Source organism: Clostridia bacterium, from assembly GCA_017620395.1.
Taxonomy (GTDB): Bacteria; Bacillota; Clostridia; order Oscillospirales; family RGIG8002; genus RGIG8002.
The window spans coordinates 1-89,565 of record JAFZQJ010000032.1; the positions used below are offsets into that span (position 1 = coordinate 1).

The window sequence follows — 89,565 nt, forward strand, 5'->3', positions numbered from 1 at the left end:
CGTTCACGGAGTTGACGGGCTCGACGTAAGCGGCTACGCAGGTCGCGTAGACCTCGAGTCCCTGCGGGACCACGCCGTCGACGCGGATGATGATAAAGCGGATCTCGGTGAGGTTGGTTTCCTGTCCGCCGGTCCACTCATCGTAATAGTCGAAGCATTCCCACGGTATGTAGAGCCAGCCGCTGCCGGACGCCGGGAACGGGATATTGACGGCGTGATTCTCGAAGAGCGGGCCTTCCTGGCAGTTGGAAACGCCGAAGCGGAAGTACGCGTCCTTCGCGAGGTTCATATCGTTCACGCCTACCCAGATGCGAATGCCGGAGGTTCCCTTCAGATCGCCTATCGAGCCGCCGATCTGGTTGCCGTCTTCCATGGTGACGTCGGGATGGATAGGATCGCAGATGTAGTTCGCGAGCTTGAACTGCATCGCGCCGTGCTGGTCGGTGTGCTTGGAGGAGCGGTCCGCCTGCGCGGTCATTCTCAAAGCTTTGGCGGGCAGCGCGACGGACGTCGAGGAGGTGACGAGGTCGTAGCCGACGTTTTCAACGCGGTGGCCGTTCGCCTTGTTGAAGTCTCTGTTGCCCGAGAAATCCTCGAGACTGAACAGCTTGACGGTTACCGGATTGCCGTTGGAGTCGGTCGCCTGAGTCGGCGCGACGAAACCGCCGTGAGTTATCGGCACGAGGCCGGCTATCGCGGACGCGAGCCTGTTCGTGAGCTCTACGCAGGCGGTGGAACTGAGCTCGTCGTTGATGTACTCGCTGACTTCGTCTATCTCAGCCTTCAGGTTGACGTAACTTCTTCCGGTATAATTGCCGCGCCAGTAGCTCTTAGCGGAGTAGTACGCGGCTTCAAGCGCGTCTATCTCGTCCTGAGTGGCATTGTCGCCTCTGAGGGTGAGCCAGTTGATGGTACGGGTGATCCAGTCGGTCGCCTTATCGACCTCCTGCTGGGTTACGGCGTACTCGTCGTGCAGGGCGCGGGCGGCGTCGATCGCCTGCTCGACGCGCTGCCAGGAACGGACGGACCAGTCGTCTCTGTTCAGCGTGGCAAGGTAGTTCTCCGCGCCAACGATCATCTCGTCCATAGCCGTGAAGTCGGCGCTGTTTATGCTCCACTCAAACGCATGCAGATCGGAAAGGTAGAATTCTTTCTGATAGCAGCCCTCGATCTTGAAGGTTATATAATCGAGCGACGCGAGGTAGTCATATATATCCTCTTCGCCCTCGAAGTCGAAGAACGCGTTCCACGCGATGCCGACGTAGCCCTCGCTCTCGGGGAGCTGAACGTCGGCGGGATCGCACTCGAAGTAAACTCCGTCCGTGCTGCTGCCGACGCCTACGGCCATATCGGTGGGCGCGGGAGTGTAGTTTTCACCGTATTTGATCCAGAAGCGGAGTCCCGCCGATTCGTCGAGGTTGTCGGCGCCGAAAACGTTATTGACCGCCTCGACCTCGTCGTCGTCGTTCAGCTTCGAGGTGCTGAACTGGCTCCAGCCGTAGGAGGGATCGCCGTCGAAAGCGCCGCCGATGACGTAGATACTCTGAACGGCGCTGCCTTCGGGAACGAACTCGTCGGTCAGCATGGCGGCGTCGTACACGTTGCCGCCGTCGTTGATCTCGTCGAGATCGCCGTCGGTCAGCACGTCAAAGCCGTTGATCGCGACGGAAGTGCTCTTGACCTTGAACATCGGCTGAAGGGCTTTCAGAGCTTCCTTCAACCGCTTTGCAACAGTGTTGATCTGCTGCTGAGAATAATGCGCGCCGGGATCATCGTCGTTCATTATCTCAAACGCCTCGAGGTAAACGTCGGTGGCGTCCTCATAGCTCGACTCGGTGAAAGCTTCCGGATCGAGCGAGTCGTACTGCATCATGAGCTCGTCAAGCTCGTCAAGATGTATACGGGAATCGTGGTACGCCATCATGTCGCCGATGGAGACCAGATCGCCGACGGAAAGACCGCCGATGGAAATGTGCATTCCGGAGATATAGGGTATGATCTTCTCGGGAAGCGGCCTGTTGGGCATATTGCTTCCGCCGCTTTCCTTGTACCAGTTTACGCCGTCGTCATCGGTGCTCCACCAGTCGCTCTGATGGAAGTCCGTTTTGAAATCAAAGTGAACGTAGCCGTCTGCGTCGGCGTTGACGGCTTTGGACGCGTAGCGGAAGCCGATGCCGAATTCGGCAAGCTCTTCGGCGGTGTGGTCGCCGGTGTCGTCGTCAAGCGTCATCGTGAAGTAGGGGCCCTTTGTCGGGTACTGCATCAGGGTGATGCTGACGCTTCCGGTGAAGGGCTGGCCGTTCAGACCGACCCAGAACGCGATACCGTCCTGGTTCTCAAGCGTCTTAAAGTCCGGCGAGTTCATATCGCCGAGGAAGGTTTTGTTGTTGATCGTGTCGATCGCAGCCCAGGTCATATCCGTAAAATCATTATGAAGCGAGTTGCTCGACGCTTTGAGGTTACGTCCCTGGCCGTTGTAGATCGAGAAGTGGCGCCATTCGTTACCTTTGGCGAACTTGTAGGTAACGACGGGGCCGATCCCTTCGATCGTCTCGTTATAGCCGGGCTCGGTGAACAGATTCGTCATCCTCGCGAGCTCTGCGTCGGTGAAGATAGAGAAACCGGGCAGCTTGTCATAGATGTAATAGTCATAGAGCGCCCCGGCGCTGATAACTCCGCCGAATATCGTCGACACGCCGAAGGCGGTCAGAACGAATATCGTCGCGAGCAACGCTGATAACAGTTTTTTCATACTTAATTCTCCTCCCGATGGTTTTTGAAGTGCTAAACACTCACGAATATTATAATATCATCCGCTTGTCAAAAAATCAAGCAAAAACTTCACTCCGCGCACATAAATCGCGTAAAACCGCGGTTTCGCGGTTTCACCGCAGCCGCGGAATCCCCCTTTGAAATATCACGCGTTCGTAATCCGTCGCGGCGGAACCGCATAAAAAGAAAGGACGGCGCTAACGCCGCCCTTTCGGGTGTGTGATATTTCTCTTTCGCGGGATTATCCGAGGCTGCTTTCATCAGCGAGCTTCGCGGCGACGCGGAGGATCTTCAGCGCGTCGTTGACCGTGATATCGCCGTCGCCGTCGACATCGCCGATCTCAAGCGCTTCGGGAGTTGACTCCGCGAGTCTCGCGGCGATACGCAGCGCCTTCAGCGCGTCGTTGACCGTGATCTCGCCGTCGCCGTCCATATCGCCCTTCTTGACTGCGGGAGGCTCTTCGCCGGTGATCGTGAAGCGTACGGAAACCGACTTGGTGCCGTTGACTACCTCAAGGAGATAATCGCCGGGCTCGGAAACGGTCGTTCCCTTCTCAAAGGCGTCGCCGTTCAGTGTCGCCGTGCCGACGTCCCAGTTGATAGTTACGGGCTCGCTGTAGCTTCCGTTGTTGGCGACTCCGGTGACGGTAGGAGTTACATCCGCGACGGTGCCGCCGGTCACGGTGAAGCTGACTTCCGTCTGCTTATCGCCGTTGGTGACGGTCAGCGTGTAGTCGCCGTTCTCGGTTATCGGAGTGCCGGCGACGTAGTACTTCGCGTTCGTGCCGACCTTGAGCGTCGCGGTACCGACGTCCCACTTCGGGGCGACGGAGCCGCCCGCGACGTCAACGGTCTGTCCGTCGGTCACGCCGGTGACGACGGGCGTCGCGTTCACGGAGTTGACGGGCTCGACGTAAGCGGCTACGCAGGTCGCGTAGACCTCGAGCCCCTGCGGGACCACGCCGTCGACGCGGATGATTATGAAGCGGATCTCGGTGAGGTTGGTTTCCTTTCCGCCGGTCCACTCATCGTAATAGTCGAAGCACTCCCACGGAATGTAGAGCCAGCCGCTGCCGGACGCCGGGAACGGGATATTGACGGCGTGATTCTCAAAATACGGGCCTTCCTCAATGTTTGAAACGCCGAAGCGGAAGAACGCGTCCTTCGCGAGGTTCATATCGTTCACGCCTACCCAGATGCGAATGCCGGCGGAGCCTCTCAGGTCGCCTATCGAGCCGCCGATATGATTGCCGTCCTCCGTAATAACTTCGGGATGGATCGCGTGACATATCTTATCCGCGAGCTTGAACTGCATCGCGCCGTGTTCGTCGGTATGCTTGGAGGAAAGATCCGCCTGCGCGGTCATTCTCAGAGCTTTGGCGGGCAGCGTGACGGACGTCGAGGAGGTGACGAGGTCGTAGCCGACGTTTTCTCTGCGGTGGCCGTTCGCCTTGTTGAAGTCTCTGTTGCCCGAGAAGTCCTCGAGGCTGAACAGCTTGACGGTTACCGGCTTACCGTTGGAGTCGGTCGCCTGAGTCGGCGCGACGAAACCGCTGTGAGTTATCGGTACGAGGCCGGCTATCGCTGTGTTCAGTTTGCCGGTAAGGTCGTTGCAGGCGGCGGAGCTGAGCTCGTCGTTGATGTATTCGGAAACCTCGTCGATGGCGGCCTTCAGGTTGACGTAGCTTCTGCCGGTGTAGTTGCCGCGCCAGTAGCTCTTCGCGGAGAAGTACGCGGCTTCGAGCGCGTCTATCTCGTCCTGAGTGGCGTTGTCGCCTCTGAGGGTGAGCCAGTTGACGGTACGGGTGATCCAGTCGGTCGCCTTATCGACATCCTGCTGAGTAACCGCGTACTCGTCGTGCAGGGCGCGGGCGGCGTCGATCGCCTGCTCGACGCGCTGCCAGGAACGGACGGACCAGTCGTCTTTGTTCAGCGTGGCGAGATAGTTCTCCGCGCCGACGATCCTCTCGTCCATAGCCGTGAAGTCGGCGCTGTTTATGCTCCACTCAAACGCATGCAGATCGGAAAGGTAGAATTCCTTCTGATAGCAGCCCTCGATCTTGAAGGTTATATAATCGAGCGACGCGAGGTAGTCGTATATATCCTCCTCGCCGTCATAGTCCCAGAACGAATTCCACGCGATGCCGACGTAGCCCTCGCTCTCGGGGAGCTGGACGTCGGCGGGATCGCACTCGAAGTAAACTCCGTCCGTGCTGCTGCCGACGCCGACGGCCATACTGGTGGGCGCGGGAGTGTAGTTTTCGCCGTATTTGATCCAGAAGCTGAGTCCCGCGGATTCGTCGAGATTGTCGGCGCCGAAAACGTTATTGACCGCCTCGACCTCGTCGTCGTCGTTCAGCTTGGAGGTGCTGAACATGCTCCAGCCGTAGGAGGGATCGCCGTCGAAAGCGCCGCCGATGACGTAGACGCTCTGAACGGCGCTGCCTTCGGGAACGAACTCGTCGGTCAGCATGGCGGCGTCGTACACGTTGCCACCGTCGTTGATCTCGTCGAGATCGCCGTCGGTAAGCACGTCAAAGCCGTTGATCGCGACCGTCGCGCTCCTGACCTTGAACATCGGCTGAAGGGCCATAAGCGCTTCCTTCAGTTTCTTCGCTATCCTGTTGATCTGCTTCTGAGAATAATGCTCGCCGATATTATCGTCGTTCATCACTTCGTATCCCTCGAGATACGCTTCCGTAGCCGCCTCGTAGCTCGACTCGGTGAAAGCTTCCGGATCGAGCGAGTCGTACTGCATCATGAGCTCGTCAAGCTCGTCCGTGTGGATACGGGTATCGATGTACATCTTCATATCTCCGATAGACGCCTTCTGTCCTGCGCCTACGTTAAAGAACGTGATGCTCATGCCGGAAATCAGCGGCCTGATCTTCTCGGGAAGAGTCTGATAAGGTATATTGCTTTCGCCGTACTTTTTCCACAGGTTCTCGCCGTAATCATCGGTGCTCCACCAGTCGGCTTGATGAAAATCGGTCCTGAAGTCAAAGTGAACGTAGCCGTCGGCGTCCGGTCTCTTGTGAACGCTGGAATAACGGAAGCCGATGCCGTAATCGGCGATCTCTTCGGCGGTGTGGTCGCCGGTGTCGTCGTCAAGCGTCATCGTGTAGTAAGGGCCGGTCGACGGGCACTGCAGAACCACTATGCCGATTTCGCTTGTAAACGGCTGTCCGTCGACGCCCACCCAGAAAGAGATGCCGTCCTGTTCGGCAAAGCGCTCCACCGTGTCCGCGTAGCCTTCCGCGGTCATATCGCCGAGGAAGGTCTTGTTGCCGACCGTGTCGAGAGCCGCCCAGGACATATCGGTCAAATCCTCGTGCAGCTGGTTGCTCGACGCTTGCATATTCTTCGCTTTCGCGTGGTAAACGGTCATCCACCCGCCGCTTTTGGTTATTTCATACGTGACGACGGGCCCGACGCCTTCGATCGTTTCGTTGTATCCGGATTTCGTATACGTGTTCGTCATCTGCGCCAGCTCTTCGTCGGTGAAAATCGAATAACCGGGGAGGCTCTCATACCTGTAGTATTCGTATTCGGCCGCGCCTGCGCTGATGAAGCCGCCGAAGATCGCCGTCACACCGAACGCGGTCAGCGTGAAAGCGGTCGCAAGCAGCATCGACAGGAACTTTTTCATAGTGTTTCTCCTCTCGTTTCTTTGAGTATAAACTCACAGTTATTATAATATCACCTATTTCGCAAAAACGCAATACGCAACAGTTGATAACAGCAAAAAAGGACGCCGGAAAACCGGTGTCCTTTTTTGTTTGGTGGACGCTAAGGGACTTGAACCCCTGACCCCCTGCACGTCAAGCAGGTGCTCTTCCAGCTGAGCTAAGCGTCCGACAGCAAGTAAGATTATACCGCCGTAATACGCCGTTGTCAAGAGTTAATTTTATTTTTTTCAAAAAGGTTGTCTTATCGTCCGTTCAGCGCCGAGTTGGCGACCGCCGCAACGGCCGCACCGACGTCCGCGACGACGGCGAGCCAGAGCGGCGCGTAGCCGAGTGCGCTCGCGACGAGCACCGCCGCCTTGACTATGAGCGAGAACCAGATGTTCTCCTTCGCGACGACGACCGCCTTTTTGGAAACAGATATCGCGTCCGCGATGCGGGAGGGACTGTCGCCCATCAGCACGACGTCCGCGGCTTCTATCGCAGCGTCGCTGCCGAGCGCGCCCATGGCGACGCCGACGTCCGCCGCGGCGATCGCGGGAGCGTCGTTTATGCCGTCGCCCGCGAAGGCGGTGACGGCGCGCGCCTTTTCCTCTTCGAGCAGGGCGCACTTATCCGCGGGGAGCAGCTCGCCGACGCCTTCGTCCGCGCCGATGCGCTCCGCCGCCGCGCGCGCCGCTTCGGAAGCGTCGCCGCTGAAGACCGCGACGCGGCCGACTCCGGCCTTGCGAAGGCGGCGCACGGCCTCCTCCGCGTCCGGCTTCAGCTCGTCGCGCAGGGTCAGGTAACCGCGGAACGCGCCGCCGACGGCGACGTAGACGGCGGTAACTCCGCCCGCGTCGGGCAGTCCGGAAACGCCGTTTTCACTTAGGAAGCGCCGGCTGCCGACGAGAACTTCGGCTCCGTCGACGCGGGCGCGGACTCCGCGTCCGCCCGTCTCGGCGAATACTTCGCCGGAGGCGCCGGCAGGCGCACCGTATTTTCTCTTAATCGCTTCAGCGATCGGGTGCTTCGACGAATACTCCGCCGAAGCCGCGTATTTCAGAAGCTCCGCTTCGCTTATCCCCTCGGGGACGACGGAATTGACCTCGAGATTGCCGTCGGTGACGGTGCCGGTCTTGTCGAAGACGACGGTGCCGACCTTCGCGAGGCGCTCCATCGCGGCGCCGCCCTTGATGAGCACGCCCGACTTCGTTGCGCGGCCGCACGCGGAAAAGAACGCAAGCGGCACCGAAAGCACCAGCGCGCAGGGGCAGCATACGACGAGGAAGCCGAGCGCGTTTCTGACGCACTCCTCCCACGCGGGCTCAAATCCGCACGCCTGAAGTATAAGCGGCACCGCGACGGCGTAGATCACCGCCGCGCCGACGACGCAGGGGGTGTATATCGCCGCGAACTTCGTGATGAACTTCTCCGTTTTCGCCTTGCGTTCGGCGGCGTGCTCGGTCAGCTTTATCATGTTCGCAACGGTGCTGTCCTCGTAGTCCGCGGTCACGCGGATGCGCAGCGCCCCGTCGAGGCAGAGGCAGCCGGCGAAGACCTCCGCGCCCGCCTCCGCGAAGCGCGGCGCGGATTCGCCCGTCACCGCCGCCGTGTCGATCGAAGCGGAGCCGGAAACGACGACTCCGTCAAGCGGGAGCTTCTCGCCCGGGCGGACGGCGACGATATCGCCGACCTTGACTTCCGACGGACTGACCGTCCTCTCGCCGTTCTCAGTGACGAGCGACGCGGTCTCGGGGCACACCTTCATCAGCGCGGCGACCGAGTCGCGCGCGTTATCCGACGCCATATCGTTGAAGGTCTCGCCGACGCGGTAGAATATAAGCACCGCCGCGCCCTCAACGTAGCTGCCGATGCAGAACGCGCCTATCGCGGCTATGCTCATCAGCGTTTCTTCGCTGAACGGCTTGCCCTTGAGAAGCTTTTTCAGCGCGGTCAGGAAGACCTCGCCGCCCGCGAGCAGATAGAGAAGTCCGTAGCCGACCGGGCACATCCACGGCTCGAGCTCGAGATGCTCCGCGGCGAAAAGCCCCGCGGTCAGCAGCAGGCAGAAGCCGAGGAACAGGAATTCTTTTTTATGTTCGGGATAGAGTTTCATTTGATTCGCCTTCTTCGAAAGATGGATATGTGAAGGTTTTACGCCGGGCGGCAAACGCCGCTGCGCCTATTCGTTGACGTGCTCGAAGCCCTGCGCGAGGATGGTGCTGACGTGAGAGTCGGCGAGGGAGTAGTAGAGGTGCTTGCCTTCGCGGCGGTATTTGACGAGGCCGCTCTGCTTGAGCAGGCGGAGCTGGTGGGAGATCGCGGAAACGGTCATCCCGAGCAGGTCGGAAAGCTCGCAGACGCAGCGTTCTTTTTCGTAAAGCACGGTCATTATCCCGACGCGCGTCGGGTCGCCGAAAAGGCGGAACAGCTCCGCGACGGAAAAGACCTTCGCCGCGTCGCGGAACGCCTCCTCCGCTTCGATCACGCGGTCGACGTGCGAGGCGGCATTTGCAGTTTCGGCGGCGTTATTGTTGATTCTTTCTTCCATATTTGCTCCACCCTTTCGTTATATAAAGGAACGTGTGATTTTCTCGCCAACAGTTGAACAACTGTTCAACTGTTATTATTATATCCCCCCGTTTTGAAAAAGTCAATATGCAATCGCGAAAAAGTTCTGATTTTTCTCAAAAAACACCTTTAGTCAACTTTTTCAAAAAAACACTTGCATTTCAAAATAAATGATGATATAATAGTCCCCGACTTTGAATGATTCCTACTATGAGGAGGGAAAACTTTGGCTAACATTAAGTCCGCAAAGAAGCGCGTTCTCGTCGCCGAGAAGAAGAATATGCAGAACAAGATGATCAAGTCTCAGCTGAAGACCGACATCAAGAAGTTCAACGCCGCCGCCGAGTCCGGCGACAAGGCCGCCACCGACGCCGCTATGCGCAAGACCGTCAAGGCGATCGACCAGGCCGCCGCGAAGGGTATTCTCCACAAGAACACCGCCGCGAACAAAAAGTCCGCCATCATGAAGCGCGCGAACGAGAATAAGTAAAAACGGTTTTTTCCGTATAGCAAAAGCACGTCTTGCGGCGTGCTTTTTGTTGTGTCCGTATATTCCGCAGGTATGTAAAAAGGACGCTCATATGAGCGTCCTTTTTTATTGCGTTTTATTCCGTGTCAGATATCAAGCAGCATATCGCCCTGCTTTATCCAGCCGAGCTTGCGCATGATCTCCGAGAAGAGCAGCGAAAGCGCCGCCGGCGCGACGACGAGTATCGCCGCGATTATCAGCAGCGACGACCAGACGGGCCAGCCCGCGTTCGCCATCTCGGTATAGGTCATTATCGGGCCGACGAGACCGGCGGTGCCCATTCCGGAGCCGATGGCGTTGCAGGGCAGCTTTATGAGCAGGGTCGCGACCGGGCCGAGGATCGCGCTCGCGAGCGTGGGCGGTATCCATATCAGCGGATGCCTGATTATGTTCGGCATCTGCAGCATCGAGGTGCCTATCCCCTGCGCGAAGAAGCCGCCGAGCTTGTTCTCGCGGTAGCTCGAAACGGCGAAGCCGATCATCTGGCAGCAGCAGCCGACGACCGCCGCGCCCGCGGCTATGCCGCTGAGGCCGAGCGAAATGCCTATCGCCGCCGAGGATATCGGGAGCGTCAGGCAGAGCCCCATGACCACGGAGACGACTATGCCCATGACCAGCGGATGCTGTTCCGTCGCCCAGTTGATGAAGCCGCCGAGCGCGGTCATAAGCGCGGAGATGGGCGGCCCGAGAAGCAGACCGACCGCCGCTCCGACGGCGAGCATCGAAAGCGGAGTAACGAGGATATCGACCTTCGTCTTGCCGGAAACGAGCATTCCGACGCCGATCGCCGCCATAACGGCGATGAAGGCGCCGAGCGGTTCGCCCGGGCCGGAGAGGACTACCTTGCCGCCGTCGAGCAGCGTACCCTTCAGTATCGCGCTCGCGAAGGCGCCGATCATTCCGACCGCGCCGGCGGTTATGACGTCAAGCGGCGGGCGCTTGAACTTGCACGCCACGCCTACGCCGATGCCGGCGCCGGTGACCGCCTTCGCAACGGAGGCGACCGAGTTCAGCCAGCCCCCGAACGCGCCGCCGATATAGCTCGCGATCTGCCCCACTATCGTGCCGACGATGAGCGTGGCGAAGAGGCCGAGCGCCATTCCGGAAAGCCCGTCTATGAATATCAATGAAAGAACTTTTTTGACCTTTTGCATTGGTTCGCTTCTTTCTTACGCGTTCGGAGTTACTCCTGCTCCGTCTTGTTCTTTTTCTTCATTATCGCGATAAAGGCAATCGCGCCCGCGATAACGACCGCCGCGCCGCCGGCTATGCAGCCGATGAGCAGCCAATTGAGCTTGCTTCCGGACTTGCCGCTGCCGGCGCTGCCCTGCGGCTCGTCGGAGGGCGCGGGTTCGCCGGAGGACGCGGAAGGATCTATCGGGTTATCTTCGCCGACAATTCTCCAGTTATCCGGATCGTTCTTCACGCCGTTCTCGACGTCGGCGGCAGGGATCGCGATCTTCTTATCCTCGTTTACGTAATAGTCGCCGGCGGTGATGTTTCCGCCGCTGAGCGGGTTATTATAATCCACGGCCTCGCCGTCGGTCAGCGTTGCGGGAGTGAGCTCGATCTCACCGTCGGCGCTGTTCCATACGACGTCTCCTATGCCGCCCGCGCCGCCGGAGCTTCCGGAGTTGCCGGAACCGCCCTGGCTGCCGGAGTTGCCGGAGCTTCCGGAGCCTTTGATGATCAGCTTGCCGTCGATGCTCTGCGATTTGATCTCAACGTCGTTCTGGCCGTTGTACTCGGTCAGCTTGCACTTCGTTACCTTCAGCGGCACTTCGACGGTGCCGCCGGGAACGTTATCCGCGATTTTGAAGGTCACGGTCGCGAGAACGCCGTTCTCGGTGACGTTATTCACGTCGCCGCCGATCACCTTGACTTCCTTTTTTCCGTCGACGGTGAGGTTCGGCATATAGAGCATGGTCTTTATGCCCATCTTGGCTTCGACGGCGGTCACGTATTCGCTGTCGTAAGTGAAGTTTATGTCGTAGCTCGAGAATCCGGAGCAATCGGAGATCGAGACTTCAACCTTCACGGTATCGCCGGCGGACGCGTTCACCGTGCCAACGGTTACGGTCGCAGTGCCCTCCGCCTGCGCGCTGACGCCGAACGCGCCGAAAATCAGCGATACGGCAAGGACGAGCGTGATGAGCTTTGAGATTTTCTTCATGGCAGTTTCTCCTTTTTTGAAATAGGATACTTTATTTGTAAAATCCGAAAACGGGGCGCGTTCACGAGCGGCGCGCCGAATCCCTGTAGCGCTTGGGCGGCATACCAACGCGCGGCGAGAAATGATGATAAAACGTCGACAGATTCTCAAACCCGCATTCGAAGGATATTTCCATAACGTCCATACTGCTGTTTTTCAGCAGGTTGCAGGCGTAGTTGATGCGCATATCGATGATGTAATCGGAAATGTTCTTCCCCGTCGCGCTCTTGAACAGGCGGGAGATGTATTCCCTGCTTTTGCCCGCAAGAGCGATTATCTCGTTGAACGGCTTGGTAAAAATATAGTGCCGCGACAACAGCATATAGTACTCGACGAACCAGTCCGGCGGGGTTTCCAGCCATTCGGGAAGCTCGGTGCGGATAACGAAGCACTCGTATATCACCTGCGCCGCGATCATTCGCAGCAGTCCTTTATCCGAGTGGTCCGCTGTCTCCGGAAGCATCATATCGCGCTCCGTCTTATTGCGCTGGATCCCGCGCAGACGAACCGTAGGCGGATCGGCCGCGTCCGCCGGGAAGACGCCTCCCTCAAAGAAGGCCGATATGTCACCGAGCACGCCTTCGCCGAAAATGATGGCGCAGACTTTCGTATCCGCGCCGGAACGGCTGAAAAAGCTCAATTCGTCCCTTTTGCGCAGAAAGAGCACGTCCCCCTGCCCGAACTGACACTTTTTTCCGTTCAGCGTGCAGAAGACTATACCGTCGGAAATGAAAAGCAACCGGCAGCAGCGCCTTCTGCCGACCGATTCGACGTAGTCTCCGATACCGGAAACGGGAACGTATCTTATTTCATTGTCGAAGGAACCGGTATGCGGCATTTCGCGCCTCCGTCTGTCGCGTGGTGTTGTATATACTTCAAATTTATCACGAAACCGTAAAATAGTCAAGCGTTTTCACATTTATTTCATATTCTGCAACGGAGCGCACACCGCAAATTATTCGCTGTTGCCAAAAAATCCCCTTCCGCTTTCGCGGAGGGGGATTTTTCCGAAACTGTGATTATCTCTTACTTGGAAAAGAGGTAGACGAGGTTCAGCACCACGACGAGCACGATGATGAGGCCGGCCATATAGGGAGTGGCCTTCTCGAGCTTCTCATCGATGGTACGCGCGCGCTTCTTATCCTTGCCGCCGAAGAGCTTCTCCGCGCCGCCGGCGATGGTGCCGCTGATGGACGCGCTGCGGGCGCTCTGGAGCAGGACGACCGCCACGACCGCGATGCAGGTGACGAGAACTATCGCCGCTATGATAATTACGAACCAACTCATATTATATCTCCGTTCCGCCGTTCGAGACGGCAAAGTTTATTATTTCCGTACCGCTTTTCGCGATAAGCCTTGTTATCTTATCACAGTAAAGCGTGTTTGTCAAGAGCTTTTTTACTTTTTTCTCAGCGGCCGACCACGATCGCGTATATCGCGGATTCGCCGCGGAAGGTCGTCGTCAGCGAAAGCTCGCCCGAGACGGCGTCGCCGAGGTATCCTATGAACGCGTTGGTAGAGTACGGCTCGAATTCCAGCGTCTTCGACTTGTTCTTGCCGAAGGCCTTGATGAGCATCGCGGCGTTGTCATTTCCGGATCTGTCGCCGTATATGACGATGATGCTCTTGCAGTCCGTCAGGTCGAACTTCAGCGAGCCTCTGCCGCTGGCGGTCTTCCAACATGACGCCCAGGCGGGATCCGTGCTGTCCGCAGCAGCGTAAACGCTCATCGACTTCGGAACAGTGTTATCCGGAGTGAGCAGCTCGAGCTCCGTAAATCTGAGCGCGGTAGCCGCTTCGGGCAACGCACAGGGCTCTTTTCCCGCGGAGGCGTAAAGGCCGTAAATCGCGGCTTCGGTGATCATTCTGTTGCTCAGCGCGGTCAATCTGCCGTTGTCAAGGCGGATCTCGCGGCTCGGATATCCGGCGGCGAGCGCGGAGCCGATGATCATATCCGCGTCGGCGCAGGGCAGTCCGTATGCCGCGGCGACCTCGGCGCGCGCGGCGTTCAGTTCGCTGTCGCCCGTAGCAAGGACGCAGATTATCGCGGGAGCGTTCTCCGCCGTCAGCAGCTTGCGGACGAGCGATTCATACGCCTCCTTGTCCTCTTCAATGGTCAGCCCGTCGGAACCGACGTTGAGTATCACGGCGTCGACGCCGAGGGAAAGTATGCTGTCAGCAGCGGCGCACGCCGTAAGCAGCGTGTAGCGCGCGGAGGATCGGACGTCGGCGTATCCGGCGCCGAAGACGACCTCCCAGACGTGGCGCGTCATATCAATGTCGCCGCCGATGACGGCGATCCTGCTGACGCCGGAGGCGGCTTTATCGGCCGCCGCGAGCACGGGCGCCGCCGGCGCCGCGGGCGTGACAGCCTGCTTCAGATCATCGCCGACAAAGCGGAATTCGGGTTCGTGCGGCGGAACGACGGGAGTTGCGCCTTCCGCAAAATCAAGCTTCATATTCTCGCCGCCTACGGAAAGCTCGAGGGCTTCCGAAGCTCCGGCGATCGCGGAGAATACATATTCATATACGCCGTTGGAGACGCTTTCGCTCTCCGGCTCGGCGGTGTTGAGTCTGACTCCTCTGCGGGAGCTTCTGTAAGGGTTCCCCGCCAGCTTGCCGTCGATCTGCTCCTTCGGAACGGAAGCGCGGACGCGGACGTATACCTTCTCTCCCTTTGCGGGAACGAGATTCGCGGCGTAGTCGCTGCCGTCGAGCGACAGCTTGACGGAAATAAGTTTCGCGCCGAGGTCGATATTTTCAAAGTACGCGGCGTCTCCGATTTTGGAAACCGCCTCGTTCAGCACGCCGGCGGCGGCCGCCATTTCAGCGGCTCCGGCGGCGTCGTCTATCAGCTCCTGCGCCTTGGCGGCGAGGATACCGATCGCGCTGCGTTCGGTATCGGTCAAGCCGCTGCCCGCGAGGGCCGCGTTCGCGGAATCGATAGACGCCGAAAGCGCAGCGGTCGGCGAAGCCATACCCGCGACGATCGCTTCGATCTCTTTGCAGAAGCGTTTGGGGTTCCTGCCGGTGGAGTGCCAGTCGGCGGCCGTCTGCTTCGCGGAGGCGATCGTTTCGGCGTATTCGCCCGCGGCGTCGAGCATCTCGAGCTCTTCGGCGGCGGCGAGCAGCTTATATTCCCAGTCGCCGTAGAAGCGCTCTTCGATAGCGTCGGCGAGGTTATGGTATTCCGCGTAGCTGTACGCCTCCGAGGGATGTCCGCCGCTGCCGGTGTATTCTGGCTTTTCGTAATAACTCGGCATACGGATGAAGGTCGCGCCGATCTCGTCGATCTCACAGAAGCGGCGGGCGACCTCCGCGACGTTGTCGCAGAAGGTGTATCTCGTACCGGTCTCCTGATCGGTGAAGGTGCGGTCGTCCATCATGTTGTGGAGCAGGAAGAAGCTCGCTTCGGGATAGACCCCGCGCAGCTTACCGAGGAACTCCATGTACGCGCCGATGTAAAGCTCGCGTGACATATCGTCCTTCCAGAACCACATATCGTTCGTGCCGAGGGCGACGGTAACGACGTCCGCCTGGCGGTCGGCAAAACCGGTCCAGATATGGCTGGTCCTCATCGAGATGAAGTTCCAGACTCTCGGGATAATTCCGTTTCGGTCGGCATTGTAGCCCTGGTACATTCCCCAGCCGCTGATCGCGCAGACGTTCGCATCGGCGCCGAAGTGTTCGGCGGTAACGTAGGCGTAGGTCGCGGTCGCGTCGTTCGTCCTGAAGGTGTAATCCGATTCGTTGCCGAGGGTTCCGTGTCCGGCGGTGATGGAGTCGCCGTAGATATCCATTATCAGCTGGTCGGGATCGTAGACCGGATCGAGAAGCGCCGCGCCGGTACCGGTTATCGTCGCGGTCACGAACTGTATCTGGTCGTAGAACGACTGAGTCGTGAGCAGCACGCGGACGTAATGCTCGCCCGCGCCGAGATTATCGGCGACGGTATAGGTTCCGGAGCCGTTGGTGATATTGAAGCGCAGGGTGCGTTCGCCGTCGACCCAGACCTGGAAATAAGGCAGCTCGTTGCTGTTGCGTATGCTGCACGATATAACGAGAGCAAGCTTCGTGCCCGTGAAGCGCACGCCGACGCCGGCGCCTTCCCAGTACGCGAAGACGGTGTTGGCGTCAGGTTCCTGTCTGCCGTAAACGCGGACGTTGCTGCGGTTTATCGTGTAGCTTCTCGCCGCAGCGTATTCCGGACCGGCGCCGTCTCCCGCTTCGGTCGGAACGACGCTGACTTCGCCTTCGGCGGCCGGCGCCGTCTGCTGCCGCGCCGTCAGCGCCGAAGCGCCGATTATGCTGCCGAGCAGAATCGCGGCCATTATCACAAGCGTAATTATCCTCTTCATATCTATCCTTCCTTTCGTTACAGTTCGGAAAGTCGGTTCAATATCAGACCTGACGCTCTATCGCGGCGATGTAGCACGCCGCCACGTCCCTGCCCCACGCGCCGCTCGGATGCCCGTAGCTGCCGGCGTAGTCGCGGTGTCCGGTCTTGGGGATGTCGACGCGGACCGCGCCGACGGAGTCGGTCTCCGAGAACAGCTTCGCCGCGTCGTCAAGCGCGGGCACGGCGGCTTCGGTGGTGCTGCAGTATATCTTCGCACGCGGAGAGACGGCGCGGAGCTTTTTGAAGAAACGAACGTAAGCGTCGCGGAGCGTTTCGCGCTCGACGGGGTTGGCGGTGTCGTTCGTGCCGAGCATTACGATTATATAGTCCGCGTCGCGGGAGGCGACGTCGTACTTCTCCTCCGTCGCCATGGTGGTGCAGTCGAAAACGCGCGGGATATTGGAGGGCTCGTCGCCGCAGTAGCCGCGGAAGATGCCCCAGCCGCTTATCGCGGTGTACTGCCCGTCGCCGCCGAAGTGCTCGACGATGCGGTAGGCGTGCGCGAGTGTGGAATCCTGCCAGTCGCTGTCGGGACCCGGCCAGCCGGGGATCGTGCCGACGCCGCAGGTCAGCGAGTCGCCGTAGCAGTCGAACTTGAGCTGTCCGGCGGGCGCTTCCGGCGGCGGGAGGATCTCGCCGTCCGTCTCGGCGGCGAGGAAGGCGAAGGGATGCCACTGCGTTTCGCTCACGAGCAGGATCTTCGCGGTGTGCTCGCGGTCTTCAAGGCCGTAGGCGGCGACGTAATCGTCCTCGCCGAGCTTGGTCTTGATGCGGGCGCGGCGCTTGCCGTCGATCCAGACCTGCAGGAACGCCTGCTTGATCTTCTCGGTCGAGGTCGAGCGGACGGAAAGCACGAGCTGCGTTCCGCGGAAGCGCAGTTCTATCCCGCTGTTTACCCAAGACACGTCGATCCCGTCCGGGAGGACTCTGTAACGCCCGAGGATACGGGCGGTCTCAGCGCTTATCGTTTTTTTCATTCGGTATCACCCTCGTTTTATATTTTGGGAAAGAGCATATGCTCCATGAACTTTTCGCTGAACGACGGGTTCCCGTCGAGCTGTATCGTGGCCGCTTTCGCGACGGCGGTCTCGAGCTCCGCGAGCGCCTCCGGGAAAAGCAGCGTGCGCACCGCGCCCGCTCCGGCGCAGTTGCCGAGCGCGCGGACCTTCTCCGCCGGAACCTCCGGCAGCAGTCCGAGCGCGAGCGCGTTGCCTTTGTCGAGCCCGGCGCCGAAGCCGCCGGTAAGCAAAACTTCATCGAGATCCGCGGCGGTCAGCCCCGCTTTTTCAAGCAGCGTTTCCGCTCCGGCGCGGACGGCGGATTTCGCGAGCTGCAGCTCCCGCACGTCCTGCGGCTGAAGCGTCACGCCCTCGGCTATTTCATTCGGCTCCGCGAGGAAGCCGCTTTCGTCGATCCTCCCGAGCCGCCTCAGGCAGGCGACGGCGTCGATGAGTCCGCTTCCCGCGAGTCCGACCGGGAAGACGCCGCCTATGGTCTTCGGAACGAGCCTGCCGCCGTCGAGCGTCACGCGGTTGATCGCGCCCGGCACGCCTCCGACGCCGCAGCTGATGCGCGCGCCCTCGAAGGCGGGTCCGGCGGCGGTCGAACAGCAGGTCAGCTTCCCGCCGGAAGCGAGCGCCATTTCGCCGTTCGTACCGAAATCTATGAAGAGTACGTTTTTATCCGTTTCGTGAAGCCCCGCGGAGACGATTCCGGCGGTCACGTCGCCGCCGACGAACGCCGAGACGCAGGGCAGCAGAAACGCGTTCGCCTCCGGCAGTTCGAAGCCGAGGTCGGACGCTTTGTGAAAACTGCCGAAAAGTTCGTCCGCCTCAAACGGAGCGGCGGAAAGCGCCTTCGGGCTTCTGCCGGTCAGCAGGTATAGCATCGCGGTGTTGCCCGCCACCGTAAGCGAGCGCAGACGGTTTACCGGTATACCTCGCTTTTTGCCGAAGCCGGCGAGCATTTCGCTTATCTGGCCGACGGCGAGGTCGCGGGCACGCTTGCTCCCGTCGGGATCGTTAAGGCAGTATTCGATGCGCGAGATGACGTCCGCGCCGAGCGACTGCTGGCGGTTGACGCCGCTGACGACGCCGACTCTGCGCCGCGTTTCGAGCGAGTAGACGTATATCGCAATCGTCGTCGTGCCGAGGTCGACGGCGGCACCGAGGCTTTCCCAGCAGGACGGGAAATAGTCGGGCGAAGCGTCGCCGGTATCGGTCAGCACGCTGTATTCTCCGTCGTCGGGAACGGATACGGAGGCGTCGCCTTCGATACGCGCGGAGCACGCGAGGCGCGCGCCGGCGGCGATCTCTTCGGGCGTGAGTTTTTCTTTTTCCGCCTCGGTAACCGGCGAAAGCGCGCCGGACGCGTTCACGCGGCATTTGCCGCACAGCTCGTGTCCGCCGCAGAACGCGGGGATGAAAATGCCGGCGCGGCGCAGCGCGGCGAGAACGCTCTCGCCCTTTTCGGCGTCGCATATGACGGTTTTACCGTTCTTTGTAACAGTCAGAGCAGTCTTCAAATTTTCTTCCGGCCTTTTCAATTTTGTTGTTGACATTTCACTGATTTTATTATAATATATATCCGTTCGGATTTCAATAGGAAATTTGATTTCCGCGCATGCTGGTGTAGCTCAGTCGGTAGAGCAGCGCATTCGTAATGCGCAGGTCGGGGGTTCAAATCCGTCCACCAGCTCCAAAAAAGCACTTGCTTCGGCAAGTGCTTTTTTAATGAAGTCGCCCGCGAGCGGGCTGATGAAGGAATGAAGACGCTTCGCTAATGAAGGAATTAAGACGCTCCTGCGGAGCTAATTAAAGAACGGCGGAACGCCTCGGGATGACAGACGTGCGCGTCCGCCGGCTCCCTTGCGTTTTTCTTTTTACTATGTTAATATTATTGTAAGATTATCACGCCGGCCGAGTCTCTTTTATGAAGGGGGTGGAAAAGTGACGCAGTTCGAACGGGTCTATCGCGAATATTTCAGCGACGTTTACGCCTACATCCTGAAACTCTCCGGCAGCGCGGACACGGCGGAAGAGATCACGAGCGAGACCTTCTTCAAGGCGCTGAACGCCATCGACGGTTTCCGCGGCGAATGCGATATACGCGTATGGCTCTGCCGCATCGCGAAAAACTGTTACTTCTCGCACCTCAAAAAGTCAAAACGCCTCGCCCCGCTCGAAGCCGAAGCCGAACCCGCCTCCGCCGCCGCGGTAGAAGACCTCCTCGTCGAAAACGCCGAGGCGGAGCGCGTCAGAAGCGCCCTTCACCTGCTGCCCGAGCCGTACAAAGAGGTCTTCATGTGGCGCGTTTTCGCGCAGATGAACTTCAGACAGATCGGCGAGGTATTCGGCAAAAACGAAAACTGGGCGTGCGTCACCTACCACCGCGCGCGGAAAATGATCCTTGCGAAAATGGAGGATGAGAATAATGAATAAAGACTGCAGCATCGTCAGAGATCTGCTCCCGCTTTACGCGGAGGATATGGTCGCGCCCGAGACCGCCGACTTCATCGCGGCGCACGTCGCCGGATGCGAGGAATGCGAGAAGGAGTACGAAACGGTCAAAAGCGGCGCTTCCCCCGCCCCCGCGCCGGAGGCGGAAAAAGCTCCGCTCAAAAGCATAAAGAAAGCGATAATCAGAAAACGCATACAAGCGGTGGTACTCACCGTAGCACTCATCGCGGCGCTGTTCGCAGCGGCGTTCGCCTTCCTGACGACGCGGGAATACCTCCCCTATGACGAAGCGATCGCGGATATAACGATGTACAACGGTTATTTCAGCGCAGACGTCGCCTTCACAGACCGCGTGACCGGATACAACTACGTCTTCACGAAAGAGCCGGAAACGGGCGATCAATCGCCGTACGGCTGGGTGTGCCTCCTCGAAGCGTGGACGACGCCGTGGGATCGCCTTTTAGGCCACAAGCCCGACGTCCCCGCGACGATATCGAGGGTATCTTCCGAAGATGACGGCGGCGTCAGGATAATCATAATGAACAGTACTCAGGATCCCTCCGCCGTCCCCATCTTAGTCGATTCCATCGACGCGGAAGGCAACGCGCTCTGGAAAGTGATCGCAGCGGAAGAAGCCGCGCTCAGCAACGCGCAGGCCAATATGCTCATAAGCGCCAGCCCGTTCAGCCTTTATTACACTCCCAACGACGGGACGGAAGACGTATACGTAGACGGCCCGGACGGCGCGGACGCGCACAGCGGCGCCGTCCGCACGCTGCCACGCCTGACGCTGAACTATTACTTCTGCGGCGCAGCCGCGCTGTTCGCGCTGCTGATCGCCGCCGCGCTCATCTTCCGCAAAAACGAAACAGCGCGGAAATGGCTGCTGCGCTGTGCCTTCCTGCCCGCTTCGTATATCGCCGCCCACCTCATCGTCAAGGGCTTCGGCGGCGCGTCGTACGCGCTGATGCGCGATTTCACGCTGATACTGCTCATCACCGTGCTTCTCTTCTGCGCAATGCTCGTCGCGTACAACATTCTCCTATTGAGGAAAGAGATGAAATCCGTATAACGTAAAAAGCTATTGAGTTCACATTGCCCGCGGATTATAATACAGCCATAAAAACATGATTGTTCAGACTGATAATACTTGTTTCTGCGGTTCGCGCCGCTGATAAATCAAAGCCGAGGCGTTTGCCTCGGCTTTGTGCTGCGTTTTTTCAATTGCCGCTTACGCGTTCAGCGCGGCGATGATGTTCGGGAGCTCCGCGTCGACGGCGTCGTTCTCGAGCTGGCAGGTGCCGGCGTTGCGGTGTCCGCCGCCGCCGTAGCGGAGGCAGAGTTCGCCGATGTCGACGTTTGAGCCCTTGTTGAATATCGACTTGCCGATCATTACCGCGGTGTTCTGCTTGCGGAAGCCCCACGCGACGTGGACGGAGATCTGAGTTTCCGGATAGAGCGCGTAGATCATGAAGCGGTTGCCGGCGTGGATTATCTCCTCGTCGCGCAGGTCGAGGACGACGACCTTGCCGTGCACCTTCGCGATGCGCTTAAGCTGCGCCTCGAAAAGCTCCGCCTGCTCGCGGTAAAGCTGCACGCGCTCCGCGACGTCCGGCAGCGCGAGTATCTCGTTTATGCCGTGGTTCATGCAGTAGCCGATGAGCTCCATCATCAGATCGTAGTTGGAGATGCGGAAGTCGCGGAATCTGCCGAGCCCGGTGCGGGGATCCATGATGAAATGCAGCAGCACCCAGCCCTCGGGATGAAGCACCTCGTCGAGCGTGAAGTCGGCGCTGTCGCCCTTGTCGACCGCCGTCATAAGCTCCTCGCTGATGCGCGGGAAGGCTTCTTTGCCGCCGTAGTAGTCGTAGACGACGCGCGCCGCGCTGCGGGCGTTCGGGTCTATGATCAGCTTGCCGCCGACCTCCTGCGCCTTCAGGCGGTCGATCTCCGACTCGTGATGGTCGAAGGCGATCGCGACGCGCGGATCGTAGGGCAGGTTGGTCGTGACGTCGTTTTCCGTCAGCTCGACCTTGCCGTCCTGCACGTCCTTCGGGTGCACGAACTTGATCTCGTCGATCATATCGAGCTCGCGGAGCATCATCGCGCAGGCGAGTCCGTCGAAGTCGCTGCGGGTAACAAGTCTCATTTTCTTATCCATAATAACCCTCCGAAACAGATTTGTTTACAAGTTGATTATAGCATTTTCCTCCCGCTTTTTCAATAGCGAAGTTGCCCGGACAGGCGATTTTATTCCCCGAGTCCGAAACAATATCAAAAAACGGTTGATAATTCGCGAAAAATCGTTATACTTAATATGTAAGTTTGTACGCAGGGAGGCGCGCGCTTTGAATAACGCTCACACCGGAAAAACCGCATATTTCGCGAGGAGGACGCTCGCGCTGCTGCTTGCGTTTTTATTCGCCGCCGCGCTCGCGCCGGCCGCCCGCGCCGATGATGCCGCGGCCGCGAAGCGTCTGCGGCTGACGGTTTCCGGCGGATACGCCGCGACGCCGAGCAAATTCCTCGCCGAGGGCGCGGACCCGCTGACCGACGGCTCCTACCGCACGGAAGCGCGCGTCTACGGAACCCTCTCGCTCTCCGCGCCGGCGAATATTGCGAACCTTTACATATCCTTCTCTGATACTCCGACCGAGTTCACGGTCACGGCCGGCGACCGGCGTCTGCGCTGCGTGCCGCAATACCTCGAAGTCTGCGTGGACGTTTCCGCGCTCGCCTCGAGCACGCTTTCGCTCGCGTTCATCGGCACGGTCAACGTCTGCGACGTGTACGCCTACGGCGAGGGCGAGCTGCCCGGCTTCGTTCAGCGGTGGGAGCCGCCGTGCGAGAAGGCGGATATCCTGCTCATCTCCGCGCACGCCGACGACGAGCATCTTTATTTCGCGGGGCTTCTCCCCTACTACGCGGGCGAGCTCGGCTGCGCCGTGCAGGTCGCGTACTTCACCGACCACGTCGCCGAGCCCTACCGCCGCCACGAGCTGCTGAACGGCCTCTGGACCGCGGGCGTGCGCAATTACCCCGTCATCGGCTCGGTGCCGGACGCCTTCTCCAACTCCGAAAAGGAGGCGCTGAAAAAGCTCTCCGCCGCCGGAATGTCACGCGACGACGCGCTGCTGCAGCAGGTGCGGCTGATACGCCGCTTCAAGCCGCAGGTCGTCGTAACGCACGACCTCGAAGGCGAATACGGGCACGGTCAGCACCGCCTCTGCGCCTCCACCGCTCTGGAAGCCGCCGGAATCGCCGCGAACGCGGAAAGCGATCCCGCGAGCGTTTCGCTCTACGGCGCGTGGGACGCGCCGAAGCTCTACCTGCACCTCTACCCCGAGAATCAGATCAATATGAACTGGGACTTCCCGCTCGACGCCTTCGGCGGCAAGACCGCATTTCAGGTCAGTCAGGACGGCTACGCCTGCCACCTGAGTCAGCGCGGACCTCGCTTCGACAACTGGATCTTCGGCGAGAAAAACGAGATAACGAAGGCGGCCGAGATCGCCGAATACTCCCCCTGCATTTACGGTCTGGCGCGGACGAACGTCGGCGCGGACGTGAATAAAAACGACTTCCTCGAGAACGTAATCACCTACGCGGAGCAGGAACGCCTCGCGGCCGAGGCCGAAGCCAAACGGCAGGAGGAGGAACGCGCCGCCGCTGAAGCCGAAGCGAAGGCTAAGGCCGACGAAGAAGCGAAAAAGCGGGCGGACGCGGACGCCGCCTCCGAAAGCGACGCCTCCCGCGCGCGCGGAATGAACGCGCTCGCCGTCGCCGCCGCCTGCCTGCTCGCGCTCTCCGTCGCCGCCTACGCGGCGCGCAGGGCGTTCGATAAAAAGCAAAGGAGCAAAACGAAATGAACGAAAACCTCTTCAAACGCAACGAGCTGCTCGCGCAGAAGGTTATAAAGGGGCTTGAGTCCCGCAACATGACCGGCTTCTACGCCGAAAGCAAGGAGGCCGCGCTCGCCAAGGCGCTCGAGCTCATCCCCGAGGGAAGCTCCGTCACTATGGGCGGCGGAATGAGCGTCCACGAGATCGGGCTCGTCGCCGCGCTGAAGGAGGGCCGCTACAACTTCATCGACCGTGAGAAGATGGACCGCCGCGCCGCGATGCTCGCCGCCTACGACGCGGACTTCTTCCTCTCGAGCGCGAACGCGATGACAGAGGACGGCGTCATAGTCAACATCGACGGCAACGCCAACCGCGTTTCCGCGATTGCCTACGGACCGAAGAAGGTGCTGATGATCGTCGGCATGAACAAGATCTGCCCCGACGTCGACTCCGCGATGAAGCGCGCCCGGAACGTCGCCGCGCCCGCGAACACGCAGCGCTTCGGCATCAACACCCCCTGCGCGAAGACCGGCGCCTGCGCGGACTGCAAGTCTCACGACACCATCTGCTGCCAGTTCCTCGTCACCCGCTACTCCCGCCACGACGGCAGGATAAACGTCATACTCGTCAACGACTCGCTCGGCTTCTGAGCCAAAGGAAGCAACCGATGAAATACATAGAAAACCAAACCTTCCCGCACGAACGCGACCTTTACGCCGCGGACGGCGTTCACCTGCTTTCCTGCGCCTTCGACGGCGAGGAGGACGGCGAATCCGCGCTCAAGCACGCGAAAAATATTACGGCGGAGAAGTGCTTTTTCAACCTGCGCTATCCGCTCTGGCACTGCGAGGACGTGCGGCTGCGCGAATGCGTGATGACGGATAAGTGCCGCGCCGCGCTCTGGTATACGCGCCGCGGCGTTATCGAAAACTGCGAGCTCGGCGGCATAAAGGCGCTGCGCGAATGCGACGAAATCGAAATATCCGCATCGGATATAGTTTCGCCCGAGTTCGGCTGGCGCTGCCGCGGAGTCGGTATGCGCGACTGCCGCGTCGAAAGCGAATACCTCTTCCTCGGGGCGGACGGCGTATCCTGGAGCGGCGTCGGCTTCAAGGGCAAGTATTCCTTCCAGTACGCGCGCGGCGTCGAAATCAGCAACTGCACGCTCGACACGAAGGACGCCTTCTGGCACGCCGAAAACGTTACCGTGCGCGACAGCGTTATCAACGGCGAATACCTCGGCTGGTACTCCGACGGGCTGACGCTGATAAACTGCCGCATAAACGGCACGCAGCCGCTCTGCTGCTGCACGAACCTCAAGCTGATAAACTGCGAAATGACCGGCGCCGACCTCGCGTTCGAATACTCCGACGTCGAAGCCGACCTGCGCGGAAACCTCGTCTCCGTCAAGAACCCCCGCGGCGGCCGCATAACCGCCGACCGCATAGGCGAGATCATACTGACCGAAGACAGCGTTTATCCGCCCCTCTGCGAAATCGCGCAGAGGAAGGCGTAAATCAATATCAAAGGATGATTCTTCAATGAAAAACCGTTTCAAAAAGACCGTTTCCGCGATCGTCGCGCTGCTCATGATCGCTGCGCTGCTGCCCGCGGGCTTCGCCGCCTCCGCGCTGGACGACGTTGACGACGACAAGTGCGGCGAAAACCTCACATGGTCGCTCGACGACGGAGTACTGACGATCAGCGGCTCCGGCGCGATGGACGACTTTATGTTCGGCGGCCCGTGGGGCTACTCGCCGACAGCCGTCGTCATCGAAGAAGGCGTCACGAGCATAGGCGAAAACGCCTTCTACCAGAATTCTTATCTTAATTCCGTCAGCATCCCGTCCACCGTCGCGGGCATCGGCGAAGACGCCTTCTATAAGTGCAGCGGCCTCGAAAGCATCACCGTCGCCTCCGGCAACAAAAACTACCGCTCCGCCGGCGGCTGCCTGATCGAAACGAAGACCGGCACGCTGCTGACCGCCGCGCAGGGCTTCACTATCCCCGACGACGGCAGCGTTACCGCGATCGCGGACGACGCTTTCGCATACTTCGAATGGCTGACCGATCCGTCGCTTCCCGACAGCATCACGAGCATAGGCGATTGCGCGTTCGACCGCACGGGCTTCCACGAAAACGACGACAACTGGAAGGACGGCGCGCTCTATCTCGGCAAGTGGCTTATCGATACCGAAACGAGCGATCTGCCCGACCCGTTCGAGATCAAGGCCGGCACCGTCGGACTCGCGTCAAAGAGCGTTATGTTTTACAAATACTCCGACGTCGTCCTGCCGGAAGGTCTGAAATACGTCGGCGCCTACGCCTTTCAGAGCGCGAAGCTGACCTCGCTGACGCTCCCCTCGAGCGTTGAAGTCATAGAAGAGTGGGCGTTCGGCTACTGCTCGAGGATAACCTCCGTCACCATCCCCGCCTCAGTCAGAGAGCTCGGCGAATACGCCTTCTACGCCTGCAACGCGCTCGGCGGCATAACCTTCAACGAAGGGCTGAAGAGCATAGGCAAATGCGCCTTCTACACGAGCGGAAACTACGGGAAGCCGACGATACCGTTCAGCGTGGGATTCATCGGACTCCACGCCTTCAACGAAGACACCACGCTGCGCGTATACGAATACTCCTACGCGCTGCGGCACGCGATCGAAAACGAGATAAGCTACGAGCTGCTGCCGCACGACCCGGTCGCGGTCAAGGGCGACTTCGACGGCGACGGCGAGATCTCCGTCGCGGACGCGCTCGCCGCGCTCCGCATCGCCGCGAAACTTGTCGCGGAAACGCCCGAGGCGGTGGAGACCGGCGACACGGACGGCGACGGACACGTCACCGTCGCGGACGCGCTCGCGATACTCCGCGTTGCGGCAAAGCTGATCGAATCTCTGTGAAAAAACTGCCCGCCGTTGACAAAAACGGCGGGCGGCGTTATAATATTACATAATAAAAATCGGGAGGAAAAACAATGGACGTTAAAGAAATCGAAAAAGCGATATCCTCGATAACCGGCAGCAGCACGAAGCTCGACGCCTTCAAGAAGGACCCCGTCGCCGCGGTAAAAAGCGTTGTCGGCGCAGTGCCGAAGGACGTTATCGACAAGATCGTCGACGGCGTCAAGGCGAAGATCGCCTCCGACAAGGTCTCCGGCGCTATCGACGCGGTCAAGGGACTGTTTTAAGTATCAGGTTATTAAAAAAGCACGCCTCGCGGCGTGCTTTTTTAATAACCTTTTTTATATTCTGCGCAGCTTCATCATGCCGTCGCCGAAGGGCAGCAGGCCGTTTTCGTCGAACGCCAGCTCGTCCCACGGGGACTGCTCTTCGCCGAAAAGCTCGCGGTGTTCGCCGGTGTTGTAGTAATACCTGCCGTCGACCGCCTTCCACTCCTTTTCGCCGCCGGCGGTGAACATACCGTCCTTGTAACCGGAGATCTCGCCCGCCTCGAGCGCGGCTTTTATCTTCTCCTCGAAGACTCCGGCGGGCAGCTTCATCCACTGCACGACCTTGTGATCCGCGGTGAACTCGACGCGGCCGCCGAAGACGCCGAGCGCTTCGCTCGCCTCGTCCTCATCCGCGCCGCGCGCTTTGAGGTCCGCCTCGACCGCTTCCCTGCCGAAAAGCCCGAAGTCGCCGCCGACCATAGTCATCGCCTCGGCGATCTCGTAGACGCCGACGATGCCGTCAAGCGCCCTGTCCGCTTCACTCGGCTCGATATCGCCGACGTCCTTCGGCTCGGTCACGACGCCGTCGGCGGTCTTTTTCAGCGCGACGGCGAGGAAGCCGAGCCCGAAAACGAGGTTGTCGCCCTGCTGCGAAAGCGTCTCCGCGCTCTTGCGGAAATCGCCCTCGGGGATATCCATAAACGCGCCGAGCGTGTAGTGATAATCACCCCAACCCGTCTGCTCCCACGTTCCGCGCTCCTCTTTGCCGGAGCCGGAATCGCGCATAACGACGGTGTGATCCTCGAAAAATTCGTAGGTCAGCGCGGTGAAATCCCTGCCGTCGTCGCTTTTGAACTCGGACGCGGGGATATGCGCTAGGTCGTTCGAGAACGCGTTGACTATGTAGTCCGGCCGCCACGTTCCGACGATGAATTTCAATCCTCTGCGGAGGTCCTGCTCGTCGAGCGTCATAATGTGTTCCGCCTTTCTTTTTTTATAATCAGTTTGCTATCTTGAAATGCGCGCCGGGGCTGTCCGCCGTCAGCGGCAGGAAGGTGTAGCCGTGCTCGAGCCCCCACTGGATTATCTTCTCGACCGCGTTGACGCTGAAGCCCTTTATGTCGTGCTGGAGCACGATGGAATACTTGCGCCCCTTGATGCCGTTGACGACGTTTTTGTAGACCTGCTCGGTGCTTGTCGTGCCGCCCGCGTCGCCGCTGGAAACGTTCCAGTCGAAGTATTTGTAGCCCTTCTCCTGCACCGCCTCGGCGAGCCGCGTCATTATGCCTGTGCAGTAGTGGCGGCTGACCGTGTTCGAGCTGCCGCCCGGGAAGCGCAGCAGAGTCGCGTATGAGCCGGTCTTTTCTTTTATTATCTCGTTCATCGCGTTGAAGTCCTTGAAATAGGCCTCTTCGCTCGCGTATATATCCTTATATTCGTGCGTCAGACTGTGGACGGCGACGGTGTGTCCCTCCGCCGCTTCGCGCGCGATAAGGTCGACGCGCCCCGTCTTGACGACGAAGAAGGTCGCCTTGACGTTGTATTTTTTCAGCACGTCGAGCAGTTTTTCGGTATATTTGCTCGGTCCGTCGTCGAAGGTCAGATAGATGACCTTTCCCGCGCCGTCGACCTCCGGCGAATCGTCGTCGCCGGGGACGGTGCCGTCCTTGCCGCGTATGATCACGGTGCGCTTAACGGTGGTTTCGTTGCCGTAGGAATCCCTGACGGTATAGCGCAGGTTGTAAAGCCCGGGGTTTTCGTTATCCACAGCGCCCTTGACCTCGACCTTGTCGGTCAGGTCTCCGTCGAGGTTATCCGCCGCGGTGTAGCCCGGCTCCTCGAACTTTCCCTCGCCGACGGTGAAGGTCACGCTCTTCTCGCCCTTCAGCGTTATCTCTGGCGGGACGGGGTCGTCGAAGGGTATCTCGCGCGTCGCGGTCGCGACGTTTCCGGCGGCGTCGGCGACGGTGTAGGTCGCAACGCTGCCCTCTATCGTGCGGACAACCTGCGCTGTGAGGTCTCCGTCGACCGCGTCGGAGGCGGAATAGCCCGCGTCGTCATACTCCGTGCCGGGCAGGACGTATTCGCGCTCCTCCGGCACGAGCGTTATGACCGGCGGCGTGGTATCCACGACGCTGACGACGCAGCGGCGTGTCTGCGAGCCGAGGAAGTATGAAACGCTCCACGTCACCTCGTATTCGCCCGGCTTCGTGAAATCGACCTCGCCTTCGCGCTCGACCTCGAGCGCGCGGCCGTCTTTGTCGAAGATATTTCCGCGCAGCTCGGCGGTGACGTCCGGCAGCTCGAATCCGCTGCCGCATTCGACGGTCAGCGTTTCTTCCTCCGGCAGTCCGGTGAACTCGACCTGTCTGTTATTCGCCAGATGCAGCGTCAGCGCCGCCGCCGCGATAAGAACGGCCGCGATCGCCGCGATAAGCGCCGCCTTCCGCGATCGCGGATTCCATTTTGACGGTTTGAAAAGCTTAAATCTCGTACTCATTCATCCATCCCCGCCGTTTCGACCTTCGCGGAGAAGCATACGGCTCCGTCGCGGACGAAGGCGAAAAAGCCCTGCCCGTCGGTAAGGACGGAGAACTCCGCTTCCGGCGGAAGCTCTTTGCTGTAATTCATTTCAAGCGCGGCTATGCGCTCGCCCTTCGGCAGATAGTCCGTAAGGATATCGACGTAGCGGGTGTTGTTCAGATGCCCGTACTGGTCGATATAGTGCGGGTAAACGACGCGCCTGCCGAGCTCGGTCATATTCTCCGGCGGCGTCAGCTTCGCCGGCGCGGGCGCGGTGACGGTGAACGCCTCGACCCGCGGCAGGTAGCTGTCGTCGTGACGCCCGGGACGGATGATGCGCTTCTTTTCGCTGTCCACCAGCGTCCAGTAGGAGTGCGCGTCGGCGAGCAGCTCTCCGCGCGCGTCCCGCAGCGCGTAGTAACGGACGAAGAAAAGCCCGTCGTAGCGCGGGGCGCAGGTCAGCGCGGTAACGACCTCCTCGTATTTCGGCAGGCGGTAAAACCGCACGTTGTTGCGGACGATAACGAGCATCTCGTGAAGCTCGTTCATAACGTAAAAACCGTGGTTCGCGCGCTCCATATGCTCCATACCGGTCTGCTGGAACTGCCGCAGGATATCGGTCTCGCGCATACGCTCGCCGACGGTTATCATATTGCTGTCCACGCGGAACTCGCGCGACACCATTGAGAGATCCATAATTGAGTTATCCTTTCGGGCGAAAACGCCGCCGTCGCCGGCGGCGTAAGCCGTGTTTCGGTATCAGCCGTTTATCTGCGCTTCGACGAGGGATTCGCCGCAGTACTTCTCGCGCAGGCGCGGCTTCTCGATCTTGCCGGTCGGGTTGCGCGGGACCTTGTCGAAAATCACCTTGCGCGGACGCTTGTAGCGCGGGAGCTCCGCGCAGAAGGCGTTTATCTCCTCCTCGTCGGCGGTCTCGCCCGGCTTCAGCTCGATTATCGCCGCGGCGATCTCGCCGAGGCGCTTGTCGGGAAGCCCGATGACCGCGACGTCCTTAATCTTGTTGTTGGCGCGCAGGAAGTCCTCGATCTGAACGGGATAGAGGTTCTCGCCGCCGGTGATGATGACGTCCTTCTTGCGGTCGACGAGGAAGATGAAGCCGTCCTCGTCCTCGCGCGCCATATCGCCGGTGAAGAGCCAGCCGTCGCGCAGGACCGCGTTCGTGGCGTCCTCGTCCTTGTAATAGCAGGTCATGACGCCGTCGCCCTTAACGCAGAGCTCGCCGACGTCGCCCTGTTTGACGGGCTCGCCGTGTTCGTCGACTATCTTTATCTGCCAGCCGTAGCCCGCCTTGCCGATCGCGCCGACCTTGTGGATGTTCTCCACGCCGAGGTGTACGCAGCCGGGGCCGATGGACTCCGAGAGGCCGTAGTTGGTGTCGTATTCATGATTCGGGAAGACCTTCTTCCAGCGGCGGATGAGGCTCGGCGGAACGGGCTGCGCTCCGATGTGCATGAGCCGCCACTGCGAAAGCTCGTATTTGCTCAGGTCGATCTCGCCGCGGTCGATCGCGTCGAGGATGTCCTGCGCCCACGGCACGAGCAGCCAGACGATCGTCGCCTTCTCGTCGCTGACAGCCTTGATGATCCATTCCGGCTTTATGCCGCGCAGGAGCACCGCCTTGCTGCCGGAGTAGAGGCTGCCGAACCAGTGCATCTTCGCGCCCGTGTGGTAAAGCGGCGGGATGCAGAGGAAGCAGTCGCCGCGCTGCTGGCCGTGGTGGTTCTGCTCGACCTTCGCGGAGTGTGTCAGCGAAGCGTGCTTGTGCAGTATCGCCTTCGGGAAGCCGGTGGTGCCGCTTGAGAAGTATATCGCGGCGAAATCATCGTCCGTCAGCTTCACGTCCGGCTTCGCCGCCGGCATATCCTTGACCAGATGCGAATACGGCTCCGCGAAGCCGGGGCATCCGTCGCCGACGAAGATGAAGTCCTTTATGCGCGGGATGTGCTCGCAGATGCTCTCCAGACGGCCGATGAACTCGCTGCCGAAAACGATGGCGTCGCAGTCGGCGAGCTCAACGCAGTATTTAATCTCGTCCGCGGTGTAGCGGAAATTCAGCGGCACGGCGATGCTCCCCGCCTTGAGTATGCCGAAGTAGACGGGCAGCCATTCGAGGCAGTTCATCAGCAGGATGGCGATCTTCGCGCCCTGCAGACCGCGCTCGATGATGAGGTTGGCGAAGCGGTTGGCGTGTTCGTCGAACTCGCGCCATGTCATCTCGCGGCGGTAGCTCTCGGCGGTCGGGTTCTCTACCAGCTCGTATTCGCGCCAAGTGACGCGCTTTTCGCGCAGCTCCGGGTTTATCTCGACGAGCGCGACCTCGTCGCCGTAGAGCGCGGCGTTTCTTTCAAGCAGTTCGGTAATGGGCATTTTTATCAAACCTTTCGGCGGACGGAGAGTCCGCGTATTTTTATAATTGCGAAAGCGCGTCGGAAACGACGCTTTCGAGTTCGGAGTAAGTTTCCACGAGGCTGCCGCGGCGGCGAAGCTCAGCGGCGCCGCGCATTCCGCGCAGGTACCAGCCCGCGTGGGTGCGCGCCTGACGCAGCGCGAGGAACTCGCCCTTCTGCTCAACGGCGAGCCGCGTCTGGCGCAGAAAAAGCTCCAACCGCTCGGCGTCCGACGCGGGCGCTCCGCCCGCGATCTCACGGAATATCAGCGGATTGCCGAGCGCTCCGCGCGCGACCATTACGGCGGCGCAGCCGGTGCGCGCGAACATTTCCGCGCAGTCGGCGGCGGAGTTCACCCCGCCGTTGCCGACGACGAATACGCCGTCTTCGGCGGCGCATGCCGCTATCGTTTCAAAATCGACCGGCGCGGAGTAGCCGCCCGCGCGGGTGCGTCCGTGGACGGCGACGGCGGCGACGCCGCATTCGCGCGCCATGCGGACGTATTCGGGAGCGACTACGTGTTCGCCGTCCCAGCCGGTGCGTATCTTTACGCTGACGGGCAGCGGCGACGCTTTGACCGCCGCTTCCATTATCCTGCCCGCGAGGGCCGGATCGCGCAGCAGCGCGGAGCCGTCTCCGCCTCCGGTGACCTTCGGCACGGGGCAGCCCATATTCAGATCGATGAAGTCGGGCGCGTATTCGGCGGCGCGTTTCACGCCCTCCGCGATTATCTCCGGCTCTGAGCCGAAAAGCTGTATGCCGCAGGGACGCTCGGCGTCCCTTATGAACATCAGTCCGGCGGTGCTTTTGTCCCCGTAGTGCAGCGCCTTCGCGGAGACCATCTCCGTCACGGCGCAGGCGGCGCCCGATTCGGCGCAGACGGTGCGGAAGGCGGAATCGCCCACCCCCGCCATCGGCGCGAGCACGGCCCTGCCGCGCAGGGACTCAAAGCTGAACACGGTTATTTACCGAGCACCAGCGCCTCGCATTCGCGGGCGATGGCGAGCTCTTCGTTGGTGGGTATGATGAAGGTGCGGACGGTCGCGCCCTCGGCGGAAATATCTATCTCCCTGCCGCGGACGGCGTTCTTCTCCGGGTCAATCTTTATGCCGAGGAACTCGAGCCCCTCGCAGACTCCGGCGCGGCAGGAAGCGTCGTTCTCGCCGATGCCGGCGGTGAAGACGACGGCGTCGATACCGCCCATCGCGGCGGCGTAGGCGCCTATGTACTTCTTGACCTGGTATCTGAACTCGTCAAGCACGAGGCGGGCGCGGTCGTTGCCGTCCTCGACGGCGGAGTGCAGGTCGCGCGAGTCGCTGGAAACGCCGGAAAGCCCGAGGAAGCCGGACTCCTTGTTGCAGAGGCGGACCATATCGGCGGGAGACTTGTTCTCCTTCTCCATTACTCTGAATATCGCCATCGGGTCGATGTCGCCGGTGCGGGTGCCCATGATGACGCCGCCGAGCGGAGTGAAGCTCATGGAGGTGTCGACGGACTTGCCGCCGTCGACCGCGGTTATCGAGGAGCCGTTGCCGAGGTGGCAGGTGACTATCTTCAGCTCGGAAATATCACGTCCCATCAGCTCGGCGCAGCGGCCGGCGACGTACTTGTGGCTCGTGCCGTGCGCGCCGTAGCGGCGGATGGCGTACTTCTCGTAGTATTCGTAGGGCAGGCCCAGCATGTAGGCGTAGTCGGGCATCGTCTGGTGGAAGGAGGTGTCGAACACCGCGACCATCGGCTTGTCGCCGAAGCACTTGCGGCACGCCCACATTCCCTGCGCGGCGGCGTAGTTGTGAAGCGGCGCGATCTCGCCGAGGTCGTAGATGCGCTGGATCTTCTCGTCGTCGAGGATGACGGGCTTCGGGAAAACCTCCGCGCCCTGAACGACGCGGTGCGCGATCGCGTCGATCTCACCGGGGTCGGAGATGACGCCGTATTCGCTGCCGGTAAGCAGCTCGATGACGGCTTCCATCGCCTGCTCGTGATTCGCCATCACTCTGTCGGCTTCGTAAACTCTGCCGTCGGAGGCGGTGTGCTTGAGGTGTCCGCCGATGCCGATGCGTTCGCAGAGGCCCTTAGCGGAGACGCTGCCGTCCTCCATGTTGATAAGCTGATATTTCAGGGATGAGCTGCCGGTGTTGACTACCAGAATAAGCATTTTATCTTTCTCCTGTTCATTTTTCCGCTTTCGCGAAATTTTTTTCATACTTTACTATTGTAACTCAAATTGAAATAGTTTACAATAGTAAAAGATAAAAAAACTGCGCCGAAACCGGCGATTTTTCGGGAGACGCCAATGATAACGGGAATCATAGCGGAATACGATCCTTTCCACAAGGGGCACGCGTTCCTCGCCGCGAAGGCGCGGGAGGCGGGAGCCGGCTGCGTCGCCGCCGTCATGAGCGGCAACGTCACGCAGCGGGGCGAGTTCGCCTGCTTCGGCAAGCGCGAACGCGTCCGCGCCGCGCTGGAATGCGGGATAGACCTCTGCATCGAGCTGCCCGCGCCGTGGGCGTGCGCCTCCGCCGCGGACTTCGCGCGGGGCGGCGTTTCGCTGCTGCGCGCGTGCGGCGCGGACACGCTGCTTTTCGGCAGCGAAAGCGGCGACGCGGACGCGCTCAAACGCGCCGCCGAAGCGGTGCGCCGCGCCGACGGCGAGGCCGTCAGGAGCGCGGTAAGGCGCGGGCTGACCTACCCCGACGCGCTCGCGGAGAGCGTCGGCGGTGAGGCCGCTTCCCTGCTCGCAGGGCCGAACAACCTGCTCGGGATCGAATATATCAACGCCGCCGCGGAGCTCGCGCCGGATATGAGTATAACCACCGTCAGGCGCGCCGGCGCCGGACACGGCGAAGGAGAAAACGGCTGCTTCGCTTCCGCCGGCTTCATACGCGGAAAAGCGCGCGAGGGAAAGGACTTCGCCCGCCTGCTCCCCGACGGCTGCGCGGAGATCTTCGCCGACTCGCCGGTCTCCGACCCCGCCGCCGCCGACCGCACGCTGCTGCACCTGCTTCGCGGAATGAGCGCGGAGGATATCGCCGAGATCGACGGCGTGACCGAGGGGCTGGAAAACCGCGTAGTGAAAGCCGCCGCCGGGGCGGAACGCTTCGCCGACGTCGCGGCGCTGGTCAAGTCCAAGCGCTACACGCTGGCGCGTATACGCCGCCTACTGCTGCGCTGTCTGATCGGGATAAAGCGCGGGACGCTCCCGCCGCTGCCGCCCTACGTCCGCGTGCTCGGGCTGAACGGGCGCGGCGCGCAGGCGCTGAACGCGATAAAGAAGACCGTTCCGCTGCTGACGAAGCCCGCGGACTTCGATAAGCTCGACGCCGACGGGCGGACGGTTTTCGCGTATGAGCTGAAAGCCGCGGATCTCTACGCGCTGACGCTCCCGCCCGCCCCCGCCGGCGCGGAGATGCGCTACACGCCCGTGGTGGTGAAATAGCGTTCGCGAAGCGAACTCTTAACTGACGCGAAGCGTCATCAAAGTTCAAAACTCATAACTAAAAGAAACCCCCGCCCTTTCGGACGGGGGTTCAGTTTAGAGTTTAGAGCTATAATCGCCCTTCGGGCGAGTTATGAGTTTGTGCGCGTGAGGTGTGGGATCCCTCGCTTCGCTCGGGATGACAGGCGCCGCCGCGCGGCTACACCTCATCCGTCAGCGCCAAAGGCGCTGCCACCTTCCCCTCAAGGGGAAGGCTTGTTACGCTTCTGCGTAACTGCGCGCCTTACAGCGCTACGTTCTCGATGACGAGCACGCCGTCGTAGCCGACGGTGCCGACGTAGTTGACGGGCTCGCCGTCGATGAAGAACCAGACGCTCACGGTCTGGCCCGCGAGCTTCGCGCCGACGTAGGACGTGACGGTGACGGCGCCGTTATAGGCCTCGTCCGCCGCTTCGCCGCCGATCGTGAAGACGATGGTCTTCAGCAGCACGAGCCTGGTCATTCCGCTGTCGTCCTTCTTGGAGGCGCGGAGCAGCGCGAGGTACGCGCTCTGCGAATAGGCTATGTCGGTCAGCTCGATCTCGACGTTCTGCGCGAACTCGGCGTCGAAGGTCAGGCCGCTCGCGGTATCCTCGATCGACTGCGGCTCGAAGGGCGCGGGATCGACGACGACGGCGAGGCGGGTCGTGAAGCCCTCGTACAGATCGGCGTAGATGCCGGTCGGGGTGAAGGTCAGCTCGAAGGAGCTGCCGCTCTGCGCGGAGGTCGGCTGCGCGGCGGGAGTTGCCCACGCCCAGACGCCTTCGATATCGCCGGTGTCGCCGCCGGTCAGGGTCGCTTCCGCGAGAGTCTGCGGATACGTGACGTGAGCGGCGGTCGGGAGCGTATAGTTTTTGATAACGCCCTTGCCGATAAGGCCGGTGAAGTCGCTCGTGACGGCGTCGTTCGCCTCGGCGCTGTAAAGTTCCGCGCGGACGGACTTGCCGATCTCGGCGGCGGTCAGCGTGTAGGTCTCGCCGGTGCCGAGCAGGTCGCCGTCTTCGTTATACCATCTGACGACCGCGTCGGTGATGAAGGCCGGGACGTCGATCGCGGCGGCGGTCAGCGTTTCGCCGTACTTCTCGACGCCGCTGATCGTGATCTGCGTGTTGGCGTCGAAGACGAAGAGCGCCTTGTAATCCGCTTCCGCGCCGAGCAGCGTCGTGTAGTTGGTGACGAGCGTCTGCTGCTCGGGAGTCAGAGCGTTGTAGCCCGCTCTCGCGGCGTCGATCTTCGCCTTCTGATCGGCGAGGACTTCGGTCACGGGACCGATGGCGTCGATCGCCGCGATGACCGCGTCGAGCGCCTCGTCGTGAGCGACGACCACGGTAACAAGCACCGCGTCGGTGTCGTTATGGTTCGCGTCGCCCGCGACCTTGTACCAGACGTAATAGGTATCGGGGTCGGTCGCCTCGGGGATGGAATCGCCGAAGGTTCCGGGCGCCGCGGCGGTGCCGAGCGCGTACTGCATCGTGCCGCCGACGGCTTCGCCGGTGACGGCCAGGAGCGCGTGGGCGGTTCCGTCGAAGGTCCATTCGATCGCGGTGACGGTCGCGGCGGAGGAGGCCGCCTTGCCGACGGAAACGGTCACGTTGACGTGCTCGACGACGTTGTAGTTATCGGTATCGTTCGGGGTGAACTTCGCCTTGAAGACGTTGCTGCCGGCGTTGCCGACGGGGGTCGTCAGGTCGGCTTCCCAGGTCCAGCCGTCGGGCAGCGAAACGCTGCTGAGCGCGTCGCCGTAGGTAGCGGTCAGACCTGTAGGCGCAGTGTATGTCGGGTCAGCCTTTGCTACCGTGAACTTCCAGCTTGAATCATACAGAACAGCAGAAGCTGCGTAGTAGTTGTCGCCTTCGTTTACCGTAATTCCAACATAGTAGGTGCCAGCGTTTTTCGCATAATCAACCTCGTTTGTGCGTGCTGCATCGCTGTAATACCTCACTGTCGCGTCGCCCATGCCGTCAACGCCGTCCTGAGGAATAACAGTAGCCATTTTGTTATTTCCGTTATAATTCAGATTATCCGGTTCGCTGAAAATAAAGTCATTGGCGGTCGGGTTTGCCTTCGCGATCGTGTATACAACGTAAGCGGTCGCGTTTTGAATCTTGATCTCCGCCCAGTAGGTGCCCGCGCCGGCGGGCGAGGGGAGCGGCAGGCCGTCCTTCAGAATTTCCATGCCGTCTATCTTGGTATTGTAATACTGAATGGCATTCTCGGAAACCGAAAGACCGGTGGCGGCGTTGAACGCGTCAACTCCCTCAAGCGTCGCGCTCGCGCTCTCGGCGCCGCCGTAGGTGGTCAGCGCGGGAGCATGGATGACTATGAACGCGCCGTTGGAATGATATTCACAGCCATTGTGTGAGCACGTGGCGATGATAGTTTCGTTCAATCCCGCATAGCTGAAGTCGTGTCCCGTCGCGGGCGACGTTTCAACGTTTGGTTTTGTCTGCGTGGTAAATCCGTCTTTGGTGAAGGTCGCCGTATAGGTCGCGAGTTCCGCAGTCGTGCAGGTCGCCGCAGCGGTTACCTGGCTTGTGGTGTCAACGGTCTCGGAAACTTGTTTTCCGCAGATTACGCAGCTGTGCGACGCCGTCACCGTGCTGTTGTCACCGCTCCAGGTGTAAGTCGCTTCGCCCCACGTATGGTTCTGATGATCCGATTCCGCGTTGCATCTGCTGCAGTGCCTCCAATGTTCGGTTTCGTTGGAGCTGTACGGCACGTTTTCGTAGTTGTGTCCGAGCGCCGGTCCCGTTTGAACGCCGGATTTTACTTGCTGGACAAATCCGTCTTTGGTGAAGTTCGCAGTATAGGTCGTGCGTTCCGGCTCCGTGCAGTTCGCCCCGCTTACCGAGGCGGTGGTGTTAACGGTCTCGGAAACTTGTTTTCCGCACTGTGTGCAGCCGTGCGACGCCGTCACCGTGCTGTTGTTATCACCCCAAACGTAGAGCGCGCTGCCCCACGTATGGTTCTGTTTCTCCGAATCCTCGCTGCATCTGGCGCAAACTTTCCAATGCTGGGTATCGTCGGAGCTGTACGCCACGTTTTCGTAGTTGTGTCCGAGAGCCTGGATGACCCAACTGTTTTCCGCGATCTCGGTCTCGCCGTTCTCGTCGGAGAAATACTTGTTGCAGTCCTGGCAGTACCAGTAAGCGCTGTTGCCCGCGATCGTGCAGCCCGCATCCTCCGCAGCGTGAGGAGTCAGACTGTGCACGTGGGCGGGCGCGGCGGCTTTCGAGCAGACGTATACGACATCGCTACCGGAGTTATAATAATCCTTTATTACAGCAAGGTCAGCGTCAAAATCCGATTGAATAGTGAGTTTGAATACGTCTTTGTCCGTACACTCATCCGTAAAGAAAGCTATCATGCGAGCACTGCCGCTGACGATATAAACGATGTCAATATACTTTGAAGGGGCAACGCCGTTGGTGACGGCGTCCCAGTTGTCGTAAACCCACGCCTTCGCCTCATCAAAGGTGCATTCGCCGATGCTGTCGGCAGCGACCTGATCCCCGTCCGTTACAATTGTGAAGCTGACGGCCGGCGCGGCGGCTTTCGAGCAGATGTATACGACATCGGCACCGTAGTTATAATAATTCTTTATTGCAGCAAGGTCAGCGTTTGAATCCGATTGAATATCGGCTTGGAATACGTCTTTGTTCGTACAATCAGCCGTAGAGAAACCTATCAAGCGAGCACTGCCGTTGACGATATAAAGGATGTCAATATACTTTGTAGAGTCAACGCCGTTGGTGACGGCGTCCCAGTTGTCGTAAACCCACGCCTTCGCCTCATCAAAGGTGCATTCGCCGATGTTGTCAGCGGCGATCTGGTCCGCGTTCGTTACAATTGTGAAGGTAACGGCCGGCGCGGCGGTCGGTGTGCAGAGCCAAACGTCGTCGGAATAATTATAGCACAGCGTCAAATCATCAATACCGACTGCCGTCGCCGCAGACGCCGGCTTGGTCTCAAACTCATCTTTCCCGAGCTCCGGGTAGAAATTGAAAGCTTTTAAGTCGGCCCCGTCATAGTATGCAAACCAAAAGCTTGCGGCCGTAGTGCTCGCAACGGTGTTCCAGTTCGCGAGGGCCCACGCTTTCGCGTCGTCAAAGGTGCAGGCGCCGATGTTGTCGGCCGTGATATCGCTCGCGTCGGTCACCTTCGTGAAGGAAACGGTGGAAGTCGCGGGCGCGGCAGCGGGTGTGCAAATGAAAACAGAGTGACCGTCAGCAAACCAACCTTGTAAGTCACTGATTGAGGTCGTATCAGTAAGATTATCGAAATACTGCAGAAAACTTTGTTCATCTATACCTTGATACACGTGCACATAATACAATTCGCCGGTGTTTGAATAGAAAGCGATCTCTGCATGAAAAGAGTTCTCGAGTAAATCACCCCAGTTTGCAAGCGCCCATGCCTTCGCTTCATCAGCTGTGCATGTGCCGATGTTTTCAGCGGTAATCTGGCTTGCGTCGGTTACCTTTGTGAAGGAAACAGTGTCCGCGCTCGCTATCAGGCCTATGCCCGGCATGAGCGACAGGAGCATCGCGACGCTGAGCAGGACGCTCAGCAGTTTTTTCCAACTTTTGTTTATCATAATTCTACCTCCCTGCCTCGCGGCAGTTAAAATTCGTCTTTACGACGGTTTTTTGACGTGATTATGCCTTTTTGACTTTTAGGTCATAAACAGATAATTTATTGTATCACGCCCTTTGCAAAAACGCAAGAGCGAATGAGGGGTTTTTTTGGGATTTTTACATATTTTATTATCGGGAGGAGGGCGGCGGCGAGGTGCCGGCGCAAACTCTTAACTCGCGCGAAGCGCGATCATAACTCTAAACTCTAAACTCTAAACTCTGAACTCTAAACTCAAAAACCCCGTCCGGATCGGACGGGGTTTTCTTTGAGTTATGAGTTTAGAACTATGATGACGCCTGCGGCGTCAGTTATGAGTTCGCTTCGCGAACGTTGGCCGCGATCACCGCCGCGGCACAGCCGCCGCAAACTCTTAACTCGCGCGAAGCGCGATCATAACTCTAAACTCTAAACTCAAAACCCCGTCCGAGATTTCGGACGGGGTTTTCTCTCCCTCCGTCACTCGCGGGCTTCGCCCGCGAGCGCCACCTCCCTCCCAGAGGGAGGCAAGGCCGCGCACGGCGCGGGCGGTTTGTCATCCTGAGCGGAGCAACCGAAGGTTGCGCAGTCGAAGGATCTCACGCAGCGCAGCGGTCGTTCTGTCATCCTGAGCGGAGTAACGCGTCAGCGTTACGAAGTCGAAGGATCTTGAAGGTAACGGTATTATATAAGAAAAAGTGTGTATTCGGATTTGAGGGTCATCCCCTGCTCCGAATACACACTTTGTTTTTTTACACAGCCTCGTCTTTAAGATCCTTCGACTTCGCGGCGTTCCGCCGCTCCGCTCAGGATGACAAAGGACAACGCGAGATCCTTTGACTTCGCGGGCTGCGCCCGCTTCGCTCAGGATGACACCCCCTACGAGTTGGCCGCGATCACCGCCGCGGCGACGGCGTCGGCGACGCCGGGGAAAAAGACGTCGGGGATTATCTTCGCCGGCGAAAGCTCCGAATCCGGAACGAGCGCGGCGAGGGCGCGCGCGGCGGCGTGCTTCATCGGCTCGGTTATCGCCCTGGCGCGGCATTTCAGCGCGCCCTTGAATATGCCCGGGAACGCGAGCAGGTTGTTTATCTGGTTCGGGTAGTCGCTGCGCCCCGTGCCGACGACGGCGGCTCCGGCGGCGAGGGCTTCCTCAGGCGTTATCTCGGGAGTCGGATTCGCCATAGCGAAGATTATCGGCTTATTCATCGACGCGACCATTCCGCCGGTCAGCACCTTACCGACCGAAACGCCGACGAAGGCGTCCGCGCCGCGAACGGCGTCCGCGAGCGAGCCGCGTATGCCGCTTTGGTTGACCGTCAGCGCAAGCTCGCGCTGCGCGGGGTTTATATCGCCCTCGGGATCGAGGACGCCGCCGATATCGCAGACCGTCAGCTCGCCGAAGCCGATATCGCGCAGGAGCTTCGACACCGCGATACCCGCGCTGCCCGCGCCGTTGACGACGACGCGCATTTCCTCCGGCTTCCTGCCCGTGACCTTGGCGGCGTTCAGCATCGCGGCGGCGACGACTATCGCCGTGCCGTGCTGGTCGTCATGGAAGACGGGCACGTCGCAGAGCTCCTTCAGCCGCGCTTCTATCTCGAAGCAGCGGGGCGCGGAGATGTCCTCGAGGTTGATGCCGCCGAAGGACTTGCTGATCAGATGCACGGTGCGGATTATCTCCTCCGTGTCGCGGCTGTCGACGCAGATAGGCACCGCGTCGACTCCGCCGAAGCGCTTGAAAAGCGCGCACTTGCCCTCCATGACGGGCATGCCGGCGGCGGCTCCTACGTCGCCGAGGCCGAGCACCGCCGAGCCGTCCGTCACGACGGCGACGACGTTCCCGCGCCGCGTGAGCGTGAAGCTTTTCGCATAGTCGGCTTCGATCTCCTTGCAGGGGCGGGCGACGCCCGGCGTGTAGGCGAGCGAGAGGTCCTCGCGCGTTTCGAGCGGAGCGCGGACCGAGATTTCGATTTTTCCGCCCAGCTCTTCGTGCAGGGCGAGCGATTTTTCGTATACGTCCATGGTTTTTTCCTTTTGGTTTGATGTGGTGTGGAAGCGCGGTTGGGCTTCCCCTTGAGGGGAAGCTGTCGAAAAGGGCGCAGCCCTTTGAGACTGATGAAGTGTAAAAATCGGTCGTACACGCCTGCGCCGACCGCTTACGCTACCGGCGCGCAGGCGATTGATAATCGCCCCTACGATCCGCGCACGGCGCGGGGACACCTCATCCGTCTTGCCGCTTCGCGGCAATCCACCTTCCCCTCGAGGGGAAGGCTTGCTACAGCTTCATTATTTCGTCATACTTGTCCGCGTCCATCAGGCCGGCGCCGACGACGGCTTCTCGGAGGGTGATATTTTCCTCAAGCGCACGCTTGGCGGCGGCCGCCGCGGCGTCGTAGCCGATGACGGGCGTCAGGCGCGTGACCGTCATGAGCGAGCGCTCGAGGTATTCGCGCATCACGGCTTCGTCCGCGGTCAGACCCGCGAGGCAGTTATCCGTGAAGGAGGTCATCGCGTCGGTCAGCAGGTAGACCGAGCGCAGGAAACGGAAGGCGATCAGCGGCATGCAGACGTTCAGCTCGAGGACGCCGGCGGCGCAGGCGCCGGTCAGCGCCGCGTCGTTGCCGAAGACCTCGTGGCAGACCATTATCAGCGCCTCGCACTGCGTCGGGTTGACCTTGCCGGGCATTATCGAGCTGCCCGGCTCGTTGGCGGGGAGCTTCAGCTCGCCGATGCCGCAGCGCGGGCCGCTGCCGAGCAGACGGACGTCCGAAGCGAGCTTGTGCAGGTCGGCGGCGAGCGTCTTCAGCGCGCCGTGCGCGGCGAGGACGGCGTTCTTTGAGCCGAGGCCGGCGAATTTGTTTTCGCAGGGATAAAACTCCGTCGCGCAGGCCTCCGTCATGAAGGCGCAGACCGCTTCGTCGAAGCCGTCGGGGCAGTTGAGCCCGTTGCCGACGGCGGTGCCGCCTATCGGCAGAGCGCGGAGCTTGTGAAGCGAAAGCTGCACGCCGTCGATATCCGATTCGATCGCGGCGCGCCAGCCGCTGAGCTCCTGCCCGAAGGTCATCGGCACGGCGTCCTGCATGTGAGTGCGCGCGACCTTGGGGGTTTCGGCGTAGCGTTCCTCAAGCGCGGAAAGCGCTTTGACGAGCTTCTCCGCGGCGGGAAGGAGCAGCCCCTCCAGCGTCAGCACCGCGGAAACGGAGATCGCCGAGGGGAAGGTATCGTTAGAGCTCTGCGACATATTCACGTGGTCGTTGGGGTGGATCTTCAGCTCCGGATGAAGCTGCATCGCGCGGTTGGCGACGACCTCGTTGACGTTCATATTCGTCTGCGTGCCGCTGCCCGTCTGCCAGACGGAGAGCGGGAAATGCGCGTCCAGCTTGCCGGTGAAGACCTCGGCACACGCCTCGGAGATCGCGGCGCGGCGCGCTTCGTCAAGCTTGCCGAGATCGCGGTTCGCCGTCGCCGTCGCCTGTTTCAGCATCGCGAGCGCGTGGACGATCACCGACGGCATAAGGTCGCCTCCGATGCGGAAGTTTTTGAGGCTCCGCGCCGTCTGCGCTCCCCAGAGCTTGTCGGCGGGGACCTTCATCTCCCCCATCGAGTCCTTTTCGATACGGTAGTTCTCTTCCATTTCGTTACCTCAGAAAATCGTTCTGTCCCAATACTTGCGGTCGAGACAGCGGTATTGAAGCGCCTCCGCGACGTGCTCCTCGCGGATGCCGTCCTCGGCGGCGAGGTCGGCGATCGTGCGCGCGACGCGCAGGACCTTGTCGTAGGCGCGGGCGGAAAGCGACATCTTCTCGAACGAGCGGCGCAGCAGCTCGGCCGCGCTGTCCGATATCGCGCAGAGCTTCTTCGTCTTGCCGCCGGAGAGGCGGGCGTTGCAGGAAACGCCGATATCCGCGTAGCGTTCCTCCTGCCGCTTGCGCGCGGCGGCGACGCGGGCGCGGACGGCTTCGCTGCTCTCGGCGGGCGCTTCGCTGCGCAGGTCGTTGAATTCAAGCGGCTCGGTCTCGACGTGGATGTCCATTCGGTCGAGCAGCGGGCCGGATATTTTCGACAGGTATTTGTGGATCTGCCCGGGCGAGCAGGTGCAGCGCTTCTTCGGGTTGCCGAAGTTGCCGCACGGGCAGGGGTTCATCGCGCAGACGAGGATCATTTCGCAGGGGAAGGTCATGCTCCCGACCGCGCGGGTTATGGTGATGCTGCCGTTCTCAAGCGGCTGGCGGAGCGCCTCGAGCGTATCGCGCGGGTATTCCGGCAGCTCGTCGAGGAACATCACGCCGTTGTGCGCCAGCGAAAGCTCGCCGGGGCGCGGATTGTGGGTGCCGCCCGTCATGCCGATCTTGCTCATCGTGTGGTGAGGCGCGCGGAACGGGCGCGAAAGCATCGTAGGCACTCCCTCGGGGAGCAGGCCGGCGATGGAGTATATTTTGGTCGTCTGCAGGGATTCCGCCGTAGTCATCGGCGGCATGATCGTCGGCAGACGCTGGGCGAGCATGCTTTTGCCCGTGCCGGGAGGGCCGACCATGAGCAGATTGTGGCCGCCGGCGGCGGCTATTTCAAGCGCGCGGCGGGCGACGGGCTGGCCCTTTACGTCCGCCATGTCGCAGGCGTAGGTCTGCTCCGCGACGGGGAAGTTCATTTCGGTGACGGGAGTCAGCTTCGCGCCGCCGTTAAGGTGTTCGACGAGCTCGGTCACGTCGCGGACGGGGTAGATCTCCACGTCCTTCGCCACCGACGCTTCGGCGGCGTTGTCGTATGGGATGAAAAGGCGCTTTATCCCGAACTGCGCCGCGCCGACCGCTATCGGCAGCACGCCGTTGACGCGGCGCACCTCCCCGTCGAGCGAAAGCTCGCCGACGAAGGCGGCGTCCGAAATATCGGCGCGGAGCTGTTCCGTTGCGAAAAGGATGCCGACGAAGACGGGCAGGTCGTACATCGCGCCCTCTTTTTTGCGGTCCGCGGGGGCGAGATTCACGACTATGTGGCTGACCGGGAAGATAAAGCCGCGGTTCTTTATGCAGGAGCGCACGCGGTCGCGCGATTCGCGCACCGCCGTATCCGGCAGGCCGACCACGTCGAAGCCGGGCAGACCGCCGGAGATATCTATCTCCGCCTCCACCTTGTAGGCGTCGAGGCCGAAAAGTCCGAAGGAGTTTATTCTTGCGAACATATTTTCCCTCCCGTTGTTTTATTTCGTCTTTCGCGGGGCAGAATGAATGCAGAAAGGGGCGATAGTATGGCGCACCGCACCGACCTTGCCGCGGAGGCGCGGACGGAACACGGAGAACTCGACGGAGTCGAGGTCAGAACGCGCACGGCGGAGGACGTTACCGTGACGGAGACGGTCATTTCAACCGCCGAGGCGGGCGAAAAGCTCGGCAAATCGCCGGGCAGATACGTTACCATAGAGCTCTCCGGTCTGAAAACCGGAGATATCGACGAGGAGGACGCGGGGCGGCTCATCGCCGAGGAGCTGAAGCCGATGCTCCGCGAGGGCGGCGCGCTCGTCGCCGGACTCGGCAACCGCCGCGTGACTCCCGACGCGCTCGGCCCGCGCGCCGCGGACGGCGTTCTCGCGACGCGGCATATCGCCGCGGCGCTCAAGGAGTTCGCCGGCATCGAAAACACCCGTCCGGTCAGCGTTATCGCGACCGACGTGCTCGGGCGCACCGGAGTGGAAACGCTGGAGCTGCTGCGCGGCGCGGTCGGCGAGGTCAAGCCCTCTCTCGTCATCGCCGTGGACGCGCTCGCCTCGCTATCGACCGAGCGGCTCGGCACGACTGTGCAGATATGCGACGCGGGCATCTCCCCCGGTTCGGGCGTAGGAAACAGGCGGGCGGAGCTTTCGGAAAAGACGCTCGGCGTGCCCGTGATCGCCGTCGGCGTGCCGACGGTGGTCGACGCCGCGACGGTGGCGGAGGACTACTCCGGCGGGTACTTTCAGAAGCACGGGTTTTTCGTCACGCCGCGCGAGGTGGACGCGCTCGTCGACACGGCGGCGCGGATCGTTTCGCGCGGGATAAACGAGGCGCTCAATCCGCAGCTGCCGATCGAGGACATCATGCACGCGCTCGCCTGAGCTCGCGCATGTAATGAATACTGAAGACTTAAAAGTGAATAATGAATAATTAAGGAGCAAATCGCGCCCGTCGGACGCGATTTGAATTTTTAATTGCAAGTCCGTAATATACGCCGGTAAAAGCGAGGGATTTTCGGATGATTTGCGGCGCGGAAGGAATGAGGTTGGCAAAGCGCAAAGGGCCGAAAAGACCCGCTTTTGTCACTTTATTACGTCGCAGCCCATGTACTTACGCAAGACTTCCGGCACGACCACGCTGCCGTCTTCCTGCTGGAAGTTCTCGAGTATCGCGGCGGTGGTCCTGCCGACGGCGAGGCCGCTGCCGTTGAGGGTGTGGACGAGCTCCGCCTTGCCCTTTATATCGCGCTTGAAGCGGATGCTCATGCGGCGCGCCTGATAATCCTCGAAGTTCGAGCAGCTGGAAATCTCGACGTATCTGCCGTAGGACGGCATATAGACCTCGATATCGTAGGTCTTCGCCGAGGAGAAGCCCATGTCGCCGCTGGAGAGGCATACGACGCGGTAAGGCAGACCGAGCAGCTGAAGCGTCAGCTCCGCCTCGTGAGTCAGCTCTTCGAGCTCTTCGTAACTGCTCTCCGGGGTGGTGAACTTGACAAGCTCGACCTTGTTGAACTGGTGCTGACGTATAAGGCCGCGGGTGTCCCTGCCGGCGCTGCCCGCCTCGGAACGGAAGCAGGCGGAGTAGGCGCAGAACTTTATCGGCAGCTCGCTGCCGTCGAGTATTTCGTCGCGGTAGTAGTTGGTCACCGGCACTTCGGCGGTCGGGATCAGGAAGCAGTCTGTGCCGGTCACCTTGTAGGCGTCCTCCTCGAACTTCGGGAGCTGGCCGGTGCCGGTCATCGAGGCGCGATTGGCCATGAACGGCGGGAATATCTCGGTGTAGCCGTGGGCGGTGTGGGTATCGAGGAAGAAGCACATTACGGCGCGTTCGAGCCGCGCGCCGAGCCCTTTGTAGAAGTGGAAGCGCGCGCCCGTTACCTTCGCGGCGCGGTCGGGATCGAGGATGCCGAGCTTTTCGCCGAGCTCCCAGTGGGGCTTCGGCTCGAAGCCGAAGTCGCGCACCTCGCCTACCCTGCGGATCTCCTGATTATAGGTGTCGTCCGGGCCGACGGGAACGGAATCGTTCGGGATGTTCGGGATCGAAAGCAGCATATTTCTGACCTTCTCCTCCGCTTCGCGGAGCTTGACGTCGTATTCCTTTATGCTGTCGGAAAGCGCCTTCATCTGCGCCATATCCTCGGAGGCGTCTTCGCCGCGGCTCTTTCTGATGCCGATGTCCTTGGAGACGGCGTTCAGCTGCTGCTTTTTGGCGTCCGCTTCCGCGATGAGCGCGCGGCGTTCGTCGTCGGCGGCGAGCAGCGCGTCGAGGTCGTAGTTTCCGTTTCTGCCGGCGAGGCGCTTTTTGCAGCCCTCGAGGTCGGCTCTGATCCTTCTGATGTCAAGCATTTTTACAAGACTCCTTTATAAATGATATATAAACTTATTCAAGCCCTACGCGACCGCCTGACAGACGGCGCACACGGCGGGTATCGTGATTATGGAAAGCAGAGTGGTGATCGCGACGGTCTTGGTCAGCAGGTCGGTGTTGCCGCCGAACTTCTCGGCGAACATCGCGCCCGCGACCGCCGACGGACACGCGAACGCGATGGCGAGCGCCACGACTATTTCGCGCGGGATCGGCAGTATCAGCGGAAGCGCGAGCAGCGCCGCCGTCGTCAGCGCCGGAAGCAGCAGCAGACGCAGCGCGACTCCGATCCACATATACTTATCCTTATACCATCCCTTCAGCGTAACGCCGCCGAGGATCGCTCCGCAGAGCATCATCGACATCGGCGTCTGCGCCGAGGCGAGCCAGGAGACCGGGTTCATAATTATTCTCATCGGCTCGCTGTCTGTAACCGCGTCGGGAAGCAGGATTATCCCGAGCGCCGCGATTATCGCGATAGTGCCGGGATTGAGGATGACCGAAAGCAGCTTCTTGCGGTTCTCGGTGAAGAGCGAGATGCCGACGATGAAGTTCAGCATCGTGAAGACGGCGACGGAAACGCCGACGTAGGCGGTCGCTTCCTTGCCGAGTATGCCTTCGACCAGCGGGATGCCCATGAAGCCCATGTTCGCGAAGATCGCGGAATACTTCACGGCGTTCACGTCGCGGGATTTCCTGCCGATGAATATCAGCGTCACCGCGGCGAAGAGCACTCCGAAGCCGACCGCCGAGGCCAGCGCGGACCAGCCGAGTATCGCGAAGGCGTTTTCGCCGTTCTCCTTGGCGGTCAGCACGAGGCGCTCGATGATTATCGCCGGACTGATGATGTAAAAGAGGATATCGGTCACGCAGGTGATGCCTTTGCCCTCGAATATATGCACGCGGCGCAGGATGACGCCTACCGCGATGAGCACGAAGAGCATCGCGACCTGCTCGGCGGAAATGCGTATGGTTTCAAGCATGCTTTGACCGACCTTTCGTTATGGAGTGTGGATGTACGGATGCCGTAATCCCGCGGAGGCAGCGCCGATGGGGGATCACTATTCCTTTTTATGCTGCAAAAGGCGGGGGATCCTTCGGGCTTCGCCCTCAGGATGACAGACGACGGTGTGAGATCCTTCGCTTCGCACGGGATGACAAGCGTCACACGCTCGTCAGCGCGGCGCCCTCCGGGATGACGAAACGCATCGCTGCTGGAACGACCGAGAGCTTCAGCTCGTCCGCTTCCTCGACTTCGCCGTCGACGCAGAATTTGAACGGCTTATCCGACGAGACGGTCATCCCGTCGGTGCGGAAATAGGAAAGCCGGTCTTTCATCTTTTCGCATTCGAGGTGGGTGCCCTCGCGGTATTTGCCGACGAGCTTCAAAAAGCCGAGGCGCCCGACCTTTTCGTCGGCGCGGAAGACGTCGAACTTCCCGTCGTCGAGCAGCGCGAGCGGGTTTGATTTGAAGCCGCCGCCGCAGTAGCGCCCGTTCGCGATGGAACAGAGCGTAAGCCTCTGCTCCTCCGTCCTGCCGTCATAGGTCAGCTTCAGCGAGCATTTCGGCATCGGGAACATCTCGATGAACGCCGCGACGGTGTAGGAATTCGAGCCCTTCATCAGCGGCCTGCCGCGGTGGCGCTCGACGTAGTCGACGACCGCGCAGTCGAAGCCGATGTTTATGGTGTTGACGGCGAAGCGGCCGTTATACTTGATAAGGTCGAACTCGCACGCCATGCCGCGGATCTGGCGGCGTATATCCGCGAACGCCTCGGCGGGCGCGAAGTTACGGACGAAATCGTTGCCGGTGCCGCCCGGGATCGCCGCGATCTCGACGTTCGGGAAGCCGAACGCGCCGTTGGCGACTTCGCCCAGAGTGCCGTCTCCGCCGCAGGCGTAAACGCGGTACGCCACGCCCGTTTCCGCGAGCTCGCGGGTGTGCTTTTCCGCGTCGCGGGGCGCGTCGGTGTAGTATATCTCCCACTCGACGCCCTCGGCTTCGCAGGCGGCTTTTATGTCGGAAATGAGTTTTTCGCGCAGTTTTTTAACCGTGTTCGGGTTGATGATGAATACGTGCTTCATACGTTTCCTTCTACCCTTTGCGTTATTCTATCTTTACAATCCCTGCTTATTTTGGGAGATTCCCCGCTTACGCCCGGATTGACAGGGGTCTGTTCCGGTCTTTGCCGAGGTCAGAATTCGACCTTTACTGTGGTGTCGGGGCCGTCGGCGAGGGCGGCGTCCACCAGCTCCTCGATATTGCCCTCCGCGACGCACATGACGGTATCCGCGCCGCCGTAGTAGACCTTCAGCGTGCCGTCGTCGTCCGCGACGGCGCCGCAGGTGAAGACGACGTTCGCGACGTAGCCGCTGCGCTCGTAGGGCGCTTCCGGCGCGAGGATGAAGTCGTGCATCCTGCCGATGACCTTGCGCGGATCGTTCAGGTCGTGCACCGCGCAGCCGAGGCGATAGATCTGCCCCGCCATCGTGTTCGTGGTCGCGTGATAGATATTCAGCCAGCCGCGCGGCGTCTTTATCGGGGGCGCGCCGGGGCCGATCTTGTTATCCTGCCATATATCGTAGGGGTCGGTCGTCATGATGAACTGCTGATTGCCCCAGTGGATCAGGTCGGGCGAATAGCTGATGAAGATGCCGCTGTTGCCCGCGTTCGCGAAGTTCGGGCGCTCGAAGCGGACGTATTCGCCGTTTATCTTCTCGGGGAAAAGCACACAGTTGCGGTAGTCGATCGCGGTGGTAAGTCCCATGCGCTCGATGTGCAGGAAATCCTTCGTCTTCGCGATGCCTATCTGGAAGCCGTAGGTCGCGAAGCAGGAATAGAAGATGTAGTAGGTATCCCCTATCTGCGTTACGCGCGGATCCTCGACCCCCTTGTTCTCGGGGTTCTTGAATATCCCGCTCTCCGCCTTCTGAAAGACCGGCTCGGGATGTATCTCGAAGTTGTAGCCGTCCTTCGACCGCGCGAGGCCGAAGACCGAGCGGCCGTCCGTTCTGCCGCAGCGGAGCAGGAGTATGTACTCGTCCCCCAGCTTCGCGGCGCCGGCGTTGTAGACCGTTTCGCACCTGAATGGCATATCCTTCGGCGTGATTATCGGGTTGCCTTCGTACTTTTTAAGCATTACTTTTCCCATAGTTTTCCTCCAGGTAGAATTATTTTGAATAATTATACAGAGAGTATATTATTTTTTAAGCCCCTTGATGTATCTGACGGCGTTTTCGCAGAAGACGTAGGTATCCTTCGGCTCCGCCTCGAACTCCAGCACCGTCCAGTCCATACCGAGCTGTTCGGCGCGGGCGAGGACCGGCTCGAAGTCGATTATGCCCTTGTCGATATCGCAGGAGGGGTGTTCGCCCTTGCCGTTTTTGATATGCAGGCTGCGGATGCGGTCGGGGTATTTATCCAGCATTTCCATGATGTCGCAGCCGCCGAGCTTCGCCCAGTAGCAGTCGAGCTGGAAGGCGATCTCCGGGCAGTCCTCCGCCATACGGAACCAGTACGCCTTGCCGTCCTTTTTGCACTCGGTGAACTCGACGATGTGATTGTGATATAGCAGGTCCGCGCCGGCGGAGCGGATCTTTCTGCCCAGCTCGTCGAAGCCCTCGACGAAGCGGTAGTACTCGTCGTCGTTCTGCGGATGCCAGCCGGGCATGACGAAGCGCTTCAGCCCCAGCGGGAGCAGGTAGTCACAGTATTCCTGCCAGTGCTCGAGCAGCAGCTCGTAGCCGAGATGGATGGACGGAACGCTCATTCCGTAACGCTTGATAAGCGCGGCGTAGTCATCGCGGCTCATATCGGTCACCTTGAAATGCTCGAAGCCGTTTATGCCCGTCTCGGCGAGGCGGCGCAGGGTGCCTTCAAGGTCGTTTTCGGCGTCTTCGTGGCAGCTCCAGAGCTGCAGGGCGACGTTTTCGTACATTGACATTTGTGTTCCTCCTTAAGTGGCGGTTATTCTTGCCTCCCTCTGAGGAGGGAGGTGGCATCCGAGGCAAAGCCGAGGATGACGGAGGGAGAGATAACGACACCTCTCCTTATGCTGACGCGCCGTGCCGAAGACGATGGAAAGATAGCCCTGCGTCTGCGGAACAAAGTTCCTGCAAAACACTGTTCGGCGTTATCTCTCCCTCAGTCTCGAAGGGCTCCGCCCTTCTCGACAGCTCCCTCCTCAGAGGGAGCCGAGGCGCGTTATTTCAGTTTTTCAACCGTTTCCATAACGTAGTCGCCGAAGGCGGAGCAGGTCGCGCCGTCGCTGCGGCCGGTTATGGTAAGGCGTTTTTCTTCAAGCATACATATATCGAGAGCGCGCTCGAGCAGCGCGGCTTTGCCGTTCCTGCCGACGTGGTTGAGCAGCATGACGGCGGCGCGGAGCATCGAGCAGGGGTCGGCGTAGATATCGCGCCCCTCGGCGACCATGCGCGGCGCGGAGCCGTGGATCGCCTCGAACATCGCGTAGCGCGTGCCGATATTCGCGGAGCCGGCGGTGCCGACGCCGCCCTGAAGCTCCGCGGCTTCGTCGGTGACGATGTCGCCGTAGAGGTTCGGCAGCACGAAGACGGAGAAGTCGCGGCGGCGCTTCTCGTCAAGCAGCTTCGCGGTGGTGATGTCGATATACCACTCGTCCGTGATTATCTCGGGGTACTCCGCCGCGACGGCGTGGCAGTCGCGCAGGAAGTTTCCGTCCGTCGTCTTGATGACGTTCGCCTTCTGGATGAGCGAAACGCGGGGCTTGCCGTTGGCGCGCGCGAACTCGTAGGCGAGGCGCGCGATGCGGGTGCTGCCCTGCTTCGTAGTGACGGTGAAGTCGAAGGCGAGGTCGTCGGTGACGTTCACTCCCTTTGAGCCGAGGACGTAGGAGCCCTCGGTGTTCTCGCGGAAGAAGGTCCAGTCTATGCCCTGCTCGGGGATCTTGACCGGACGGACGTTCGCGAAGAGATCGAGCGCCTTGCGCATAGCGACATTCGCGCTCTCTATGTTCGGCATATCGCCGCCCGCCTGGGGAGTCGTGGTCGGGCCTTTCAGGATAACGTGGCATTCCTTCAGCTGCTCCATGACGTCGTCCGGTATCGCCTTGCCGCAGGCGACGCGGTTCTCTATCGTCAGTCCGTCGATATAGCGGAACTCGACCTTGCCCGCGGCGACTTCGCCGGCGAGCAGGTATTCGAGCACGCGGGCGGCCTCGCGGGAGATGACGGGTCCGATGCCGTCGCCGCCGCAAACGCCGATGATGAGCTTATCCAGCGCCGCGTAGTCGACGAATCCGGCGTCCGCCTTCATGCGCTCGACGCGCGCGAGCTGTTCTTCGATGAGCTGTCTGAAATGTTCTACTGCTTTTTCTGTCATTTGGGTACTCCTTTTTTACTTATGCGAGGACGACAGCACCAGCACGGGCAGCGTCCAGAAGAGCGCGTAGATGAGTATTTTCCACGCTTCTATCGCCGACGGCGTCGACGCGAACGAGAAGACCGCGACGAAGATCAGGCCTATCACCGCCGAGGCGATCAGCGCCGCTATGTTGAACGCAACGCTGCCCTTCAGCTTGGAGGCGCAGACCGCCGCTTCGGGCAGGGCGCAGCAGTCGTCGCCGACGACGACGCCGGCGGGAAGGCTCCGCGCCTTCTTATACCTGCGCTCGAGACGGTCGAGCGCGCGGGCGCTGATGACCTTCACGGTCGCGTTGCTGAGCTTCATGCGGTTGGAAAGTATTTCTTTGGTAACGTTGGTGTCCTTCGTCGCGATGAGCAGCGTCAGACCGGAGTCCTCGGCGCGGCGCAGGCGGCGCTTGGCAACGTCCGCGATGCCGTAGGTCACGACGTACATCGCGCACAGCTGCATATCGGCAGCGAGGTAGAAGACGTGGCGGTCGCCTCCGGAAACCTTCGATTCGTAGGCGGAGGACGGCACGGGGATCTGGTACGCCTTCATAAAGTCGCGGCTGCCGAGCAGAAGCTCCCTGCCCTGACTGCGGCAGACGACGCCCATTTCGTCGACGTATTCGATGCTGTCTATCTCGCGCAGGATGGACTTATCCGCGACGCTTCCTTCGAAGACCTTGCCGAGCGCTCCGCCGGCGGCGTTCAGCACGCTGACGGTGTCGGCGATGACGCCGTCCATCGGCGCGTTGTTGAAAAGGCTCATGCCGTGCAGGATTATCGATTTATCCGGGAAAACGTCGGTGTCTGAAACAACGATGCCGTTCGCCTCCGCGATGGTAACCGCGGCGTCGAAGTTGAGTATCGCGCCTCCCTTGCGATTGAGGCGGCGGTTTATGCGCGTCAGCGGCAGAACGGTGACGAAAATGCTCATAAGAGGCGTTCCCGCACAAAGCGCGGCGGTGAACACCGAGAGCGCGACGCCAACGGACGCTCCCCTCCACACAGCGGAAACGAGAGCTATCAGCAACGCGGCGGCGGCCGCTCCGATGAAGAGTTTTCCGACGGAATTATCGGCGTCGCTCTCCTTTGAGGAGGCTTCGACCACGCCGACTACTGCGTCGGTGCGGTGCGGCGCGCAGAGGCGGGCTTCGCCGGAGATCTGTCCTCCGGAAACGTCCTCCGCGAGCTCCTCGTCGTCCACCATTACGGCGGCGGCAAGCTGCTTTCGCTCGCTGACGAATTTCATATTGCCGCGTATGTGGCGCACCATCTGAAGGTCGCCGAGCCGTATGAACAGCAGCATCACGGCGGGCAGGAAGTTATATACTCCGACCGTTCCCTCGGATATATAAGAAGGATTTATCATAAGGGCGATATTCTGTATCACCGCGACGGCGGTGCATATCACCGCCGCGGATTCCGCACGGAATTTCAGCGTCCTGATTTGCTCGAACGCACGCTTTACGAACGGAATGCTGAACGCAAGCGTAAGCATACTGACCGCGGCGCTGATGAAGAGATAGACGACGGCGATGTCGCGCTCGGTCGCCGCGGATTCGGATTTCAGCGCGAAGACGTCGATGATAAGCAGCAGCAGTGCGCACGCTCCGAGGAAAACGGATTTCAGCACGCCGTCGCTGCGGCGGGCGCGGAGCTCCTCCTCGACAAGGTAGTAGTCGTCCGGCTCGCCGTGGTATTCGGCCTCCTCGTCCGGCGCGGTCTCCTCCGGCTCGGGCATGTTGTAAGTCTTGCGGACGTTTTCTCTGATATTGTTCTCAACGCTCTCCTTGAAGCCCGCGGCGACGGCGTCGGCGTCGGCCTTCTCCGCCGGTGGCTCCTTGGCGTTTGTCATCACGTTCACCGGCCCGGCGCCTTCGAAGAAGAGCTGATCCGGCTCGGCCTCGCTGTTGCGCGGCCTGCGGGGAGCGCGTTTCTTCGGCGTCTCCTCCTTGACCGGCGGCGCGAATATCACGGTGCCGCCCTCGACCTTCGGCTCACCGCCTTCCTCGACGGCGACTGCGTATTCCTCGGGCTGCGCCTCGATCTCTATGGTGCTGAAAAGCTTCAGACTGCGCGTATCCTCGAGCGACGGGCGCTTTTTCTTCACAGACGGCACGCGGACGGTCGCGGCGGTTTCCGGCTCCGGAATCGGCGCGGACGCGGGCTTTTCTTCCGCCGCGGGCGCGGCTTTCGCCTCCGCCGCGGGCGCGGGACTGTCATTCCGAGGAGCCGCCGGCGACGGGGAATCCCCTTCCGCTTGCAGACGCTCCGCTTGAGGTGCGGGATCCTTCGCTTCGCTCAGGATGACAGGCGTTTCCGCGGGCGCTTTCACGGGCTCGGGGGCGGGCTTCGCTTCGGCAGGGATGACCGGCGCGAACGAAAGCTCCGGTTCCGGCGCATGCGCGAGTCTCGCGCTGTCATTCCGAGAAGGATGCGAAGCCTCCGACGAGGAATCCCCATCCTTTTGCAGAGATTCTGCGGAAGGCGTGGGATCCTTCACTTCGTTCAGGATGACAGGCGCCTTAGCGGGTTCGGGCTCAGGCTTGGGTTCGGGTTTCAGCTCGGGTTTGGGCTCAGGCTTGGGTTCGGGCTTCGCGAACGGCACGGCCTTATCGCCCTCCACCTCGCGCAGGATATCGTCCAGCGAGAAGGTGCGGTCGACAGGCACTCCCGAATAGTCCTTCGAGGGCACGCCTAACTTTTCAAGATATTCCCTTTCTCTTTCCTTGCTCATTTGCGTCCCTCCATGAAAAGATACATCAGAATTCCGGCGGCGACCGAAGCGTTGAGCGACTCTATATCGCCGCGCATCGGGATCGAAAGCATAACGTCGCAGTTTTCGCGCACGAGGCGGGAGATGCCGTCCCCCTCCGCGCCGATGACGAGCGCGGCCGCGCCCGAAAGATCGACGTCGCCGTCGACCGAAACGCCCTCCGCATCGGCTCCGTAAACCCAGAGCCCGCGTTTTTTAAGTTCCTTCAGCGTTTCGGTTATATTAGTCACGCGGACGACCGGCGTATGCCAGACAGCGCCCGCCGACGCTTTTGAAACCACGGCTGTAAGCCCCGCCGCGCCCCGCTTCGGCACTATGACTCCGTGCGCTCCGAAAAGGTTGGCACTGCGGATGATGCTGCCGAGGTTGTGCGGGTCCTCGATGCCGTCGCAGACGATTATGAAGGGCGGCTCGCCCTTCTCCTCGGCGCGTTTGAAGACGTCCTCGAGGGTGGAATACTCGGCGTCCGCGAGAAGCGCGACGACGCCCTGGTTTTTGCTGCCGTATTTTTCAAGCTTGCGGCGGTCGACGTTTTTCAGCGGCACGCCCGCTTCGCGGCAGAGCCGCCGGAGCAGCGAAACCTCCGATTCCGAAACGCCGTTGGCAACGTATACGCACTGTACGCTCTCGCCCGCTTTCATCGCTTCCGCGACCGCGTTTCTGCCGAGGGCGACGCGCTGTTCAAAATCCGCCATTATCTCACCTCTGCATGACCGGCGACGGTCAAAACACTACATATTGTGGGATTATATATCATCGATTTTAATTGTACCATATATATCGTCAAAGATAAAGCGTTTTTTATCAACTTTTTGAAAAAAATTACAAATGATATTGCGGTATCGGCCGGCGGGGGTTATACTTATCGGTAACGGTTGAAAAACGCCTCTCCCGAAAGGGCGTAAAACGCTTTACGGAGGTATGCTTATGCCCACGCTGAATATCGTTCTGGTCGAGCCGGAGATCCCGCAGAACACCGGCAACGTCGCACGCACCTGCGCCGCGACAGGCTGCCGCCTGCACCTCGTCGGCCCGATGGGCTTCAAAATCGACGACGCGAAGCTGAAGCGCGCCGGACTCGACTACTGGCCGCTGCTCGACGTCACGTATTACGGCTCGCTCGGCGAATTCCTCGCCGAGTGCGGCGGCGAACGTTTCCTGTTCTCCACGAAGGCGCCCCGCGCCTATACCGAGGTCGAGTATCCCGACGGCGCGTGGCTGATCTTCGGCCGCGAGACGAAGGGCCTGACCGAGGAGCTGCTCGAGCGCGAACGCGACCGCTGCGTCCGTATCCCGATGATAAGCGAGGCGCGTTCGCTCAACCTCTCCAACTCCGTCGCCGTCGGCGTATTCGAGGCGCTGCGGCAGTGGGGTTTCCCGAAGCTGAAAAACTTCGGTAAAATGGCGGAGTGACGCCCTTTTCTCTGCGCTTTCGCGGCGCGGAAAATAATGCTTTATTTTTCTTTTCTCTTGTGCTATAATGTAAGAAGTGGAAGATGCATAATCACGCAAACGAAGGGAAGTGTGCGCTTTGGGCAGAATAATAGCGGTCGCAAACCAGAAGGGCGGCGTCGGCAAGACGACCACCGCCGTCAATCTTGCCGCCGCGCTTGCGCTTTGCGGGAAAAAGACTCTGCTTGCGGACATCGACCCGCAGGGGCACGCCACGGTCAGCTGCGGCATCGGCAAAAAGGAACTCGCAGCAACCGTTTACGACGTGCTGATAGGCGGAGCGAAAGCCGCCGACGCCATAATCTGTACGGAAGAGGGCCGTCCGGACCTGCTGCCCGCCACCGTCGACCTTGCCGGTGCGGAGCTCGAGCTGGCAGCTCTTGAAAAACGCGAATCGCGCCTGCGCGACGCGCTCAATCTCATCCGCGGCGATTACGACTATATTATCATCGATTCTCCCCCGGCGCTCGGGCTGCTGAACCTCAACGGGCTCGTTGCGGCGGACGCCGTTCTCGTGCCGCTGCAGACGGAGTTCTTCGCGCTGGACGGACTTTCTCAACTCATGGCGACGATACGCCTCGTGCGGCGCGGGCTCAACCCTTCGCTCGACCTCGAGGGCGTGCTGCTGACGATGTACAACAGCCAGCTCAACCTCACCAACCAGGTCGCCGCGGAGGTCAAAAAGTTCTTCCCGCGCAAGGTGTTCAAAACCGTCATTCCGCGCACCGTGCGGCTCAGCGAAGCACCGGGCTTCGGCAAGAACATATTTGAGTACGACCGCAACTCCAAGGGCGCGCTCGCCTATATGGAGCTTGCGAAAGAGATAATCGCGAACGACAGGTAGCGATATGCGCGTTATGCGCACGATGTGTCCCTTCGGGACGAGAGTTCGGCTAGCCGAACTCTCACGCGAGCGTCAGCGAGCGTATATCGTATTTGCAAAGCAAATATATCGCATCGCGAAGGCGATATATCGCGTTTGCGACGCAAACATATCGCATCGCCGAAGGCGATATATCCCGGAAAGGATAATTGAATGAGCGCAAAAACAATTAAAGATCTCTCCGTCGAACTAACGGTTGAAATAACCGAACTTTGCGAAACGGTAAAAGCTAAAGCCGTATATGCAAATCAGCTGTTGCGTTCCTGTTCTTCAATCGGCGCTAACGTGCACGAAGCGAAATACGCTCATAGCCGCGCCGACTTCATCAACAAACTTGAAATCGCCCTGAAAGAATGCCACGAAACTGAGTACTGGATTGAAATACTGCATAATACTCATTCGTTTTCTGATGAGCAGTATAAGAAAACATCTGAAAAATGCGGCTTAATACGCCGCAAACTTATAGCATCCATCACAACGGCAAAGAAAAACGCATAAGCGATATAAATCCCTATGGGATTAGCGATATAGATTCCTTCGGAATCTACGATATGTTTGCTTCGCAAACGCGATATGCGCATTATGCGCACGATGTGTCCCTTCGGGACGAGAGTTCGGCTTCGCCGAACGCAGAAAGGAAAAACGTATGGCTAAACTTACCGGACTCGGCAAAGGGCTCGACGCCCTCTTCGCCGAAAACACAGTTGACGAAAACGGCTATGAGCTGGTGAATATTGACGACATATCCCCCAACCGCGAACAGCCCCGCCGCGCCTTTGACGAGGAATCCCTCGCGGAGCTCGCTGATTCGATAAAACAGCGCGGGATACTCCAGCCGCTCATCATTCAGCCGACCGCGCTCGACGGCTACGTCATAATCGCGGGCGAACGCCGCTGGCGTGCCGCTCGTATGGCGGGGCTCGCGAAGGTGCCGGCGATAATCCGCCGCCCCGACGCGCACGAGGCCGCCGTCATCGCTCTCATCGAAAACCTCCAGCGCGAAGACCTCAATCCGGTCGAGACCGCCGAGGGCTGCCGCAGGCTGATGGACGACCACGGACTGACTCAGGAGGCGCTCGCCGCCGAGCTCGGCAAACCCAGAAGCGCGATCGCGAACCTGCTTCGCATACTCGCGCTGCCCGCGGACGTGATCGAGCTCGTCCGCACGGACAAGCTTTCGCTCGGTCACGCGAAGGCGCTCGCCGCGCTGCCCGCGGAAGCCGCTTCGGCGCTCGCTTCGCGCTGCGCAGCGGAGGGACTTTCCGTCCGCGCCTGCGAAGAGCTGGCGAAGGCCGCCGGCAAGCCCGCGAAAAAGTCTGCTCCCAAGCCCGTTTCGCGCACCGCGCTTATAGTAGAATCCGAAAAAGTACTGAAGGAAAAGCTCGGCCGCAGGGTAACCATAAGCGGCAGCGATAAAAAAGGCAAGCTCACCGTCGACTACTGCGGCGAGGGCGATCTGATCGACCTCGTCAACCGCCTTTCCGGGAACGGAGATGATCGCAGATGACCGAAGAAAAAAAGAAGTCCGTTATGGCTGTAGTCATCTACGGCGCGGTACTTTTCGTCGTCGCGGCGCTGCTGATAACGATGTCGATAATCATCAACGTCCGCAATACCGAGCGGCTCGAAAACCAAGTCGACGTCACCCAGCAGGGCGCGGAACGCGCGCAAACCACGCTTGTCAACATCCAGGAGGAGAACGAGGCTCTCCGCAAGCTTATCAACGAAGCCAACGCACGCGTCGACGAGATAAAGGCGCAGAACGAGGAGCTTTCCTCGCCGGCGGAGGCCGACGCCGCGCACATAGCGTCCCTCGACGCTCTTGCAGCGGCCGGGATGCACATTATCAACGGCAAGTTTTCACTCGCCCGCGAGCAGCTTGATCTCGTGAACGTCGAGCTGTTGACGGAGGATGAACTCGCCGCCTACGAGCGGATGTATTCTCGCGTGCACTGATTTTTTGCAAAAAAGACTTGATTTTTTCTCAAACGCGTGTTACAATAACACCGTTAATGAAGGTTTTTGATTGAGAGTGGGTTTGCGCCCGCTCTCAAGCGTTTATTAAGAGTTATTTTCCGGAGGCGCGAAGAGATGGCGAATATCAAGGAGAAGGTGCTCCCGCTGGCGCGGAAGGCGGCCGCCGACTGCGGAGTCGAGCTGTGGGATCTCGAGTTCGTCCGCGAGGGCGGCGAATACTACCTGCGGCTCTATATCGACAGTCCGGACGGCGTCGGCATCGACGACTGCGAAGCCGTCAGCCGCGCAATCGACCCGATGCTCGACGAGGCCGACCCCATCGAGCAGTCCTACAACCTCGAGGTTTCGTCGCCCGGCATCTTCCGCGAGCTGAAAACGCCGGAGCATTACGCAGCTTCCGTCGGAATGAACGTACGCGCCAAGCTTTACACCGCCGTTAACGGCAGCAAGGAGCTGATCGGCACGCTCGATTCCTTCGACGCCGACGGCTTCGTCATCGGCGGTACCGCGCTGCCGAAAAGCGCCGTCGCCTCCCTGCGTTGGCACGAAGAACTTGAGTTTTAGCTTTTAATAACGGCCTTACGCCGGTCGACATCACATATAAAGGAGAAAATCGAAAAGGAGCAAAACAATGGTCAACAAGGAATTTTTTGAAGCGCTGGATATGCTCGAAAAAGAGAACGGCATTTCCAAGGAATATATGCTGGACCGCGTCCGCGCGGCGCTGGAAACGGCGGTAAAGCGCGACGACGGCAACATCGATAATATCGAAGTGCTCGTAGACGAGGAGACCTCCTCCATCAGCCTCATCCGCCGCTGGACCGTCGTCGACGATATAACCGACGAGAACTGCCAGCTTACCCTCGAGGAAGCGAAGAAGATAAACAAAAAGGCGAAGCTCGGCGGCGAAGTCGTCCAGGAGATACAGACCAAGGAATTCGGCCGCATCGCAGCGCAGTCCGCAAAGCAGGTCATAATCCAGGCGATCCGCGAGGCCGAGAAACTCAAGCTGCTCGCCGACTTCCGCGGCAAGGAGCACGAGATAATCACCGCGCTCGTCACCAGCGTCGACCGCGTCAGCAGAAACGCCACCCTCGAGGTCGGCAGAAACAGCATCGTGCTGCCCGCCTCCGAGCAGGTCAAGGGCGAATACCTCACCGAAGGCAGCCGCGTGCGCATCTACGTCGTGGAGGTCAAGGAGACCGAGCGCGGACCGCGCATCGTCATCTCCCGCACCCATCCCGGTCTCGTGCGCCGTCTCTTCGAGCTCGAGGTGCCTGAGATCAACGAGGGTATAGTCGATATCCGCGCCATCTCCCGCGAAGCCGGCAGCCGCTCCAAGGTCGCCGTCGCCTCCAACGACCCCTCCGTCGATCCCGTCGGCGCCTGCATCGGTCAGAAGGGCACCCGCGTCGACAACATCAAGACGGAGCTGCGCGGCGAGAAGATCGACATCGTCCGCTACAGCGACGATATCGCCGAGTTCGTAACGGCAGCCCTTTCCCCTTCCGAAGTCATCGCAGTCGACGTCAACGAAGAGGAGCACACCTGCCACGTTACCGTGCCGGCGGATCAGCTTTCGCTCGCTATCGGCAAGGAGGGCCAGAACGCCCGCCTCGCCGCCAAGCTTACCGGCTGGAAAATAGATATAAAACCGGCAATGTGACCGCCGGCCAAGCATAAGATTACCGGAGGCAGCTTTGAAGGAAAAGAAGATCCCGATGAGAAAATGCGTCGGCTGCGGAGGATCGAAGCCGAAACGCGAACTGCTCCGCGTCGTCTCGCCCAAGGATGAGGAGATCTTTCTCGACCTTACCGGCAAGGCGGCCGGCAGAGGCGCTTACATCTGCGCCGACCCCGATTGCCTCGCGAAGGCGCGGAAGGCGCGGCGGCTCGAACACGCGTTCGAGCGGCAGATACCTCCGGAGGTCTACGATATGCTCGAAAGAGAGCTTACGGAGGCGATAAAGTGACCGCTGACGAAAGAATACTGCATTACCTCGGGCTCGCAGTCGTTTCGCGGAACGCCGAGCTGGGCGTCGACAAGACGCTCGCGGCGCTGAAACGGCACAAGCTGAAGCTCGCGGTGTTCGCCTCGGACGGCGAGCGCACCGCCGAAAAGGCGAAGCGCGGCTGCGAAGAAGCGGGCGTGCCCGTGCTGACCGGCGGCTTCGACAAGGCCGCGCTCGGCAAAGCCGTCGGCGCGGGAGCGACCGTCGTCGTAGGCGTCAGGGACAAGGGACTTGCCGCCGCCATTCTGAAAGTTACGGAGGAAAGCGTATGTTAAATAAATATAAGCTTGGAGATCTCGCAAAAGACCTCGATATGCAGGCGAAAGACGTAAGCGCCATTCTCAAGGATAAGCTCAACGCGGAAAGAGCGTCTGGCGCCATCCTCGAGCTTGATGAGCTGGATATAATCTTCCAGACCGTCCTCGACGGCTTCAAGCCGAAGCCGGAGGCGCTGCTCGCCTACTTCGCCGCCGCCAACGAGCCGCGCGCGAAGGAGCCGGAGAAGCCCGCGGAGCCGGAGCCGAAGCCCGAGAAGCCCGCCGAGAAGCAGGATAAGCCCGAGCAGAAGCAGGGCAAGCCCGCGCAGCAGGGCGCCGCGATCCCGCCGCGTCCGCAGAAGCAGGATAAGCCGAAGGGCGAACGCCCCATCCGCGGAGCGCAAACCGTTCGCGTCGTCGACACGAAATCCGGTCTCGTCGGCGTCAACCTCGCCCGCTACGACGAGCGTATAGACAACCTCGTGCCCGAGCGCCAGAAAGAGCTCTCCCGCCGCAAGCAGAAGGTCGGAAAGAAGCAGGGCTTCCGCCGTCCCGTGCTGAGCCGCAAGGACACCGAGGCGGAGAAGATGAAGCGCATCGCCTTCGAGAAGGCGCGCAACGCGCAGCTCAAGATCACGATCCCCGACGAGATCACCGTCGGCGAACTCGCCACCCGTCTGAAGAAGACCGCCGCCGAGGTCATCAAGAAGCTGATGAGCGTCGGCGTTATGGCGAACGTCACCGAGACCGTCGACTACGACACCGCCGCGATCATCGCCGACGAATTCGGCGCGAAGGTCGAGCGCGAGGTCCACGTCACGATAGAAGAGCGCCTCCACATCGCCGACGGCGAAGACGACGCCGAAGGCAACGTCGTTCCGCGTCCGCCCGTCGTCGTCGTTATGGGACACGTCGACCACGGCAAGACCTCCCTGCTGGACGCCTTCCGCCACTCCGACGTCGCCGCCGGAGAAGCGGGCGGCATAACCCAGCACATCGGCGCCTACCAGGTCAAGCTCAACGACAGACTGATAACCTTCCTCGACACCCCCGGCCACGAGGCGTTCACCGCGATGCGCGCGAGAGGCGCGCAGGCGACGGATATTGCGATCCTCGTCGTCGCCGCGGACGACGGCGTCATGCCGCAGACGATCGAGGCGATAAACCACGCGAAGGCGGCGGGAGTTTCCGTCATCGTCGCGATAAACAAGATCGACCGCCCGGGCGCGAATCCCGAGCGCGTCAAGCAGGAGCTCACCGAATACGGAATCGTGCCGGAGGAGTGGGGCGGCGAAAACATCTGCGTGCCCGTCTCCGCGAAGACGCGCGAAGGCCTCGATACGCTGCTTGAAATGCTGCTCCTGACCGCGGACGTCAAGGACTTCAAGGCGAATCCCGACCGTCCCGCGAAGGGCATCGTCATCGAAGCCCGCCTCGACAAGGGCCGCGGCCCCGTCGCCACCCTGCTCGTGCAGAACGGCACCCTCCGCGCCGGCGATATAATCATCGCTGGCAAGAGCGTCGGCCGCGTCCGCGCGCTGACCAACGACAGAGGCGCGACCATCGAGGAAGCCGGCCCCTCCACCCCCGTCGAGATCACCGGTCTCGCCGAAGTGCCCGAAACCGGCGACGTCTTCAACGTTGTCGCGGACGAATCCCTCGCCCGCAAGCTCGTTGAGCAGCGCCGCACCGAGGAGCGCGAGCATCAGTCCAAGAACGCCGGCAACGTCACGCTCGAGGACCTCTTCTCCCGCATCCAGGAAGGCATGCTGAAGGACCTCAACATCATCGTCAAGGCTGACGTTCAGGGCTCCGTGGAGGCGGTCAGCGCCTCCCTGCAGAAGATCTCCAACGACGAGGTCCGCGTGAACATAATCCACGGCGGCGTCGGAGCCGTCAACGAGAGCGACGTCATGCTCGCCTCCGCCTCCAACGCGATAATCGTCGGCTTCAACGTCCGTCCGGACGCCACCGCCGCCGAGACAGCGAAGGCGAACAACGTCGATATCCGCCTCTACCGCGTCATCTATCAGTGCATCGAGGAGATCGAGGCCGCCATGAAGGGCATGATGGCGCCGAAGTTCCGCGAGGTCGTCGGCGGCCACGCCGAAGTTAGACAGACCTTCAAGGTCTCCAAGCTCGGCGTCATCGCCGGTTGCTACGTCACCGACGGCACGATCGTCCGCGGCAGCAAGATCCGCGTCCTGCGCGACAACGTCGTCGTCGCCGAGGACGATATGGACTCCCTGCGCCGCGTCAAGGACGACGTCAAGGAGGTCAAGAGCGGCTTCGAGTGCGGCATCAAGCTCGAGAAGTTCAACGACATCAAGGAAGGCGACGTGCTGGAGGCCTTCACGATCGAGGAATACAGAGAATAACAAACGGAGGAAGCCCCCGAAATATCGGGGGCTTTCCTGCTTTTTAGGGAGATTTTCGGAATGAAATACAAATGCGCCGTCTTCGATATGGACGGCACGATACTCGACACGCTGCGCGACCTGATGGACGCGCTGAACTACGCGCTGCGGCTCTCCGGCCGCCCCGAGCGGACTCTCGACGAGGTGCGCTCCTTCGTCGGAAACGGCATAGTTATGCTGATACGGCGCGCCGCGCCCGACGCCGGGGACGAAGCGCTCGAAAAGCTGCACGCCGATTTCCGCGAATGGTACGCGCCGCACTGCGCCGACCGCACCGCGCCCTACGAGGGCGTCCCGGAAGCCGTCGCCGCGCTGCGCGAAGCGGGAGTGCGCACCGCCGTCGTTTCCAACAAGTCCGAGCCGGAGGTAAAGGCGCTCTGCGAACGCTTCTTCCCCGGGCTTTTCGAGGCGCAGATAGGCGTCACCGCCGGCTCGAAGCCGAAGCCCGCGCCGGACTCCGTCTTCGCCGCGCTGAAGGCGCTCGGCGCGGACGCCTCCGAAGCCGTCTATATCGGCGACTCCGAGGTGGATATGCAGACCGCCGCAAACGCCGGACTGCCCGCGATCGCGGTCGCGTGGGGGTTCCGCGGCGCGGATTTCCTGCGCTCCCTCGGCGCGGCAACGATAATCGACAGCCCGCGCGAGCTGGTCGGATTGATATTGTAATTATTTTTCGGTTGACAAATTCCGCTTGATGCGGTTATTATATTATCAGTTGATTATTTCCTTCGGGATAACGAAAGGATGGTTTTAACATGAAAAAACGCTTACTTTCCGTGCTGCTCGCGTTTGCGCTCGTGCTCGGGTTGCTTCCGCTGACGGCGATCACCGCCGCTGCGGCGAGCGACCTCGACAACGCGCTGAACGTTTCCGGCGGCAACCTGAAATTCAGCAGCAGCGGCAGCTATCCCTGGACCGCCGTCAACGACGGCACGCGCGTTTACGCGACGAGCGGCAACGCGGGCGTCGCGAGCTCTGAATCCGTAATGACTCTTTCCGTCTCCCCGACGAGCGCCACCGCCGTCTCCTTCGAATTCATGGCGTGGGGCGAGACCTACAAATCCCAGCCCTGCGACGTATGCACCTTCTACATCGACAACGTGGCGCAGTTCAGCTACGGCGCCCTCTGCAACAACTGGGAAACCTATACCGCGCCGCTTTCCGCGGGCGCGCACACGCTCAAATGGGAGTATAAAAAGGACAGCTCCGAAGACCCGGTGCTCGACTTCTTCGCCGTCGACAACGTCAAGATCGGCATCGACCGCTATCCCCTCTACGCGAAGGGAACGCAAGTGACGACCGCCAACTGCCGCGACGTTCTCGGCGACGGCAAGCTTTCCTTCGATCCGAGCAGCAACACCCTCACCGTCTCCGGCACCGAATCCGGCCTGCAGGCGGTACTTATCAGCGAACTCGACGGTCTTACCGTCAAGACGACGGCCGACTCTACGTTTATGAACATTGGTTCCGGTCCCGCCGTTTCGCTGAAGGGCAATACCACCTTCGTCAGCGAAGGCGGCAGACTTTCGCTGATGGCAATGAGCGGTAACGCTCTTGCCTTTATCGGCAGCAATACCACGCTGTATTTCTACGCCGCCGATTTCTACGCGAAGGGCACGACCGGCGGTATCGTTTCCACCGGCTCGGGCAACAGGCTCAACGTCAAGGCTTCGGCCGTCCGCGCCGAAGCCGAAAGCGGCAACGCCGCGGTCGCAGGTTTCGGCGGCGGCATCACTTATTCCGACTGCAACCTTACCACCCCGAATAACGCCCAGATATCCAACGGCCGCATCAACAGCGGCAGCTCTGCCGCCATTCAGGCCGTTTTCACTCTCAACAACGCGACGCTCTACGGCATCTGCACCGCCGATTTCGGCGGAAGCAACAGCGATAAGTGGTTAAAATTCGAAAGCACCTCGAGCAAGACCGTTACCGCGCTCGGCGCCGCGCCCGACAACTCCTACGCAGTCGCGTACGCCTACGGAACGATCTACGGCATTACCAACGCCGACGACAACGGCAACGGCGGCGGCATACTGTGGACGGCGCCTTTCGGCAATCCGGGCAACTACACGCTCGGCAAGCAGGTATACAACGGCGACGGTACGCTGCGCTCGATGACCTACGACTATACGGGCAATAAGCTCTTTGTGCTCATAAACTCCGGCACCTCCTCGTCGCTTTATTCGCTTAATCCCTCCACCGCGGCGCTGACCGAAATAGGCGCTCTCGGCCAGAACTTCTACGGCATCTGCGCTGACGAAAACGGCACGATCTACGGCATAAACAGCCTCGGCATGCTCTACACTATAAACGGCAAAACCGCCGAAACGACGTTCCTTCTTGCCACCGGCTACGCCTGCAAATACGTTCAGGATATCGCCTATGACTTCGACACCGGCGACATCTACTGGGCGCGCGTCTACTCGACGAGCGACGGCGAGCATGGGCTCTGCCGCATAAACAAGACCACCGGCGAAACCTTCGTTCTGAATAAGATCGGCCCCTCCGGCGCCGAGATCGTCGGTATGTTCGCCGTTCCGGCGAACGAGCCCGGCGCACCGCAGTCAAAGAAGGGCGATATGGACAAGGACGGCGAGATCACGGTCAACGACGCGCTGAAGGCGCTGCGTATCGCCGCGAAGCTTGCCGCAGCGTCCGATGAGGATATGCTTATAGGCGACGTCGACGGCGACGGCGATATCACCGTCAACGACGCGCTGAAGATCCTCCGCGTCGCCGCGAAGCTCGCCGACGAAAGCAGTCTGGGATAACCTCCCGTCCGTCGTCCCGGACGAAGCGAGAGGCCCCGAGCCTTTCGCATCCGTCCGCGTATGGAAACCGGATTCCGCAAATACGGCAAAAACCGCGCAGCCCCGTCAAAGGGCGTGCAGATAAGTCTTATCTGCACGCCCAAATCGGCGGGGCTGCCTTTTTTATCTCCCTAATTGTGAAGAAAATGTGAAAAAACCGTTGACAAACGGGAAAAAATATTGTATAGTATTGATAGTCAGACTATCAATACTCATATTTCCACGTTTTTTCTATTCCCGCGGAGGCGCAGAATGAACAAACTCAACCGGAGCGAGCTGACGGCGATAGTCGCCGCGGCCGCGGACCTTTTCCTCGAAAACACCATCGAAGCGACCTCGATAAAGGACGTCGCCGCGCGCGCCGGATACGGCGAGGCGACGATCTACCGCCGCTTCGGCACGAAGCAGAACCTCGCGGTGCAGGCCGCCTCTCACCTCGCGCTCGGAGTGCTGGGTCGCTACTTCGACCTCGACGCCTGCAGGGACGGCTTCTCCGCGCTCGCGGAGTTTTACCGCGCGTTCCTGCGCGTATTCGAGGACGACCGCCGCTACTTCCGCTTCATCCGCGAGCTCGACTCCTACTTCCTGCGCGACGCGGAGAGCAAGGAGGAATACGAGGACATCATATTCCTCTATTACCACCGCTTTCAGCGCGCCTACGAGCGCGGGCTCGCCGACGGCACCGTGCGCGAAATCGAGAAGCCGGGCGTCTTCTACTACGCCTCCTGCCACGCGCTGCTGAATCTCTGCAAGGCGCTCTCCGCCGACACGCTGCTGCGGCAGGACGAAAACGCGCACCCCGAATACGAGGTCGCCGCGCTGATAGACATGATACTCTATAACCTCGTGCCGTAACGGCGCTCATCAGGGCTTTGCCGCTCGTCCGGGCGGTGATAATACGTTTTTCCAAAATACAAATACGGGAGGGAAGAGTTACTCCGGACGGTAACGCTTCAACACGCTATGAAAAGACTGACCAAAAAGAAGATGATCATCTTCGCGATCGGCCAGCTCGGCTGGTCGATGCTCAGCGGCATCATCAACACCTGGCTCGTCACCTTCTACCTGCCGGCGCAGGTCGACATCGAAGGCGGCGCGACGCAGTACATCACCCCCGGTCTCGTCATATTCGGATTCCTGACGATACTCGGCCTGATCACCGCGCTCAGCCGTATCTTCGACGCGATCACCGACCCGCTGATCGCAAACATGAGCGATCGCTTCAACAACAAGTGGGGCAGGCGCAATCCCTTCATGCAGTGGGCGGCGATACCGCTCTCCGTCGTGACGGTGCTGCTCTTCTGCGCCCCCGTGAAGGCCATCAGCGGCATAAACGTGCTGTGGATCTCGATCTTCATCGTCCTTTTCTACACCTTCATGACTATGTACTGCACGCCCTATAACGCGCTGATAAGCGAATACGGCAAGACGCAGGACGACAGAATGTTCATCTCCACCGCGATCTCGCTGACCTTCTTCTTCGGCACGCTGCTGGCGTACACCCCCTTCGTTTTCGCGGGAATGCTGCGCAGCTCCGGGCTCACCTACGACTGGAGCTACCGCGCCTGCTTCATCGTGCTCGCGGTCGTCGCCTGCGTATGCATGCTGCTGCCGACCTTCCTCATTCGCGAGAAGGAATACGTCGACACCAAGCCCTCGAACACCAACGTCTTCAAGTCGCTCGCCGCGACCTTCAAGAACCGCGAGTTCCGCGTCTTCGTCAGCTCCGACATCATGTACTGGATCGGCCTGACGCTTTTCCAGACCGGTCTGCCCTTCTTCGTCAAGGTCTCGATGGCGCTCGACGAAAGCTACACCATGATATTCATGGGCGCGATGACCGTGCTCTCCGCCTGCTTCTATCCCTTCGTTTCCGGGCTCGTGCGTAAGTTCGGCAAGAAGAAGCTGACGATCTGCGGCTTCCTCGGGCTCGCGCTTGCGTATCTGATCACCGCGATGATCCGCTTCGTCGCCCTGCCGGGCGTCGTCTACGGCGCGGCCATCTGCATCATCGCCGCCTTCCCGATGGCGCTGCTCGGCATCATCCCGCAGTCCATCGTCGCCGACGTCGCGGAAGCCGACGGCATTGTCACCGGCGAAAACCGCGAGGGTATGTTCTTCGCGGCCCGCACCTTCGCGATGAAGTGGGGACAGTCCATCGCGATGCTCGTCTTCACCTCGCTCGCCATCTTCGGCACCACCCAGAACGTCAACGCGAACGACATCACCGCTTCCCCGAAGGGTCTGACTATAGTCGCCTTCGCCGCGGTCGCCTTCTGCGTGCTCGGTGCGGTCATCCTCGGCCTCTATAACGAGAAGAAGGTCATGAAGACCATCGACAAGTCCGGAAAGACGCCCGACGAGCTGCCCGAGACCCGCAAGTACATCGACGTACCGCTCGCCCCCAACGCGCCCGAAATGCCCGGCAATCCCGGAGCGAAGGACGCCGAGTAAGCCTATGGAACGCGGATTCACTTTATCCTATTTCGCGGACGGCGAACGCCGCGAACTGATAAACGAAACCGAAAACGCCGACCTTGCCGTCGTCCTGACCGACGACGGCAGGCGCCGCGTCGTCACCGCGCGCGCGAAGACCGAAGTCGAGCTCGCCGAATACCGCGAGGAGCTCCCATTCCGCGTGAGCAGGGACGGGTTATGCTTCACCAACGGCTACCAGTCCTGGACCGACAGCGCGGAGCGCCGCCTCAGCGAAAAGGAGCGCGACGTCACCCGCCTGCCGCGGAAGCTCGTCAACGCCTTCTCGTTCGACCGCTACGGCGACGCGGCCTTCTACCCCTACTCCCGCCGCAAGCTGCACGGCTACGACGTCTTCTACGTCAAGGGCGGCGACGGCGGCTGGGCGGTAAACCTCAACTCAAACAACGCCTGGCTCGTCTTCGAGGTCGACCGCGGGAAGGGCGGAGTCTCCGCCGTTTCCGACGTCGCCGGCGCGAAGCTCGCGCCCGGCGCGGAGTTCACCGTCTGCGACTTCGTTTACGGCAGCGACTGGAAGGGGCTGCCCGACGAGTATTTCCCGAAGCGCGATATCAAAAAGATCTTCGGCTACACGTCGTGGTACAACTACTACCAGAATATCAACGAAGAAATACTGCTGCGCGACCTCGAGGGGCTTGACGGCCGTTTCAACCTCTTCCAGATCGACGACGGCTACGCCGAACACGTCGGCGACTGGCTCGATGTCGATAAGGAGAAGTTCCCGAACGGGCTGGAGCCCGTCGTCGAACGCATACGCGGACGCGGCTTCACGCCGGGGATATGGCTCGCGCCGTTCGTCGCGGAGGAGAAGAGCCGCCTCTTCGAGGAGCACGCCGACTGGTTCAAAAGCGGCGACGACTGCGGCTTCGTCAAGTGCGGGTGCAACTGGTCGGGCTTCTACGCCCTCGACCTCGGGAATCCCGACGCGCTCGGGTATATACGCCGCTGTCTGAAGCATTATCTCGATATGGGCTTCGGCTTCTTCAAGCTGGACTTCCTCTACGCCGCCTGCCTGCCGCGCTATGAAGGGCTCACCCGTGCGCAGGCCGCCGCCCGCGCCTTCGATTTCCTGCGCGACGCGCTCGGCGACGCGCTCATTCTCGGCTGCGGCGCGCCTTTATCGAGCTCCGCCGGCAGATTCGACTACCTGCGCGTCGGCCCGGACGTTTCGCTCGACTTCGACGACAAGTGGTTCATGCGGCATATGCACCGCGAACGCGTCTCCACGAAGGTCACGCTGCAGAACACCGTCTACCGCTCCTTCGCGGACGGGCGGATGTTCGGCTGCGACCCCGACGTTTTCCTGCTGCGCGACCGCAATACGAAGCTTTCGCCCGAGCAGCGCCGCGCGCTGCTGACGCTGAACGCGCTCTTCGGCAGCGTGCTGATGACCTCCGACAACCTCGCGGAGTACGACGAAGCGAAAAAAGCCCTGCTCGCGCAGGGACTTGAGCTTTTCCGCGAAGCCGAGGTCACCGGCTTCAGCCGCGGCGGGCATATGATAAGCGTCGAATACAAGCTCGGCGGCGAAACGAAAACGATACTATACTTCACCGACAAAGGAGTGCTCGTATGAACGACAGAACGGCCGTCATATTCGGCAACGCGATGGACAAAAAGACCGTCCGCGCCGCCGAAAAGAGCAAACAAAGCTATATCAAAAAGTTCGGCGACGACAGCGCCGCCGATTACAAAATAAACTTCGAGCCGATAGAAGCGCTCGACTTCATCGGCGCTCAAAACGTCGTCTTCGGCGAAGAGAACGCCGAATTCGGCGGGAATCCGCTCATCGTCGGCAACATCCGCATGGGTTTCGGTCACTACCGCATCTCCATCGCGATGGCGTCCTGCGCGAAGGCGCTGGGCTTCACGCCCTACTGGCTCGACCTCGCCTCCTTCGACGCGACCGGCTCGAAGATGATACGCAAGCAGAACGACATGTATTCCCTCGCCTCCCGCATCTCGCAGAAGTCGCGGCTTTTCAACAAGTTAGTATGGGAGCCGCTCAACTGCGAGGGCTTCAAGAAGATAACCTACAACGCGAAGGATCAGAAAAACAGCGAGCTGCTCGCGCCGATCTTTAAGAACATCCCGAAGGATATCCCCTATATCGCCACGCACGTCTGGCCCGCGCAGGGCGCGGTGCACGCCGGGATGACGCACGTCGTCAACGCGATCCCGGATAACTGGCCGATGGGGCTTCATCTCGCGGAGGGCTCGATGCACGCCGTGCAGACGCCCTTCGCCTACCTCGGCTACAAAACGCTCGACGGCTTCGCGAAGACGCCGCTGAAGGGCATTCCCGAATCGCAGCTGAAGATGGTCGGCCGCTACGTCGACCACGAGCTGCTCGCCGGGCTGGAGGAGGACAACGCCCGCAGGATCGAACGCGCGAAGGCGGGCAGACCGCTGCGCATCCTGCTGACCGTAGGCGGAGCCGGAGCCGGAGGCGGCACCTTCGCCGCGATGATAAAGCACCTGCTCCCCTACGTCAGGGCGAAGAAGGCGGCGCTCTTCATCAACGCCGGCGACCACGCCGACGTCTGCGAAGCGATGGCGAAGAAGGTCGGAGTCGAGAACGAGGCGCGCTTCCTGCGCAACGACTGGGCGGGGCTGAAGCAGCTCGTCAGCGGCCTGCGCGACGGCGACGCCGAGGGCGTGACCTTCATCTGCGACGACGACATCTTCCGCGCCGTCTACGGCACGAACATGCTGATGCCCGTCTGCGACCTGCTCGTGACGAAGCCGAGCGAGCTCGTCTATTACCCGATCCCGAAGGTGTTCATGAAACACATCGGCGGGCACGAGGTCTACGGCGCGATCAGCGGCCGCGAGCTCGGCGACTCCGACAACGAGTACCCCGACGTCAAAGACCTCAACGCCGCGCTCGACCGCCTGCTGAACGACCGCGAACTGCTCCCGCACTTCTGCGGGCGCATAAACGAACTGAAGGCGCAGGGCGCCTACGACGGCGCTTATGAATGCGTCAAACTCGCCTGCGGCGAGTTTGACTAAATGAATACTGAAGATTGAATAATAAATAATGAATAATTATTGAACAAAACCGCTTCCCGTGGGAAGCGGTTTTGAACGTTAATTATTATTTTTTAAGTATTCAGTCTTCAGTATTCATTAAAAACCTTTTCAGGTTTTTAAGTCCCTCGGCGATGCCCTTTTCGGGCGGGTCGGAGCCCTCGTATTCGACCGACCACCAGCCGTCGTAGCCGGCGGCGCGGAGCGTCTTCACGCTCTGCTCCGCCTTCGCCGCGCCGCGGCCGATATTGCAGCCGCGCAGCTTGTTGCCGCCGCGCGTCGTCAGCCAGTCCGCGCAGGAGTCCGCCTCCGACGCGGGTCTGAAAAGGAAATCCTTGCAGTGGACGTGGCGCGCGTAAGGCGCGAGAACGGCGACGCTGACGGGCGGATCTTCGTCGACGCACATGAAGTTGCCGATATCGACCAGCGCGCCGAAATTCGGGTGGCAGACCGCCTTGATGAGCGATTCGACGCGGCGGGCGTCCTGCGAGAACTGCCCGTGATTCTCCGTCAGCGTCTTCACGCCGGCGGAGGCGGCGTATTCGGTCACGCGGCGTATGCCCTCCGCCATATACGGAACGGCCGCCTCGTAGGTCTGCGGGTACGGCTCGGGCAGCGGCCCGCGCGCGGCGTCGTGCCGCAGGAAGACGCATCCGAGCTCGGCGGCGACGTCCACGCGGCGCTTCAGTTCCTCGACCTGCGCTTCCGTTTCAGACGCGGACGGCGTCGCGAAATGCGCGCCGCAGCAGAGGTTCACCGGCGTTATCCCCGCCGCCGCGCAGGCGGCGCGCAGCGCCTTCGCCTCCTTCAGCCCGACCTCGTCGTATTCCATAAACTCTATGCCATCAAAGCCCATTTCCGCCGCCTCGTTCACGACGGCGATAAGCCCCTCGAGCGTTTTTTCTCTCGTCCAGTAAAATCCGTAGCTGCTGACGCAAAACTTCATACCATCACCCCACACCGCTATTCTAATCCACGCCGTGCGAAAAATCAAGTCTTTTTGCCCGCCGACTTGATTTCCGGCGGCGCGAATGTTATAATCAAATCAAACTCCACGGAGGAAAACGCTATGCCGAACTTCACGAAGACCGCGATAAAATCCGCATTTATGGCTCTTCTTGATAAAAACCCGCTGAGCCGCATCACCGTCAGGATGATCGTTGACGAATGCGGGATCCACCGCAACTCCTTCTATTACCACTATGACGACATCCCCGCGCTGATCGAGGAGATCATCACCGAGGAGGCCGAGCGCATCATCTCCGCGCACCCGACCATCGACTCCGCCGAGGACGCGATAAGCGCCGCGATCGACTTCGGCAGCGAAAACCGCCGCGCGATACTGCACATCTATAACTCCGTCAGCCGCGACATCTTTGAGCGCTATCTCTGGAAGGTCTGCGACTATATCGTGGAGGCGTATTCAAAGCGCGTTCCGCCGACGGCGCCGATAAGCGAAGGCGACCGCGGAGTGATCGCCGGCTTCTATAAGTGCGCATTTTTCGGCATCGTGGCGGATTGGCTCGCCGGCGGGATGAAGACCGACGTGCGCGCCTGGGCGGCGCGCCTGTGCGCTCTGCATCGCGGCGTGCCGGAGGAGATGCTCCGCCGCGCCGCGAAGAGCTGACGCGCCTTAAAGCTCCGCAAGCCATTGACGCCATACCCAAAACGCCGTCCGCGCGACGGCGTTTTTTTCGTCCGATTTGAGTTGGATATTTTCGTGCATATGCACAAAAAATGTGCACGTGTATATCTTTGTCCGTGTTGCGGCGGAGCTCTGCAATATATAATTATCGTATAAAAACGAGAAATGATCGGGAGTGATATTATGAGATTCGCAAGGGCGGTGGTGAAATACCGCGTGCCTATACTCATCGTCACGCTGGTGCTGATGATACCCGCCGTACTCGGCTTCGTCGGCACGCGCGTCAACTACGATATGCTCGACTACCTGCCGTCCGATATGGACACCGTCGTCGGTCAGAACGAGCTGATGAACGACTTCGGCAAGGGCGCGTTCTCCTTCATAATCGCGGAGGATATGCCCGCGAAGGACGTTTCCGCGCTGAAGGCGAAGATCGAGCAGGTGGAGCATGTCGAAACGGTGCTCTGGTACGACTCGATCGCGGACGTCTCCGTGCCGATGGAGGTGCTGCCCGACGAGCTTTACGAGGCGTTCAACAGCGATAACGCCACGGTGATGGCGGTCTTCTTCGACAGCGCGACCTCCGCCGACGTAACGATGGACGCGATACGCGAGATACGCTCGATCGCGGGCAGGCAGTGTTTCATCTCCGGAATGTCCGCGCTCGTGACCGACCTGAAGGACCTCTGCGAACGCGAGGAGCCGATATACGTCGCGATAGCGGTCGCGCTCGCGCTCGCCGCGATGACGCTCTTCCTCGACAGCTGGCTGATACCGCTGGTGTTCCTGCTCTCCATCGGGCTGATGGTGATGCTGAACCTCGGCACCAACTACTTCTTGGGCGAGATATCGTACATAACCAAGGCGCTTTCGGCGGTGCTGCAGCTCGCCGTCACGATGGACTACTCCATCTTCCTCTGGCACAGCTACAACGAGCAGCGCGAGCTCTGCCCCGACGACCCGAAGGAAGCGATGGCGCGCGCGATCAAGTCCACGCTGACGAGCGTCGTCGGCAGCTCGGTCACGACGGTGGCGGGCTTCATCGCGCTCTGCTTTATGTCCTTCACGATGGGGCGCGACCTCGGAATAGTTATGGCGAAGGGCGTTCTGCTCGGCGTCGTCGGCTGCGTGACGGTGCTTCCCGCGCTGATTCTCGTGCTCGACAAGCCCCTGCAGAAGACGAAGCACCGCTCGCTCATACCGAAAACGCGCGGCTTCGCGAAGCTCCTCGTCAAGTTCTTCCCCGTCCTGCTGGTCGTCTTCTTCGCGCTGATCCCGCCGGCGTACTACGGCTACGCGAAGACGAACTCGGAGGTCTATTACGATCTCGGCGAGGTGCTGCCGCGGGATATGGAGAGCATCGTAGCCAACACCAAGCTGCGCGAGGAGTTCGATATGGCGTCCACGCACATGCTGCTGGTGGAGACCTCCGTGCCGCAGAAGGACGTCCGCGCGATGACGCGCGAGATGCGGCAGGTGGACGGCGTGAAGCACGTGCTCGGGCTGACTTCGCTGCTCGGCTCCCGCGTGCCGGTGGAGGCGCTGCCCGACTCCGTCACCTCCCTGCTTCGCAGCGACAAGTGGGAGCTGATGCTCGTCAGCTCAGAATACCGCGTCGCGAGCGACGACGTCAACGCGCAGGTCGCGGAGCTCAACACGATACTCAAGAAATACGACGCGGGCGGCCTGCTCATCGGCGAAGCGCCCTGTATGAAGGATATGATCGACACCACCGACCGCGACTTCCGCGTCGTCAACATAGTTTCGATACTCGCGATCTTCGTGATAATCGCGCTGGTCGAGAAGAGCGTTTCGCTGCCGTTCATACTCATAGCGGTCATCGAGCTCGCGATCTTCATAAACCTCGGACTGCCGCACTACCTCGGGCAAAACCTGCCCTTCATCGCCCCGATATGCATAAGCACGATACAGCTCGGCGCGACGGTCGACTACGCGATACTGATGACGACGCGCTACAAGACCGAACGCCTCGGCGGCAAGGACAAACGCTGGTCCGTATACACCGCGCTCGTGAATTCGATACCGTCGATAGTCGTTTCCGGTATGGGGCTTTTCGCCGCGACCTTCGGCGTCGCCCTCTATTCCGATATAGATATGATAAGCTCGATGTGTATGCTGATGGCGAGAGGCGCCGTGATAAGTATGGTAATGGTCATCCTCGCGCTACCCGCGCTGCTGATGCTCTGCGACAGAGTCGTATGCGCGACCACCGCTGGAATGACGCATTTGAGAAAAACGGGCGCCGCCCGTTCCGATACGGAGGGAAAATGATATGAGAAAGAACGTTATGAAGATACTCGCGGTATGCCTTTGCGCCGCGATGCTCGCCGCGGGCTGCGGCGGCGTCAACTCCGCCGCCGTGCCGGAAGCCGACGCGACCGCCGTTTCCGGCGTTGAAGCCGCGGTGAACGAAACCGCGGCCGGCGCTTCCGCGGACGCGGGATACAAGGACGAAACGGTCTACGTGCTCGCCGATGCCGAGGGCGCGATCAGCAAGATAATCGTCAGCGACTGGATAAAGAATCCGTCCGGCGCCGCCTCGATAACCGACTACACCGAGCTGACCGACGTCGAGAACGTCAAGGGCGACGAGACCTACACGCTCGGCGGCGACGGAACGCGCGTCTGGAAGGCGGACGGGAACGACGTCTGCTATCAGGGGCGCGCCGACAAGGAGCTGCCCGTCTCCGTCAGCGTAAGCTACACCCTCGACGGAAAGAGCGTCGCTCCGTCTATGCTCGCCGGCAAAAGCGGAAAGGTAACGATACGTTTCGACTTCACGAACAGGCAGTATGAGACCGTGAAGGTCGGCGGCGAAAGCGTCCGCGTATACGTTCCCTTCGCGATGCTGACCGGAATGATACTCGACAACGCCGCCTTCACCGACGTGCAGGTCACGAATGGCAAGATCATCAACGACGGCGAACGCACCTTCGTCATAGGGCTCGCCTTCCCCGGACTCGCCGAATCGCTCGGCGTTTCCGGCGACACGATCGAGATCCCCGACTATATCGAGATCTCCGCGCAGACGAACTGCTTCGCCACCGACACCTGCGTCACGCTCGCGACGAACGGGCTTTTCAACGATATCGACGCCGGCAAGTTGGACGCCTCCTCGCTGACCGACTCCGTCGACAAACTCGGCGGCGCGATGGGACAGCTTCTCGACGGCTCCTCCAAGCTCTACGACGGACTCGCTGCGCTGCTGAACAAGTCCGGCGAGCTGGTCGCCGGCATCGACGCGCTCGCGCAGGGCGCCTCCGCGCTGAAGGACGGCTCCGCGCAGCTCAACGGCGGCGCGGCGCAGCTCCAATCGGGCGCGGCGCAGCTCTGCGAAGGGCTGAAGACGATCGCCTCCAACAACGACGCGATCAACGGCGGCGCGAAGCAGGTCTTCGAGACGCTGCTCGCCACCGCGCAGACGCAGCTTTCCGCCGCGGGGCTCGAAGTTCCGCAGCTCACGGTCGAAAACTACGCCGACCTGCTTTCCGCCGTCATCGCCTCCCTCGACGAGGACGCGGTATATCAGAAGGCGCTTCAGGCGGTGACCGCCGCTGTCGAAGCTGAACGCGGCTACGTGACCGAGCAGGTCACCGCCGCCGTGCGCGCGCAGGTCGAAGCCGAAGTCACCGCCGCCGTGCGCGAAAACGTCGCGGCGCAGGTCGTCCCCGCGGCGACCGGTATGAGCAAGGTGGACTATGACGCCGCCGTCGCCGCCGGATACGTCGACGAGGCGACGCAGGCCGCCGTCAGCGGCGCGATAGACGCGCAGATGGCGTCCGACGCGGTCGCGGCGACCGTCGCGCAGAACGTCGAGGTGCAGATGGCGACCGATAAGGTGCAGGGCGCGATCGCGCAGAACGTAGAGGCGCAGATACAGAAGGCGATCTCCGACAATATGGCGGGCGAAGAGGTGCAGGCGCAGCTCGCCGCCGCCTCCGAGGGCGCAAGGCGGATCATCTCGCTGAAGACCTCGCTCGACAGCTATAACGCCTTCTACCTCGGACTGCTCGCCTACACCGGCGCGGTCTCCGACGCCGCCTCCGGCGCCGCTTCGCTGAAGTCGGGCGCCGACGGGCTGAAGGACGGCTCCGGCAAGCTCGCGGAGGGCGCTTCGCAGCTCAACGACGGACTCGCCGCGCTGAAGAACGGACTGCCCGCGCTGACCGAAGGCGTCACGCAGCTCCGCGACGGCGCGATGCGGCTTTCCGGCGGACTCAGGCAATTCTCCGAGGAAGGCATAGGCAGGATCGCGCAGCTCCTCGGCGGCAAGCTCGGCGGCGTGCTTGAACGCCTCAAGGCGGTCATCCGCGTTTCCGAGGATTACCGCAGCTTCGGCGGCATCGCCGACGGCGCCGACGGAAGCGTCAAGTTCATCTACCGTCTCGACGGCGTGAGCGCGAAGTAACGCCCGCAAAAAAGCGTAAAGAAACACCCCCGTCCCGCAGGATCGGGGGTGTTTTTGCGTTCGCTTGTATTCCGCGCGGATACGCGCATTATTCCGTAAACAGCGGGGTGGAGTAGTATCTGTCGCCGCTGTCGGGGAGGAGCGCGACTATCGTCTTGCCCTTGTTCTCCGGCCGCTTGGCGATCGTCAGCGCCGCGTGCAGCGCCGCGCCGGAGGAGATGCCTACGGAGACGCCCTCCTTTTTCGCCAGCAGCTTCGCGGCGGCGAAGGCGTCCTCGTTCGTCGCGCGGAAGACCTCGTCGTAGACGGAGGTGTTCAGCACGTCCGGCACGAAGCCCGCGCCGATGCCCTGAATCTTATGCGGGCCGGCGACGCCCTCCGAAAGCACCGGAGAGGAATCCGGCTCGACGGCGACGACCTTGACGGCGGGGTTCTGCTCCTTGAGGTATTCGCCGGTGCCGGTAACGGTGCCGCCGGTGCCGACGCCCGCGACGAAGATATCGACTTTGCCGTCGGTGTCGCGCCAGATCTCGGGGCCGGTGGTCGCCTTATGGATAGCGGGGTTGGCGGGGTTGACGAACTGCCCGGGGATGAAGCTGTCCGGGATCTCCGCGGCGAGCTCCTCCGCCTTCGCGATCGCGCCCTTCATGCCCTTCGCGCCGTCGGTCAGCACCAGCTCCGCGCCGTACGCTTTGAGTATGTTGCGGCGCTCGACGCTCATCGTTTCCGGCATAGTCAGAATGATGCGGTAGCCCTTCACGGCGGCGATGGAGGCAAGGCCGATGCCGGTGTTTCCGCTCGTCGGCTCGATGATGACGGAGCCGGGTTTGAGCAGTCCCTTCTTCTCGGCGTCCTCGATCATCGCCTTCGCGATCCTGTCCTTGACGCTTCCCGCGGGATTGAAGTATTCGAGCTTCACGAGCACCGTCGCCTCCAGCGACAGCTCTTTTTCTATATTCACTGTTTCGACCAGCGGCGTGTTGCCGATGAGTTCTATCGCGCCTTTGTAGATATTAGCCATTGTTATCCTCCTTTACTGAATCGCGGCGAAGCCGTTCTCAAGGTCGGCGATGATATCGTCGACGTGTTCCGTGCCTATGGAAAGGCGTATCGTGCCTTCGCGTATGTCCTGCTCCTCAAGCTCCCGCGGCGAAAGCTGCGAATGCGTCGTCGTCGCCGGGTGGATGACGAGGGATTTGACGTCCGCGACGTTCGCCAGCAGCGAGAAGACTTTGAGCGCGTCTATGAAGCGCCACGCTTCCTCCCTGCCGCCCTTGATATCGAAGGTGAAGATCGAGCCGCCTCCGTTGGGGAAGTATTTCTCATAGAGCGCGTGCTGCGGATGATCGGGCAGCGAGGGGTGGTTGACGCGCTCGACAAGCGGATGCTTCGCGAGGTATTCGACGACCTTCTTTGTGTTCTCCGCGTGGCGCTCCAGGCGGAGCGACAGCGTTTCTATCCCCTGCAGCAGCAGGAACGCGTTGAACGGCGAGATCGCCGCGCCGGTGTCGCGCAGCAGTATCGCGCGGACGTAGGTGACGAACGCCGCCGGGCCGGCCGCCTCCGTGAAGGCGACTCCGTGGTAGCTCGGGTTCGGCGCGGCTATGTTCGGGTACTTCTCCGGAGTCCACGCGAACCTGCCGGAGTCGACGATTATGCCGCCGAGCGTGGTGCCGTGGCCGCCGAGGAACTTCGTCGCCGAGTGGACGACGATATCCGCGCCGTGCTCTATCGGGCGGAAGAGGTAGGGCGTGCCGAAGGTGTTATCCACAACGAGCGGAACGCCGGCTCCGTGCGCAATCTGCGCGAGCGCGTCGATATCCGGTATGTCGCTGTTCGGGTTGCCGAGCGTTTCGGCGTAGACCGCCTTCGTATTCGGGCGTATCGCCGCCCTGACTTCGTCAAGATCGTGTATGTCGACGAAGGTCGTTTCGATCCCGTACTGCGTGAGCGTGTGCGCCAGCAGGTTGTAGCTGCCGCCGTAGATCGTCTTCTGCGCGACGATATGCTCGCCCTGCCGCGCGAGCGCCTCTATCGTATAAGTGATCGCCGCCGCGCCGGACGCGACCGCGAGCGCCGCGACGCCGCCCTCCAGCGCCGCGACGCGCTTCTCGAGCACGTCCTGCGTGGAGTTGGTCAGGCGTCCGTAGATGTTGCCGGCGTCGCGCAGGCCGAAGCGGTCCGCCGCGTGCTCCGAATTATGAAAAACGTAGCTCGTCGTCTGGTATATCGGCACCGCGCGCGAATCGGTCGCGGGGTCCGCCTGCTCCTGCCCGACGTGGAGCTGAAGCGTCTCGAATTTATATGCCATGGATGTCAGTCCTTTCTTTTTTCTGGATGTTTGCCGTAATAGTCCTCAATGGCGTTCAGTATCGCTTCCTCGGCGAGCACCGAACAGTGCATCTTGTACGCCGGAAGCCCGTCGAGCGCCTCCGCGACGGCTTTGTTGGTCAGCGCCTTCGCCTCCGAAAGCGGCCTGCCCTTGATGAGCTCGGTCGCCATCGAACTGGAGGCGACGGCGCTCGCACACCCGAAGGTCTCGAACTTCACGTCGCTGATTGTATCGCCGTCTATTTTCAGATAGATCCGCATTATGTCGCCGCATTTCGCGTTGCCGACCTCTCCGACGCCGTCCGCGTTCTCGATAACGCCGACGTTGCGCGGGTTGCGGAAGTGATCCATCACCTTTTCGCTGTAAAGCGCCATTTTATCACCTTCTCAAAGCTGAGTTTTGTATCACAGAATAAACTCCGATTTGCCTGAAACGAGGTCGCGCCAGACGGGAGAAAAACCGCGCAGGCGTTCGACGACCTCCTTCACCGACGAGATCATATATTCGACCTCGGCCTCCGTCGCGTCCTCGCCGAGCGTCAGCCGCAGCGAGCCGTGAGCGACGTCGTGAACTCTGCCGATGGCGAGCAGGACGTGGCTCGGATCGAGCGAGCCGGAGGTGCACGCCGAGCCGGAGGAGGCGCATATGCCCGCGTCGTCCAGCATCAGCAGCAGCGATTCGCCCTCTATGCCCTCGAAACAGAAGTTGACGTTCGAAGGCAGGCGCCGCTTCGCGTCGCCGTTCAGCGCCGAGTGAGGTATCTCCGCGAGCCCCGCTATGAGCCGGTCGCGCAGCGCCGTAAGCCTCGCGGCGTTCGCCGCCATGCCGCCGACGGATTCCTTAAGCGCCGCTGCCATAGCCGCGATACCCGCAACGTTTTCCGTTCCTGCGCGGCGGCCGCCCTCCTGCGCTCCGCCTTCTATCAACGCCGCCGGCTTCACGCCGCGGCGGACGTAAAGGAAGCCGACGCCCTTCGGCCCGTGAAACTTATGCGCCGAGGCGGAAAGCATATCGACTTTGTCGGCGTTCACGTCGACCGGTATGTGCCCGACCGCCTGCACCGCGTCGGTGTGGAAAAGCGTTCCGCGGCGGCGGCAGATCTCTCCTATTTCGCTTATCGGCTGGATGGTGCCGATCTCGTTGTTCGCGTACATAACGGTGACAAGGCAGGTGTCGTCCCTTATCGCCGCCTCGACCTCTGAGGCGCGTACGATCCCGTCCGCGCGAACGGGCAGGTAGGTCACCTCGAAGCCGTCCTTCTCGAGCTTCGCGAGGGTGTGGAGCACCGCGTGGTGCTCGACGGCGTCGGAAACTATGTGCCGCCTGCCCGCCTTTCTGCCGAGTTCGGCGGCGGTAAGCAACGCCTGGTTATCCGATTCCGAGCCGCCGGAGGTGAAGATTATCTCCCGCGGCTCCGCCCCGATACATCGGGCGACCTCCGCGCGCGCGGCTTCGAGCGCTTCCTTCGCGCGCTGTCCCGCCCCGTAAAGGCTGGACGGGTTATACCAGCAATCGTCTATATACGGCGCCATCGCCGCTTTCGCGGCCGCGCTCATTTTCGTCGTCGCGGCGTTATCCGCGTATATGAACATGGTCTCACCTGCCGTTCGTTACCGAGATTATACAATCAATTGCCTACTATGTCAATAGGTAATTGAAAAATTTTTTTGAAATTATTTTCGGGCGGCTCTTGATTTGCCTATTTAACCTGTGGTATAATAGGCGAAAGAGGTGAGCGAAATGATCTCGACCAAAGGACGCTACGCCCTGCGCGTTATGCTCGATCTCGCGGAGCACGCGGACGGCCCGACTCCGCTGAAGGAGATCGCCGAGCGTCAGGAGATATCGAAAAAGTATCTGGAAATAATCGTGCGCGAGCTCGTCCGCGCGAAGCTGATACGCGGCTCCAGCGGCAAGGGCGGCGGCTATACGCTCTGCCGCGCGCCTGAGGAATACACCGTAGGCGAGATACTCGCGCTGACGGAGGGCACGCTCGCCGCCGTCGCCTGCCTCGCGGAAGGCGCGGAGAAATGCCCGCGCGCAGCGAAGTGCCGCACGCTCCCGATGTGGTCCGAGCTGGACGGCCTGATTCACGATTACTTCTATTCGAAAAAGCTCAGCGACCTGATGAAATGAGCGAAAGCCAAACGAAAACGCCCTCCCGCGGGAGGGCGTTTCTTTTTACGCTTTTATTTCATCGCGATGAGCTCGGGGAGCGTCGCCTCGAAGTCGACGCCGTACCACGGCTTATCCGCGCTTTCAAGCGTGACCTCGATTGTGCGCGCGGTGTAGTCCGCGGCGATGCGCATCGCGTCGCGCCAGTCGCGCCCCTTCATTATCTCGCCCACGCAGGCGCTGGAGAAAAGGTCGCCCGTGCCGTGATAGACCGCGTCCACGCGGTCGTTCTGATAGACGTAGTATTCGCCGCTTTCGCGGTCGAAGCCCATGACGCCGGTCTTGCCCTTCTCGAGCGAAACGCCGGTGATGACGTTGACCCGCGCGCCGAGGTCGTTCATGCGGCGCAGCAGTTCCTTGATATAGTCGACGCCGTATTCCTCGCGGTAGTCCATACCGGTCATCAGCGACGCCTCGGTGATGTTCGGAACGACGATGTCCGCGCCGGCGCAGAGCTCGGCGTTCTTCCTGACGTAGTCCATATCGAAGGCGGGGTAAAGCTTGCCGTTATCAGCCATGACCGGATCGACGAAGATCACGGTGTTTTCGCCGCGGAAGTCGCGGAAAAGCCGCTTTATCATGTCGATCTGCTCGATCGTGCCGAGGTAGCCGGTGTAGATTGCGTCGAACTTCACGCCCTCGCTCTTCCAGTGCGCCGTTATCGGCTCTATCTGGTCGCTCAGGTCCTTGCAGGTGAAGTTTTTGAACATCGTGTGCGTGGAAAGCACCGCCGTCGGCAGAATGACCGTTTCCGAGCCGAGCGCCGATATGACCGGCAGCGCGATCGTCAGCGAGCATTTGCCCAGGCAGGATATATCCTGTACCGTCAAAACCTTTTTCATAATACCCTTCCTTTCGGCAGCGGGGCGCGCCCCGCGAATAGAATACTACGAGTATAACACAGTTTCCGCGAAAATCAAGTGAAAAAATATGAAAATTTTGTAAAACATATACTCGCTGCGGTCAGTGACAAGGCCTGTACGCCGATAAAGACCGCCGTACCGCTTGCGCCGCCGAGCCCGGAAAAAACGGGAAACGGACAAGGCGCCGCCTTGTCCGTTTCATCTGCCGCTTTCAAATCACGGGTTTCATCAGTTTATTTCAGCGTGAGCAGTCTTTCCTTCAGTTCGCGCTTGCGCTCGTACATTTTGTTATCCGCACGCTCGAAAACCGTATTGTAATCGTTGTCTTCGCCGCGAACGAAGTCGCTCAGGCCGCTCGATACGACAACAAGCCCGTTCTCCTGGTTTTCCTCAACCTGCCGATTGAAATCCTCAAGCAGCGCCTCTCTGTTGCGGTAGTCGTCTCCCTCGAGGAACGCGACGAATTCGTCGCCGCCTATGCGGAATACCGGACTGCGCTTGAAACGGGTGCAGATCAGCTCGGCGGCGCTTTCCAGATATCTGTCTCCGGCGTCATGGCCTTCGGTATCGTTTATTATCTTCAGGCCGTTCAGGTCAAAGACCACGGCCGCGAACTCCTCAACGTCGCCGTTCTCAATGCGGCGGTCCAGCTCGGCCTTCGCCTCGGCGTAGGCGTGCGGGTTTTTGACTCCGGTGAGCGAGTCGGTGTACGCCTTATGCCGCGCCGTGCCGAGCTCGAGGCTTCGCGCCTTTCTCTCATCCTCGATAATGAAAGCGTGGATGAGGCAGGTCGTGATAAGACAGCCGATCGCGTAAAGCGGGAGCAGCGAGAACCACGTCTGCGCTATGATAAACACCGACATAACTATGCCGGAAAATCCGATCGTGCGGTGGTGGAGACGCGATTTGCCTTTTGTCTTCAGCGCCACGATGAGCGCGTAGACCGAGATCGCGAGGAACATCAGCAGCTGAAGCGCGAGCGTAAAGTGCCTCACCGCTCCGGGTTGATAGCCGTTGTTCTCATCGAAATAGTACACGAGCCGCCAGCTCGGGAATATATAGTTCAGGATCAGCGTTACGAAGGTATAAACGGGTATCAGCCAGCCGATGCAGAGCAGCATCGTACTCCCCGCGCTCTTTCTGCCGAGGTAGGCGACGACGTATCTGACCCAGAGCAGCACGGATACCGACATCAGCATAAAGTAGACGGCTGTATCCAGATTCAGAAGCGTCATCAGCTTGAAGTGATCGAAAAGCCCCCACAGGACGTCCGATACGTAGTACGCCAGTACGCTGAACAGAAAACGCTTGTAAAGAATCTTAACCTGCGCGTCGGCGTCCTTGCTGGCGCTGAGGACGTTGTGGTTGATGATCAACGTTATTATTAAAGATAGTAACCCGAAGCTCGAGTAGTAAATCGAGTCGTACATACCGCCGGTCTTCTTTCGTTCGTCTTCTTTGATTCCGCGGGCGAGAACGCCCATATTATCTAAATAATTATTTTATAACAAATGTCGCATTTTGTCAATACGTTCGGCGCGAAACGGCGTTACCCGCCGAGCATCGAACGGACGGCCATATCGGCCAGGGACTCCATTCCGTCGGCGTCGGGGTGCGTTCCGTCGACGGAGGAATAGGGCGTATGGAATCCGTAAAAGTCTATGAGACGCACGTTTCCGCCCTCATCTTCGACCGCCTGCCTGATTATATCGTTGAAGGTCTCGACGTGGACGCCCTCGCAGACCGGCGGGAACACGAAGTCCGGCCTGCCGGGTATGAAGGTCGTTCCGAGCGTGCAGCACCATATTTCCGCTTCGGGATAGTTCCTGCGAAGCTTGCCGAGCATCATCGCGTAGGCTTCGGAAAAGACGGTATCCGTGATCCCGCTCGCTATATCCTCGTCGCCGTCATAGTACTCCTCCCGCGTCATATCCGGACGCGCCCCGAAGCCCCAGTCGTTCGTGCCGAGGTAGACGATTATCACGTCCGGAAGCGCGTCTCCGACGTGCAGTCCGCCGGTGCGTTCGTCGCAGCAGCCGGACGGGAACTGTTCGTCGTAGTAAGGGATGCGCGTGACTCTGCTGCCGGACCACGAATCGTTCACAAGCAGTCTGCCGCCCAGGCGGTCTATCACCTTTCCCCACCACGTATCGAGCGGCTTCAGCACCCGCACGATCCACGAATTCGTGCCGTAGTAGTAGAGATTGTATCCGTCGGGATTGTATCCCTCGAGCGTGCTTATCGAGTCGCCGAGTATCGAGAACGCCTTGCCGGCGTAAGGGGATTCCGAAACGCGATTATCCATCATAATATTCTCCCTTATCGTATTGATATGCGTAACCTAAAAGTTCTTTCATAGTTCTTATCGATTTTTTGTATCCCTTAATTTCTAAAACGCCGTTATCTTCGCAAATTCGGTATTACTGATATAACTCTGTTTTATTGTATCACAAATATCGCTCGTTTTCAACGCCCGTTTTGCCGAAATCGCTCAGACGGAAGCGCTGTGCGACCGCTCGCACGCCGCCGCGCGGGCGGATGCGCGGAAAAACGCCCGGACACAACAAAAAAACAGCGGGCATACTTGACGTACCGCCGCTGTTTTTATGCGTATGTACGCAAAACAGCCGTTCAAAACACGCTTATACACGATCCGAACGTCATGCTTTTTTGCGAAAGGCTCCCTCAAAGGCACGCGCTTACTTTATCCCTCTCCCGAACGCGTACGCTTCGTCAAGCTCCTCGGCTCTGGCGTTCGCCTCGCCGGGGTCGTTTATCCCGCCGCAGAAAAGCGTTCCCGCGAGCTCCGCTTTTTCAAAGCAGTCAACCCAGCCCTGCAATCCGGAAACGGCTTTTTCGGGAGTATAAGCCTCATCCTCCGCGGCGACCGAAAGCATATAGACCCTGCGGAACCTGTAATCGGATGAATAAAGCGGATTCATACGGTCAAGCAGCGTCTTCATCTGCCCGCACATTTCATAATAATAAATCGGCGTGACGAATACCAGAGTATCCGCATTCTTGACCGTTTCCGCGATTTCGACCGCGTCGTCTTTCTGCACGCACTTCTGCGTTTTCTGACAGGCAAGACACCCGATGCAGAACTTTATTTCCCTGCCCTTCAGGCTGATTTGCCCGACCTCGTGTCCGGCGTCCTTCGCTCCGGCGATCAGTCGATCCGCGAGAATATCGGAATTGCTTTTTGCGCGGAGACTCGTTTTGATTACAAGTACTTTGCTCATAGTCGTTATCCTCCGTATGTAATTGTCAGCGTTACGTTTCCGTTGCCCAACAGCGCCGCCATATCCGCGGCGCTCCGGTCGGAAATCCTGCCGAGCCGCGTGTATGCCCACGAATTCGAGCCGTAGAAAACTACGATCTGATTGCCCGAATACAGGACGATATCGCCCGCGTCCGTCGTCGTTTGAACGTCGTTCCGCGGAAGGCTTTGCCCGAGTGAACCGACCTGTTCAAATCCGCCGTACGCCGACATTTGTACCGTGAGCCCTTCTGATGAAACCAGGTCGATCAGCGCACTGACGGACTCGTTGTCTTCCCATTCAACGGCGACCTCCGTGCCGTTTATCTTTAAGCGCAGCGTCTTTTCCGTATCCGTGTTCTCCGTTTCTGAAGATTCCGCGGTTTGACTGTCCGCCCGCGGGCTTTCCGTTTCCCCTTTTTCCTGCGGCGTTCCGGAAGCGTCCGCAGTCCGCGCCCCGCCGCAGGCGGCAAGCGCGAGAATCAGTATTAAACCGATGACGATCGCTGAAAACCTGTTTTTATTCACGGCCGCTCCTATCTCAAATACTCTTTGAAAAACGCTTCCATTTTTTCAAACGGAATCGCGCCGGTTTTTCCGCCGTCGTACAGATCGGTGTGGGAAGCGCCGGGTATGATCATCAGTTCCTTGTTGCCGTTATACCTGCCGCCTTCCGTCATATTTGCGTAAGCGTCTCGGCTGAAATAGCAGGAATGCGCCTTTTCGCCGTGTATGATCAGCACGGCGGACCGGATTTCGTTTGAGTATTGAAGTATCGGCTGATTGATGAAGCTTTCGCAGCCGATGACGTTCCAGCCGCCGTTGGAATTGAGCGAGCGGGGATGGTATCCTCGCGGCGTTTTGTAATAATCGTAATAATCCTTCACGAAGAACGGCGCGTCCTCCGGCAGCGGATCGACCACGCCGCCGCCGAGCTTGTATTCGCCGTTTTTCAGATCCTCGAGCCGCTGCGCGCACATGGCGGCTCTTTTCTGATAGCGTGCTTCCTCGCTGTCTTCGCTGTCAAAATAACCCTTTGCGTTCACGCGGGTCATATCGTACATGGTGGAAGCAACGGTCGCCTTAACGCGGGTATCCAGCGCGGCGGCGTTGAGCGCCATGCCGCCCCAGCCGCAGATACCGATTATGCCGATACGGTCGGGGTCGACGTTTTCATTCAGAGAAAGAAAGTCCACGGCCGCCATAAAGTCTTCCGTGTTGATATCCGGCGAAGCCATATAGCGGACGCTGCCGCCGCTTTCGCCGGTAAAGGACGGGTCGAATGCGACCGTCACGAAGCCGCGCTCCGCCATCGTCTGCGCGTAGAGCCCCGAGCACTGTTCCTTTACCGCGCCGAACGGACCGCAAACCGCGATCGCCGGCAGTCTGCCGACAGCGTCTTTCGGCTTATATACGTCCGCGGCGAGGGTTATCCCGTAGCGGTTGACGAACGTTGCCTTGGCGTGATCGACCTTACCGCTCTTCGGAAAGGTCTTATCCCACTGCGCCGTGAGTTCGAGTTTTTCGGCTTTTATCATATTGCGCTCCTCCGTTTCAACGCGGGCGCGTCGCTCCCGCATTCGCGTTTTACGATTATATTATAATGTAAACACCCCGCGCTGTGTCAAGTGTTTTTTTCGATGCGATATGTTTGCCTTACGGCAAACGTGATATTTTTCGCTTGCGCGAAAAGTGATATTATATTCGTTCCTTCACTCGTCCGCAGGACGAATATCACTGCGAAGCAATATAACTCGACCGAAGGTCGAATATAACTCGTTCCGAAGGAACGAATATAGTTGAAAAAAGCACTTGCTTTCGCAAGTGCTTTTTTCTGGCTCCCCCTGTTGGGCTCGAACCAACGACCCTGCGGTTAACAGCCGCATGCTCTACCACTGAGCTAAGGAGGAATGTTGCCGAACCGAAGTTCGGCAATGTCGGCATTGACCTATTTTCCCGGGCCGTCGCCAGCCAAGTATTTTCGGCACTGATGAGCTTAACTTCCGTGTTCGGGATGGGAACGGGTGAACCTCAACGTCATAAACACCGACTATTCAGGATTTACACCCTGAAAACCGAATGACAAGGTAATGTGAAGGAGAAAAAGGGAGGACGGGCAATGGTCCTTGACTAGC

Annotated in this window: 71 protein-coding genes, 3 tRNA genes and 1 rRNA gene; 31 read left to right on the top strand and 44 right to left on the bottom strand. The window is 60.3% G+C overall.

From position 1 onward, the window contains the following. The 5 genes from J5441_07100 to J5441_07120 form a co-directional block, all read right to left on the bottom strand. The coding region (locus J5441_07100; GenBank protein ID MBO4934913.1) for a hypothetical protein at positions 1-2,752 on the bottom strand (2,752 nt) is incomplete at its 3' end. 261 nt (positions 2,753-3,013) lie between these two features. Next, positions 3,014-6,421 (bottom strand): dockerin type I repeat-containing protein, encoded by a 3,408-nt coding sequence (locus J5441_07105; protein MBO4934914.1) that lies wholly within the window; start codon positions 6,419-6,421, stop codon positions 3,014-3,016. Between the two features lie 131 nt (positions 6,422-6,552). Continuing rightward, a tRNA-Val gene (locus tag J5441_07110) sits at positions 6,553-6,628 on the bottom strand. 74 nt (positions 6,629-6,702) lie between these two features. Beyond that, the gene (gene cadA / locus J5441_07115) at positions 6,703-8,556 is read right to left on the bottom strand and encodes a cadmium-translocating P-type ATPase (protein MBO4934915.1); all 1,854 of its coding nucleotides are present in this window, start codon (positions 8,554-8,556) and stop codon (positions 6,703-6,705) included. A 66-nt stretch (positions 8,557-8,622) separates the two neighbouring features. After that, a complete protein-coding gene (locus J5441_07120; GenBank protein MBO4934916.1) occupies positions 8,623-8,991 on the bottom strand; it encodes a helix-turn-helix transcriptional regulator in 369 nt (122 codons plus the stop codon). Between the two features lie 246 nt (positions 8,992-9,237). Between J5441_07120 and rpsT the strand changes: the two genes are divergently transcribed. Next, positions 9,238-9,501, top strand: a complete 264-nt coding sequence (gene rpsT, locus J5441_07125; protein MBO4934917.1) for a 30S ribosomal protein S20 — start codon at positions 9,238-9,240, stop codon at positions 9,499-9,501. Between the two features lie 125 nt (positions 9,502-9,626). Here rpsT and J5441_07130 read toward each other — a convergent pair whose 3' ends face one another. From J5441_07130 to J5441_07160, 7 genes are all read right to left on the bottom strand, one after another. Beyond that, positions 9,627-10,694 (bottom strand): PTS sugar transporter subunit IIC, encoded by a 1,068-nt coding sequence (locus J5441_07130; protein ID MBO4934918.1) that lies wholly within the window; start codon positions 10,692-10,694, stop codon positions 9,627-9,629. 29 nt (positions 10,695-10,723) lie between these two features. After that, the gene (locus tag J5441_07135) at positions 10,724-11,713 is read right to left on the bottom strand and encodes a hypothetical protein (GenBank protein ID MBO4934919.1); all 990 of its coding nucleotides are present in this window, start codon (positions 11,711-11,713) and stop codon (positions 10,724-10,726) included. 61 nt (positions 11,714-11,774) lie between these two features. Further along, the gene (locus J5441_07140; GenBank protein ID MBO4934920.1) at positions 11,775-12,590 is read right to left on the bottom strand and encodes a helix-turn-helix transcriptional regulator; all 816 of its coding nucleotides are present in this window, start codon (positions 12,588-12,590) and stop codon (positions 11,775-11,777) included. Between the two features lie 188 nt (positions 12,591-12,778). Continuing rightward, entirely contained in the window at positions 12,779-13,039 is a 261-nt protein-coding gene (gene secG, locus J5441_07145) for a preprotein translocase subunit SecG (GenBank protein ID MBO4934921.1), read from the bottom strand. Between the two features lie 122 nt (positions 13,040-13,161). Then, entirely contained in the window at positions 13,162-16,110 is a 2,949-nt protein-coding gene (locus J5441_07150) for a hypothetical protein (protein MBO4934922.1), read from the bottom strand. Positions 16,111-16,153: 43 nt separating this feature from the next. Further along, positions 16,154-17,128 (bottom strand): hypothetical protein, encoded by a 975-nt coding sequence (locus J5441_07155; GenBank protein MBO4934923.1) that lies wholly within the window; start codon positions 17,126-17,128, stop codon positions 16,154-16,156. A gap of 17 nt (positions 17,129-17,145) precedes the next feature. Beyond that, positions 17,146-18,675 carry a DUF4445 domain-containing protein gene (locus J5441_07160; GenBank protein ID MBO4934924.1) on the bottom strand — a complete coding sequence of 510 codons (1,530 nt, stop codon included), beginning with the start codon at positions 18,673-18,675 and terminating at the stop codon, positions 17,146-17,148. A 100-nt stretch (positions 18,676-18,775) separates the two neighbouring features. Here J5441_07160 and J5441_07165 point away from each other — a divergent pair. The 3 genes from J5441_07165 (at position 18,776) to J5441_07175 (ending at position 20,681) form a co-directional block, all read left to right on the top strand. Continuing rightward, positions 18,776-18,851 (top strand) — tRNA-Thr (locus tag J5441_07165). A gap of 248 nt (positions 18,852-19,099) precedes the next feature. Beyond that, positions 19,100-19,591, top strand: coding sequence for an RNA polymerase sigma factor (locus tag J5441_07170; GenBank protein ID MBO4934925.1), 492 nt, complete (start codon positions 19,100-19,102; stop codon positions 19,589-19,591). Then, entirely contained in the window at positions 19,584-20,681 is a 1,098-nt protein-coding gene (locus tag J5441_07175) for a zf-HC2 domain-containing protein (GenBank protein ID MBO4934926.1), read from the top strand. Before J5441_07170 ends, J5441_07175 begins: the two co-directional genes overlap by 8 nt. A 159-nt stretch (positions 20,682-20,840) precedes the next feature. Here J5441_07175 and J5441_07180 read toward each other — a convergent pair whose 3' ends face one another. After that, the gene (locus tag J5441_07180; GenBank protein MBO4934927.1) at positions 20,841-21,770 is read right to left on the bottom strand and encodes an exopolyphosphatase; all 930 of its coding nucleotides are present in this window, start codon (positions 21,768-21,770) and stop codon (positions 20,841-20,843) included. A gap of 187 nt (positions 21,771-21,957) precedes the next feature. On the opposite strand from J5441_07180, the gene J5441_07185 reads away from it, so the two are divergent. The 5 genes from J5441_07185 to J5441_07205 all read left to right on the top strand — a co-directional run bounded on the left by J5441_07185 (position 21,958) and on the right by J5441_07205 (position 26,638). Then, the gene (locus J5441_07185) at positions 21,958-23,478 is read left to right on the top strand and encodes a PIG-L family deacetylase (protein ID MBO4934928.1); all 1,521 of its coding nucleotides are present in this window, start codon (positions 21,958-21,960) and stop codon (positions 23,476-23,478) included. Next, the gene (locus J5441_07190) at positions 23,475-24,101 is read left to right on the top strand and encodes a lactate utilization protein (GenBank protein ID MBO4934929.1); all 627 of its coding nucleotides are present in this window, start codon (positions 23,475-23,477) and stop codon (positions 24,099-24,101) included. Before J5441_07185 ends, J5441_07190 begins: the two co-directional genes overlap by 4 nt. Before the next feature lie 17 nt (positions 24,102-24,118). After that, positions 24,119-24,967 (top strand): DUF3737 family protein, encoded by an 849-nt coding sequence (locus J5441_07195; GenBank protein MBO4934930.1) that lies wholly within the window; start codon positions 24,119-24,121, stop codon positions 24,965-24,967. 25 nt (positions 24,968-24,992) lie between these two features. Then, a complete protein-coding gene (locus tag J5441_07200; GenBank protein ID MBO4934931.1) occupies positions 24,993-26,351 on the top strand; it encodes a leucine-rich repeat protein in 1,359 nt (452 codons plus the stop codon). Between the two features lie 74 nt (positions 26,352-26,425). Then, positions 26,426-26,638 carry a hypothetical protein gene (locus J5441_07205; protein ID MBO4934932.1) on the top strand — a complete coding sequence of 71 codons (213 nt, stop codon included), beginning with the start codon at positions 26,426-26,428 and terminating at the stop codon, positions 26,636-26,638. Between the two features lie 54 nt (positions 26,639-26,692). Here J5441_07205 and J5441_07210 read toward each other — a convergent pair whose 3' ends face one another. From J5441_07210 to J5441_07235, 6 genes are all read right to left on the bottom strand, one after another. Then, entirely contained in the window at positions 26,693-27,592 is a 900-nt protein-coding gene (locus J5441_07210; GenBank protein ID MBO4934933.1) for a hypothetical protein, read from the bottom strand. 28 nt (positions 27,593-27,620) lie between these two features. Beyond that, positions 27,621-29,120, bottom strand: coding sequence for a polysaccharide deacetylase family protein (locus tag J5441_07215; GenBank protein MBO4934934.1), 1,500 nt, complete (start codon positions 29,118-29,120; stop codon positions 27,621-27,623). Beyond that, a complete protein-coding gene (locus J5441_07220; protein ID MBO4934935.1) occupies positions 29,117-29,839 on the bottom strand; it encodes a hypothetical protein in 723 nt (240 codons plus the stop codon). The genes J5441_07215 and J5441_07220 overlap by 4 nt, the downstream gene beginning before the upstream one ends. Before the next feature lie 63 nt (positions 29,840-29,902). Continuing rightward, positions 29,903-31,531, bottom strand: coding sequence for an acyl--CoA ligase (locus J5441_07225; protein ID MBO4934936.1), 1,629 nt, complete (start codon positions 31,529-31,531; stop codon positions 29,903-29,905). A gap of 40 nt (positions 31,532-31,571) precedes the next feature. After that, complete coding sequence (locus tag J5441_07230) at positions 31,572-32,465, bottom strand: tRNA-dihydrouridine synthase (protein ID MBO4934937.1); 894 nt, start codon at positions 32,463-32,465, stop codon at positions 31,572-31,574. A 47-nt stretch (positions 32,466-32,512) separates the two neighbouring features. Beyond that, entirely contained in the window at positions 32,513-33,709 is a 1,197-nt protein-coding gene (locus J5441_07235; protein MBO4934938.1) for an acetate kinase, read from the bottom strand. Between the two features lie 138 nt (positions 33,710-33,847). Between J5441_07235 and J5441_07240 the strand changes: the two genes are divergently transcribed. Next, a complete protein-coding gene (locus tag J5441_07240) occupies positions 33,848-34,993 on the top strand; it encodes a nucleotidyltransferase family protein (GenBank protein MBO4934939.1) in 1,146 nt (381 codons plus the stop codon). Between the two features lie 283 nt (positions 34,994-35,276). On the opposite strand, the gene J5441_07245 is transcribed toward J5441_07240, so the two are convergent. From J5441_07245 to J5441_07260, 4 genes are all read right to left on the bottom strand, one after another. Continuing rightward, positions 35,277-39,629 carry a hypothetical protein gene (locus J5441_07245; GenBank protein MBO4934940.1) on the bottom strand — a complete coding sequence of 1,451 codons (4,353 nt, stop codon included), beginning with the start codon at positions 39,627-39,629 and terminating at the stop codon, positions 35,277-35,279. 896 nt (positions 39,630-40,525) lie between these two features. Further along, positions 40,526-41,671, bottom strand: coding sequence for an NADP-dependent malic enzyme (locus J5441_07250; GenBank protein MBO4934941.1), 1,146 nt, complete (start codon positions 41,669-41,671; stop codon positions 40,526-40,528). Positions 41,672-41,924: 253 nt separating this feature from the next. Continuing rightward, positions 41,925-43,283: a class II fumarate hydratase gene (locus J5441_07255; GenBank protein ID MBO4934942.1), complete on the bottom strand. Its 1,359-nt coding sequence runs from the start codon at positions 43,281-43,283 to the stop codon at positions 41,925-41,927. Positions 43,284-43,292: 9 nt separating this feature from the next. After that, positions 43,293-44,828 (bottom strand): YifB family Mg chelatase-like AAA ATPase, encoded by a 1,536-nt coding sequence (locus tag J5441_07260; protein ID MBO4934943.1) that lies wholly within the window; start codon positions 44,826-44,828, stop codon positions 43,293-43,295. A gap of 42 nt (positions 44,829-44,870) precedes the next feature. Here J5441_07260 and J5441_07265 point away from each other — a divergent pair, with 42 nt between their 5' ends. Further along, positions 44,871-45,737 carry a GPR endopeptidase gene (locus J5441_07265; protein MBO4934944.1) on the top strand — a complete coding sequence of 289 codons (867 nt, stop codon included), beginning with the start codon at positions 44,871-44,873 and terminating at the stop codon, positions 45,735-45,737. A 201-nt stretch (positions 45,738-45,938) separates the two neighbouring features. Here J5441_07265 and serS read toward each other — a convergent pair whose 3' ends face one another. From serS to rlmB, 8 genes are all read right to left on the bottom strand, one after another. After that, complete coding sequence (gene serS, locus J5441_07270) at positions 45,939-47,204, bottom strand: serine--tRNA ligase (GenBank protein ID MBO4934945.1); 1,266 nt, start codon at positions 47,202-47,204, stop codon at positions 45,939-45,941. Positions 47,205-47,249: 45 nt separating this feature from the next. Continuing rightward, the gene (locus tag J5441_07275) at positions 47,250-48,206 is read right to left on the bottom strand and encodes an AEC family transporter (GenBank protein ID MBO4934946.1); all 957 of its coding nucleotides are present in this window, start codon (positions 48,204-48,206) and stop codon (positions 47,250-47,252) included. Between the two features lie 181 nt (positions 48,207-48,387). Continuing rightward, positions 48,388-49,308, bottom strand: coding sequence for a diacylglycerol kinase family lipid kinase (locus J5441_07280; GenBank protein ID MBO4934947.1), 921 nt, complete (start codon positions 49,306-49,308; stop codon positions 48,388-48,390). Positions 49,309-49,418: 110 nt separating this feature from the next. Continuing rightward, a complete protein-coding gene (locus J5441_07285) occupies positions 49,419-50,375 on the bottom strand; it encodes a glycoside hydrolase family 130 protein (protein MBO4934948.1) in 957 nt (318 codons plus the stop codon). A 48-nt stretch (positions 50,376-50,423) separates the two neighbouring features. Continuing rightward, positions 50,424-51,167 carry a sugar phosphate isomerase/epimerase gene (locus J5441_07290; protein MBO4934949.1) on the bottom strand — a complete coding sequence of 248 codons (744 nt, stop codon included), beginning with the start codon at positions 51,165-51,167 and terminating at the stop codon, positions 50,424-50,426. Between the two features lie 260 nt (positions 51,168-51,427). Then, entirely contained in the window at positions 51,428-52,582 is a 1,155-nt protein-coding gene (locus J5441_07295; GenBank protein MBO4934950.1) for an isocitrate/isopropylmalate dehydrogenase family protein, read from the bottom strand. A gap of 15 nt (positions 52,583-52,597) precedes the next feature. Then, a complete protein-coding gene (locus tag J5441_07300) occupies positions 52,598-55,348 on the bottom strand; it encodes a hypothetical protein (protein ID MBO4934951.1) in 2,751 nt (916 codons plus the stop codon). Then, complete coding sequence (gene rlmB, locus J5441_07305) at positions 55,345-56,082, bottom strand: 23S rRNA (guanosine(2251)-2'-O)-methyltransferase RlmB (GenBank protein ID MBO4934952.1); 738 nt, start codon at positions 56,080-56,082, stop codon at positions 55,345-55,347. Before rlmB ends, J5441_07300 begins: the two co-directional genes overlap by 4 nt. A gap of 232 nt (positions 56,083-56,314) precedes the next feature. On the opposite strand from rlmB, the gene J5441_07310 reads away from it, so the two are divergent. The 16 genes from J5441_07310 (at position 56,315) to J5441_07385 (ending at position 72,709) form a co-directional block, all read left to right on the top strand. Continuing rightward, on the top strand, positions 56,315-56,800 hold the full coding sequence (locus tag J5441_07310) for a tRNA (cytidine(34)-2'-O)-methyltransferase (protein ID MBO4934953.1): 486 nt from the start codon (positions 56,315-56,317) through the stop codon (positions 56,798-56,800). 118 nt (positions 56,801-56,918) lie between these two features. Continuing rightward, positions 56,919-57,683, top strand: coding sequence for a ParA family protein (locus J5441_07315; protein MBO4934954.1), 765 nt, complete (start codon positions 56,919-56,921; stop codon positions 57,681-57,683). 192 nt (positions 57,684-57,875) lie between these two features. After that, positions 57,876-58,220, top strand: a complete 345-nt coding sequence (locus J5441_07320; GenBank protein ID MBO4934955.1) for a four helix bundle protein — start codon at positions 57,876-57,878, stop codon at positions 58,218-58,220. Positions 58,221-58,368: 148 nt separating this feature from the next. After that, complete coding sequence (locus tag J5441_07325; protein MBO4934956.1) at positions 58,369-59,229, top strand: ParB/RepB/Spo0J family partition protein; 861 nt, start codon at positions 58,369-58,371, stop codon at positions 59,227-59,229. Continuing rightward, positions 59,226-59,678 carry a hypothetical protein gene (locus J5441_07330; protein MBO4934957.1) on the top strand — a complete coding sequence of 151 codons (453 nt, stop codon included), beginning with the start codon at positions 59,226-59,228 and terminating at the stop codon, positions 59,676-59,678. The genes J5441_07325 and J5441_07330 overlap by 4 nt, the downstream gene beginning before the upstream one ends. Positions 59,679-59,813: 135 nt before the next feature. Then, complete coding sequence (locus tag J5441_07335; protein ID MBO4934958.1) at positions 59,814-60,263, top strand: ribosome maturation factor RimP; 450 nt, start codon at positions 59,814-59,816, stop codon at positions 60,261-60,263. 67 nt (positions 60,264-60,330) lie between these two features. Further along, a complete protein-coding gene (gene nusA, locus J5441_07340; protein MBO4934959.1) occupies positions 60,331-61,365 on the top strand; it encodes a transcription termination/antitermination protein NusA in 1,035 nt (344 codons plus the stop codon). A 34-nt stretch (positions 61,366-61,399) separates the two neighbouring features. Continuing rightward, on the top strand, positions 61,400-61,672 hold the full coding sequence (locus J5441_07345) for a YlxR family protein (protein MBO4934960.1): 273 nt from the start codon (positions 61,400-61,402) through the stop codon (positions 61,670-61,672). Next, entirely contained in the window at positions 61,669-61,986 is a 318-nt protein-coding gene (locus tag J5441_07350; GenBank protein MBO4934961.1) for a ribosomal L7Ae/L30e/S12e/Gadd45 family protein, read from the top strand. The genes J5441_07345 and J5441_07350 overlap by 4 nt, the downstream gene beginning before the upstream one ends. After that, positions 61,980-64,346: a translation initiation factor IF-2 gene (gene infB, locus J5441_07355; protein MBO4934962.1), complete on the top strand. Its 2,367-nt coding sequence runs from the start codon at positions 61,980-61,982 to the stop codon at positions 64,344-64,346. The genes J5441_07350 and infB overlap by 7 nt, the downstream gene beginning before the upstream one ends. Before the next feature lie 60 nt (positions 64,347-64,406). Continuing rightward, on the top strand, positions 64,407-65,051 hold the full coding sequence (locus J5441_07360) for an HAD-IA family hydrolase (GenBank protein MBO4934963.1): 645 nt from the start codon (positions 64,407-64,409) through the stop codon (positions 65,049-65,051). An 89-nt stretch (positions 65,052-65,140) separates the two neighbouring features. Further along, a complete protein-coding gene (locus J5441_07365; GenBank protein MBO4934964.1) occupies positions 65,141-67,159 on the top strand; it encodes a dockerin type I repeat-containing protein in 2,019 nt (672 codons plus the stop codon). A gap of 291 nt (positions 67,160-67,450) precedes the next feature. After that, complete coding sequence (locus J5441_07370) at positions 67,451-68,053, top strand: TetR/AcrR family transcriptional regulator (protein MBO4934965.1); 603 nt, start codon at positions 67,451-67,453, stop codon at positions 68,051-68,053. A gap of 108 nt (positions 68,054-68,161) precedes the next feature. Continuing rightward, positions 68,162-69,652 carry an MFS transporter gene (locus J5441_07375; protein MBO4934966.1) on the top strand — a complete coding sequence of 497 codons (1,491 nt, stop codon included), beginning with the start codon at positions 68,162-68,164 and terminating at the stop codon, positions 69,650-69,652. 4 nt (positions 69,653-69,656) lie between these two features. Further along, positions 69,657-71,270 (top strand): alpha-galactosidase, encoded by a 1,614-nt coding sequence (locus J5441_07380; GenBank protein ID MBO4934967.1) that lies wholly within the window; start codon positions 69,657-69,659, stop codon positions 71,268-71,270. Further along, positions 71,267-72,709 carry a hypothetical protein gene (locus J5441_07385; protein MBO4934968.1) on the top strand — a complete coding sequence of 481 codons (1,443 nt, stop codon included), beginning with the start codon at positions 71,267-71,269 and terminating at the stop codon, positions 72,707-72,709. Before J5441_07380 ends, J5441_07385 begins: the two co-directional genes overlap by 4 nt. A gap of 100 nt (positions 72,710-72,809) precedes the next feature. Here J5441_07385 and J5441_07390 read toward each other — a convergent pair whose 3' ends face one another. Beyond that, a complete protein-coding gene (locus J5441_07390; GenBank protein MBO4934969.1) occupies positions 72,810-73,673 on the bottom strand; it encodes a sugar phosphate isomerase/epimerase in 864 nt (287 codons plus the stop codon). 123 nt (positions 73,674-73,796) lie between these two features. On the opposite strand from J5441_07390, the gene J5441_07395 reads away from it, so the two are divergent. The 3 genes from J5441_07395 (at position 73,797) to J5441_07405 (ending at position 78,801) form a co-directional block, all read left to right on the top strand. Beyond that, positions 73,797-74,354, top strand: coding sequence for a TetR family transcriptional regulator C-terminal domain-containing protein (locus J5441_07395; GenBank protein ID MBO4934970.1), 558 nt, complete (start codon positions 73,797-73,799; stop codon positions 74,352-74,354). 201 nt (positions 74,355-74,555) lie between these two features. Further along, positions 74,556-76,664, top strand: a complete 2,109-nt coding sequence (locus J5441_07400) for an MMPL family transporter (GenBank protein MBO4934971.1) — start codon at positions 74,556-74,558, stop codon at positions 76,662-76,664. 1 nt (position 76,665) lies between these two features. Beyond that, positions 76,666-78,801 (top strand): hypothetical protein, encoded by a 2,136-nt coding sequence (locus J5441_07405; GenBank protein MBO4934972.1) that lies wholly within the window; start codon positions 76,666-76,668, stop codon positions 78,799-78,801. A gap of 88 nt (positions 78,802-78,889) precedes the next feature. Here the strand turns inward: J5441_07405 and cysK are convergent, their stop codons facing one another. Genes cysK through J5441_07425 form a run of 4 tightly spaced genes read right to left on the bottom strand, consistent with a single transcriptional unit; the run spans position 78,890 to position 82,725 of the window. Continuing rightward, positions 78,890-79,822 (bottom strand): cysteine synthase A, encoded by a 933-nt coding sequence (gene cysK, locus J5441_07410; GenBank protein ID MBO4934973.1) that lies wholly within the window; start codon positions 79,820-79,822, stop codon positions 78,890-78,892. Positions 79,823-79,834: 12 nt separating this feature from the next. Next, on the bottom strand, positions 79,835-81,112 hold the full coding sequence (locus J5441_07415; protein MBO4934974.1) for an O-acetylhomoserine aminocarboxypropyltransferase/cysteine synthase: 1,278 nt from the start codon (positions 81,110-81,112) through the stop codon (positions 79,835-79,837). 5 nt (positions 81,113-81,117) lie between these two features. Next, complete coding sequence (gene nifU, locus J5441_07420) at positions 81,118-81,507, bottom strand: Fe-S cluster assembly scaffold protein NifU (protein MBO4934975.1); 390 nt, start codon at positions 81,505-81,507, stop codon at positions 81,118-81,120. Positions 81,508-81,537: 30 nt separating this feature from the next. After that, on the bottom strand, positions 81,538-82,725 hold the full coding sequence (locus tag J5441_07425; GenBank protein ID MBO4934976.1) for an aminotransferase class V-fold PLP-dependent enzyme: 1,188 nt from the start codon (positions 82,723-82,725) through the stop codon (positions 81,538-81,540). Between the two features lie 148 nt (positions 82,726-82,873). On the opposite strand from J5441_07425, the gene J5441_07430 reads away from it, so the two are divergent. Next, complete coding sequence (locus J5441_07430) at positions 82,874-83,269, top strand: Rrf2 family transcriptional regulator (protein MBO4934977.1); 396 nt, start codon at positions 82,874-82,876, stop codon at positions 83,267-83,269. Between the two features lie 53 nt (positions 83,270-83,322). Here the strand turns inward: J5441_07430 and J5441_07435 are convergent, their stop codons facing one another. The 8 genes from J5441_07435 to rrf form a co-directional block, all read right to left on the bottom strand. Continuing rightward, positions 83,323-84,150 carry a pyridoxamine kinase gene (locus J5441_07435; GenBank protein ID MBO4934978.1) on the bottom strand — a complete coding sequence of 276 codons (828 nt, stop codon included), beginning with the start codon at positions 84,148-84,150 and terminating at the stop codon, positions 83,323-83,325. A gap of 254 nt (positions 84,151-84,404) precedes the next feature. Beyond that, complete coding sequence (locus J5441_07440) at positions 84,405-85,601, bottom strand: GGDEF domain-containing protein (GenBank protein ID MBO4934979.1); 1,197 nt, start codon at positions 85,599-85,601, stop codon at positions 84,405-84,407. A gap of 119 nt (positions 85,602-85,720) precedes the next feature. After that, positions 85,721-86,479 (bottom strand): SGNH/GDSL hydrolase family protein, encoded by a 759-nt coding sequence (locus J5441_07445; GenBank protein ID MBO4934980.1) that lies wholly within the window; start codon positions 86,477-86,479, stop codon positions 85,721-85,723. Positions 86,480-86,870: 391 nt separating this feature from the next. Beyond that, positions 86,871-87,413: a flavodoxin family protein gene (locus J5441_07450; protein MBO4934981.1), complete on the bottom strand. Its 543-nt coding sequence runs from the start codon at positions 87,411-87,413 to the stop codon at positions 86,871-86,873. Positions 87,414-87,418: 5 nt separating this feature from the next. Further along, a complete protein-coding gene (locus J5441_07455) occupies positions 87,419-87,970 on the bottom strand; it encodes a hypothetical protein (protein ID MBO4934982.1) in 552 nt (183 codons plus the stop codon). Beyond that, positions 87,967-88,968 (bottom strand): alpha/beta hydrolase, encoded by a 1,002-nt coding sequence (locus tag J5441_07460; GenBank protein ID MBO4934983.1) that lies wholly within the window; start codon positions 88,966-88,968, stop codon positions 87,967-87,969. Before J5441_07460 ends, J5441_07455 begins: the two co-directional genes overlap by 4 nt. 297 nt (positions 88,969-89,265) lie before the next feature. Then, positions 89,266-89,340, bottom strand: a tRNA-Asn gene (locus tag J5441_07465). Between the two features lie 25 nt (positions 89,341-89,365). Further along, positions 89,366-89,481, bottom strand: a 5S ribosomal RNA gene (gene rrf / locus J5441_07470). Positions 89,482-89,565: the final 84 nt, after the last annotated feature.

Excerpts from the sequence above, each read along its gene's own strand:
- J5441_07105 (MBO4934914.1), bottom strand. The coding sequence starts at position 6,421 with ATGAAAAAGTTCCTGTCGATGCTGCTTGCGACCGCTTTCACGCTGACC.
- cadA (MBO4934915.1), bottom strand. The coding sequence starts at position 8,556 with ATGAAACTCTATCCCGAACATAAAAAAGAATTCCTGTTCCTCGGCTTC.
- J5441_07120 (MBO4934916.1), bottom strand. The coding sequence starts at position 8,991 with ATGGAAGAAAGAATCAACAATAACGCCGCCGAAACTGCAAATGCCGCC.
- J5441_07130 (MBO4934918.1), bottom strand. The coding sequence starts at position 10,694 with ATGCAAAAGGTCAAAAAAGTTCTTTCATTGATATTCATAGACGGGCTT.
- J5441_07135 (MBO4934919.1), bottom strand. The coding sequence starts at position 11,713 with ATGAAGAAAATCTCAAAGCTCATCACGCTCGTCCTTGCCGTATCGCTG.
- J5441_07140 (MBO4934920.1), bottom strand. The coding sequence starts at position 12,590 with ATGCCGCATACCGGTTCCTTCGACAATGAAATAAGATACGTTCCCGTT.
- secG (MBO4934921.1), bottom strand. The coding sequence starts at position 13,039 with ATGAGTTGGTTCGTAATTATCATAGCGGCGATAGTTCTCGTCACCTGC.
- J5441_07150 (MBO4934922.1), bottom strand. The coding sequence starts at position 16,110 with ATGAAGAGGATAATTACGCTTGTGATAATGGCCGCGATTCTGCTCGGC.
- J5441_07155 (MBO4934923.1), bottom strand. The coding sequence starts at position 17,128 with ATGAAAAAAACGATAAGCGCTGAGACCGCCCGTATCCTCGGGCGTTAC.
- J5441_07175 (MBO4934926.1), top strand. The coding sequence starts at position 19,584 with ATGAATAAAGACTGCAGCATCGTCAGAGATCTGCTCCCGCTTTACGCG.
- J5441_07180 (MBO4934927.1), bottom strand. The coding sequence starts at position 21,770 with ATGGATAAGAAAATGAGACTTGTTACCCGCAGCGACTTCGACGGACTC.
- J5441_07190 (MBO4934929.1), top strand. The coding sequence starts at position 23,475 with ATGAACGAAAACCTCTTCAAACGCAACGAGCTGCTCGCGCAGAAGGTT.
- J5441_07195 (MBO4934930.1), top strand. The coding sequence starts at position 24,119 with ATGAAATACATAGAAAACCAAACCTTCCCGCACGAACGCGACCTTTAC.
- J5441_07200 (MBO4934931.1), top strand. The coding sequence starts at position 24,993 with ATGAAAAACCGTTTCAAAAAGACCGTTTCCGCGATCGTCGCGCTGCTC.
- J5441_07205 (MBO4934932.1), top strand. The coding sequence starts at position 26,426 with ATGGACGTTAAAGAAATCGAAAAAGCGATATCCTCGATAACCGGCAGC.
- J5441_07210 (MBO4934933.1), bottom strand. The coding sequence starts at position 27,592 with ATGACGCTCGACGAGCAGGACCTCCGCAGAGGATTGAAATTCATCGTC.
- J5441_07215 (MBO4934934.1), bottom strand. The coding sequence starts at position 29,120 with ATGAGTACGAGATTTAAGCTTTTCAAACCGTCAAAATGGAATCCGCGA.
- J5441_07220 (MBO4934935.1), bottom strand. The coding sequence starts at position 29,839 with ATGGATCTCTCAATGGTGTCGCGCGAGTTCCGCGTGGACAGCAATATG.
- J5441_07225 (MBO4934936.1), bottom strand. The coding sequence starts at position 31,531 with ATGCCCATTACCGAACTGCTTGAAAGAAACGCCGCGCTCTACGGCGAC.
- J5441_07230 (MBO4934937.1), bottom strand. The coding sequence starts at position 32,465 with ATGGCGGGGGTGGGCGATTCCGCCTTCCGCACCGTCTGCGCCGAATCG.
- J5441_07235 (MBO4934938.1), bottom strand. The coding sequence starts at position 33,709 with ATGCTTATTCTGGTAGTCAACACCGGCAGCTCATCCCTGAAATATCAG.
- J5441_07240 (MBO4934939.1), top strand. The coding sequence starts at position 33,848 with ATGATAACGGGAATCATAGCGGAATACGATCCTTTCCACAAGGGGCAC.
- J5441_07245 (MBO4934940.1), bottom strand. The coding sequence starts at position 39,629 with ATGATAAACAAAAGTTGGAAAAAACTGCTGAGCGTCCTGCTCAGCGTC.
- J5441_07250 (MBO4934941.1), bottom strand. The coding sequence starts at position 41,671 with ATGGACGTATACGAAAAATCGCTCGCCCTGCACGAAGAGCTGGGCGGA.
- J5441_07255 (MBO4934942.1), bottom strand. The coding sequence starts at position 43,283 with ATGGAAGAGAACTACCGTATCGAAAAGGACTCGATGGGGGAGATGAAG.
- J5441_07260 (MBO4934943.1), bottom strand. The coding sequence starts at position 44,828 with ATGTTCGCAAGAATAAACTCCTTCGGACTTTTCGGCCTCGACGCCTAC.
- J5441_07265 (MBO4934944.1), top strand. The coding sequence starts at position 44,871 with ATGAATGCAGAAAGGGGCGATAGTATGGCGCACCGCACCGACCTTGCC.
- serS (MBO4934945.1), bottom strand. The coding sequence starts at position 47,204 with ATGCTTGACATCAGAAGGATCAGAGCCGACCTCGAGGGCTGCAAAAAG.
- J5441_07275 (MBO4934946.1), bottom strand. The coding sequence starts at position 48,206 with ATGCTTGAAACCATACGCATTTCCGCCGAGCAGGTCGCGATGCTCTTC.
- J5441_07280 (MBO4934947.1), bottom strand. The coding sequence starts at position 49,308 with ATGAAGCACGTATTCATCATCAACCCGAACACGGTTAAAAAACTGCGC.
- J5441_07285 (MBO4934948.1), bottom strand. The coding sequence starts at position 50,375 with ATGGGAAAAGTAATGCTTAAAAAGTACGAAGGCAACCCGATAATCACG.
- J5441_07290 (MBO4934949.1), bottom strand. The coding sequence starts at position 51,167 with ATGTCAATGTACGAAAACGTCGCCCTGCAGCTCTGGAGCTGCCACGAA.
- J5441_07295 (MBO4934950.1), bottom strand. The coding sequence starts at position 52,582 with ATGACAGAAAAAGCAGTAGAACATTTCAGACAGCTCATCGAAGAACAG.
- J5441_07300 (MBO4934951.1), bottom strand. The coding sequence starts at position 55,348 with ATGAGCAAGGAAAGAGAAAGGGAATATCTTGAAAAGTTAGGCGTGCCC.
- rlmB (MBO4934952.1), bottom strand. The coding sequence starts at position 56,082 with ATGGCGGATTTTGAACAGCGCGTCGCCCTCGGCAGAAACGCGGTCGCG.
- J5441_07310 (MBO4934953.1), top strand. The coding sequence starts at position 56,315 with ATGCCCACGCTGAATATCGTTCTGGTCGAGCCGGAGATCCCGCAGAAC.
- J5441_07320 (MBO4934955.1), top strand. The coding sequence starts at position 57,876 with ATGAGCGCAAAAACAATTAAAGATCTCTCCGTCGAACTAACGGTTGAA.
- J5441_07325 (MBO4934956.1), top strand. The coding sequence starts at position 58,369 with ATGGCTAAACTTACCGGACTCGGCAAAGGGCTCGACGCCCTCTTCGCC.
- J5441_07330 (MBO4934957.1), top strand. The coding sequence starts at position 59,226 with ATGACCGAAGAAAAAAAGAAGTCCGTTATGGCTGTAGTCATCTACGGC.
- J5441_07335 (MBO4934958.1), top strand. The coding sequence starts at position 59,814 with ATGGCGAATATCAAGGAGAAGGTGCTCCCGCTGGCGCGGAAGGCGGCC.
- nusA (MBO4934959.1), top strand. The coding sequence starts at position 60,331 with ATGGTCAACAAGGAATTTTTTGAAGCGCTGGATATGCTCGAAAAAGAG.
- infB (MBO4934962.1), top strand. The coding sequence starts at position 61,980 with ATGTTAAATAAATATAAGCTTGGAGATCTCGCAAAAGACCTCGATATG.
- J5441_07360 (MBO4934963.1), top strand. The coding sequence starts at position 64,407 with ATGAAATACAAATGCGCCGTCTTCGATATGGACGGCACGATACTCGAC.
- J5441_07365 (MBO4934964.1), top strand. The coding sequence starts at position 65,141 with ATGAAAAAACGCTTACTTTCCGTGCTGCTCGCGTTTGCGCTCGTGCTC.
- J5441_07370 (MBO4934965.1), top strand. The coding sequence starts at position 67,451 with ATGAACAAACTCAACCGGAGCGAGCTGACGGCGATAGTCGCCGCGGCC.
- J5441_07375 (MBO4934966.1), top strand. The coding sequence starts at position 68,162 with ATGAAAAGACTGACCAAAAAGAAGATGATCATCTTCGCGATCGGCCAG.
- J5441_07380 (MBO4934967.1), top strand. The coding sequence starts at position 69,657 with ATGGAACGCGGATTCACTTTATCCTATTTCGCGGACGGCGAACGCCGC.
- J5441_07385 (MBO4934968.1), top strand. The coding sequence starts at position 71,267 with ATGAACGACAGAACGGCCGTCATATTCGGCAACGCGATGGACAAAAAG.
- J5441_07390 (MBO4934969.1), bottom strand. The coding sequence starts at position 73,673 with ATGAAGTTTTGCGTCAGCAGCTACGGATTTTACTGGACGAGAGAAAAA.
- J5441_07395 (MBO4934970.1), top strand. The coding sequence starts at position 73,797 with ATGCCGAACTTCACGAAGACCGCGATAAAATCCGCATTTATGGCTCTT.
- J5441_07400 (MBO4934971.1), top strand. The coding sequence starts at position 74,556 with ATGAGATTCGCAAGGGCGGTGGTGAAATACCGCGTGCCTATACTCATC.
- J5441_07405 (MBO4934972.1), top strand. The coding sequence starts at position 76,666 with ATGAGAAAGAACGTTATGAAGATACTCGCGGTATGCCTTTGCGCCGCG.
- cysK (MBO4934973.1), bottom strand. The coding sequence starts at position 79,822 with ATGGCTAATATCTACAAAGGCGCGATAGAACTCATCGGCAACACGCCG.
- J5441_07415 (MBO4934974.1), bottom strand. The coding sequence starts at position 81,112 with ATGGCATATAAATTCGAGACGCTTCAGCTCCACGTCGGGCAGGAGCAG.
- nifU (MBO4934975.1), bottom strand. The coding sequence starts at position 81,507 with ATGGCGCTTTACAGCGAAAAGGTGATGGATCACTTCCGCAACCCGCGC.
- J5441_07425 (MBO4934976.1), bottom strand. The coding sequence starts at position 82,725 with ATGTTCATATACGCGGATAACGCCGCGACGACGAAAATGAGCGCGGCC.
- J5441_07430 (MBO4934977.1), top strand. The coding sequence starts at position 82,874 with ATGATCTCGACCAAAGGACGCTACGCCCTGCGCGTTATGCTCGATCTC.
- J5441_07435 (MBO4934978.1), bottom strand. The coding sequence starts at position 84,150 with ATGAAAAAGGTTTTGACGGTACAGGATATATCCTGCCTGGGCAAATGC.
- J5441_07440 (MBO4934979.1), bottom strand. The coding sequence starts at position 85,601 with ATGTACGACTCGATTTACTACTCGAGCTTCGGGTTACTATCTTTAATA.
- J5441_07445 (MBO4934980.1), bottom strand. The coding sequence starts at position 86,479 with ATGATGGATAATCGCGTTTCGGAATCCCCTTACGCCGGCAAGGCGTTC.
- J5441_07450 (MBO4934981.1), bottom strand. The coding sequence starts at position 87,413 with ATGAGCAAAGTACTTGTAATCAAAACGAGTCTCCGCGCAAAAAGCAAT.
- J5441_07460 (MBO4934983.1), bottom strand. The coding sequence starts at position 88,968 with ATGATAAAAGCCGAAAAACTCGAACTCACGGCGCAGTGGGATAAGACC.